The organism is Nonomuraea rubra (assembly GCF_014207985.1).
Taxonomy (GTDB): Bacteria; Actinomycetota; Actinomycetes; order Streptosporangiales; family Streptosporangiaceae; genus Nonomuraea; species Nonomuraea rubra.
Genome location: NZ_JACHMI010000001.1, coordinates 5,924,503 through 6,038,416, shown reverse-complemented (window position 1 = coordinate 6,038,416; position 113,914 = coordinate 5,924,503). Strand labels below are relative to the sequence as shown.

Sequence of the window (113,914 nt, the reverse complement as noted above, 5' to 3'; positions counted from 1 at the left end):
CGATGCTGCGCTCGCCGCGGGCCTGGCGCAGCACGTGGCCGAGCTGCTCGCCGCGCAGGCGTTCCTCGGGGGTCAGCGGTGGTCGCACCATGTCCCCCAGCTTATACCGGGACACCCGGGCGCCTCCGGGCCGTACGCTGTCCCGTACGGCATACGGTAGCGTGGCGGCATGGACGACAGCATCGTGATCACCGGCGCGCGCGTCAACAACCTCAAGAACGTCTCCCTGCGCATCCCCAAGAACCGCCTGGTCGTCTTCACCGGCGTGTCCGGCTCCGGCAAGTCGTCCCTCGTCTTCGGCACCGTCGCCGCCGAGTCGCAGCGCCAGCTCAACGAGACCTACACCGCCTTCATCCGCAACCGGCTGCCCTCCCACGACAAACCCGACGTCGAGACCATCGACAACCTCGGCGCCGCCATCGTCGTCGACCAGAAACCCGTCGGCGGCAACGCCCGCTCCACCGTCGGCACCATGACCGACATCATGCCGATCCTGCGCGTCCTGTTCTCCCGCTACGGCACCCCCAGCGCCGGCTACTCCTTCGCCTACTCCTTCAACGACCCCGCCGGCATGTGCCCCGGCTGCGACGGCCTCGGCCGCGCCGTCCGGCTCGACCTCGACGCCCTCATCGACCCCGCCCGCTCGCTCGACGACGGCGCCATCCGCTTCCCCCTGTTCGGCGTCGGCACCTGGCAGTGGCAGATCTACGCCCGCTCCGGCACCTTCGACCCTCAAAAGCCCGTCGGCGACTACACCCCCGCCGAACGCGACCTGCTCCTGCACGGCAGCGGCTTCACCGTCGACGTCCACGGCAAGAACGGCACCCTCAACAAGGTCGACTACGAAGGCGTCGCCGACCGGTTCACCCGCCTCTACCTCAGACGCGACACCTCCACCCTGTCCCAGCGCACCCGCGACGCCGTCCAGGACCTGGTCACCGAAGGCGTCTGCCCCCGCTGCGACGGCGCCCGCCTCAACGCCGCCGCCCTGGCCACCAGGATCGGCCCCCACTCCATCGCCGACCACGCCGCCATGGAGATCACCGACCTCATCGCCGTCCTGACCGGCCTCGGCAACCCCGTCGCCGAAGCCGCCGTACGGGCGTTGCGCCGCCTGGACGACATCGGCCTCGGCTACCTCACCCTCGCCCGCGAGACCTCCACCGTCTCCGGCGGCGAGGCCCAGCGCCTCAAGACCGTCCGCCACCTCGGCTCCGCCCTGACCGGCATGACCTACGTCTTCGACGAGCCCACCGCCGGCCTGCACCCCAGCGACGTCGGCCGCCTGACCCGCCTGCTGCGGGCGCTGCGCGACAAGGGCAACACCGTCCTGGTCGTCGAGCATGACCCCGACGTCATCGCCGTCGCCGACCACGTCATCGACCTCGGCCCCGGCGCGGGCGTCCACGGCGGCCACATCGTCTACACCGGCAGCCCCGCCGGGCTTCCCGCCTCCGGCACCCGCACCGGCCACGCCCTGGCCCGCCGCACCGCGCTCAAGACCGAGCCGCGCCGCCCCACCGGCCGGCTCACCCTCTCCCCCGCCAGCCTGCACAACCTGCACGACATCACCACCACCATCCCGACCGGCGTCCTCACCTGCGTCACCGGCGTCGCCGGATCCGGCAAATCCACCCTCATCACCCGCATCCTGCCCGCCCAGCACCCCGGCGCCGTCGTCGTCGGCCAGGACGCCCCCGGCACCTCCGCCCGCTCCAGCCCCGCCTCCTACCTCGGCGTCCTGGAGCCGATCCGCCGCCTGTTCGCCCGCGCCGCCGGCGCCCCGCCCGCCCTGTTCAGCTACAACTCCGGCGGCGCCTGCCCCCGCTGCGAAGGACGCGGTGTCATCCACACCGACCTGGCGTTCATGGACCCCGTCACCACGGTGTGCGAGCTGTGCGCCGGCACCCGTTACCGGCCCGAGGCGCTCACCCACCGGCTGCGCGGCCTGTCGATCGCCGACGTGCTCGCCCTGACCGCCGAGCAGGCCGCCGCGTTCTTCACCGAACCCGCCGTGGCCGGCCGCCTGGCCGCCCTCGTCGACGTCGGACTCGGCTACCTCACCCTCGGCCAGCCCACCAGCACCCTGTCCGGCGGCGAGCTGCAGCGCATGAAACTCGCCGGCGAGCTGTCCAGGACCGGCGCCGTGCACATCCTGGACGAACCCACCACCGGGCTGCACCTGTCCGACGTCGAGACGCTCATCGCCCTGCTGGACCGGCTCGTCGACGGCGGCAACACCGTCATCGTCATCGAGCACCACCTCGACGTGGTCAGGCGCGCCGACTGGGTGATCGACCTCGGGCCCGGCGGCGGCAGGCACGGCGGCCGGATCCTGTTCGAAGGGCCGCCCGCGGGCCTGCTCACCGCGCCGGAGTCCGTCACCGGCGCCCACCTCAAGGCCGCACTCGCCGGCCACCCCTGAGGGGTGTACGCCGTAAACCACGTGGTTTACGCTGTACGCCATGAGTGGTCCCAGCACCGCCGGGAGGATCGCCGACGCGGCCCTCGGCATCCTCGTCAGCGAGGGCGCCGCCGCCGTCAGCATGCGGCGGGTGGCCGGCCTGGCCGGCGTGTCCCCCATGGCGGCCTACAAACACTTCCCCAGCCGCCAGGCACTCCTCGACGTGGTCGCCGAGCGGGCCTTCCGCGAGCTGGCCGAAGGCTGGGGCACCCGCGCGCCCGGCGGCACCTGGGAGGAACGGGCGTTCGGCCTCCTGGCCGACTTCCTCGACTTCGCCCTGGGACGGCCCCATCTCTACACCTTCCTCATGACCGACCACCGCGAGCGGGCCCGCCGCTTCCCCGCCGACTTCGAAGACGGCGGCTCCCCGTTCACGAAACTCGTCACCCTGGCCGAGGAGGGCATGCGCGACGGGGTGCTGCGCCCCGACGACCCGCTGGAGACCACCCTGGCGCTGACCTCGGCCGTGCAAGGGCTCGTCCAGCTCTACCTCGCGGGCCGCGTCGGCCTGGAGGAGGACGACTTCCGCAAGCTGTGCGAGCGCACCGTGAGGAGAGTTCTCGATGGCGTCAGGACGTGAACGGCCCGGCCGGCGGCGAGCGTGGATCGCGGGCGCGGCCCTCCTGGCCGTCCTGGCCGCCGCGGCGGGCGCCGGCGCCTGGTACGGCAGCGACCAGTCGATCAAGGTCGTGCGCCACGGCACGAGCAACACCAGGGTCCTCGCCGTCGAGGACGGCCTGGTGACGCTGGAACAGACCCCGCAGACCGCCAAGCCGGGCACGTACTGGCTGGAATGGAGCGGCGCGCACACGATGCTCGGCGACATCGTCTCCCGCACCCCCGGCCGCATCACGCGCAAGGTGCTGCGCGGCCCGGCCCCCTCCGCGGGCACCCCCGGCTTCTTCGGCAACGTGCCCCCCGGCGATCCCGGCGTCGCCTGGGGCATCGGCCACACCGAGATCATGGTGCCCACCGAGCTCGGGCCCGCGCCCGCCTGGTACGTCCCCGGCACCAGCACCACCTGGGTCGTCGCCGTCCACGGGCAGAACGGCCGCCGCAAGGCCGAGCTGAAGATCCTGCCCGTCGTGCACCGGCTCGGGCTGCCCTTCCTGGACATCACCTACCGCAACGACGAAGGCGCGCCACCCTCACCCGACGGCCTGCTGCACCTGGGCGACGCCGAGTGGCGCGACCTGGAGGCCGCCCTGCGCCACGCGCAGACGATGGGCGCGCGCCACTTCGTCCTGTACGGCACCTCGATGGGCGGCCAGATCGCCGGCCAGTTCCTGGCCAGGTCACCCCTGGCGGGCCTGGTCGACCGCGTCATCATGGACGCGCCCATGCTCGACGTACGGATGACCGCCGAACAGGGCGCCAGGAACCTGCACCTGCCCGGCTTCGTGGCGGGACTGTCGAACCAGGTGACCGAATGGCGCACCGGGATCGACACCGACCGGCTGAGCCTGATCCGCCACCCGCCGAAGGTCAGGCCGCCCCTGCTGCTGATCCACACCGTCCCCGACACCGACCACCCGATCCAGGAGGCCCGCGACCTCGTCGCCGCGGGCCGGCGCCTGGGGTGGCCGATCCGGTTCGAGCCGTTCGAACGGGGAGAGCACACCGAGGCGTGGAACGTGGACCGCGCCCGCTACGACCGGCTCGTGCACGACTTCCTGTCCCCGGCCCAGAGCAGCCACTGACCCGGGATCAGATCCAGCCGTGTCAGATCCAGACGTGTCAGATCCAGACGTGTCAGATCCAGACGGTGGCGAGCCAGACGGCCGCCGCCGCGACCGCCAGCGCGACCACGTTCAGCCACACCACCGACGCCTCGCCCCGGCTCACGTGCAGCACGATCGCCCCCACCTGGATCAGCGCCAGACCGGCCGCCGCGGCGAGCGCCAGCCACATCGCGATCCCGGTCAGCGGCGGCAGGACCAGCCCCGCCACCCCGAGAACCTCCAGCACGCCGATCACCCGCACCAGCGGCATCGGCACGGTGTCGACCCAGCCCATCATCGGCTGCAGCCGCTCCCGGCTCTGCACGATCTTCTTGACGCCGGCGAACAGGTACAGCACGGCCAGCAGCGCCGCCACGACCCAGTACGAGAACTCCATGAGGACACCTTCACGAGGCTAGGGAAAACGGGGAGACCGGCCCGATGGTTACCGGTCGTAAGTAGCCTCATCATGCGTCACTATTGAAAGCCTTACAAAAGGCACACACGTGTGCGTAACCCACAAGGGGCTGTCATGCCGGACTACGAACACACCTGCCTGATCCGCGGAGACGGCGGCCAGACCCTGCGCGCCATCCTCGACCGCATCTGCAACAAATGGACCCTGCTCGTCGTCGCCACCCTCGACCAGGGCACCGTACGCTTCACCGACCTGCACCAGCAGATCCCCGGCATCTCCCAGCGCATGCTCACCCTGACCCTGCGCCACCTCGAACACGACGGCCTCGTCTCCCGCACCGTCCACGCCGAAGTCCCGCCACGCGTCGAATACGCCCTCACCCCCACCGGCAAGAGCCTCATCCCGCCCGCGCTCGCCCTCGCCGGCTGGGCCATCGAACACCTGCCGCACATCGAAGCCAGCCGCGCCGCGCACGAGACCCGCGACCGGCGCGAGCCCGGACGCCCGCGTCCCACCACGTCACCAGCCGGGTAATAACCCGTGCTCCAGCACGGCCACCACCCCGTGACCGCACGCCCGCCGGCCCCGCAGCCGGCGCTCCACCGCCGCAGCCGTCCCGGCACGGCGTCCACCCCGCGGCGGGCTCGCAGGCGCCGCCACCACGCCCCGCGAGGGCCTGCCGGCTAATAATCCGCACACCGCACGGGCCGCACACCGCACGGCAACCGGCCGCCGCCCATGAAGCCGCCGAGCAGGCCGCAGAGAAGACCGCAGAGAAGACCGCAGAGAAGGACGTTCAGCAGGCCGCCCAGCAGGCCGCGCAGGTGGCCGCCCAGGTCGCCGCTCTGCAGGGCGCCGCGCATCGGCGCGCACCGGCCCGCCCGGCCGGCGACGATCCGCCCCGCCCGCACGACGCACTCCGGCGCGCCGCCGGTCGGCGCGCGCCACAGCAGCCGTTCCTCTTCCTAACATGAGGCGTAACTCCAGTCGATCAGCGCCCGCCGCGCCCGCCACCGGGGCTCGCACGCCCGGCGGCGGCGCCCGGCGGGCGGGCGAGGCCAGCCATGACCACGCCCCCGGGGCCGTCGCCACCCAGCGTATGTCCCGGCCACGCCGCGAGTCTGCCCAGGTCACGAAGCCAGGGCAAGATTTGACCCGCCCATGGCACGCCCCCGGTCCACCCTTGACCGACATACCCGCCCACAACTGGCAAAGGGTGCCCCGGCCGCCGCAGCAGCCAGGACACCCACCCCGCGCTACGCCCGCCGCACCGGCTGCCGCAGCACCGTACGCGGAGACGGATCATCCAGCCCCGTCAGATACACCTCATGATGCGGCCCGCCCGCCACCAGCCCCCGCTCCGCCATGAACGCCTCCATCACCGCCAGCGACCGCCACTCCTCGCTGAACGGCCCCTCATGCACCACCTCCACACACTCCCCCTCCGTGAACGACGACACCACCACCCGGTCCACCGCCGCCCCCGACGCCCGGACCGCCTCCCGCGCCCGCTCCAGCGCCCCCGCACACCCCGCCTCCACCGCCGGCAGCAGCAGATGCCACCGCCACCGCTCCCGCGCCACCAGCAGCGGCGGCCCATCCTCCTCCACCCACCACAACCCCTCCAGCGGCCCCGACGCGCCACCCATCGCCGACGCCACCGCATACAGCGCCCCGACCGCCGACACATGCTCCGCCCCGCCCGGCTCCCCCACCCCCGACACACTCAGCCGGGTCACCGGACCGTACGAGACCAGCTCCGCACTCACCACGACTCCTCCTCCACACACACCATCAGCTGCGTCACCAACTCCTCCGGCGCCGTCACCGCCGGATCCGACACGTACACCTCACGAACCGCACCCCGCACCACATGCCGCCGCTCCGCACACCACGCCAGCACCGCATGCGCCGTCAACGACATCTGGTCATACGGCCCCACATGCGTCGCAAACGCGAACACCCCGCCCGGCAACACCCCGGCCTCCACCCCCGCACCCGCCCGCCACCCCTCCTCCAGCACCAACGCCACCGACACCTCCACCACCTCACCCAGATCCACCGGGAACAACCCCACCAGCCGAACCGGACCCTCCCCCGCCACCCCGCCCGCCACCCCGCCCGCCACCCCGCCCGCCAGCACCCGCGCCACCGCCGCCGACGTCGCCCGCCCGATGTCCTCCGGCCCCGCCGCCCGCTCCCGCACCACCGCCACCCGCCGCGCAGGCTCCCGCACCAGCCGCACCGGCGCCGCCGGCAACCCCCCAGCCATCACCCGCTCCAGCGCCGCCAGCGTCCGCCGCCGCCGCGCCAGCTCCGCCTCCAAAGCGTCCCGCACCCCCGCCAGCACCCCCGCAGCCTCCTCCGGCGGCCCCGACAACACCTCACCCACCACCGGCAACGGCACATCCAGCGACCGCAACAACGCGATCGACAACGCCGCCCGCGCCTGCGACGCCCGGTAATACCGGTAACCCGTCCCCTCATCCACATACGCCGGCCGCAACAACCCCAGCTCGTCGTAATGCCGCAACTGCTTCACACTCAACCGCCCCAACCGGGCGAACTGCCCGATCGGCAGCAACTCCTCATCCACACCCACCAGCATGACCCCTCCCACAACGGGAGAGTCCAGCCCGGTTTGACCCTCACCCCACGTGACCCCCCAAGCTGGACCCATGAGCTTCTCCGTGGGACAGGTCGCCAGACTCGCCGGCATCACCGTCCGCACCCTCCACCACTACGACGAGATCGGCCTGCTCACCCCCGGCGAGCGCACCCACTCCGGCTACCGCCGCTACACCGACGACGACCTCACCCGCCTGCAGCAGATCCTCCTCTACCGCGAGCTCGGCTTCCCCCTCGACGAGATCGCCGTCATCCTCGACCAGCCCGCCGAGGACGAGCTCACCCATCTGCGCCGCCAGCATGAGCTCCTCACCCGCAAAGCCACCCGCCTGCACGAGGTCATCGCCGCCGTCGAACGCGCCATCACCGCCCGCACCACCGGCATCACCCTCACCCCCGAAGAACGCTTCGAGATCTTCGGCGACTTCCGCCCGGAAGACCACGACGCCGAAGCCGAACGCCGCTGGGGCCACACCGACGCCTACGCCCAGAGCCGCCGCCGCGTCGCCTCCTACACCAAAGCCGACTGGCTCCAGCAGAAAGCCGAAGCCACCAGCGTCACCGACGACCTCGTCGCCGCCTACAAAGCCGGCCTGCCCGCCGACGGCACCCCCGCCATGGACATCGCCGAACGCCACCGCGGCCTCATCCACCGCTGGTTCTTCGACTGCCCCCACGACCTGCACCGCTGCCTCGGCGACCTCTACGTCGACGACCCCCGCTTCACCGCCACCTTCGACGACATCGTCCCCGGCCTGGCCGCCTACTTCCGCGACACCATCCACGCCAACGCCCGCCGCCACACCCCCTGACCCCCATACATGCCCTTGCAGTCATATAACCGCTTGGGTATATTCGCCTGCATGCCCTTCGACGTGCTCGCCGAACCCGCACGACGCCACATCCTCGACCTCCTCCTCCAACGCCCCCACCAAGTCACCGAACTCACCCACCACCTCGGCCTCACCCAACCCGGCACCAGCAAACACCTGCGCGTCCTCCGCCAAGCCGGCCTCGTCACCGTCCGCAAGGACGCCCAGCGCCGCTGGTACGAACTCCGCCCCCAGCCCCTCGCCGAAATCGACGCCTGGCTCACCCCCTACCGCAAACTCTGGAACACCGCACTCGACCACCTCGAAACCCACCTCGACACCATGGAAGACGACCCCACCCCATGAACGAGACCCTCACCCTGCACCCCGACGGCCGCACCACCCTCACCTTCACCCGCCGCCTCCCCCACCCACCCCACAAGGTCTGGCGCGCCATCACCCAGCCCGAACACCTCGCCGCCTGGTTCCCCGCCGACGTCACCATCGACGGCGACCGCATCGGCTACGGCTTCGGCCCCGACGGCCGCATCACCGAAAACAACCCACCCCACACCTTCGCCCACACCTGGGGCGAGGACGAACTACGCTGGCACCTCACCCCCGACGGCGCAGGCACCCTGCTCACCTTCACCCACACCTTCACCGACCGCCACGGCGCCGCCAGCTTCGCCGCCGGCTGGCACACCTGCATCCAAGCCCTGCACGCCCACCTCGACCAGCGCCCCAGCCACCTGCCCGACCAGCCCGACCCCGCCCACTCCGCCCGCCTCCACGAGGACTACATCGCCATCCTCGGCCTGCCCTCCACCACCGTCGACGCCGGCACCGTACGCGTCGAACGCCAGCTCACCCGCCCCGCCGAAGACGTCTGGCAGCTCCTCAACGGCCCCGACGCCACCCCCGGCACCCCGCCACCGGCCCCCTTCACCATCCCCGGCCTCCAGCCCGGCCCGGTCACCCGCACCGAAACCGCCAAACTCCTGGAGTACGACACCCCCACCGGCCACGTCCGCTGGGAGCTCACCCAGGGCACCGGCCAGGGGCCGCGCCTCATCGTCACCCACACCGGCGACCCCGCCACGGCCGACGCGTGGCGCATCCGCGTCGAAGACCTCGCGGCCTCCCTCATCGCCTGACGGGGTTTGCGTTTGAAAGAAGGGCGAGGGATCTTGTTCGATCCCTCGCCCTTTACGTTGTAGATTAACTAGGCGGTCAGGCCCAGCATCGCAGCCGTCACCGCCCGCGCCCGGCCCGGCGCCACCAGCAGGTCCGTCGAATCCGACAGCTGATCCACGCACCCCGTCACCGGCAGTCCCCTGATCACCGGATCCGACACCGACGCCATCAGCGCCTGCACGAACCGCCCCGCCCCGATCACCTGGAACGGCCGGTCGAAGAACCCCCGCACCCCCTCATCCAGCCGCTCCGCCAGCGCCATCCGGTTCTGCAGCGCCGCCACCCGCCCGTACGCGGCCGACAACCCCGCCTCCCGCTCCCGCCACGACCGCGCCGCCACCGCCGCGCCCAGCGACTCCCCCAGCTCCGCCGAGCCCGGCAGCCGCGCCAGCGCGCTGCCCAGCCATTTCGCGTACGGCGGATACCGCCGGCGCAGCAGCAGCGCCAGCCGCATCACCTCCCGCGCCAGCCGCGCCCCCAGCACCGCAGAGCCCAGCTCGTCGCCCACCTCCCCGCACCGGCCCACGAACGGCTCCTCCTGACAGATCCGCTGCCACTGGCACGCCAGCACGTACCGCCACACATCCGGCGGATACCAGCGCAACGCCGCCCTGGCCGCCTCCAGCCCCCGCTCCCCCAGCCCGTCGAAGAACACCTCGCCGCCGGTCACCTCCGCCAGCCGCTGCCACGGCGCCGACAACCAGTCCAGCAACGACACCCCCTGGCGCGGATCGAAACCCAGCCGGTCCACCAGCCACCCGCCCAGATCCACCACCGTCACCCCGGGCCGCACCCGCTCGTGATAGGCGAACACGGTCGGGAACCCGCCGAACCGGTCCGGCAGCCCCGCCACCACCTTCGCCTCCACCTCGGCCACCCGCTCCGCCGCCACGAACAGCAGCACCCGCGGCCCCCAGTCATGATCCGCCGAACGTGCCGTGTCGAACTCCAGCACCTCCGACCCCGGCCCGATCAGCGCGGCACTATGCGCAACTCCCGACACCAGCGGCGCCACCACCTCGCCGTAGAAGGCGCGGGACAGCTCGATACCAGGTACAAAATTGGACATCACTCCGTCAACTCTGCACGAGCGCCGCCGGAACCTCATCCGAATTAACGCCCCGCGCGATCGGCGCACTCACTCGCGCCCGGACGACGCCGCCACGCTGCCGTCACGCTCCGCTCCGCCTTATTCTGCCCGCCCTGTTCGGCCTGTCATGTTCTGCCCGTCATGTTCTGGTCGGCCAGGCTCCACAACGCCGCCACCAGCGGCCGCCGCAGATCCGCCCGCCGCACGCACAACCCCACCGCCAGCGGCGCCGGCGCCGGATCGGCCGCCACCACCCGCACCCGATCACGCATCACACTCGTCTCCAGCACCATCCGCGGCACGATCCCCGTCCCGTACCCCAGCGCGACCAGCGCCAGCAACGCCTCATGCCCCTCCGGCTCGGACACCACCTCCGGCCGCCACGGCAGCCGGCCCCGCAACCACCGGTCGGCCGCCTCCCGCACCAGCCCGCGCCGCGGCAGCACGAACGGCCCCTCCAGCGCCGCCACCCCTGGCCCCGCCCCGCCCGTCCCCGCCACGAACACCAGATCCGTCACCGCCACCGTCCGGCTGACCAGCGACGCCGGCAACCGGCCCGGGATCGCCGCCACCGCCGCGTCCACCTCCCCCTCATCCAGCCGCGCCAGCGCCGCCGCCGCGTCCCCCGTCCGCAGATCCACGCGGATGCGCGGATGCGCCGCCCGGAACGGCGCCAGCAGATCCGGCAGCACCGCCTGGCACGCCGTCACCGTCGCGAACAACCCCAGCCGCCCCGACAGCTCCCCCGGATCCACCTCCCCCTGCCGGTAGGCGTGCCACAGGTCCAGCGCCGCGACCGCGTACTCCCGGAACCGCCGCCCCTCGGCCGTCAGCGCCACCCCGCGCGGCCCCCGATCGAACAACCGGTGCCCCAGCCGCGCCTCCAGCCGCTGCACCAGCCTGGTCAGCGTCGCCGGGCTCACATGACAGTCCTGGCTCGTCCTGCCGAAGCTCAGCGTCTGCGCCAGATGCAGGAAAACCCGCAACTCGCGATGCTCGTCCATGCCGCCCCATCTCAGGTGTTCCGCATCCTGCAACGCCCCGCTGCACAGGTTGCGCTTGCCGCGGGATCGCAGCGGATCCTACAACTGACGCCATGAACGCCCCCGCCAACTCCTTCACCTCCGCCGTCTTCCCCCTGCAGACCATCGACGTGCCCGGCGGCACGGAAACGGTCCTGCCCGGCGGCAGGCACCTGTTCCCCCTGCTGCCCGCCGCCTTCGCCGGCGTCCGCCGCATCGGCGTCATCGGCTGGGGGCCCCAGGGCCGCGCCCAGGCGCTCAACCTGCGCGACTCCCTCGCCGGCACCGGCATCCGCGTCACGGTCGGCCTGCGCCCCGGCTCCGCCTCCGCCCCGGACGCCCGCGCCTGCGGCTTCACCGAGGACGACGGCACCCTCGGCGACTGGCTCGACGTCACCGCCGCCGCCGACCTGGTCATCCTCCTCATCGCCGACGCCGCCCTGGCCGCCTGCCACCAGCAGATCTTCGCCGCGCTGCGGCCCGGCGCCGCCATCGGCCTGTCCCACGGCTTCCTGCTCGGCCACCTGCGCGCCACCGGCGGCGCGTTCCCCCACGGCCACGACGTCATCGCCGTCTGCCCCAAGGGCATGGGCGACTCCGTACGCCGCCTGTACGAGCAGGGCGGCCACGTCGGCGGCGCCGGCATCAACGCCAGCTTCGCCGTCCACGCCGACCACAGCGGCCGCGCCACCGACCTCGCCCTCGGCTGGTCCGTCGCGCTCGGCTCCCCCTACACCTTCCGCACCACCCTCGCCGGCGAGTACCACTCCGACATCGCCGGCGAACGCGCCATCCTGCTCGGCGCCGTCCACGGCCTCGTCGAAGCCCTGTACGGCCACTACCGGCTGGCCGGCGACGACCCCGCCACCGCCTACGAACGCTCCTGCGAGACCCTCACCGGCCCCATCCGGCAGACCATCTCCCGATCCGGGCTCACCGCCGTCCGCGACCAGCTCGGCGACCGGCTCGGCCCCGGCGGCCGCGACACCTTCGACCGCGCCTACACCGCCGCCTACGGCCCCGCCAGGGAACTCGTCGCCGAGATCTACGACGAGGTCGCCGACGGCACCGAACTGCGCAGCGTCATCCTCGCCGAACGGCGCCTGGCCGACCGGCCGATGAGCCGCATCAGCGGCTCGCCCATGTGGGCGGCAGGCCGGACGGTACGGGACCGCCGCGGCGCCCGGGTGGTGGACATCGAGCCGTTCACGGCCGGGCTGTTCGTGGCGACGATGATGGCCCAGGTGGACGAGTTCGCCGAACGCGGGCACCCCTGGTCGGAGATCGTCAACGAGTCGGTGATCGAGGCCGTCGACTCGCTGCTGCCGTACATGCATGCCCGGGATGTCGCGTACATGGTGGACAACTGCTCCCGCACCGCGCGGCTCGGCGCGCGCCGCTGGGGGCCGCGCTTCCAGGCCGCCTACGAGCAGATCGCCTTCCCCGCCGCCGGCTCACCCCCCGACGGCGCCCTCGTGGCCGCCTTCACCGGCCACCCGGTCCACCAGGCACTGGCCGCCGCCGCGAAGCTGCGGCCCTCGGTGGACATCTCCGTCCCCGCACCCCAGGGCCCCAGGGCGGAGTAGCCGGCCACCCGCGTCAGGTCACGTACGCGGCCAGCACCCGCCGGCGCCGGTACCCGATCCGCTCATACACCCGGATCGCCGCCGCGTTGCCATCGTCCACCATCAGCGCCGCCCGCCCGCGGGCGGCCACCAGCTCCCGCGACACCCACCGGCACACCAGCCCGGCCAGCCCCCGCCCGCGCAGGGACGCCCGCGTGGCGACCCCGGCCACCAGCCCCACCGACGGCGCCGGCCACGCCTCGGCCGCCACCGCCGCCAGCACCCCGTCCACCCGCACGCCCGCCCACCGGCCCACCCCGGCCGCGCCGGGCACCGCGTACGAGTGCGGCGCGTCAGCCGCCAGCAGCTCCGCCACCTCGCCCGCCGCACCGCCGTCCAGCCACGCCACCCCCTCACCGGACGCCGGCACCTGACCGGACAGGCTCATCCAGGAGAACTCCGCGGCCTCCGCACCCCGTCCACCTTCGCGGCCACCTGCCGTACCAGCTCCACCTCGCCCAGCGGCCGGTACGTCGGCCCCAGCTCACCCAGCGCATGCCGCACCAGCGCGACCGCGTCCACCGCCTGCCCCCACACGGCTAACCGGTCATGCCGCGACACCCCCGGGCTGCCGGCCACCACCGCCTCGCCCAGCGCCCACGCCCGGCTGCCCCCCGACAGCTCCTGCGCCGCCCACATCACCAGGTCGTCGTCCCCGCAGGCGGCCCGCACGTCATCCAGGGAACGCAGCCGCCTGATCACAGAATCGCGCCCGGGCGGTACGCCGCCGCCTCCGGATAGACCGCCACGATCTCGCCCACCTGCTGCGAGACCGCCTCCACCTGGTCGGCCGCCGCCCCGGTGAACGACACCCGGTCGGCCAGCAGCCCCTCCAGCCGCGCCCGGTCCAGCGGGAACCGCTCGTCGGCGGCCAGCAGGTCCAGCAGCTCGTTCGCCGCCCCGCGCGAGCGCATCGCCAGCGCCGCCGCCACCGCGTGCTCCTTGATCAGCTCATGCGCCTGCTCGCGGCCCACCCCGGCCCGCACCGCCGCCATCAGCATCTTCGTCGTCGCCAGGAACGGCAGGTAACGGCCCAGCTCGGCGGCGATCACCGCCGGGAACGCCCCGAACTCGTCCAGCACCGTCAGCATCGTCTCCACCAGCCCGTCGAAGGCGAAGAACGCGTCCGGCAGCGCCACCCGCCGCACCACCGAGCAGGACACGTCGCCCTCGTTCCACTGGTCGCCCGCCAGCTCGCCCACCATCGAGGCGTAACCGCGCAGCACCACGGCCAGGCCGTTCACCCGCTCGCAGGAACGGGTGTTCATCTTGTGCGGCATCGCCGAGGAGCCGACCTGCCCCTCCTTGAACCCCTCGGTCACCAGCTCGTGCCCGGCCATCAGCCGGATCGTCTTGGCCAGCGACGACGGCGCCGCCGCCAGCTGCACCAGCGCCGTCACCACCTCGAAGTCCAGCGACCGCGGATACACCTGCCCCACGCTGGTGAAGCGGTGCTCGAACCCCAGATGCGCGGCCACCCGCCCCTCCAGCTCGGCCAGCTTCCCGCGATCACCACCCAGCAGGTCGAGCATGTCCTGCGCCGTGCCCACCGGGCCCTTGACGCCCCGCAGCGGATAGCGCGCGATCAGCTCCTCCAGCCGCCGGAACCCCACCAGCAGCTCGTCGGCCGCCGTCGCGAACCGCTTGCCCAGCGTCGTGGCCTGCGCGGCCACGTTGTGCGAACGGCCGGCCATGACCGTGGCCTCGTGCTCCTCCGCCAGCGTCGCCAGCCGCGCCAGCAACGCCACCACCCGGTCCCGCACCAGCAGCAGGCTGTCGCGCACCTGGAGCTGCTCGACGTTCTCGGTCAGGTCCCGCGAGGTCATGCCCTTGTGCACCTGCTCGTGCCCGGCCAGCGCGTTGAACTCCTCGATCCGCGCCTTCACATCGTGCCGGGTGACCCGCTCACGCGCCGCGATCGACTCCAGATCGACCCGCTCGACCACCTTCTCGTAGTCGGCGACCGCCCCCTCGGGCACCGCGATCCCCAGCTCGGCCTGCGCCCGCAGCACCGCCAGCCACAACCGCCGCTCGGCGATGATCTTGTATTCGGGCGACCACAGGCGCGCCAGCTCCGCCGAGGCGTAGCGGCCGGCCAGGACATTGGGGATACGCGGCTTGGAAGTCACGTTCGACAAGTGTATGCACACCCCTCCCGGCACCTGACGCCTTCCCCCGTCGTTGCGGGTGGGTTTCTGCTGGCGGATCGAATTTCACAGCCACCCGGTGCCTTTACAAAGTAGATTTCCAGCTACCATCTCGTCGGGATGTGACGTTCACCATCATCGGATGGCATCGTGCGTTTACTTCGTCTCCTCGCGCCCGCGGTCGCCTTACTCACCGCGGCCCAGCTCGCGGCCGCCCCGCCCGCCACCGCCGCGCCTAGGATCGCGGTATGCCCAACATCGGTGTTCCGGAGCTCCTCATCCTCGGTGTGCTGTTCGTTCTCCTGGTTCTCTTCGTGCTCGCGGTGGCGGGAGTGGTGTTCGTCGCCGTACGGCGTGCGAACCGGCGGCGGGATCAGGAACGGAGCTGACCACCCGCGCTCAGCCAGTCAGCAGCAGAAGCGCAGGTAGTCCTGCAGATCGCGGAGGGTGCGCGCCACGCCGTCGCGGTCGCCGCGATACAGCACCTCCTTGCCGTCCCGGCGGGAGGTGACGATGCCGCCGCGGCGCAGCAGGGCGAGCTGCTGGGAGGCGGCGGACTGGCTGATGCCGGCGCGTTCGGCGACCTGGTTGACCGACAGCTCGGCGCCCTGGGCGAACAGCAGCATGATCTGCTGACGTCCGGGATGGGCCAGCGCCTTGAGGAAGTCCTGGGCGGCCTGCGGCAGCTGCGGCGCGCACGTCGCGCCCGCTGTCGCATCCGCCGTCGCGGCTGGTGGTGTCGTGGTCTCGGCCATGCCTGCTCCCTCCTGCTCAGCACCCTACCCTTCACATCAACTTATTGACATATTATGAAATGACGGTACGTTTTGCGGCATGTCCACCGACAACGACCGCGTCCTGATCGTCGGAGCCGGACAGTCCGGCCTCGCCGCCGCGTACGCCGCACTTGAGCAGGGACTACGGCCCGTGCTGCTGGAGGCCTCCGCCCGGGCGGCCGGGTCCTGGCCGCACTACTACGACAGCCTCACCCTGTTCTCCCCCGCCCGCTACAGCAGCCTGCCCGGCCTGGCCTTCGGCGGCGACGGCGACCGTTACCCGCATCGCGACGAGGTGGTGGCCTACCTGGAGCGGTACGCGGCCGCCCTCGCCGGGCGCGGCGCCGAGATCCGCACCGGCACCCGCGTCACCGAGGTGACCGAAGCCGGCGGCGACGGCTTCGCGGTGCGCCTGGCCGGCGGCGGGGAACTGACCGCACCCCGCCTGATCGCCGCGACCGGCTCCTTCGCCCGCCCCCACCGGCCCGCCCTGACCGGCCAGGACGGCTTCACCGGGCAGATCCTGCACGCCGCCGGCTACCGCCACCCGCAGCAGGTCGCCGGGCGGCGGGTGATCGTGGTGGGCGCGGGCAACTCGGCGGTGCAGATCGCCTACGAGCTGGCCGACCATGCCCGTGTCACGCTGGCCAGCCGAGCCCCGATCCGGTTCCTGCCGCAGCGCCCGCTGGGCCGGGACGTGCACCACTGGTTCCGCCTGACCGGCTTCGACCGGCTGCCGCTGCGCCGCGCGGAGCGTCCCCCCAGCCAGCCGGTCCTCGATCACGGCCGCTACCGGGCGGCGCTGCGCTCGGGGCGGCTGGAGCGCCGGGCGATGTTCACCCGGCTGGACGGCGATGAGGTGATCTGGACCGGCGGCGATCGTGAGCACGCCGACGTGATCCTCCTGGCCACCGGCTACCGTCCAGCCCTCGACTGGCTCGCCCGGCTCGGCGCGCTGACCGGCGACGGCCGCCCCCGCCAGCGCGGCGGGCTGTCGAGCACGCATCGCGGCCTGGGCTTTGTCGGGCTGGAGTGGCAGCGCACCCCCGCCTCCAACAGCCTGCGCGGTGTCGGCGCCGACGCCCGTCACCTGCTGCGCAAGCTGGCCCCGGCCGGCGTGTCCCCTGTAGCGACGCACCCCTGATCTGGCATTCCTCTCATCAGTACGCCCCGATCGCCCGGCCTGAACCCCGCCGGACGCCGGTGCTGGGCCTGGGGATGATGCTCACTGCTCGGGCAGGAGCTCGCCGATCAACGTGCCGATCCGGATGCGGATCTCGTCGCGGATCACGCGTACGGACTCGATGCCCTGGCCTGCCGGGTCGTCGAGCGTCCAGTCCTCATACCGCTTGCCCGGGAAGACCGGGCAGGCGTCCCCGCAGCCCATCGTGACCACCACGTCGGAGGCCTCGACCGCGTCGGCGGTGAGAACCTTGGGCTGCGCGGCGGTGATGTCGATGCCCACCTCCCGCATCGCCTCGACCGCGACCGGATTGACCTGTCCGGCGGGCGCCGAGCCGGCGGAGCGCACCTCGACGCGGTCCCCCGCCAGATGGGTCAGCCAGCCGGCGGCCATCTGGGATCGGCCGGCATTGTGCACGCAGACGAACAGGACGCTGGGCTTGCTCTCAGGCACGCGAGTACTCCTTGGGACGGAACAGCCGGCGACCGGCCAGGCTGAGGTAGACCAGGGCGACCAGGACGGGGACCTCGATGAGCGGGCCGACCACCCCGGCCAGCGCCTGGCCCGAGGTGACGCCGAAGACGCCGACCGCCACCGCGATGGCCAGCTCGAAGTTGTTGCCCGCGGCGGTGAAGGCCAGCGTGGTGGTGCGCTCGTACGACAGGCCGATGGCGCGCCCGGCCAGGAACGAGCCACCCCACATCAGGGCGAAGTAGGCCAGCAGCGGCAGCGCGATGCGGGCCACGTCGCCGGGCCGGGAGGTGATCGTGCCGCCCTGCAGGGCGAACAGGATCACGATGGTGAACAGCAGCCCGTACAGGGCCAGCGGGCCCACGCGCGGCAGGAACCGGGTCTCGTACCAGTCCCGCCCTCTGGCCCGCTCGCCGAGCCGGCGCGACAGGTATCCGGCCAGCAGCGGGATGCCCAGGAAGATCAGTACGTACTGGGCGATGTCCCACGCCGAGACCTCCAGCGCGGTCTGCGTCAGGCCCAGCCAGCCGGGCAGCACCTGGAGGTAGAACCAGCCGAGCGCGCCGAAGGCGATTACCTGGAAGACGGAGTTGAGCGCGACCAGCACGGCGGCGGCCTCACGGTCCCCGCAGGCCAGGTCGTTCCAGATGAGGACCATGGCGATGCACCGGGCCAGCCCCACGATGATCAGCCCGGTACGGTACTCGGGCAGGTCGGGCAGGAAGGTCCAGGCCAGCGCGAACATCAGCGCGGGGCCGGCGATCCAGTTCAGCACCAGCGAGGAGAGGAGCAGGCGGCGGTCGCCGGTGACGGTGTCCAGCCGGTCGTAGCGGACCTTGGCCAGCACCGGATACATCATCAGCAGCAGGCCGAGCGCGATCGGCAGCGAGATCTCACCGACCTTCACCGCTTCCAGCGCGGTGTTCAGGCCGGGCACCAGCCGGCCGAGCAGCAGCCCGGCCGCCATCGCCGCGATGATCCACACCGGCAGGAACCGGTCCAGGGTGGACAGCGCGGCGATCACACCGGAGGCGCTCCCGGTTCCCGGCACGGCTCCGGCCGCAGCGGGCCGCGAAGTGGACGACATCGATCTTCCTAGACGGTCGCGGGAACGTTCAGCAGGGCCGACAGCTCGCCGAGCGCCTCGGGCACCAGCCGGTAGTACACCCAGGACGCCCGCCGCTCGGAGGTGAGCAGGCCGACCTCCTTGAGCACCTTGAGGTGGTGGCTGATGGTCGGCTGGGACAGCTCGAAGGCGCTGGTGATGTCGCACACGCACACCTCGCCTCCGGCATGGCTGGCCACGATCGAGACGATGCGCAGCCGGACCGGGTCGCCCAGCGCCTTGAACACCTGCGACAGCGCCGCGGCCCGCTCGGCGTCCAGGGGTTCGCGCGCCAGCGGCGGACTGCACTCCAGGATCTCCAGCAGCTCCAACGCCCCTCCTCGGTATAGACGGCGATCGAATTCGCCTGCTGTCTATATTGACATCCCTCTATAAGAGCACGGTACGTGAGCTGCGTCTCACTCCACAGGAGCACCGCGCTCGCGCATCGCGGCCCGCGTTACCCGATGAGGCCGAGCAGGTCGTGCCGTCCGGCGACCTGGCGGATCTCCTCCAGCGGGTACGGCGTCATCCTGCTGTCACTCTGCAGATCGTGGTAGAAATCGTTCAGCACGGTGACCAGCGGGCTGCGCCGCGACAGCAGGGCCGCGACCCCGCCGGGCACGCCGGCCGGCCGCTCTCCCGCCGCCCATCCCTGCACCAGCTCGCGGCGCCCCTGCCAGTCGGCGCCGTGGAAGGTGCCGGCCAGCCAGTTCACCAGGTACGCCAGCGTGTAGGTGCGGTCGAAGGTGAGGTGCCGGCGGTAGAAGGCCCGTTCCTCCTCCGACAGGTCGAACCGGGCCGACACGGCCTGCCCGAAGTCGGTCAGGTAGAGGCGGCGCCCGTCGGTGAGGACGTTCTCGAAATGCGCGTCGAAGTGCAGCAGGCCGCCGGCGTTCATGAAGGACACCGCCTCGCGCAGCCCCCGGTCCGCCAGGGCGCAGGCGCGGCCGGCGTCGCCCGCGCGCACCCGCTCGCCCAGCCACTGGTGCAGGCTGGCGGGGAAGTACTCCAGGAAGAGCGTCAGGCTCGCCGGAGCCTCTGCCAGCGCCTCGAGGCGGCGGCGCACCTCGGGCGCGCCCTCCCAGAACGTGACCGCCCGGTCGAGGTCGGCCAGCTGCCCGTACAGCGGGGCGGGCTCGGCGTTGGGCAGCACCCGCCAGTGATACAGCAGCGGGAAGCCGGGGAAACGGCCGGTCAGCACCCACTCGGTGGTCATCGTGTGCGCGGCCAGCTCCCGCCAGGCGCCGAAGCCGGGCGAGCCGATGCCGTACTGGCAGAAGGGCGGCAGCCCGAACAGGTTGGCCGTCGAGTGCGGGTGGCGCAGCTCGGGCTCGGTGAGGGCCACCCGTTTGACGAAGACCTGGGTGCCGCCGATCTCGAGCCGGGCGGACGACCCGCCGATGCCGGTGCCGAGAGGCACGGCCTCGCGCTCCAGCAGGCCGGCCAGTTCCCGGTCGTCGTAGCGGGCCATGGCCGTGGAAACGTCACGGTGGGCGGTCAGCCGCGGGTCCGTCATCGTGATCACTTTACCGACCGATGACGGCCGCCCTGCCGCGGGTGACGGCTCAGCGTTCCGCGACCACGATCATCCGCCGGCTGTCGATCGTGAGTTCCGCGCCGTCCGCGCCGACGGCCTGGACGGTCGTGAAGCCGGCGGCGAGCATCCAGCCGCGCAGCTCGGTGAAGGTGAACATCCGCGCGAAGAACGGCACCTTCCGGGTCCGGCCATCGCGGATGATGGTCCGGTCGACGATGTTCCTGCTGGTCAGCAGGTCAAGGTGGTGCCGGTCGACGACAAGGTCGCCATCTCGCTCGACCACCGTGGACCTCTGGTAGGTGCGGGCGACGGCGGCGTAGTTGTTCAGGTCGATCGCGATTTTACCGCCCGGCCTGAGCGTGGCGGCCGCCTGGGCGAGCACGCGCTGGTTGTCGCAGTCGCTGAAGTAGCCGAAGGCGGTGAACCAGCTGACGACGCGGTCGAAGCGGCCGGTCCATGGGAGCCGCCGCATGTCGCCGTGGACGTAGTCGACGGCGACGCCGAGAGCCTCCGCGTCCTGACGGGCCCGCTCCAGGAACACCCGCGAGGAGTCCAGGCCGGTCACCCGGCAGCCCCGCTGAGCGATCCGGTTGGAGATCCGGCCGTGGCCACAGGCCAGATCCAGGACGTCCATGCCGGGCCGCAGATCGAGCAGCCGCCAGACCAGGTCGGCCTCGGCGTCGCTGCGGGCGTCGAGATGGTCGGCGAAGAAGTAGAGGTAGTCGTCGTCGAAGAGGTTCTCGGCGTCGAAGGTCGGCTCGGACATCGCGCTCCGTCGGGCTCGGGTTCTCACCTTTGCTGCATCGTCGCGAGGTGCGAGTGGTTTCGCCACCGTATTTTCAGCCGATCCACTGGTCCTCGGAGGACTCCTGGACGGGCATCGTGATCACGGGCAGGTGATGTTGTCGATGTAGATGTGCTCGGGATCGAAGATCCTGACCCAGAGGGCGGGCTTGTTACGGCGGTCCTCAACGGACTGCAGCGTTCCCCACCAGTGATAGGTGGTGCGGCATCCCCCGGGGAACTTGACCGCATCGGTGTCGTAGTAGGCGGAGTACTGGCCTTCGCTCGACCAGTCGCCCGGGGCCAGTCCGATCCGGGCGTCGGGCACGTTGCCGATGCGTACGGGAGCCCCTGTGCACGACAGGTGGTCACCTTCCTGGTACCAGTATCCGTCGGACTCGTACCAGCAGTTCGCTATCTGGATGTACCGGCTGGTGTTGTTGCTCACTTCGCCGCCGCAGCCCGGGCTGCCACAGCCCCCTGCCGCGGCCGGCCGGGTGGTGATCGCGAGTCCGGCCATCACCAGGGCCGAGATGAGGACTGCTCGTAAGGTGCCCTTGATCATGACGTCTACTCCGTTCGGTCGAGATGGTGGAGTAATCGTCGGGCGGGCCTCCGCGTGCCGTCCACCTGTTTCGAACGTGGTCGAATGCGCAGGATCAGGCCGGACCGCGCGGACGCCCGGCGGGATCGGCCGATCCCGCCGGGCGTCCGCCGCGGTCTCACCGTCAGGCCGGCTGACCGGCCAGGTCCCCGGCCTCCTCGGCGCTCCGCTCGCCGCCCTGCGGCCCGGCCGCGTGGCGCGGCCCGCGGTCGCGCTTCCTGGTGACCACCACGTACAGCGTCGGCACCAGGATCAGGGTGAGCAGCGTCGAGGAGATCAGGCCGCCGATCACCACGATGGCCAGCGGCTGCGAGATGAACCCGCCCGAGCCGGTCACCCCCAGCGCCATCGGCGTCAGCGCGCAGATCGTGGCCACCGCCGTCATCAGGATCGGCCGGAGCCTGCGCCGGCCGCCCTCGATCACCGCCTCGACCACGCCCATGCCCTGCTCGCGGTACTGGTTGATCAGGTCGATCAGCACGATCGCGTTCGTCACCACGATGCCGATCAGCATCAGCATGCCGATCAGGGCGGGCACGCCCAGCGCGGTGTCGGTCGCGACCAGCAGGCCGATCGCGCCGGTGGCCGCGAACGGGATCGACACCAGCAGGATCACCGGCTGGATGAAGCTGCGGAACGTCGCCACCATGATCAGGAACACGATCGCGATCGCCGCGAGCATCGCCATCCCGAGGTCGGAGAACGCGTCGGCCTGGTCCGCCGACACGCCACCGATCTCGTACGACGCGCCCGCCGACAGCGCCAGCCCGTCCAGCTTCGTGGTCAGCTCCTGCGTCACCGCGCCGAGGTTGCCCGAGTCCGCGGCCTTGGCCGAGACCGTCGCGGAGCGTTCGCCGTCGATCCTGGTCACCTGCGTCGGCCCGGCCACCTCGCGCACCTCGGCCACCGACGACAGCTTCACCGTCCCGCCGGCCGTGGCCAGCTTCAGGTTCTCGATCGCCTTGATGTCGTCCGGCGCGTCCGCGCCGCGCAGCACCAGGTCGCTCGCGCGGCCGTCCAGCGTGATCTGGCCCAGCGGGGCGCCGCGGAACGCCTGCGCCACCGCCTGCCCGACCTGCGCCTCCGACAGGCCGCGCTCGGCGGCCTCCTCGCGGTCGACCACGACCTCGACCCGCGGCGCGCTGGTCTCCAGGTTGGAGGACAGGTCGCGCAGCCCGGACACCTCGCCCATCGCGGTCTTCACCGCGTCGGTCGCGGTGCGCAGCGTCTCGGTGTCGGGCGCCTGCACGATCACCTCGATGGTGTCGGAGGCGAACCCGCCGCCGCTCGCGCCGCCGACGGTGACCTCGCCGGCCCCCGACAGGCCGGCGATCTTGTCGCGCAGCTCCTGCTCGACCTTCGCCGTGTCGGCGTCCTCGTTCAGGGTGACCGAGTACGACGCCCGGTCGGCGCCGCCGCCGGTGCCGCCCATCATGGCGTTGCCGCCGCCCACGTTCACCTGGTACGTGTCCACGCCGTCCTGGCCGGCCAGCACGTCCTCGACCTGCTTGGCCGCCTTGTCGGTGGTGGCCAGGTCCGTGCCCACCGGCATGCGCTGCGAGATCGACAGCGTGTTCTGCCCGGAGGAGTCCAGGAAGTTCGTCTGCAGCCCGCCGGCCAGGCCCATCGTGCCGATGAACACCGCCACGCCGATCAGGATCGTCACCAGCTTGAACCGCGTGGCGAACCGCAGCACCGGCAGGTAGGCCCGCTGCAGCGGCGAGCGCAGCTCCTTGGCCTCGGCCTCGTCACGCTGCTTGCGCGCCTCCTCCGGCGTCAGGGCGGGCGCCTTGAGGAACCAGAACGCCAGCACCGGCACCACGGTCAGCGACACCACCAGCGAGGCCAGCAGCGCCACCGTCACCGTGATCGCGAACGGGCTGAACAGCTCGCCCACCATGCCACCGACCAGCGCGATCGGCGCGAACACCGCCACCGTCGTCAGCGTCGAGGCCGTCACCGCGCCCGACACCTCGCGTACCGCGGTCAGGATCGCCTGGAGTTTCGCCTCACCGTAGGCGAGATGCCGCTTGATGTTCTCCAGCACCACGATCGAGTCGTCCACGACCCGGCCGACGGCGATCGTCAGGGCGCCCAGCGTGAGCATGTTGAGCGAGTAGTCGCCCGCCCACAGCACGATCAGCGCGATCACGACCGACAGCGGGATCGACACGGCCGTCACCAGCGTCGAGCGCACCGACAGCAGGAACACCAGGATGACCAGCACCGCGAAGATCAGGCCCAGCAGGCCCTCGGTGGTCAGGCTCTCGATCGACTGCTCCACGTACGGCGCCTGGTCGAACACCACCGACACGGCCGTGTCCGAGCCGTCGCCCAGCGCCCTGGTCAGCTCGGGCAGCTTCTCGGAGATGGCGTGGGAGATCGCCACCGCGTTGCCGTCGGGCACCATCGTCACCGACACGCCGAGGCTGGTCTTGCCGTCGGTACGGGTGATCGTCGTGGCGTCCGCCAGCCCGCGCGTGATCGTCGCGACCTCACCGAGCTTGACGGGCTTGGGCGGCTTGGGCTGCGCCACCGGCTGCTGCGGCAGCGGCGTACGCCCCTGGGCCTGCGCCTGCGCGCGGGCCGCGGCGGCCTGCTGGGCCTGCGCCTGGGCGGCCGCCTGCTGCTGGGCCGCCGACGGCTGGGCGGGCGTCAGGTAGAGGCTCTTCAGCTTCTCCACCGAGTCGACCCGCGAGCCGACCTGCACCGACAGCGACTTGTTGTCCGAGGTCAGCGTGCCGGCGGGGATCGGGGTCCCGTTCGCCTTCAGCACCTCGGGGATCTGCGCCGCCGACACGCCCTTCTCCGCCATCTTCTTGGCGTCGGGCTCGATCGTGACGACCTCGTCGCGGGTGCCGGTGACCGCGGCCTCCCGTACGCCCTCGACGCCCTGGATCTCGGGCACCACGATGCGGCGCAGCTTGTCGGCCATCGCGCGCTCGTCGCCACCGTCGCCCACCGCCAGCACCAGCACCGGGATGTCGTCGGTGTTGCCCGCCACCACCTGCGGGTCCACGCCGTCCGGCAGCGCCACCCTGCTGATGGCCTGCTGCATCTTGTTCAGCGACGACTCGATGTCGGTGCCGTACTCGAAGGCGACCTGGATCTGCGCCAGGCCCTCCTTCGAGGTCGAGGTCATCTGCTCCATCCCGGCGAGCCCCTGGAAGGAGTCCTCGATCGGGGCGGTCACCTGATCCTCTACGATCTCAGGCGACGCTCCCGGATACGACGCGATCACGAACGCGCCCGGGAACGACAACGACGGCAGCAACTGCTGCTTCAACTGCGGGATCGTGAACGCGCCGAACGCGCTGAGCACGACCGCCACCAAAATCACAAGGCTCCGGTTGACCAGGCTCAACCGAGCAAATGCGGTCATAGGGTCCCCCTCCAAGAGTTCGCCCTAGACTAACACTTTGCCTTGCACGAATATTTAGATCACTCAAGCGTTCCTGATAACCTTCTCAGGAAGCGAGAGGTGAGCGTGAGCAACGAACGCGAAGACCTGATCCGCCGGATCACCGAGACACAGCGAGGCCTGGCACGGCTGTTCGCTCAGCACCAGTCCCCCCTGTTCAGCTCCAACCTCACCATGAGGCAGCTCAAGGTCGTCATGGTCCTGTCCATGAACGGCTCCGCCTCCGGGCAGGACCTGGCCCACAACCTCGGCGTCGGGCTCGGCACCGTCACCGGGATCGTCGACCGCCTCGTCGCCCAGGGGCTCGTCAGCCGTCACGAGGACCCCCACGACCGCCGCGTCCGCCGCGTCGAGCTCACCCCCGCAGGCGCCGGCCTCATCGAGGAGATCAACAACGCCGGCATCAAGCAGTACCGGCGCATCATGGACCACCTCGACACCGAGACCCTGCGCACCCTCGACCACGTCACCCGGAAGATCCGCGACGTCGCCGACAAGCTCGCCCCGGAACAGGCACCCGCTCCCGGCGATCTCACCCCGGACAACGGGTGAGGCTCCAGGGCGGTTCCCGGGACCGGCGCCTTTACATTGTAGATTTCTAGGCCAGGCGGGACAGCACCGCCGGCAGGTCGCCCTCGTGCACCACCGTCAGCCGCCGCGTGGCCCGCGTCACCGCCACGTACAGGTCCTGGCCGCCCATCGGCGACTGCCCGATGATGCCGGCCGGGTCCACCACCACGACCGCGTCGAACTCCAGCCCCTTGGCCTGACCCACCGTCAGCACCACCACCGGCGCGTCCAGGTCCCCCGCCGGGAACAGCCGCGCCACCTCCGCGTGCCGCGCGTCAGGCGTCAGCACGGCCACCCGGCCCTGCTCCTGCCCGGCCCCGATCTCCGCCAGCTCCCCCGCCACCAGCTCCGGCAGCCCGGACACCGGCATGCGCACCGCGCGCGGCTCCGCCTCGCCCTCGCGTACCGACTCCGGCGGCTCCTGCCCCGGCGCGAACGCGCGCAGCACATCCGCCGCCACCCGCATGATCTCCACCGGGGTGCGGTAGTTGACCAGCAGCCGCTCCTCCCGCCAGCGGCCCTCCAGGTACGGGTCCAGCACCTCGCCCCACGAGCGCGCGCCCGCCGCCGAACCCGTCTGCGCCACGTCGCCCACCACGGTCAGCGACTTGGCCGGCACCCGCCGCATGATCATCCGCCAGGCCATCGGCGACAGCTCCTGCGCCTCGTCCACGATCACGTGCCCGTACGCCCAGCCGCGATCTGCCGCCGCCCGGTCGGCCGTGGTCAGGCCCAGCCCGTCGTCGGCGTGCCGCTCGGCCAGCACGTCGGCCCGCTCGAACAGGCCCGACTCCGCCACGCCCGTCGAATCCAGCACCTCACGCGCGTACAGCTCCTGTTCGGCCTGCTCCTCGCCGGCCAGCCTGGCCGCCACCCGCCGCGCCGAGTCGTCCTCGCCCAGCAGCTCGGCCGCCTCGTCCAGCAGCGGCACGTCCCCCACCGTCCATCCGGCGTCCGGCGAGCGCACCAGCAGCGGCCAGTCCAGCCCGGGCGGCGCCGCCTGCCGCAGCGCCTCCGGATCCGACAGCAGGCCCGCGATCAGGGCCTGCGGCGTCAGCTCCGGCCACAGCTCCTCCACCGCGCGGCGCACCTCCGGCTCGCCCCACAGCCGCTGCGAGGCCAGCTCCAGGTCCAGCTCGTCCAGGTCGCCCTCCAGGTCGAGCGGCTCGCTCAGCTCCGGCTCGCCCTCGATCACCAGCTCCTCGATGTGCAGCGACTCCTCCAGCGCCCGCGCCTCGGCCCTGGCCAGCTCCTTGAGCAGCTCGGTGACGTACAGCTTGCGGGCCATGTTGTGCGGCAGCCGCACCGCGCGCGCCCGCTCGCGCAGCCGCAGGCACGTCTCGTGCGGTACCCGCAGCCGCAGCCCGTCCAGCTCCACCACCAGCTCGCCCTCCGGCACGCGCCGGCGCAGCTCCAGCGCCGCGGCGACCAGCCCGGCCATCCGCGCGTCGCCCTTGACCACCGCGGCCGCCGGCTCGTCGGCCGCCACCGCCCGCACACCCGGGAACATCTCCCCCACGGTGGTCATCACCACCTGCGTCTCCCCCAGCGCGGGCAGCACCTGGCCGATGTAGCGCAGGAACATCGGGTTCGGGCCGACCACCAGCACGCCGCGCCGCTCCAGCGTGTCGCGGTGGGTGTAGAGCAGGTACGCCGCGCGGTGCAGCGCCGCCACCGTCTTGCCGGTGCCGGGACCGCCCTGCACCACCAGCGCCCCCTGCAGCGAGGCCCGGATCACCCGGTCCTGCTCGGTCTGGATGGTCGCCACCACGTCGCCCATCCGGCCCGTACGGCCCCGGCGCAGCGCCGCCAGCAGCGCCGCCTCGCCCACCAGCGTGTGCCGGTCGCCCTCGCTCATCCCCTCCAGGTCGAACACCTCGTCGTCGATGCCGACGACGAGACGGTCCTTCAGGTGCAGGTGGCGCCGCCGCACCAGCCCGCCCGGGTCGGTGGCCGTGGCCACGTAGAACGGCCGCGCCGCCGGCGCCCGCCAGTCGATCAGCGCCGACTCGTGCGCCTCGTCGCGCAGCCCGATCCTGCCGATGTACGTGCTGCGCCCCGAGCCGTCGTCGATGCGGCCGAAGCACAGGCCCCGCTCGACCGCGTTGAGCTGCGCCAGCCGGCGCGCCTGCTCCGAGGCCAGCACCTCGCGCTCCACCCGCGCCTGGCGGGTGACCGCCACGCCGCCGCTCGCGTACACCTCGCGCAGCGTGCGCTGGGCGCTGTCCCTGGCGGCGTCGAGCCGCTCGTAGAGCCAGGACACGGTGCGCTGCTCGGTGTCAAGGGCTTGCGCGAAACCATCTTGACGATTAGTCATTCGGTGGTATACTCCTAACAGGAGGTCTGTGAGGGCTCGCAGTTGAGAATGGCAATGTTCGAGCTTAGACCCGCGCGGCGACGCGCGCAAACCCCTCCGTTAGTTTTTCGCGTTCTTGCAGGTCAGCCTGCCGCTGACAGCGCCCTGGCCGGCTACGGCCGGCGGAGCAAACGACCCCTCGGCGCGCTTACCCCGGCCGGCACGCGGCGTACATCCGGCCCTCGGTCCGAGGCAGGCTCGCCGCCCGGCGGCGAGCCTGCCCTGCTTCAGTTGCTCGCCTGGTCGGCTGGCTCCGACACGGACTGCCCCGACACGGACTGCCCCGACACGGCCTGTCCCGACACGGACTGTCCGGACACGGACTGTCCGGACACAGACTGTCCGGACACAGACTGCTCGGACGCGGTCTGCCCCGTTGCGGGCTGCCCGGTTGCGGGCTGCCCTGGAAGGGACTGCTCCGCGGCCCGGCGGGTGTCACGCCTGGACTTGATCATGCTGGCCACCGTCGTGACGGTGAGCACGGTGACGATGACGGCCAGCGAGACCCAGTTGTTGATCTCCGGGACCCAGGTGACGTGCTCGCCGCCGTTGATGAACGGCAGCTCGTTCTCGTGCAGGGCGTGCAGCACGAGCTTCACCCCGATGAAGCCCAGGATGACCGCCAGGCCGTAGGTGAGGTAGACGAGTTTCTCCACCAGCCCGCCGAGCAGGAAGTACAGCTGTCTCAGCCCCATCAGCGCGAACGCGTTGGCCGCGAACACCAGGTACGCGTCCTGCGTGATGCCGAAGATGGCGGGGATCGAGTCGACCGCGAAGACCAGGTCCGCGCCACCGATGGCGATGATGACGATGAACATCGGGGTCAGCATGCGGCGGCCGTCCTGCTTGATGGTCAGCCGCGAGCCGTGGTAGGTGTCGGTGACCGGGAACAGCCTGCGGACCAGGCGTACGACGCCGCCGTTGGGGTCGTACTCCTCGTCGTCGTTGTTGTTGAAGGCGAACTTCCACGCGGTGTAGATGAGAATGCCGCCGAACAGCCAGAACACCCAGCTGAACCGCTGTACGGCCTGCGCACCCACGCCGATGAAGATCCCGCGCATGACCAGCGCCATCATGATCCCGATGAGCAGCACGCGGTGCTGGTGGATCGCGGGCACGGCGAAGTTCGCCATGATCAGCATGAAGATGAACAGGTTGTCGACGCTCAGCGTGTACTCGGTGATGTAACCGGTGATGTACGCGGCCGCGTGCTCGTCACCACCGAAGATCCACACGCCCGCGCCGAACGCGACGGCACAGCCGATGTAGAAGACGATCCACCGGGCCGACTCGGCGATCGTGACCTTGTGGGGTCTCCTGTTGACGATGATCAGGTCGAGGAGAATGAGCCCGAGCAGGGTGGCGATGGTGGCCGCCCACAGCCAGGCAGGCACAGACAAAGGTGGGGGCATGAGTGCTCCTCCGACTTGGCGTTGACACGTCCGTCGGAGGTCTTCTCCGCCCGCCGCGTCGCGGACCGACCGCACCGGGCCCCGAGGCGGGTCCGTGATGACGACGCGGCCGCGAAGGAGTACTCCCCTCCACTTCGCCTGTGATCATACATACCGAATGCAGTATGCGAAATCCGCCCCCGGGTGTTTCCGGGTTGTCCCTGCGTTCCCGCCACGTCGCCGCATGTCACCGTACTGCATGCCGGCCGGCCGGCGGCCCGGCAGGTGGTCAGGCCGCCGCGTCCTCGCGGCGGAACAGCGCCGACAGCAGGAAGGGGGCGCCGAACAGCGGGCCGCCCGGCGGCTGGCCCACCATCGGCCGCAGCTCCACCTCGGTGTAGTCGGAGAACAGCCACCGCAGCTCGTCGGGCGTGTAGGCGAGGCCGCCGTGCAGCTCACCGTCGCGGTACAGCTCCTCGTCGCTCTTGTCCGACCCCATGCTCTGGTCCGGCCCCGTGCTCTGGTCCGGCCCCGTGCCGCCGGCCGCGAAGCAGGTGATCGCCAGGTGCCCGCCCGGGGCCAGCACCCGCTCCAGCAGCGCGCGGTAGCTCACCCGGCGGTGCGGCGGCAGGTGGTGCAGGCAGCCGGAGTCGTACACCAGGTCGTACGGCCCCGCCACCTCCGGCGAGGTGAACGCGTCGCCGCACACGAAGCGCACCTTGGTCCCCGCCTCCCTGGCCCGTTCCTCCCCCCACGTCACCGCGGCAGGCGACAGGTCCACCGCGTCCACCTCGAACCCGAGCGACGCCAGGTGGACGGCGTTCCTGCCGGGCCCGCACCCCAGGTCCAGCGCCCGCCCGGGGCGCAGCAACCCCCGGTCCAGGTAGGAGACGAGGCTCTCGTCCGGCCCCGGCACGAAGAACGGGACCGGCTTGGACCGGTCGGCGTAGAAGCCGTCCCACCAGGTGGAGGCGTTGCCGGTCCACCGGTCGGCGTCCGAGGCGAACATCCGGTCCATGAGAGCCAGGACGTCGTCGATCGTGCGAATGGTGCGGTTCATTCGGGATCTCCAGAGCAGGGGGCCGCCCCGCGCGGCCGGACCTCATGATCCTACGGCCATCGAGCCCTGTCGCCGCTGGTCACAGCGCCTTTCCGGGGTGTCGCGGCGGGCCCGGGAACGGCTGCAGGCACCCGCTGCCGGGTGCCCGGTCCTCCCCTTCGAGCCGGCCGCTCCTCGCCCGCCGTTCCGGCTCCGGCGGGCGGGGACGGGCATCTCAGCGCCGCCGCGGCGGCCCGCCGGGACGGGGACGGCTGTGGTGTCGGTCACACCGGCCCTCGTGGCTGCCGGGCGGCGGCGGGGTGCTAGCTTCATCGACCATGTCGGACTATCTGCGGGAGCTGTTCTCCCTTCACGGCCGGCGGGCGCTGGTGACCGGCGGCAGCTCCGGGATCGGGTACGCCGTCGCCGAGGCGATCGGGCGCGCCGGGGCCGAGGTCGTGGTGGTGGCCCGCAGGGAGGCCGAGCTGGACAAGGCCGTCACCCGGCTGCGCGAGCACGGCGTCACCGCGTCGTGGATCAGCGCCGACCTGGGAGACCGCGCCGACGTGCGGCGGGTGTGCGCGACGGCCGGCACCATCGACATCCTGGTCAACGACGCGGGCAACAACATCCGCAAGCCCATGGCCGAGCTCACCGCGGACGACTTCGAGCGCACCATGGCCGTCAACTTCACCGCCCCGTACCTGCTGGGCCAGCACTACGGCCCGGAGATGGCCGCGCGCGGCTGGGGCCGCATCATCAACGTCGGCTCGCAGCAGTCCATCAGCGCCTTCGGCGACAGCGGCATCTACGGCGCCGCCAAGGCCGGCCTGGCCGGGCTGACCCGCTCCCAGGCCGAGGCCTGGTCGGCGGCCGGCGTGTGCGTGAACACGATCATCCCCGGGTTCGTGCTGACGCCGCTGACCGAGCCCGCCCAGGCGATCCCCGGCCGGGTCGAGGCGCTGGCCGCGCGCCACATGGTGGGCCGCAACGGGGTGCCGGAGGACTTCGCGGGCGCCGCGGTGTTCCTGGCCGGGAACGCGTGCGCGTTCGTCACCGGCCAGATGCTCTTCGTGGACGGCGGCTTCGCCGTCCACTAGCCGGCACGTGGCGAGCATCGCGGCAAGGACGCCGTCGTCAGGCTCGGCACGCTCGTGCGCGAAGAGACGGGCGGCACCTTCCGGACCGCGCTGCTCTCCGTCCAGGCCGACGACTCCCACGCGGTCATCCTGCACCGCTGGACGGCGAAGCGCCGTGGAGAGCGCGTCGAGATGGACGATTTCAACGTCTACCGCTTCGAGCGAGGGCTGGTCGCGGAACGCTGGGAGTATGTGGCCGACCAGCGCGCCCACGACGCCTTCTGGTGCCGGTGACGGCCGGGCGCCTTTACATTGTAGATCACTTACGGCGGAACTCCCGCTCGCCCACCCCCTCGCGCCAGGCGGCGATGACGAGCTCGTCGCCCTGCACCCTGGTCCAGGCCACCTCGGTCAGCTCGATCCGGAACAGGTGCGAGCCGGCCTCGTGCTGCCCGGACGCGGCCAGCGCCGCGGGGTCGGTGATCTCCACCGCCCGGCCGGACAGCTTCAGGTCCCCTTCCCACGAGGACGGGTCGGACCCTGGATCGCGGGAAGTGACGTGGATGGCCATGCGCGGATCGCGGCGCAGGTCGGCAGCCTTCACTGCGCGCGCCATCGAGCCGGTCCACAGGTCGCCGTCCCTGAAACTCGTCTCGATGCCGCTCACCCTGGGCGAGCCGTCCTTGCGCAAGGTCGCCAGGACCTTGTGCGTGTAGGTGTCCATCAGCCGGCGGGCGGCCTTGGCCAGCTCCGGCGCCTGGGTCTCGAACTCCTGCCATGAAGCCATGGCCCCATCATGACGGTCCGGACCGACGGAAGCCGCCCCGTTCCTGAATCTGCGTTTACAAACGTGGCCCGGCTCGCTAGGTTTATAAACGAAGAGTCATTTACTAACGGGGAGAGCGCTCATATGTCCGCAGGCCGTCCGTTCACGTGCTCGGTGTTCATCGGGGTCAGCCTCGACGGCTTCATCGCCCGGGAGGACGGTGATCTCCACTGGCTCACCAGCCGGGGTGAGGCCGCCGGTGGCGACCTGGGCTACCAGGAGTTCATCGACGGCATCGACACCGTCGTCATGGGGCGCGGCACCTACGAGCCGGGCCTGACCTACGATCCGTGGCCGCACGAGGGCAGGCACTGCGCCGTCCTCAGCACCACCCTTCCGCTCGGCGCCGACCCGCGCGTCACCGTTCACCGCGATCTGGGCTCGCTGCTGCGGGCTCTGGAGGAGCGGGGCACCAAGAGCGTGTACGTGGACGGCGGGCAGGTCATCCGCACGTTCCTGCGCGAGGGGCTGATCGACGAGCTGACCATCACCACGGTGCCGGTGCTGATCGGCAGCGGGTTGCCGCTGTTCGGGCCGGTCGGGCGGGACGTGCCGCTCGCGCACGTGTCGACCCGGGTGTTCGGGGCGGGCGTCGTGCAGTCCACCTATGGCGTCGTGCGGCCCGGCTAGGCGGTCGCGCACCCCACCTGCGGCGTCGTGCGGTCCCCGTCGCCGGCGGGCGGGAGGTCCGAGACAGAATCAGCGTCGTGATCGACATCACCGCTGATCTCGTACGGGCCCTGGTCGCCGAGCAGTTCCCCGGCTGGGCGGAGCTGCCGGTGACGCCTGTGACCCGCCAGGGCTGGGACAACCGGACCTTCCGGCTCGGCGACCGGCTGGCCGCGCGCCTGCCCAGCGGCGGCGCGTACGCGGCGGGTGTCGGCAAGGAGGACCGCTGCCTGCCGCTGCTGGCCGGGCACCTGCCACTGCCCGTGCCGGCCCCCGTCGCGACCGGCCGGCCGGGGGCGGGGTACCCGTTCCCCTGGTCGGTGCGGCGGTGGTTGCCCGGAGACACCGTGGAGGGCGCCGCGGACGTCGACCGGCCGGCGCTGGCCCGGGACCTCGGGGGTTTCCTGGCCGCGCTCCGTGCCGCCCCGGTCCGGCACGGGCCCGCCGCCGGAGCGCACTCGCACCGGCGCGGGTGCCACCCGCAGGTGCTGAGCGGCGAGGTCGAGGAGGCTCTGCGCAGGCTGGACGGTGAGGTCGACGCCGCGGCGTGCCGGGCCGTGTGGGCGGACGCGGTGGACTCGGCGTGGCAGGGGGCGCCGGTGTGGTTCCACGGCGACGTCGCGCCCGGCAACCTGCTCGTGCGCGGCGGGCGGTTGTCGGCGGTCATCGACTTCGGCACCTGCGGCATCGGCGACCCCGCCTGCGACCTGGTCATGGCGTGGACCCACTTCGACGGTCCCGAGCGGCGGGTCTTCCGCGAGGCGGCCGGGCTGCCCGGGGACGCCTGGCGGCGGGCCCGCGGGTGGGCGCTGTGGAAGGCGCTGGCGACGATGGCCGGCCTGTCCAGCCCCGACCCGGAGGGCTTCCAGCGCGGGGTGCTCCTCCGCGTGCTCGACGACCCCGTAGCTACCTGACCCGCCCTACGGGCGCGATCCGGCGCGAGTGCGGGCAGCGTCGAAGATCTGCGGCACGTACCACCGCGTGATGGGTAGGAGGCAGGTGATGGCCATGACGCGCGAGAGGTGAGGACGTGCGGAGCGACGGTGAGCGCGCCCTGGGCGGCCTGTTGGCCGCCATGCACCTGAGAGGCATGGAAGACCTGCCGCGTGAGGTCGCCGAGCACGCCAGGGCGGCCGGCTTCTCCCACGTCATGATCTACGTGACCGACCTGCAGCAGCAGCTCCTCGTCCCGCTGCCCGGCCAGCGTGACGCCGCGGGCGAGCCACTGGAGACCCTGCGCATCGACGCGACCCTGCCTGGCCGGGCCTTCCGCGCGGTGTCGGTCGTCCGCACCCGCTCGCCGCAGGACGAGGGGACGCCGCTGCTGTGGGTGCCGCTGCTGGACGGCACCGAACGGATCGGCGTGATCGGGCTGGCCGCGCCGCAGGACGGGAAGCTCACCGAGACGCGGGCCAAGGATCTGGCGTCCCTGGTGGCGGTGATGGTCATCAGCAAGCGGCCGCACAGCGACTCCTTCGCCCGCCTCGTACGCGCCCGCCCCCTCACCCTGTCGGCCGAGGTGCTGTGGAACCTGCTGCCGCCGGGCACGTTCGCCAACGACGACGTCGTGGTCAGCACCGCGCTGGAGCCCGCGTACGAGATGGGCGGCGACGCCTTCGACTACGCCCTCGACGGCACCACCCTGCACGTGTCCATCTTCGACGCCATGGGCCACGACACCTCCGCCGGCCTGACCGCCTCCATCGCCATGGCCGCCTCCCGCAACAACCGCATCCACGGCATGGAGCTCGCCGCGATCGGGGAGGCGATCGACGCGGCGATCAGGGAGGAGTTCACCGGCCGGTTCGCCACCGGGATCCTGGCCCGGCTCGACCTGCGCTCGGGGCTGCTGAGCTGGGTCAACCGGGGGCACCACCCGCCGCTGGTGCTGCGCGACGGCCATCTGGTGGCGAGCCTGGCGAGCGAGCCGGACCCGCCGATGGGCTTCGGCCTGGACGTCTCCACGGGGCTGCTGCACTACCAGCTCGAGCCCGGTGACCGGCTGCTGTTCTACACCGACGGCGTCATCGAGGCGCAGAGCCCGGACGGGGAGGTGTTCGGGCTGGAGCGGTTCATCGACTTCGTGGTACGGCGCGAGGCCGACGGGGTGTCGGCGCCGGAGACGCTGCGGCGGCTCATCCAGGCGATCCTGGCGCACCAGAACGGCCGGCTGCAGGACGACGCGACCGTGGTGACGGTGGAGTGGCAGACGCGGCGCCGCTTCCAGCTCGTCCTCTGACCCGGGCACATGGGATGATCGTCCGGAAATCATACGATCACAGAGAGAGGCGGACACGGTGCCAGAGCAGCAGGCGCGCCGCGTGCCCGGGACGGACACTCCCCTGGAGGCGATCACCCTCGGCACCTCGGGGCTGGGCGGCGAGCCCGGCGGCGAACGACTGGCGGCGGCGCTGGTGTCCGGCCGGTTCCGGCAGCTCGACACCTCCAACGAGTACGCCGGCGGGCGCAGCGAGACGCTGATCGGCCAGGTGCTCGGCACGGCCGGCGAGGTGACCGTCTTCTCCAAGGCCGACCGGGACCCGGACACGGGCGTGTTCGACGGCGACCGGGTGATGCGCTCGTTCGAGGAGACGCTCTCCCGGCTCGGCGTCGCCACGCTGCCGTTCTACCACCTGCACGACCCGTTCACGATCACGGTGCGGGAGGCGATGGCGCCGGGCGGCGCGGTGCCGGCCCTGGTGTCGCTGCGCGAGCAGGGGCTGGTCGGCGCCATCGGCATCGCCGCCGCCGGCGGGACGCTGGTGGAGGACTACATCCGCACGGACGCGTTCGACGCGGTGCTCACCCACAACCGCTACACGCTGGTGGACCGGGGCGCCGAGGACATCCTGCGGATGGCGGCCGAGCGGCGGATGACGGTCTTCAACGCCGCGCCGTTCGGCGGCGGCATCCTGTCGGGCTCGCCGCGGCACGCCTCCCGGTACGGCTACCGCCCGATCTCGCCGGAGTTCGGGCGGCACGTGGAGCGGGTGCGGGAGCTGTGCGACCGGTGGGAGATCGCGCTCCCGGCCGCCGCCCTGCACTTCTCGCTGCGGGAGCCGCGGGTGCACTCCACGGTGGTGGGGATCTCCTCGGTGGAGCGGCTGGAGGCCCTGGACGCGCTGGTGGACGCGGTGATCCCGGACGGGTTCTGGGACGACCTGCGGGCGCTCGGCGCGCCGCCGCCGTCACCGGTGGACTGACCGATCACGGTTCGGGTAGGGGGGCGGCTCCCTGTGGAAGGAGAGGCGTGCCGCTCGAATCGCTGGTCCGCACCGCCCTCGGCATGAGAGTGGCGGTGTGGCGGAGTCACGGGCCCGGGCCCGCCGTGGTGTGCCTGCACGGCGCCGGGGTGTCGAGCCGGGAGCTGCTGCCGTTCGTGCGGGCCATGGGGGTCACGCACGACGCCTGGAGCCTGGACCTGCCCGGGTTCGGGCGCAGCGAGAAGCCGCGGGCGCCGCTGACGCTGACGGCGCTCGCCGACGCGGTGGCCGGCTGGGTGGCCGAGAGCGGGCTGCAGCGGCCGTGCCTGCTGGGCGGGTCGTTCGGCTGCCAGGTGGCGGTGGACGTGGCGGCCAGGCATCCGGGCGCGGCGGGCGCGCTGGTGCTGGTGGGACCGACCGTGGACGCGCGGGCCCGCAACCCGGCGAGGCTGGTGGGCCAGTGGCTGCGCAACTCGGTCCGGGAGAGCCCCCGCATGCTGCCGCTCAACGCGGCCGACTACCTCGACGCCGGGCCGCGCCAGGTGCTGGCCAGTTTCGGCATCTCGATGCGCGACCGGATCGAGGACAAGCTGCCCCACGTGGCCGTGCCCGCCCTGGTGGTGCGGGGCGGCAAGGACCGGATGGTGAGCCAGGCGTGGGCCGAGGAGGTGACCCGGCTGCTGCCGCGGGGGCGGCTGGTGGTCATGGACGGGCTGCCGCACATGGTGCCGTACAAGGATCCCCGGGGGCTGGCGCGCGAGGTCGGCGCGTTCCTGGAGGCGGCATGGTGAGGCCGCAGAAGGCGGTGGCGTCGTTCGACTCGGCCACCGGGATGTTGCGGGCGCTGTCGCGGTTCCTGCACGACCGGGACGTGCCGCTGCTCGGGCAGGCGCCCGGCGTGCTGGAGCCGGTGGCCGCCGCCATTGCGGGCGCGGCGGCGCGGCTGCCGCGGGCGGCCAAGGAGAAGGCGTACGCGGTGAGCGGCTGGGCCGAGGCGGTGCCGCTGCGCCGCGTGCCGGAGATCCGCGCCGAGGAGCTGGCGCGCTGGGTGAGCGGGCACTACCCGCCGGGGCCGTACCCGGTGGCGTTCGTGGGGTCGTCCAACGGCGCGCTGGTGCACCTGGCGGCGGCGCTGCGGGCGCCGTGGCTGCCGCAGACGCTGCTGCTGCCCGTGCGCCGCCGCGGCGTCGGGCCCGACGACCCCCGCGGTGACCTGCGCGCGACCCGGGCGGCGGGTGAGGCGCTGCTGGCGGCCAACCCGGAGCTGGTGCTGCATCACATGCACGACGCCAACCAGGACCGGCTGATGATCGCGGGCATGACGTACTTCCGGGTGAAGTGGCGCAGGCTGCCCGAGGCCTACCGGCGCTTCCTGGAGGAGTCGCTGCCGGCGGGCGCGACGCTGGTCGTGCCGGAGTGCGGGCTGAGCTGGCCGGTCACGCGGGTGGGGCCGCGCTACGTGTTCCAGCACGGCGCGCTGGGCGGCGCCACCCGGGAGGAGTACGAGCACGGCGGGCCGCGCGTGGCCGGCTACCTGAGCAGGTACGGCGCCGGCCGCGAACGGTGGGACTACCCTCCGGCCGACGGGGAGAGCCCGGAGGCGGAGTGGGGGTTCGAGCCCGAGCTGCTGGCCGACCTGGAGGAGCTGGCGGCGCGCAACGGGTGGCGGCTGGCCAGGATGCGCTTCGACGAGCCGGAGGACCTGAGCCCGGTCGTGGCCGACCTGTACCGGAGCTGGTACCGGCGGCGGGGGCTGCCCGCCGATCGGCTGCTGGTGGAGTGCTTCCTGCTGCTGGAGCCGTGGTGGGCGCTGCGCAGCGGGTCGGTGCCGTACTGGATGGTGTTCAACGCCGGGCAGTCGCACGCGCGGGCCATGGACTACCTGGACGGGGCAGACCCGTTCGACGAGATCAGGCTCATGCTGTTCTCGCACGGGGTGGAGTCGGTGGGGCTGGCCGGGGTCGCGGACTGGCGGCGGCTGCTGGAGCGGGCGCGCAAGGTCGGGGTGTTCACCGGGGTGGACACGAGCACCTACCCGCGCGACTTCGCCGGGCTGATCCGCGCGCACCGGGAGCTGTCCAGGATCCGGACGACGTATCCGATGCCGCTGCCGCTGGAGTGGGAGGCGGCCGAGGAGTTCCTGGGCAAGCGGGAGGAGCTCGACTGGTCAGGGTGAGGGCAGCAGCCCCTCGTGCCGGACGTGCCAGGTGCCCGGGAAGCCGGGGGTGGCGGGGCCGGCGTCCCAGCCCCTGGCCATGAGCGCGACCGCGGCCAGCAGGCCGCCGTTGCCGGGCAGGTAGACGGGCAGGGCGGCGGTCTGGAAGTTGTGCCCGTTGGGCAGGTAGGTGTTCTTGGCGGTGGGCATGAGCAGCGCCTCGACGGCGGTGCGCGGATCGCCGAGGCGGGTGGCGGTCATCGCGATGGCCGGGTAGTCCCAGCCCCAGGTGCTGTCCCAGTCCCAGCCAGACAGCACGTCGTGCAGCGTGGCGCGCATCGTGGCGGGGTCGATGAGGCGGGTCGGCGGGACGAGGCCGAGCGCGTACAGCATGGAGGGGTGGTCCTCGCGCACCGTGTACGGCGGCGCGGCCATTGCCGCATACACGCCGCCGCGCACCGGTGGCCCGGCCATCCCGGCGGCCACGGCGGCCCAGCGCGGCTCGGGCGCCAGCCCGAGCAGGCGCCGCCACCGCTGGGCCACCCGCAGCGCCCACGACCAGTACGCCAGCTCGAACGTCGGGTTCGCCGCGCGGGCGCGCACCGCCGCGTACGACTCCTGCGCGGGCACGAGCGGCGGCCCCAGCCCGTACCCGCCGGGCCCTTCGACGGCGAACGCGGCCATGAACGCGGCGGTCTCCAGCACCAGCTCGGCGTAGCGGTCGAGGGCGTGGCGGGTGCCGGTGGCGCGGCGCACCAGCTCGGCCAGGAAGATCGGGTGCGGCTGCTGCCACACCAGGAACGGCCCGATCGGGCTGGGGCTCTCCCGCCCGTCGGGGCCGGTCTGCTTGGGCCAGCGCGCCCCGGGGCAGCCCTGGGCGCGGGCGGTCGCGCGGGCGGCGGGCAGGATGGCGGCGTACCAGGCGAGGCTGCGTTCCAGCAGCTCGGGGCGGCCCCACAGCGGGAAGTGCGCCGCGTGCCACCAGTGCATTTCCAGGTGGAAGCGGCCCCGCCAGCTGTTGGCCATCAGCCCGGTCTCGGCCGGCGGCGTGGAGCCTGCGCAGTGGATCGCCGTGAGGTAGCGCGACAGCACGATCCGCCGCTCCAGCTCCCCCGCCCGCTCGTCGTCGCTGCCGGACAGGTCGATCGCGCCGCCGGTGCTCCAGAACCACGCCCAGTGCGCCTGCGCCGACTCCACCACCTCGGCGAAGCGGGGCACCCTGCCGGCGGCGCCCTGGTGGAAGGCGAAGGTCAGCTCGGCGGCGGTGCCGGTGAAGGTGAGGTGGAACTCGTGCGGCCCCGCCCGCGCCACCTCGCCGCCCGCCATCCGCACCGCCACCCGGTAGGAGGTCGCGTCCAGCGTGCGTGCCACGGTGAAGCCGGCCTCGGTGTCGCGCAGCTCGGAGGTGTGCGCGTCCGGCCGTGACCAGTCGGCCGCGTTCCCCCACGCCTGCGACCCGTACGGGAACGTCACCCGCACCGCCACCCCGGCCAGGCCGGGTGAGCGCAGCCGCACGGCGATCGCGTCGAGCGTGGGATGGCAGGCGGTGACGACCTCGAACGGCACGCCGCGCAGCCGGTAGCGGCTGGTCAGCGTGCCCGTCCACAGGTCGAGCCGCTGTCTGGCGCCGGTCACGTCGCCGGGGGTCAACGGTGCGCCGGGCGCGGCCAGCCCGATCCGGCCCAGGTCCAGGCGGTGCGGGTTGGCGCGCAGCCACGACTCGGCCGCCGACGCGGGCGTCTCGCTGCCGGAGCCGCCCAGCTCCCCGGCCATGTCCACGTACGGGACGGCGCCGCGCGGCGTCCCGTACGTGCGCGTCACCGACGTCAGCGAGTACGCGCCGGGGACGCTGTGCCAGCCCCACGACGCCATGGTCGCCAGCAGCGTGCCGTCCCCCGCCGCGTGCTGACCGGGGAACGTCTGCAGGCCGGTGACGTCGGCGGTGAAGCACAGCTCCCCGTTGCCCACCGACAGCGGCGAGCCGGGGACGGGGCCGGTCAGCTCGACGGCGTGCCGGCCGGCCAGCTCGCGGCGGTCGATCACTGCTTGATCGCCGTGGCGACCTGCTGGACGAAGTCGGCCGCCGCAGCGGCGGGCTGCTGCCGGCCGAACAGCACCTCGGCGTTGACCCGGTCCAGGATCTTCGGCGTGTCGGTGGAGCCGGCGGGGCCGATCACCAGGGGCGGCCCGGCCTTCGGGGTGAGCGCGTCGATGAAGGCGGCCTGCGCCTTCTCCGGCTCGCCGAGCACGCCCTGGATGGCCGCGCGGACGTCGGAGTTGGCCGGGATGCCGCGGTCGGCGAGGATGATCTTCCCGGCTTCCGGGCTGTTGACCAGGAAGTCCACGAGCTTGGCCGCCTCCTGCGGGTGCTCGCTCCTGGCGTTGATGCTGTAGATCTGCGAGGCCTGCAGCCACATGCCCGGCCTGGTGCTCTCGCCGGGCACCCGCATCAGCCGCAGCGGCCGGCCGGCGGCCTTGCTGAGCGCGGTGAGCTGGTTGCTCCAGTCGAACTGCATGGCGGCCTGGCCGCGGCCCATCAGCGACTGCTCGGGGGCGGGCTGGGTGATCAGCTCGGCCGTCTGGGAGGCGGGCGGGGTGGCGCCGGCCTTCATCAGGCCGAGCGTCATCGTCCACCAGTCCGTCAGCGTCTGCTCGCCGATGCCGACCTTGCCGTCGGCGGTGTAGAGGGCCTCGCCGCGCTGGCGGGAGTAGGCGTCGAGCATGTCGGTCCTGGTCGGGTCGGCCAGCGCGAACGTGCCTTCGGGCAGCTTGGCGGCCAGGTCCCCGGCGAGGCGGGTGAAGTCGTCCCAGGTCCAGGTGTCCTCGTCGGGCAGGGGCACGCCGGCCTTGTCGAACACCGCCTCGTTGACGACGACGGCGATGGCGTTGACGCCGGTGGGGACGCCGTACTGGACGCCGCCGAACTTGCCGTTGTCCAGGGCCGCGGCGCCGATCCTGCCGGTGTCGAGTCCGGTCTTGGCCAGGTCGAGCAGGGCGCCGCGGTCGCCGTACTCGCGGGGGTAGGCGCCGCCGAGGGTGATGACGTCGGGCGCGCGGCCCCCGGCGACCTCGGTGGCCAGGCGGTCGAAGTAGGAGTTGAAGTCGGTGTAGCTGCCCTTGACCTTGATGCCGGGGTTCTGCTTCTGGAAGGCGTCGATGACGCGCTGGGTGGCGGCGGCCCTGTCGTTGTTGCCCCACCAGCCGAAGCGCAGCTCGACCGTCCCGTCACCGGATGTGCCCCCGGAGGAGCCGCCGCAGGCGGTGACCGCGAGCAGGACGCCGGTCAGGCAGAGCGCCGCCAGGCCCCTGGTTCTCGGCATGGCTCTTCTCCTTCGCGATGAGAACGATTTAACGGAAGCCGGTCGTGGAGATGCCCTGGGTCAGGTAGCGCTGACCGGCCAGGAAGAAGCCGAAGATCGGCGCCAGCCCCACGATGGACATGGCGAACAGCTGGCCCCAGGCGGTCTCGCCCTGGCCGTCCATGAAGGAGCGCAGCGCCACCGGCATGGTCCACAGCTCGGGGTCGGTCAGGAAGATGAGCTGGCTGAAGAAGTCGTTCCAGGTCCAGATGAAGGTGAACAGCGCCGAGGTGGCCAGCGCCGGCACCGACAGCGGCATGATGATCCGCCAGTAGATCCTGATGTGCCCGCAGCCGTCGATGCGGGCCGCCTCGTCCAGCTCGCGCGGCAGGCCACGGATGAACTGCACCATCAGGAAGATGAAGAACGCGTCGTGCGCCAGGAACTTGGGCACGACCAGCGGCAGGTTCGTGTTGATCCAGTCGAGCTGGGAGAACAGCACGTACTGGGGGACGATGAGCACGTGGATGGGCAGCATGAGCGTCGCCAGCATCAGGGCGAAGCAGAGCTTCCTGCCGCGGAAGTCGAGCCGGGCGAACGCGTACGCGGCCAGCGAGCAGGAGATCAGGTTGCCCGCGACGGCCAGGATCGCGATGACGGCCGAGTTCCACAGGTAGTAGTGGAAGGGGTGCTCCAGGGCCGTCCAGCCCTCGGTGTAGTTGCCCAGGTCCAGCTCCGTGGGCCAGATCGACGGGTCACGGAAGATCGTCTCGGTGGGCTTGACCGAGCTGGACACCATCCACAGCAGCGGGTAGAGCATCACCAGGCCGAACCCGAGGAGCAGCACGTGCCTGGGCCATCGCCTAGCTCCCATAGAACACCCACCGCCTGGCGAACAGGAAGTTGAGCCCGGTCAGCACGGCGATCATCACGAGCAGCACCCACGCCATCGCCGAGGCGTAACCCATGTCGAACGAGCCGAAGCCGCGTTCGTACAGGTAGAGGGTGTAGAGCAGGGTCGAGTCGGAGGGGCCGCCGCGCCCGCCGCTGATCACGAACGCCTGGGTGAAGCTCTGGAAGGCGCCGATGAGCTGCAGGACCAGGTTGAAGAAGATGATCGGGGTCAGCATCGGCAACGTGATGTGCACGAACCGCGACACGGGCCCGGCGCCGTCCACCTGGGCGGCCTCGTAGTAGGAGGCGGGGATCTGGCGCAGCCCCGCGAGGAAGATGACCATGGGGGCGCCGAACGTCCAGGCGTTGAGCAGCACGAGCGTGCCGAGGGCGAAGTCGGGGTGGGCCACCCAGCTCACCCCCTCGATGCCGGCGAACGCGAGGAGCTGGTTGACCAGGCCGTCCTGGCCGAAGATCTGCCGCCACAGGATGGCGATGGACACGCTCCCGGCCAGGAGCGAGGGCAGGTAGTAGACCGACCGGTAGAAGCTCAGCCCGCGCACGCCGCGGTCGAGCAGCAGGGCCAGCGCCAGCGCCAGCACGAGCTGGACGGGCACCGACACGAACACGTAGACGAACGTGACCAGCAGCGACCTGTGCAGCCGGGGGTCGTCCAGCATCTGGCGGTAGTTCTCGAGCCCGAGCCATTCGGGCGGCTTGAGCAGGGTGTACTCGGTGAACGACAGGTAGAGCGAGCCCAGGATCGGGCCGACGGTGAACAGGGCCATGCCGAGGAACCACGGGGTCAGGAACAGGTAGCCGATCCGGTCCTCGCGGGGGCGGGCCGGCGGGCGGCTGGTGGAGGTCTCGGCGGGGTGCGGTCGTGGAGGGGGCGGGGCGACGGCGGTGTTGGCGAGTTCCAAACGATTGTCCATCTGGCACCCTTCGCAGTAACCAGTTTCTAACATTGCCCACTTCGGGTGTCAACGCCCGGTTGGCGAAGTGCTGAGCTGGGAAAACCCGAACGGCGGAGGCGTCGGCAACCGGTTGTGACACCGGACGAGAAACCGGTATCTCGATGCCGGGGCGACTCCGCGCTTTAATGCATGCGTAGGCGGCCCGCGCGGCGTGCAGGGAGAGCGGATGAGGGCGAGCACCGGAGACGGCGAGCAGGACCTGGAGGCGCCGGCGTCCCCGCCGCGGCAGGCCGGCAGGCGCGGGCCGAGGCCGGCCGGGCAGGCCACGATCAGCCGCGTCGCCGAGGCGGCCGGGGTGTCGCGGGCGACGGTGTCACGGGTGATGAACGGCTCGCCGAGCGTCAACCCGGAGCTGGCGGCCCGGGTGCGCGCCGCGGCCGAGGCGCTCGACTACGAGCCCAGCGCGGCCGCGCGCAGGCTGGCGCTCGGCCGTACCGGCGCGGTCGCGCTCGTCGTCCCCGACCTGTCGAACCCGCTGTTCCAGAGCGTGCTGCGGGGGCTGAGCCAGGCCGCGGGCAGGGCGGGCCGCCAGCTCCTGGTGGCCGAGTCCGACGAGGACCCCGAGGAGGAGGTGATCCTCGCGCTGGAGGCTCGGCGCAACTCCGACGCGCTGGTGCTGGCCTCGCCGCGGGCGCCGGACGAGCGGCTGCGGGCGCTCGGTGACCGGCTGGCGCCGTTCGTGCTGGTCTACCGCGAGGTCGCCGGGCTGGACGCGCCATCGCTGTCGATCGACAACGCCGCCGGCATCGGCGCGGTCGTCTCCCACCTGGCCGGGCACGGGCACCGCCGCCTGGCGTACCTGGCCGGGCCGGACGGCAGCGCGGGCAACGCCGAGCGGCTGGCCGCGCTGCGCGCCCTGGCGCAGGCCGGGCCGGGGATCGAGCTGACCGTGCTGGCGTGCGGGTCGATGTTCGAGCACGGGCACGCCGCCGCGTCCCGGGTGGCGGAGTGCGGGGTCAGCGCGGTCGTCGCGTTCAACGACATGGTGGCCTCCGGCGTGCTGACCGGGCTGCGGGAGCTGGGGGTGCGGGTGCCAGGGGAGGTGTCGGTGACCGGGTTCGACGACATCCCGTTCGCCCGCTACACCACGCCGCCGCTGACCACGGTGTCGATCCCGCAGAGTGAGCTGGGGCGGCAGGCGTGGGAGCGGCTGCGGGGGCTGATGAACGGCGAGGGCGGTGGGTACAACGTGCGCTACCAGCCTCGCCTGCTCATCCGCGGCAGCACGGGCCCGGCCCCGGCCTGATCACCATTCGGCGAAGGAGCCGTCCGGGTGGCGCCAGATGGGGCCGCGCCAGCGGTGGCCGAGCTCGGCGGCGCGCTCCACGGCCCGCTCGTCGAGCTCGATGCCCAGCCCCGGGCGGGTGGTGCGCTGCGCGTGGCCGCCGGCGAACGTGAGCGGGGCCGGGTCGAGGAGGTGGTCGAGGACGTCGTTGCCCTGGTTGTAGTGGATGCCGACGCTCTGCTCCTGGATGAGGAAGTTGGGGATGGCGAAGGCGAGCTGCAGGCTGGCGGCCAGCGAGATGGGGCCGAGCGGGCAGTGCGGGGCCATCGCCACGTCGTAGGCCTCGGCCATCGCGGCGATCCGGCGGACCTCCGAGATCCCGCCGGCGTGGCTGACGTCCGGCTGCGCCACCGCGATGCCGGTGGGCAGCACGTCGCGGAAGTCCCAGCGCGAGTACAGCCGCTCCCCCGTCGCCAGCGGGATCGACGTGCTCGCGGCCAGCGCGGCGAGGTTCGGGGAGTGCTCGGGCAGCACCGCCTCCTCCACGAACAGCGGCAGGTACGGCTCCAGGAGCGGCAGCAGCCGCCTGGCCATCGCGGTGGACATGCGGCCGTGGAAGTCCACCACCAGGTCGTGCTCGTCGCCGATCGCCTCCCGCACGGCCGCGACCCTGGCGACCACCTCGCGGGTGCGGGCCGGGGTGTCGATCGGGGTCAGCTCGCCCGAGCCGTTCATCTTGACCGCGGTGAACCCGGCCTCGATCTGGGCCGCCGCCAGCTCGGCCACCTCGGCGGGGCGGTCGCCGCCGATCCACGCGTACATGCGGACCCGCTCGCGTACCGGGCCGCCCAGGAGCTGGTGCGCGGGAAGCCCGGCGACCTTGCCGGCGATGTCCCACAGGGCCTGGTCGATGCCGGCGACCGCGCTGGACAGCACCGGGCCGCCCCGGTAGAAGCCGCCCTTGGTGAGCACCTGCCAGTGGTCCTCGATCCGCAGCGGGTCCTCGCCGATCAGGTAGTCCGACAGCTCCGCCACGGCCGCCCGGACGGTCTCCGCCCGGCCTTCGACGACCGGTTCGCCCCAGCCGGTGACGCCCTCGTCCGTGCGGATGCGCAGGAACAGCCAGCGCGGCGGGACGAGGAAGGTGTCCATGGACACGATCTTCATGGGTTTCCGTTCTAGGAGGAGGTGGTGGAGATGCTCCAGCCGCCGTCGACGTTGAGGCAGGCTCCGGTGATGAACGACGCCTCGGGCGAGGCGAGGAACGCCACGGCGGCGGCCACCTCGTCAGGGGTGCCGAACCGGCCGGCCGGCGTCTCCCTGATCGTGGCGTCGCGGCCGTCCTGGCCGATGCCGTCCCAGGCGGGGCTCATGATCGGGCCGGGGACGACCGCGTTGACGCGTAGGGACGGGGCGTACTCGACGGCGAGCTGCCGGGTCAGCGACTGCAGCCCGCCCTTGGCCGCCGCGTACGGCGCGCAGCCGGGGATGCCGGTCTGCGCGTGCACGGACGAGGTGATGACCAGCGCGCCCGAGGTGTCGGCCAGCAGCGGGCAGAACGTGCTCGCGGCCAGGTAGGCGGCCTTGAGGGTGACGTCGAGCTGCAGGTCCCAGTCGGACTCGGGCAGCCGGTGCACCGGGCGGGCGGGCACCACGCGGCCGGGGCCGTTGGCGTGCAGCACGTCCAGGCGGCCGAAGCGGTCGCGTACCTCCTCCAGCAGCGCCGCCCAGTCGCGCGCGGAGGAGACGTCGCAGTGCGCGTAGGCCGCCTGCGCGCCGATCGAGGCGGCCAGCTTCGCGCCGGGCTCGTCGGCGATGTCGGCCAGCAGCACGCGCGCGCCCTCGGCGGCCAGGCGGCGGGCGGTGGCCGCGCCGATGCCCGAGGCGGCGCCGGTCACGAGGGCCGTCCTGCCCTCGAAGCGGCGATCGTGGGACAAGGGGGCTCCTCATGATCTGTACGGGCACGGCGAGGCCGTCACACCCTGCCGGGATGTCAATAATTAATATTATTACTTCCCACCTTCAGTACGTTTTATCCGCCCCCGGGCGCGGCGTGGCATGATGCCCGCATGGCGGGCAGCGGCGGCGGCGCGCACCACCGGGTGGTCGGCAGCCTGGGCCCGGCCATCGTCAACGGCGAGCTCGCCCCGGACGACGATCTCGACGTGGTGGCGCTGCAGGAGCGGTTCGGGGTGAGCAGGACCGCGGTGCGCGAGGCGCTGCGCGTGCTGGCCGCCAAGGGGCTGGTGGGCGCGCGGCCGCGGCGCGGCACGTTCGTCGCGCCGCGCGAGCAGTGGGCCCTGCTCGACGCCGACGTGCTGCGGTGGCGGTTCGCCGCCCGGCTGGACGAGGTGTTCCTCGACGAGCTGGGCGAGGTGCGGCTGACCGTGGAGCCGGCGGTGGCCCGGATGGCGGCGCTGCGGCGTACGGACCGGGACCTGGCGGAGCTGGAGGACGCGCTCGCCGCGATGCGGGCCGCCGCCGGCGGGCCCGCCGGCGATCACGTGGAGGCCGACCTGGCCTTCCACCACGCGCTGCTGCGGGCGGCGCACAACGAGCTGATGGCGCGGATGGGCACGGCGATCGAGGCGGGGCTGCGGCTGCGTGACCAGTTCGTGCACTCGGCGATCGCCGGCGAGTCCGCCGACGGGCACGCCGAGGTGCTGCTGGCGGTGCGCAGGCGGCGGCCGAAGGCGGCCGAGTCCGCGATGCGGGCGCTGGTCGAGCGCTCGATCGCGGACGTCGAGCTGGCCAAGCGGGTCCACGGCGGGAACTGACCGCCGCCCGGCATCAGCCGATCACGGTGCGGGGCATCGGGACGAGCGTGGCCGAGCGCAGCTCCAGGACGGTGCCGTCCGGGTACGCGGGCGGGCGGAAGGCCGGCGAGAGGTAGACGGGGGCGTCCTCGCGCAGGGGCAGCAGCCGCAGCTCCAGGCCGCGTTCGAGGACCTCGTCGCGGAACCTGCGCAGGCCGATCTCCCACGGCGGGCCATGCCAGAACTGGTCGGCGACCAGGCGGCCGCCGAGGTAGGCGCGGCCCGCGTCGCCGGTCCAGTCCAGGCGCAGCAGCACCTCGTCGTCGCCGGTGAAGGCGTCCTCGGGGATGGTGAGGTGGTAGACGGCGGCGGCGTCGAAGTCGGCGTCCACGGGGGCCGACGCCCGGCCCGAGACCGGGTCGATCACCGGGGGCCGGGCGGGACCCGCCTCCTTGACGGCCTCGACCACGACCGCCGGCGGACCGCCCGCCTGCGGGGGCAGCGGCAGGACGCCGAACACCCCGTCGGTCCCGGACACGAACCCAACCGCGGATCCGGGCACGGTCTCCGACGCCGCGATCCCGGGCGCGGGCTCAGGCGGCGGGAAGATCAGCACGCGGTCCCCGTCGTTGCCGTACAGCACCAGGTGGTCGCCGTCGAGCACGGCCGGGCGGTCGCTCAGGATGAGCCGGTCGGCGCCCCAGAGGCGGCCGCGCGTCGCGGTGAGGGCGCTGTCGTGGTCCAGCACCAGGACGCCGGCCGTGCCGCCCCCGGCGGCGGTCACCCGCAGGAAGCAGCCCGGACCGGGCCGCAGCCCGCGGACCACGACGTCGCCGCCGGAGGTGGTGACGGTCGCGGGTCCCTCCACGCCGGTCACGGTGGCGGCGTCGAAGACGAGCTCCGCCGGGAGGCCCGCGGTCTGCGTGAACACGTGCACGGGCTCCCCGGCGTCGATCACGCACACGGGCTGCGCGGTGGCCGTCAGCAGCAGGCAGTCACCGACCCGCCGCGCGAGCGGCCAGGCGAAGCAGGCGCCCGCCGGCACGGTCACGGGCTCGCGCGGCACGACGAGCGTGCGCCCGTCCAGCTCGACGGCGAACCGCACCCCGTCGTGGCCGGGCAGCGTCTCGACGGGCTGGTGGTTGTTGACGAACAGGAACCCCGACCGCCCGTCCGACCGCACGGCCCAGCGCAGCGACGTCCGGTCGGCGGGGTCGGCGGGCGCGTCCGGCGGCATCGTCAGCGTCATGGTGGCCAGGTCGGGCCCGTCGCAGGCCAGCCAGAGGTGCTGCAGCCGCAGGTGCCGGTAGGAGTCGCGGAACTGGCCGTACTCGCCGAGCGGCGCCTGGAAGTCGTAGGTGATGACCGGGCAGTCGTTGGGGTAGCCGGTGGCGTGCGACTCCTGCAGCGTGGACAGCTCGCCGATCTTCTGGGACGCCCCGTGGTACATGTAGTACCCCTGCCACACCGAGCCGCTGCCCAGCTTGACCAGCGCCAGCGCGGCCACGTCCGCCGCCGGGACCACGGGCCGGCGGTGGTAGGCGGTGTACATGCCGCCGCCCAGCTCGCAGGTGGCGAACGGGTAGCGCGCCAGGTGGCTCTCGTCCCCGCCGGAGTCCCCGCCGGAGTCCCCGCTGGAGTCCCCGCCGGGCCGCAGGTCGGCGCCGATCGAGTCGTCGTCCCGGCCAGGTCCGAAGAAGTAGTGGGCCCGGCTCTGCGCCGGCCAGCCGTCGTGCGCGGTGTCCCAGGCGGCCTCGGGGTAGCCGCCGAACAGCGGGATCACCTCGTCCGGCGGCAGTTGCGCGTGCCCCCAGCCGGTGGCCGTCCACAGGGGCGCGTCGATGCCGGCCTGCCGGGCCAGCTCCTTGAGCGTGAGCAGGTGGCCGGGCTGGTCGTGCAGCTCGTTCTCGAGCTGGACGGCCACGACGGGCCCGCCGTGCTCGCGCGTCAGGCCGCGCAGCCGCGCGCCGATCTGCGCGAAGAACGGCCGGACGAGGGCGAGGTAGCGGGGGTCGTCGGTACGCGGCACGCAGCCGCCGTCCAGGAGCCAGTCGGGGAAGCCGCCGTTGCGCGACTCCCCGTGCGCCCACGGGCCGATCCGCACCACCACGTCCAGGCCCAGCTCGGCGCAGGTCGTCACGAAGCGGCGCAGGTCGCGGTCGCCGCTCCAGTCGAAGACGCCGCGCCGCTCCTCGTGCAGGTTCCAGAAGACGTACGCGGCGACGACGGTGATGCCGCCCGCGCGGACCTTGAGCAGTTCCTCGCGCCATTCCGCGGCCGGGTAGCGGGCGTAGTGGAACTCCCCCATGATCGGGAACCAGGGCCGTCCCGCGCGGCTGAGGTGGCGGGAATTGACGGTGATCGCGTCCGGCCGGTGCGGCGGGTCGCCGAGCCGCAGATGGCCCTCTACGGGCGGGATGGTCTCCGGCGGCACGGTGATGCGCTGCACTCGGGGGGCCTTCCTCTCGTCACACGAACGAATACGAATAAATCGTATTAGTGCAGCCGCTGATCGAGAGCGGGGCCCAGCTCGGTCGTGGTCAGGAGCAGCGCGACGATGTAGTCGACGAGGTGGTCGCGGCCGGTGTCCACGTCCCCGCGCAGCCAGGCCGACAGCAGCTCCCACAGGCCGCTCACCACGGTCAGCGCGGTCATGCGCAGGTCGGTCTCGCTCAGCGGCGTCTCGCCGAACAGCTCGCGGGCCTGATCGAGGTAGATGCCGGCCAGCGTGGCGATGATCTGGCGGCGCCGCTCCTGCAGCAGCGGGCCGGCCGCGAACTCGTACGCCAGGATGCGGGCCCGGCGCGGGTCGGCGGCCAGGAAGTCGACGATGGCGCTCACCACGGCGGTGGCGCGGGCCCGCAGGCGGCGCGGGGAGCGCGCGGCGACGGCCGTGATCAGGTCGGTGACCTGGGCGGCCTGGTCGTCGACCACGGCCAGCAGCAGCGCGTCGAGGTCGCTGAAGCTCTCGTGGAAGTAGCGGTCGTTCAGCCCGGCCCGCGAGCACACGCCCCGCACGGTGACGGTGGCCCAGCCCCCGGTGCCGAGCACGTCGAGGCCGGCCTCCAGCAGTGCCGCGCGCCGCAGGGCACGGCGCTGCTCGGCCGGCACGCCGCGGTAGGGGCGCACGGAGGTGGGGTGGGGCGTCATGTCCCCGATTCTGCCGCAGGTCTTGACGGCCGCGGCAAATCTGGTGATGGTAAACACCAGAATCCGTGGAAGGCGGTGGACCGTGACGACGGAGCACCCGGCCCGCACCCCTGCCGGCATCGACCTGAGCGACCTGCGGTTCTGGGAACGGCCCGAGCAGGACCGGGCGCGGGCGTTCGCCATCTTGCGGGCCGAGCCCGGCCTGCGGCGGTTCGCCATGCCGAAGGTGCCGTTCCTGCGCCGGGATCCGGGCGCGTGGGCGCTGGTGCGCCACGCCGACGTGGTGGCGGCCAGCCGCCTGCCCGAGGTGTTCAGCAGCGAGCCGAGCGCGACCAGCCCGACCGACATGCCGCGCTGGATGGACGGCTACTTCAACTCGATGATCGACATGGACGACCCGCGGCACGCCAAGATCCGCCGCATCGTCTCCCGCGCGTTCACGCCGAAGACGCTGGCCAAGACCGAGGACGACATCGCCCGCCGCGCGCGGCGCATCGTGGACGAGCTGGTCGCGGGCGGCCCCGGCGACTTCGTCTCACGGGTGGCGACGCGCCTGCCGGTCGAGGTGATCTGCGACATGCTGGGCATCCCGCCGCGCGAGCACGAGCGCGTGGTACGCCTGACCAACATCGTGGTCGGCTACACCGACCCGGAGTACGTCGGCAACCCCGTCGACTACCCGGCCGACTACCCCGGCGGCACGGCCCGCGTCGGCCGCCTGCGCACGGCCCGGCTGCTGGGCACGGTGGCGCTGGCCGGCTGGCGGCTGCACCGGCTGGCCGCCGAGCTGGGCAGGCGGCGCCGCGCCACCCCGACGGGCGACCTGACCTCCGCCCTGGTCAACGCCAACATCGACGGCGAGCGGCTGAGCCCGAGGGAGTTCGCCGCGTTCTTCCTGCTGCTGGTGGTGGCGGGGAACGAGACCACCCGTACGGCGCTGGCTCACGGGCTGAAGCTGCTCACCGACCATCCCGGCCAGCGGGAGCTGCTGCTGTCGGACTTCGACGGCCGCATCGGCGGGGCCGTCGAGGAGATCGTCCGCCACAGCACCCCGGTGATCTTCATGCGCCGCAACGTCACCCGCGACCACGAGCTGAACGGCCACCTGTTCAGGGCGGGTGACCGGGTCACGCTCTGGTACGCCTCGGCCAACAGGGACGAGAGCGTCTTCACCGACCCCGACGCGTTCGACATCACCCGCTCCCCCAACCCGCACGTGGGGTTCGGCGGGCCGGGGCCGCACTTCTGCCTGGGGGCGAACCTGGCGCGCCGGGAGATCACGGTGATGTTCCGCGAGCTGTTCGGCCGGCTGCCGGACATCAGGGCGGGCGAGCCGGACCGGCTCCTGTCCAGCTTCATCAACGGCTACAAGCGGCTGCCCTGCACGTTCACCCGCTGAGGGAGCGGCCGGTCCGCAGCAGGACGGCGCCGCCGCCGAGCTCGAATCTCGTCGCCACTTCTGCTCCTGCTCAGCCGTGGTCGACACGTATCGACGGCGCCGAACACCACCGTTTTGCCTCTGGGGCTGAACACCCGCGGCGCTTCCCGCGTACCTCCTCGTGGAAAGGGCGCGAAGGAGGCAGGCGGGTGACGGTGTCGGCGAGGCTCGCACGGGCGGCGGCCGCCGCGGCGCTGGCCATGACCGTTCCGGTCGTCGTACCGGGTGCGGCCTGGGCCGACCCGTCCCCCGCCCAGGTCAGAGCCCGGCTGGTGAAGCTCAACGAGCGGGCCGACCAGCTCGTCGAACGCTACAACCAGGCCACCGAGGCCTATCGCGAGGCCAGGAAGAAGTACCGGGCGCTGCAGAGCGAGCTGGCCGCAAAGGACGAGCAGGTGGCGGAGCTGCGCGAGGAGCTGGCGGCCATCGCCGTGCACAACTACCAGTTCGGCCCGTCGCTGGGCTGGCAGCGGCTCGCCGTCGGCGGCCGGCCCGAGACGATGCTCGGCGGCATGGCCTCCCTCGACCAGATGGCCCGGGACCGGGCGGCGAAGATCCAGGCGTACGAGGGCGCGACGGCGGGCCTGCGTGAGCGGCGCGACCGGGCCAGGGCCGCCACGGAGGAGGCCGAGCGGGCCCGCGATGACGTACGCGGCAAGCAGGAGGAGGTCGACGACCTCGTCGACCAGCAGACGAAGCTGCTGCGCCGCCTGGGCGACTACCAGAGCGGCAACCCGCGCAGCACCGGCCTGAAGTACACGGGCCCGGCCTCTGGCAACGCCCGCGAGGCGCTGCAGTTCGCCTTCGCCCAGGTCGGCAAGCCCTACCGGTACGGCGGCACGGGGCCGGGCTCCTTCGACTGCTCGGGCCTGACCCAGGCGGCCTGGCGGGCGGCCGGGGTGTCGCTGCCGCGCACCACGTACACGCAGTGGGCCTGGGGCGCCGACCGGCGCGTGCCGCTGGACCAGGTGCAGCCCGGCGACCTGCTGTTCAGCAAGGGGCTGGGGCACATGGGCATGTACGCGGGCGGCGGGAAGATGGTGCACGCCCCGCAGACCGGCGACGTCATCAAGGTGGTCGATCTCGACGACTACTGGCGCGGCCGCCTGGTCGGCGCCGTCCGCCCCTGAAACCGGCGTCTTCCGGGGCGGATCACCCGAATTCTTCGAATCTCCCGGTTGCGTACGGGTACGGCATGGTAGTGATCTGTAGGCGCCCGCCGAGCACGGCGGGAGCTCCGGTCATCGGCCCGCCCGCCGGCGACCACGTACAGCAACCCGATGGCTACTGGTCGTCGATCGAAGGGTGTGAGACTCATCCAGACGCAAGACGGAGGTGCTCGATGCCGTATTTGACCCAGCTCGCCGACGTCGCCCGCCGCACGGGCCACCCGGTGACCGAGGTGGCGGGGTGGAAGAGCCGGGGCCACGGGCCGCAACCGGAGGTGCAGGGCATCGTCTGCCACCACACCGCCGGGCCGGCCGGCGGCGGCGACTACCCCTCGCTCGCCGTGGTGCGCGACGGCCGGCCCGGCCTGTCCGGGCCGCTGTCGCAGTTCGGGCTCGGCCGCTCGGGCCGCATCTACGTCATCGCCGCCGGACGCTGCTGGCACAACGCCCCCTCGACCTCGCCCCGGCACGACAACTCCAGCTCGCTCGGCATCGAGGCCGAGAACAACGGCTCCCAGCCGTGGCCGGAGGTGCAGCTCGACGCGTACCGGCGGCTGTGCGCGGAGCTGTGCCGCGAGTTCGGGCTGGGCGCCTCGCGCGTCAGGGCCCACCGGGAGGTCAACACCGCCAAGCCCGACCCCCACTCCATCGACATGACCGACTTCCGGGCGGCCGTCGCCGCCCTCATCGCCGGCGCGCCCGGCCCGTCCTGGACGGAGGATCTCGTGAAGGAACTGCCGCTGATCCGGCTCGGCGACGACAACTACGACGTCAAGACCGTCAGAGGCTGCCTGTTCGCCCGGGGGCACGTGCCTCCCGCCGCCTACGCCACGGTCCAGGACGGGCTGGAGGGGTGGCTGAAGTCGACGCGCTGCGACGACGGGCTGGTCGAGCTGGTACGCAGGTTCCAGCAGGCCGAGGGCATCGACCCGGACGGCCTCGTCGGGCCGAGCACCTGGGCGCCACTGCTGCGGGTCTGACGAGAACGTCGCGGCGTCGCGGGCGTGGGATACTGCGGGGATGGCGCGGATCGTCTTCATCGGGGTCGGTGACGTTGAGCTGACGCGCCGCGTCCTGTCCGCCCTGATGCTCGCCCCCGCCCTGCGCGGCGAGCTGGAGGTCGTGCTGCACGACGACGACCCCGGCAGGCTGGCGACGACGGAGACGCTGGTGCGGGCGCTGGGCACGGAGGCGGGCGCGGACGCGAAGATCCGCAGCGTGTTCGACCGGCGCCAGGCGCTCAGGGGAGCCGACTTCGTCGTCTCCCACCTCGACGTCGGCGGCTTCGAGGCCACGCTGCGCGACTTCGAGATCCCCCACCGGTACGGCCTGCGCCAGACCATCGGCGACACCATCGGCATCGGCGGCGTGTTCCGCGGCCTGCGCACGATCCCGGTGCTGGTGGAGCTGGCCGGGCAGATGGCCGAGCTGTGCCCCCAGGCGTGGCTGCTGAGCAGCACCGACCCGATGGCGATGACCGGGTGGGCGGTGCACGAGGCCACCGGGTTCGAGCGGTTCGCCGGGCTGTGCCACTCGGTGTGCGACACGCACGCCTACCTCGCCGACCTGGTCGGCCGCGACGAGGACGAGATCACGTTCCTCAGCGCCGGGCTCAACCACCAGTCGTTCGTGCTGCGCTTCGAGGCCGGCGGCCGCTCGCTCTACCCGGAGCTCGACGCGGTGATCGCGGCCGACGCCCAGTTGCGCAGGCACGTGCGGGTCGAGCTCTACCGGACCTTCGGCCGCTTCCCCACGCAGTCGAGCGAGCACGCCGCCGAGTACGTGCCGTGGATCATGCGCCACCCTGAGGAGACCGCCAGGCTGGGCGTGCCGGTCGAGGAGTACCTGCGCCGCGTCGGCCAGAGCCTGCACCTGTACGAGGAGACCCGGCGCGCCCTGTCCGCCGGCCACAAGCTGCTCATCCGGTGGCAGCACCAGGAGCCCGCCGCCGCGATGATCCTGGCCCTGCTGACCGGCGAGGAGAAGGAGATCTACGTCAACGTGCCCAACCGCGGCCTCATCGGCAACCTGCCCGGGCAGGCGTGCGTGGAGGTGCCCGCCCTGGTCGGCTCCGGCGGGGTGCGCCCGCGGGCCGTCGGCGACCTGCCCGTCCAGCTCGCCGCGCTCAACCGGACGTTCCTCAACGTGGTGGAGCTGACCGTGCGCGCGGTGCTCGACGGGGAGCGCGCGCACGTCTACCAGGCGGCCATGCTCGACCCGAACACGGCGGCCACGCTGCCGCTGCCCGCGATCGAGGCGCTGTGCGACGAGCTGATCGAGGCGCACGGCGACCTGCTGCCGGCGGCGGTCCGCCGATGAGCGAGTCGATGCCGACGGAGGTGCGGCGCGAGCGCATGCTGGCGTTGCTGACCGAGCAGGAGTTCGCCCGGGTGGCGGAGCTGGCCGAGGCGTTCGGGGTGTCCAGCGTGACGGTCCGGGCCGACCTCGACGCGCTGGAGGAGCAGGGCAAGGTGCGCCGGGTGCGCGGCGGCGCCGTGTCCGCCGGGCCCGCGCCGCACGTGGAGCCGTCGTTCGAGCTGTCGCTGGGCACGGCGGCGGTGGAGAAGTCGTCCATCGCGAAGGTCGCGGCGCGGCTGGTCGGCTCGGGCGAGAGCGTGCTGATGGGGGCGGGCACGACCACGACGTACGTGGCCAGGGAGCTGGTGGCGCGCCCCGACCTGACCGAGGTGACGGTGTTCACCAACGGGCTGCGCACGGCGCTGGAGCTGGAGCCCGCGCTGCCGCGCATCTCGGTGGTGGTGACCGGTGGCAGCCTGCGGCGGCAGCAGCACTCGCTGGTCGATCCGCTGGGCGGCAAGCTGCTGGAGGGCATCAGGGCCCACACCGTCATCCTGGGCTGCGGCGGGGTCGACGCGGCCGGCGGGGTGACGAACGTGAGCCTGCCCGACGCGGAGATGAAGCAGCGCATGCTGCGCGCCGCGGCCAGGAAGATCCTGGTCGCGGACGCGTCCAAGCTGGGTGTGGTGGAGATGGCGCCGATCTGCGCGGTCGGCGAGATCGACCTGCTGATCACGGGCGAGTCGGCCGATCCCGAGTGCGTGGCCGCGCTGCGGGACAAGGGGCTGGAGGTCGAGATCGCCCGCTGAGCCCGCCCCTACGCTCTGAGGGCCTCCGGCAGGAGGTCGCCGTGGGCGCGGGTGAGGTCGTCGGCCATGCGCCAGATGTCGTCCAGCGTGAGCGAGGCCGCCGTGTTGGGGTCGATCATCAGGGCGTGCCTGACGTGGCGGGGGTCGCCTTCGAGCGCGGCGCGTACCGTGAGCTCGTTGACGCTCGCGTACGTCCTGTTCAGGGCCGCGCACTGCGGGGGCAGCGCGCCGATCGCGGTGGGCCGCACGCCGGTGGCGTCCACCACGCACGGCACCTCCACCACGCAGCCCTGCGGCAGGTTGGAGATGAGCCCGTCGTTGACGACGTTGCCGTAGACGACGCGGGGCGTGCCGGTGACGATGCTGTGGATGATCTGGGGGGCGTACTCGTCGGTGCCGGCGAGGTCGAGCTCGCCGCCCTGCCGGACGAGGTCGCGGGTGCGCTTGTACTCTGCCAGGTTGTCCTCGCTGACCCGCAGGTACTCCCCCACCGGGATGCGCAGCCGGTCGAGCTCGGAGTCGTGGTGCATCAGCCAGGGCACGTACTCGGCGGAGTGCTCGCTGGTCTCGGTCGGGTAGTGGCCGAGCCGCCGGTACATGTCGATCCGCACCCGCCGCCGCAGCTCGGGGTCGCGGTCGGCGGCGCTGTCCAGGCGGGGGTACAGGTTCTCGCCGTCGCGCTCGAAGCGCAGCACCCACGCCTGGTGGTTGACGCCCGCCGCGACGTAGGAGATCTCCTCGTACGGCACCTCCACCAGCTCCGCCAGGCCCCGCATCGTCCAGTAGACCGAGTGGCACAGGCCGACCACGTTCCTGACCTTGCCCGACAGGTACCAGACGTTCATCGCCATCGGGTTGGTGTAGTTGAGCAGCAGCGCGTCGGGACAGACCGCGCCGATGTCCGCCGCCAGCGCGTCGAGCAGCGGGAACGTGCGCAGCGCGCGGAACACGCCGCCCGCGCCGATGGTGTCGGCGATCGTCTGGCGCAGGCCGTACCTGGCGGGGATCTCGAAGTCGGTGACGGTGGCGTCGTAGCCGCCGACCTGGACCATGTTGATCACGAAGTCCGCGCCGTCGAGTGCCTCGCGGCGGTCGAGGTGGGCGGTGACGGTGGCGGAGCCGGCGGTGATGCGGCGGGCGACGGCCTCGGCCACCTGCAGCCGCTCGGGGTCGATGTCGTGCAGCGCGATGCGCATGCCGCGCAGCTCGGGGAAGGCGGCCAGGTCGGCGAGCAGCCCCTGGGTGAAGACGACGCTTCCCGCCCCGACGAACACGATCTTCTTCATGAGGTTGCTTCCTCCCAGGTGGGCTGCGCCGCGGTGCCCCCGGCGGCGCGGGTGGAAAGGGTGCCGCAGGTCACGGCGACCGACATGCTCCGGCTCAGTGGCAGGCCGCGCAGGAGGGCGGCGAGCAGGCCCGCGTTGAAGCTGTCGCCCGCGCCGACGGCGTCCACGACGGTGGCGGGGCGGGCGGGGACCTCGACGAACTCGCCGTCGGCGAAGGCGAGGGCGCCGCGCTCGCCGCGCTTGACGACGGGCAGGGTGCCGCGGGCGGCCAGCTCCTTGACCGCCCGTTCGAGCTCGGCCCCCTGGTCCACCTCGCCATCCGTGCCGGCTCCCGAGACGGCGCGGGCGATGGCGAGGGCCTCGTTCTCGTTGGGGAGCAGCACGTCGGTGACCGGCAGCACCTCGGCCAGGCCCGCCCACCGGCCTGCCGGGTCGTCGTTGGTGTCGAGGGAGGTGGAGGCGCCGGCGGCCCTGGCCATGCCGAACAGCCCGGCCAGCCCCGCCGCCAGCAGCGGCTGCAGGAAGTACGACGAGACGTGCACGTGCGCGGCGCGTTCGAGCAGGCCGGGCGGCACGTCGGCGGGGGCGAGCCGGTCGAGGCAGCCGGGGGCGGTGAGGATGGCCCGGTCGTCGCCGTCCACCAGCACCACGGTCATGGCCGTGGGCACACCGGGGTCGACGACGCAGGCGGAGACGTCCACGCCGCCGCCGCGCAGGGCGTCCAGGACGAAGGCGCCCGCGGGGTCGTCGCCCACCCGCCCGACGAACGCGGTGCGCAGGCCCAGCCGGGCGGCGCCGTACGCGGTGATCGCGCCGGAGCCGCCGAGCACGAGGCCGGCGGCGGGGACGAGCTGCTCGCGCTGGCCGAACTCGGGATGGCGAGGCGAACCCGACACGATCACGTCCGGGTTGGCGTCGCCTGCGACTAGGAGGTCGAAGGTCGTTCTGGACACCACGGCACAGTCGCAGGAGTTGTGAAAGCTTGTCAAGCCTTGCGAATTTTCGAAGGTATTGACAAGACTTCGAAAGTGGCCATGATGGGCTCCAACATTCCGGGAGGGAGCATCCACAGTGCGAAGAAGAACCGTGGCGGCCCTGGTAGCGGCGATCATCCTGGCGGCCTCCGGCTGCGGGGGACCGTCCCAGGAGGGCGCCAAGACCGTGGACCCGCAGGCGAAGGTGAAGCTCACGTGGTGGTCGGGGCAGACCTCGGACGCGCAGAAGATCCTGGAGGGGCTGGCGGCCAAGTTCACCCAGCAGCATCCCAACGTCACCATCGAGGTCACCTCGGGCGCGTCCACCACCGACGAGCTGCTGCAGAAGTTGTCCGCGGGCTTCGCAAGCGGCGTGTATCCCGATATTTCCTATGCATTCGGTAGCTGGGCGTCGCAGTTGCAGGAGTCGGGCAAGACCCTCGACCTGACCGAGAAGGTGAAGGACCCGGCCGTCAAGTGGGCGGAGTTCCCCGAGTCCGCCCGCACCACCGCGACGCCGAACGGCCAGGTCATCGGCTTCCCCGCGATCGTGGACAACCTCGCCCTGCTCTACAACAAGACCCTCTTCGACGCCAAGCAGGTGCCGTACCCGACCGACGAGTGGACCTGGGACGACTTCAGGGCCGCGGCCAAGAAGCTCACGGACCCGGCGGAGAAGATCTACGGGACCGCGTACTCGGTGAGCGCCTCCGAGGACACCACCTGGCACTTCTGGCCGCTGCTGTGGCAGCGCGGCGGCAGCATCCTGTCGCAGGACGGCAAGCAGGCCGCGTTCAACTCCCAGGCCGGGGTGGACGCGCTGGAGTTCCTGCGGGCGATGGCGGTGGACGACAAGAGCGTCTACCTCGACCAGACCGACGAGCGGTACGCGCCGCTGTTCGGGGACGGCCGGATCGCGATGATCATCAACGGGCCGTGGTCGCTGCTGGAGCTGAAGGAGAAGAAGACCGACTACGGGGTGGCGTTCCTGCCCGGCACCAACGGCGACCACCAGACGGTCTCGGGGCCGGACCTGTGGACGCTGTTCGACAACGGCGACGCCAACCGGGCCTACTGGTCGTTCGAGCTGATGAAGTGGCTCACCTCGGCCGAGGGCGACGCCCAGTGGAACCTCGCGCAGGGCAACCTGCCGCTGCGCGCCTCGGAGACGTCGCTGCCGGAGTACCAGACCTACATCAAGGAGTACCCGGGCGTCGAGAAGCTGGTGGCCAACCTGGCGAACGCCAAGCAGGCCAGGCCCACGGTCAGCGGATACGTGGAAATGTCGCGTTATGTCGGTGAGGCCATCGCCAAGGCGATGCAGGGCGCGGCCACGCCGAAGGCGGCACTGGACGAGGCGGCCGCCAAGTCGCGCCAGGCGCTGGCCGGGGGCTGACGATGTCGCTGCTGTTCGCCGGGCGGCGCCAGGCCGCCGCCCACCGCGCGGCGATCCCGTCCGGCCGGCTGCGGTGGCTGCACCGCAGCCTGGTCGGATGGGGGTTCGCGGGGCCCGCCACCGCGCTCGTGGTGGGCCTGTCGATCTTCCCCGCGGTGTGGGCGTTCCTTATCTCGCTGCAGAAGTGGAACGGCATCGCCCCCGCCAAGCCCATCGGGCTGCTGAACTACGAGCTCATGGTCCAGGACCCGGACCTGCTCGCGGCGGTACGGCACACGCTGGTGTTCACGGTGCTGTTCGTACCCTCGTCGATCTTCCTCGGGATGCTGATCGCCGTCGCGCTCAACCGGCCGATCAAGCTGGTCGGCTTCTACCGGACGTGCATCTTCATCCCGTTCGTCGCGTCGGCGGCGGCGACCGGCATCCTGGCCAGCTTCGTCTTCAACCCCCAGTACGGCGCCGCCAACACCGTGCTGCGCACCATCGGCCTGCCGCAGCAGCAGTTCCTGGAGAGCCAGTCTCAGGCGCTCGCGGTGATCTGCCTGATCGCGCTGTGGGGCCAGGTCGGCTTCACCGTGGTCGTGTACCTGGCCGCGCTGCAGGACATCCCGAAGGACGTGGTGGAGGCGGCCCGGATGGACGGCGCCAACCGCTGGCAGGTGTTCCGGCACGTCACGCTGCCCGCGCTCGGGCCCGTCACCGTCTTCACCTCCATCTGGCAGACGATCACCGCGTTGCAGCTGTTCGACCTGGTCTTCACCACGACCAGGGGCGGCCCGCTGGGCGCGACGCAGACGATCGTCTACTACGTCTACCTCCAGGCGTTCAAGCTCACGAAGTTCGGCTACGGCTCGGCCGTCGCCTACGGGCTGTTCGCCGCGACCCTGCTCATCACCGTCGGGATGATCGTCTACTCCCGGCGCAGCAAGATCGAGGCCTTCTGATGCTGAGACGTCTGCCGTTCAGCCCCTGGCACCTGCTGCTGATGCCGCTGGCCCTGCTGTTCGCGCTGCCGCTGGTGCAGATGGTGCTGACCGCGTTCATGCCGGACGGCGACATCAACCGCTTCCCGCCCCGCCTCATCCCGAGCCGGCTGCAGCTCGACGGCTTCATCGGCCTGTTCACCGAGTCGCAGGCGCTGCGCTGGCTGCTGAACACCGTCATCGTGGCCGCCATCGCGGTGCTCGCCCAGCTCGTGCTCTGCTCCATGGCCGGGTACGGCTTCGCGCGGCTGAAGTTCTTCGGCAGGAACGCCGGGTTCCTGATGATCCTGGCGACCATCATGATCCCGACGCAGCTCCTGATGATCCCGACGTACGTGATGTTCAGCCGGCTCGGCCTGATCGACACCCTGGCGGCGGCGTTCGTGCCATGGCTGGCGTCGGCGTTCGGGATCTTCCTGATGCGGCAGTTCTTCCTGTCGCTGCCGGCCGAGCTGGAGGACGCGGCCCGCATCGACGGGTGCTCGACGTTCGGCGTGTTCTGGCGGGTGGTGCTGCCGCTGGCCAGGCCCGCGCTGGCGACGCTCACCGTGTTCACGCTGCTCGGCTCGTGGAACGACCTGATCTGGCCGCTGGTCGCGATCAGCGACGAGAGCCTCTACACGATGCAGCTCGGGCTGGCCAACTTCCAGGGCACCCGGCACACGCAGTGGTCGCTGCTGATGGCCGGGAACGTGGTGGCCACGATGCCGCTGATCATCGCGTTCGTGCTGGCGCAGCGGCAGTTCGTGGCCACCATGACGTTCAGCGGGCTGAAGGGCTGAGCCTCACCAGGTCACCTGGAGGGAGGTCAGCCCGTACACGACGTTCATGGACCGGAACTGCGGCGGCGGGCCGGCCTCGCGCAGGCCGGGGAAGCGCGCCAGCAGCGCGTTGAAGGCGATCTGCATCTCCATCCTGGCCAGCGGCGCGCCCAGGCAGTGGTGCACGCCGTGGCCGAAGGCCAGGTGGCCGAGGTCGCCGCGGGCGAGATCGAGCCGGTCGGCGTCGGGCACGAGCGCGGGGTCGCGGTTGGCGACGGGCAGCGCGACCACCACCAGCGCGTCTTCAGGGATGCGCACGCCCGACAGCTCGACCTCGGTGGTGGTGGTCTTGAACGTGCCGTTGTGCACGATGCTGAGCCAGCGCAGCAGCTCCTCCACGGCGGCGCCGGCGCGCTCGGGCTCCTTCCTGAGCAGGTCGAGCTGGTCGGGGTGGCGCAGCAGGGCCAGGGTGCCGAGGCCGAGCATGTTGGAGGTGGTCTCGTGGCCGGCCACCAGCAGCAGGCTGCCGATGCCGATCAGCTCATCGGTGGACAGGTCGTCGCCGTGCTCGCGCACCAGCATCCCCAGCAGGTCCTGACCCTGGTCGGCCCGGGCTCGGGCGACGAGCTCGCCCATGTAGGCGCGTGCCGCGTCGCGGATCGGGGCCCGCTCCTCCAGCGACAGGGACAGGTCGAGCAGGCTTCTCGTACGCCGCTGGAACTCCTCCCGGTCGGCGTACGGCACGCCGAGCAGCTCGCAGATCACCAGGGACGGGATCGGCAGCGCGAACGACTCGACCAGGTCCGCGGGCGGCCCGGCCACCTCCATCGCGTCGAGGTGCTCCGTCACGATGTCCCTGATCCGCGGTTCCAGGCGGCGGATGCGGCGCATGGTGAACTCCGGCGCCAGCATCCGGCGCAACCGGGTGTGCTCGGGCGGGTCGAACAGCAGCAGGTGGCCCGCCCGCTGCGCCTCCACCTGCTCCCTGGGCATGTCGGGCGCGCCCGGCGGGCGCGGCTGCCTGGCGTTGCTGAAGCGCGCCGGGTCTCCCAGCACCTCCCTGACGTCGGCGAACCTGGTGACCATCCAGACGTCCACCCCGAACGGGGTGGCCACCCGCCGCACGCCCTCCTGCTCGCGTACCCGCACGAGCTCGGGGTCCGGGTCGAACAGGGAGCGGCGCATGTAGAGGGGTAAGGTCGCGGAATCGCTCATGTGGTCTCCCGAGGGGATCTGCGCTGACCGCCACCTCCAGACTCTAGGCGTTCTCCCCGTCCCGCGGGCGGCCCGGCGGCACGAGGTCGCCGAGCGAGAGGGCCAGCCACAGGTGCAGGCGGTGGCCGGGGTCGGTGAACGGGCGGCCGGAGACGCGTTCGGCGGTGGTCAGGCGGCGGCGCAGCGTGTTGCGGTGCACGCCCAGGCGGCGGGCGGCCAGCTCCAGGTTCTCGCCCGCCTCCAGGTACGCGCGCAGCGTTGCCACCAGGTCGCCGCCGTGCCGCGCCTCGTGCTCGCGGAGCGGGCGCAGCACGGCGGCGGAGAAGCGGTGGGCGGCCTCGGGCAGGAACGCGTCCCTGAGCAGGGCCGCGGTCTCCAGCTCGTCCACGTGCGTGTAGCCGGGGGCGGCGCCGGCGCCTCGGCCGGCCAGGGCGGTGGCGTGGCGGGCCGCCGCCGGCAGCTCCTCCAGGTCGTGCGCCCGGCAACCGCCGCCCGGGGCGGCCAGCCGATCACACAGCCGCGCTCCCCGCGATCGAACCTCGCCCCGCCCGGCATCGCTCAGGCCGGGGTCCGGTGGCCGGGTGTCCTCCGGGAGCACGAAGAGGGTCGTCCCGTCGGGGCGGGTGCAGACGAAGGCCCGGTCCTCGGCGTCCGGGCCGGGCAGCACGTCCTCCAGCGCCTCCATCGCCGCGTCCGCCGGGACCCGCGCCCGCACCGCGATCACCTCGTACGGCGGCGCCACCGGGCACAGCTCGCCGAGCTGCCGCGGCGTCAGGGTGCCGTCCAGCACGGCGGACAGCAGCGCGGCCCGCTGGGCGTGGGCCCTGGCGCGGTTGGCACGCACGCCGGCCAGCTCCATGGCCAGCAGGCAGGCCGCCTGGTTGGCGAGCATCCTGGTGTGCCATTCCAGGGGTGAGGCCGTGCGGATGGCCAGCCAGCCGCTCGGCGGGCCGGTGAACCCGAGGCTCTGCACCTGGACGGCGTGGATGCCGTCGTCGAGCACGGTGGCGCTGCGCCGGGCGGCGCTCCGGGCCGCCGCCACCGCCCTGCCGTGCCACGGCCGCTCCACCACGCCAGGCACACCGGCAGCCGCGCGGGCACCCGCCGCGCTGTGCCGCCCGGGTGACGGCGCGGCCGGGCCGGAGGCGCGTGGGGTGCCGTGCGGGTCCAGCAGGAGGGCCTCGCCGCCGGTGTGCTCGGCCAGGGCGCGCAGGATGCCGGCGCTGCCCGCCTGGAGTGCGGCCCGGGCCATGGCCTCCTGGGCGGCCACGACGCGGCGCTCACCGCGTACGCGCTCGTCGGCGTGCCAGCGGGCCACCGCCTCCGTCACCGCGATGAACGGCGTGAGGATCTCCAGCACCGGCAGCCCGTGCTCGTCGGCGGCGGCCAGCACCTCGGCGGGCACCGACGTCACCGCCTCCCCCAGGGCGAAGGCCAGCGCCGCGCAGCCCGCGCCGGCCAGCCGCTCGACGTACGCGCGCCGCCCGGCGGCGTCGGCGGGCAGGCCGAGGCCGATCGTCAGCACCAGCTCGCCGCCGAGCAGCCACGGCACCGGGTCGGCCAGCTCCGACACGTGCGCCCACCGCACCGCCCGCGCCAGCCCCGCCCGCCCGGCCAGCAGCCGCATCTCCATGCCCGGCAGGGTCATCGCCTGCGCCACCGTCAACGCCACGGCGCCACCTCACGAGTGTGCATACCGCACTCTAATTCACCACCGGTGGTGCGTTTCGTCCCGGCTCTCCGCGGGATGACCTGCGCTTATCGTCGTCGCACCCCCTACACCCGGAGGAACCATGAACCGCGCCACCCGGGCGGCCGGCGCCGCCTTCGTCGGGACCACGATCGAGTGGTACGACTTCTACGTCTACGCCACCGCCGCCGCGCTGCTCTTCGACGACCTGTTCTTCCCCAACGCCTCCAGCCCCACGGTGGCGCTCATGGCGTCCTTCGCCACCTACGCGGTCGGCTTCTTCGCCAGGCCGCTCGGCGGCATCGTGTTCGGCCACTTCGGCGACCGGGTCGGCCGCAAGTCGGCGCTGGTGGTGACGCTGCTCATGATGGGCGCGGCCACGTTCGTCGTCGGGCTGCTGCCCACGTACGAATCCATCGGGGCGCTCGCCCCGGTGCTGCTGGTGCTGCTGCGGTTCGTGCAGGGGCTGGCGGTCGGCGGCGAGTGGGGCGGGGCGGCGCTGATGGCCGTCGAGCACGCGCCCGAGGGCAGGAAGACCTTCTACGGCGGGTTCGCGCAGCTCGGGAACCCGGCGGGCGCGCTGCTGGCGACGGGCGCGTTCAGCCTGATGAGCCTGTTCGGCGAGGACGCCCTGCAGTCGTGGGGCTGGCGGGTGCCGTTCATCGTCTCGGCGGTGCTGGTGCTGGTCGGCCTGTTCATCCGGCTGCGGGTCGAGGAGTCGCCGGTCTTCGAGCAGGCGGACAAGACCGGGGTGCCGATCAAGGAGGTGTTCCGCACCTCGTGGCGGTCGGTGCTGCTCGGGATCGGCACGCTGCCGGTGGCCATCGGCGGCTACTACATCCTGACCACGTTCCTGCTGTCGTACGCGACCGGGCCGTCCGTGGGCGCGTCCGAGCAGCTCATCCTGAACGGCCTCAGCTTCGCCTCGTTCGTCGAGCTGGTCGCCACGCTGGGCATCGCCTGGCTGGGCGACCGGTTCGGCAGCCGCAAGGTCGCCATCGTGTTCCTGGCCCTGACCGCGGTGCTGGCCGTGCCGCAGTTCGCGGTGCTCGGCTCCGGCAACGCGGTGCTGATCTTCGCGTTGCTCGGGCTGATGCGGCTGGTCACGTCCGGCACGTACGGGCCGATGGCCGCGATCCTGGCCGAGATGTTCCCGCCGAGCGTCCGCTACACCGGGATCTCGCTCGCCTACCAGGGCGCGGGCGCGATCTTCGGCGGCCTGTCGCCGCTCGTCGCCACCGCCCTGGTCGCCGCGTACGGCGGCGCCGCCTGGCCGGCCGTGGCGCTGCTCGTCGGCATGTGCGTGCTCAGCGTCATCTGCCTGGCCGTGGCGCCGCGCCACCGCGACCGCGTCCCCTCTGTCATCAGCGAATAGGAGAGCCTCCATCATGTCCACCACGACCGTCATCACCGGCGGCAAGGTCATCACCATGGATCCGGCGCGCCCGGACGCGCAGGCCGTGGCGGTCCGCGACGGCCGGATCCTGGCCGTGGGCCGCGAGCCCGACGTGCTGGCCGCGGCCGGTCCCGGCGCCGCGGTGGTCGACGCGGGCGGGCGCAGCGTGCTGCCGGGCTTCATCGACCCGCACAACCACCTGCTGTCCACGGCCGAGACGCTGGTCGCGGTGGACGCGCGCTACCCGGCCGTGGGCAGCGCCGCCGACCTGGTCGCCGCGGTCGCCGCCGAGGCCGCCAGGACGCCGGCGGGCCAGTGGATCAGGGCGTACGGGATGGACGACGCCAAGTTCCCCGGCGGCCGGCCCACCCGCCGGCAGCTCGACGAGGCCACCACCGACCACCCGGTGATCGTCTACCACGTGTCGGGGCACCAGGCCGTGGTGAACTCCACCGCGCTGGCCTGGCGCGGCATCGGCGAGGACGTGCCCGATCCGGCGGGTGGCGCGTTCGTGCGCGACGAGGGCGGCCGGCTGACCGGCATGGTGCTGGACTCCGCGATGGAGCTGCTGCTGCCGGTGGCCGTGGACATCGGCTGCCACGGCCCGAACTTCCACGTCGACCTGCCCCTGGAGCAGCTCCGGTCGTGGCTGGAGCTGGCCGGCGAGACGTACCTGCGGGCCGGGGTGACCACCGTGTGCGACCCGCAGGTGTCGCGGCGGGAGCTGCTGGTCTACCGGTCGGCGTGGGAGGCGGGCACGCTGCCGGTGCGCACGGCGGTCATGCCGCTGTCGCACATGCTGGACGAGCTGGCCTCGATCGGGCTGGCGGGGCCGTTCGGCGACGACCGGCTGCGGTTCGGCGCGATGAAGTTCTACTGCGACGGCACGCTGCTCGGCGGCACCGCGATGTTCGAGGAGCCGTACGGGGAGAACTTCGCCGGGTCCCTCTACCACGAGCCCGCGCAGCTCGTGGAGCTGGTGCGCAAGGCGGCGTCCGCCGGCTGGCAGATCGGCATCCACACGCAGGGCGACCGGGCCATGGGCTACTCCCTGGACGCGATCAAGGCCGCCGTGGCGGTGTCGGGCGACGACGCCAGGCCCCGGATCGAGCACTGCGGGTATCCGACGCCCGCGCAGGTCAGGGAGTTCGCCGCGCTCGGGGTGATCCCGGTCAACCAGCCCAACTTCCTCTACGACAGCGGCACCGACTTCGTGCGGCGGCTCGGGGAGCGGCGGGCGCACCGGCTGCAGCCGATGCGCGAGGAGCTGGACGCCGGGCTGCGGCCGGTGCTGTCCAGCGACTCGTTCGTGTCGTCGCTGCGGCCGATGGAGACGGTCTCGAACGCGGTGCGGCGGCGGACCCGCGAGGGCGGGCCGATCGGGGCCGGCCAGGCGGTCACCCTGGAGGAGGCGCTGCGGGCGCACACCGTCGACGCCGCCTACGCGTTGCGGATGGAGGATCGGATCGGGTCGCTGGTGCCTGGGAAGCTCGCGGACGTGGTGGTGCTGGACGCCGACGTCGCCGGGCTGGCCGTCGAAGGGCTGGCCGGGGTGGACGCGTGGCTCACCATGCTGGACGGGGAGATCGTCTACCGCGCCTGATCGTGCGACGCCGCAGAGCCACAGTGCCTTGTCCGGTGAGTCCACAGGCCGGTACGAGGTGCCGGCACTGGTGGGCGCCCGGCCGCCGCGCGCCCACCAGTCGTCAACCCGCCGCGGTGGTCACGTTCGGCCTTCCGGGGCGGCACCTGTGCTCAGCTCTCGTGAGCGGCACCTCCCAGCGCCACCGGCTTGGGCCGCTCGCAGGTGCTCCCGATGTCCACCGCGCGCCCCTCGCGGGCCGAGGCGAGCAGCGACTCCATGACGTCAAGGACGTGGAAGCCCAGCGTCCCGCCCGCCCTGGGCTCGCGGCCCTCGGCGAGGTCGATCAGGCCGACGCCGCGGCCCGCGCCGGAGTACCCGGCCGACACCGGCAGCGGGCGCGGGCCCTCGTCGCCGAGCCGGGTCAGCAGGACCTCGCCGTCGAAGTGGTTGGGGTCGGGCACCACGAGGGAGCCCCGCTCGCCGTGCACCTCGATGTTCGGCGCCTTGGTGGCCACCGCGTCGAAGCTCATCACCAGCGTGGACAGCGCGCCGGACTCGTGCACGAGCACGCCGGTGACGTGGGTGTCCACGGTGACGGGGATCTCCTCGCCCTGCCGCGGGCCCGAGCCGATCGTGCGCTTGGCCCGCGTACGGCTGGCCGCGCCGATCACCGCCGACACGGGCCCGAGCAGCGTCACCAGGCTGCTGATGTAGTACGGCCCCATGTCCAGGAGCGGCCCGCCGCCGGGGACGTAGTAGAAGTCGGGGTTCGGGTGCCAGCGCTCGTGCCCGGGCGTCACCATCGTGGCCGTGGCCGCGACGGGCCTGCCGATGAGGCCGTCGTCGATGGCCTGGCGGGCGGTCTGGGTGCCGGTGCCGAGCACGGTGTCGGGCGCGCAGCCGACCCGTACGCCCGCCGCCTGGGCCGCCTCCAGCACCCGGCGCGCGTCCTCGCCGGTCGCGGCGAGCGGCTTCTCGCAGTAGACGTCCTTGCCGGCCGCGATGGCCTGCAGCGCGACCTCGGCGTGCGCGGCCGGGATGGTCAGGTTGAGCACGGCGTCGACGCGGGCGTCGGCCATGAGCTCCGCCACGGTCAGCACGTCCACGCCCGGGTACGGCGCCACCGCCTCGCGCGCCCGCTCCAGGTCCAGATCGGCCACCGCCACCAGCCGTACCTGCGGCAGCCGGTCGATGGTGCGCAGGTACTGGGCCGAGATGGCCCCGCAACCGACGAGGCCCAGGTTCAGCGGCTGGCCCACAACATTCCCCTCTCGATGATGGTGCGCACGCTGTCGTTCCGCAGGACGTCGAGGCTGTGCCCCGGGGTCGCGACGAAGATGCGCCCCTTGCCCCAGCGGCGCGTCCAGATCGCCGGCGAGGTCACCTCCCGGTGCCAGGGGTCCCACGGGCGCACCTTCTGCGTCGTGGTCGCCAGCACGTCGTTGTAGTCGTCCGCCAGCACCCAGTACTGCTCGGTGACGAGGTCGAAGTCGCCGATCCCCTCGGTGATCGGGTGTCCGGCCGCCTCGGGCAGCATGTTGACGGTGTACGGGACGAAGTTGTGCCGTTCGGTGCCCGCGTCCTCGTCGTCGGGGTGCTTGCCCGGATGGCAGGCGAACTGCCCGCCGATCAGGTGCAGGTAGTCGGAGGAGTTGCGGTAGGAGTCGGCGATGCCGCCGTGCCAGCCCGCCATCCCGGTGCCGGCCTCGATGGCCGCCCGCAGGCCCTTGAGCTGGTCCTGCTCGATGGTGCCCATCGTGTAGCACTGCACGATGAGGTCGACCCCGGACATGTACGCGGGGTCCGCGTAGGGCGCCGGGCTGTCTGCCAGCCGCACCTCGAACCCGTTCTTCTCGAGGAAGGGCACGAAGAGGTCGGTGGCCGCCACCGGGGCGTGCCCTTCCCACCCGCCTCGCACCACCAGCGCCGTACGCCTGTGCTCGCCCGCCATGCATTCGCCAATCACTCGATGAACCACACAAATAGGCCGCGCGCCACTTAAGTCCCAAAAGAGGCACACTCCACCAATTGTGGCTGAGGGAGGGCCAAAACTCCCAGTGCTAATTCCGGACGCGCTCCTGGTGGCGTCTCACCTTCGTCCGGTTGCCGCACCGGCTCATCGAGCACCAGCGGCGCCTGCCCCCCTGCGACCGGTCCACGAAGCGCAGGGCGCAGCGGTCGGAGCCGCACACCCGCACCCGCCCCACCTCGGGCGACAGCAGCAGCTCGGCCGCGTCGCGGGCGACGAGCCCCAGCCCGGCGACGACGTCGCCGGCGAGCCGCTCGGCCCGCTGCTCCAGCCGGCCGTCCGCGATCACGAGCTGGAGGAGCGGGCGGGGCGCCGCCGCCACCGCCTCGTTGATCGTGTCCACGTCCGCGAGGGCGGGCAGGCCGCCCCCGGCCGCGCCCAGCACGGCCCGGTCGATCGCCTCCCGCAGCAGCCTCGCCGACCGCAACGCCGCGCCGGGCTGGGCGGGCAGGCGCGCGCCGGGAACGACCAGCCCGGCGCCGTGCAGCCAGCGCACCAGGTCCTCCGGCTCCTCAAGAGTCTCGCGGGGCACGTCCCACCGGTCGCGCAGCGTGTTGACGAAGTCGAGGCACACCCGGCCGCCGTCCCGGATCCACGCGTCGTTCGCTGCCATGTCCCCATTCTCGCGGTAATGTCACTAACCCTATGAACAGGTTAAGTGAAGGGGTGCCCATGAAGTCCACAGGAGTGGCCGTCGCCGGCGGGATCCGGCTGCACTACACGCGGGCGGGCTCCGGCCCGCTGGTGGTGCTGCTGCACGGCTGGCCGCAGACCGGCCTGTGCTGGGAGCCGGTGCTCGGCCCGCTGGCCGAGCGGCACACGGTGGTGGCTCCCGACCTGCGCGGGTACGGCCTCAGCGACAAGCCCGCGACCGGCTACGACAAGCGGCGGATGGCGGCGGACCTGGCGGAGCTGGTCGGCTCGCTCGGGTTCGAGCGGGCGTCGGTCGTGGGGCACGACCGGGGCGCGCGCGTGGCGCACCGGTGGGCGCTGGACCGTCCCGACCAGGTGGAGCGGCTCGCCGTGCTGGACGTGGTGCCGACCCGCGAGATGTTCCGCCGGCTGGACGCCTCCGTCGCCTCGGCGTACTGGCACTGGCTGTTCCACCTGCAGCCGGACCTGCCCGAGCGGCTGGTCGGGCAGGACGTGCGCGGCTATCTGGAGTACTTCTTCGAGCGCTGGACGTACAACCGGCACGGGCTGTCCCCCGAGGCGGTGGACGCCTACGTCCGGGCGTTCTCGCGGCCGGGCGCGCTGCGGGCGGGCTTCGACGACTACCGCGCCCACGAGCGCGACCTCGCGCTCGACGACGAGGACGCCGCCGCGGGGCGCCGGCTGACGATGCCGGTGCTGGCCCTGTGGGGGTCGGCGGGGCTGCCCGCGCGGCTGCCCACGCTGGAGATCTGGCGCGAGTACGCCGACGACGTGCGGGGCTTCGAGATCCCCGAATGCGGCCACTTCATCCCCGAGGAGCGTCCGGACGCCCTGCTGGCCCACCTGCGCGACTTCCTGCCGGGCCTCACCACCTGACGCCGCGCGCCACCTCCCGCCCGTTCACATCCCCGCGCTCACCCGCGGTTTCGCCTCCGTCGCGGGAAGATCTGCCACTTCCCCAGCGGGCAGGCGCGGCACCGCCGCCACCAGATCGCGCGTGTACGGGTGTCGCGGCGAGGTGGTGGACGACGCCCACGACAGCGGCACCACGTCCTCCAGTCCCTTGAGCTTGCGGACGATCGCGGCGCGGTGGGCGTACGGGCAGACCCAGGCGGCGTAGAGGTGGTAGCGGCCCGGCCCGGCGGGGTGGCCGCTGGAGCCGTCGGCGGTGATGCGGCCCTGGAAGGGGTAGAGGGGGCGGTTCCAGTCCGGTGACAGGTGCAGGCGGCCCGGCCCGTACTGGCCGTAGGAGACGTGGTCGACGGGGCTCGCGTAGGTGGGAGTCCCGGTGGAGATGGTCACACTCAGCTCCAGGTGCGGAAATTTCAGTCTTCGGGGTGCGGGAGGAAGCGGCCGAAGCGGCCCTGGTGGTACAGGAGGGGGCGGCCGGTGCTGTGCGTCTCGACCTCGGCGACGAGCCCGACGACCAGGAGGTGGTCGCCGACCTCGGCCCGCTCGTACGGCAGGCAGACCAGGTGCGCGAAGACGTCCCGCAGCAGCGGCGCGCCGAGCGGCCCCGGCCGCCAGCGGGTGGGCGGCGCGAACCGGTCGGCGCCCTTGCGGGCGAAGCGGGTGGCCACCTCCGCCTGGTCGCTGGCCAGGATGTTGACCGCGAAGTGGTCGGCGGCGCCGAGCAGCGGCCAGGTGGTCGAGGAACGGTCCACATAGAAGGAGACGAGCGGCGGTTCGAGGCTGACCGAGGAGAACGACGTGGCGGTCAGCCCGACGGGGACGCCGCCGGTCTGCGCGGTGATCACCACGACGCCGCTGGCGTGTACGGCGAGCGCGCGGCGGAAGTGCTCGGCGGCGACGGCCCGCCCTGGCAGCGTCTCCGTCATGCGGCGCTCCTCTGGAGGCGGGTGAAGGGCAGGACTGGGCTGGCTGGGATCACGGGATGTTCCTCACGGGAGAACGGGCGCGGGAGGGAGAGAGGGGCGTGGGCGACGGCGGCCACGCCACGGCCTGGATCCGTGATCAACGACACTGGGCGCTGGCCACGTGTCCGAAGTCCACGTGGTGGCGCTTGGTGAGGCGGAGGCCCTGGCTCATGGTCACGACGCTAAGCGGGCATTCCGAATAAGTCAATATTTCCTACAGGTTTTACCGGTAATGCCTTCGTTTCAGGCCCGCACCCCCTACACTGAGCTCGACGCCGCAAGCAGGTGCCGTCAGAGGTTTGTAGTACACGAGGAGGCTGCCGTGGCCGCTGGCGGACCGCGTCCCGGCCGGCGCGAGAAGGCGGGCGCCCGCTCGCTGCTGCTGACCGTGCTCGGCGAGTTCGTGCTCCCCCGCGGCGGCGAGGTCTGGACCGGCACCCTGGTCACCGCGCTCGGCACGCTCGGCGTGGAGGAGAAGTCGGCCCGCCAGGCCCTGTCGCGCACGGCCGCCGAGGGCCTGCTCGAGCCCGCCCGGCACGGCCGCAGGGTGCGCTGGAGCCTGACCGCCGCCGGCGACCGGCTGCTGCGCGAGGGCACCGAGCGCATCTACGGCTTCATGCGCGGCCCGCACGACTGGGACGGCCGCTGGCTGGTCCTCACCGCCGGGGTGCCGGAGAGCCAGCGGCGGCTGCGCCACCGCCTGCGCACCAAGCTCACCTGGCTGGGCCTCGGCTCCCCCGCCCCCGGCCTGTGGGTGATCCCCGACGCCTCGAAGGAGGCCGCCGTCCGCGACGTGGTACGCGAGCTCCACCTCGACGGCCGGGCCTTCGCCTGGACGGGCCCGTCGGCCGGGATCGGCGACCTCGGCGAGCTGATCATGGCCGCGTGGGACCTCGGCGACGTCGAGAAGCGCTACCTGCGCTTCATCGAGCGCTTCGAGCGCGTCACCCCCGGGTCGGACCGGGAGTCCTTCGTCAACCAGGTGCTGCTCATCCAGGAGTGGCGGCACTTCCCGTTCCTCGACCCCGACCTGCCCGCCGAGCTGCTCCAGCAGGACTGGCCGGGCCCGCGCGCCGCGGCCGTCTTCCACGACCTGCGCAACCGGTGGCACCGGCGCGCGCAGGCCGAGTGGGACGCCATGCAGGACGGGACCGCCACCTCAGGCTGACACTCTACGAACGCCCGACGCCACGCAGGCGTCTTGTAGCCCGGTCAGGCCTCGCTACGGCGGCGGCTGCAGCGTGAGCGGGCCGAAGGCGTGCCCGGCCCACAACCGGCGGGAGACCTCCTCCGGATACGCCGTCACGCCGGGCTCGGTGGAGACGACCCACGTGTGCCTGGTCTCCGGCTCGTACGCCGGCCAGCCCGGATCCCCCGTCGCGGCGAAGGCGACCCAGGCCGCGCGCACCCGGGCGGACAGCTCAGCCGCGACCGGCGGCGGCTCCGGGCCGAGCAGCAGCCCCGCCGCCCCGGCGGTCAGGTTGCCGAACGTCAGCGGCAGGCCGAGCCCGTGACACGCGCCGAGGATCTCGCCGCCCATGCCGGGGGCGGGCCAGGTCAGCTCGTACACGTACGCCCGCCCCTGGTGGGCCTCGGCCAGCCGCAGGGAGGGCATCCTGAACAACCAGTCCGAGTGCACCAGCTCGTACAGCCGCTCCTCGCCCGCCTCCGGGTAGGCGGCCCGGTAGGCCTCCGGGTCCGGGGCGAGCTCCCGCAGCGCGGTGGCCGCCCGGTCGGCGGTGATCTCGCCGAGCTCGCCCCTGATGGCCATGAACAGCCGGTACTCGTCGCGGTTGTGCCCCGCGATCAGGTCCACCTCCCGCGCGGCCTCCCACGGCACTCCGGGCAGCACCTCGCCGTCCACGACCGGCCCGAGCAGCGTCTGGGCGTACGCGGCCCGGCCCCACCGCGGGCAGCCGCCCATCTTCTCCGACACCGCGTCGCCCGCGTCGATCAGCCGCTCCGGCGGCAGGTGGGCGAGCTCGCCCGCGTGCGGGGGCAGGCCCAGCTCAGCGGCCACGACGGTGCCGAGGTCGGCGGCCAGCTCGGCGGAGAAGAACAGGCCCGGCACGCTCTGCGCGATCGCCCCGCGGAACAGGCCGGCCGCCGCGGGCATCGCCATCAGCGCCGCGATGCTCCCCGCGCCGGCGGACTCGCCGAAGACCGTGACCCGGTCCGGGTCTCCGCCGAACGCCGCGATGTTGCCGCGCACCCAGCGCAGGGCGGCCGCCTGGTCCAGCAACCCGCGGTTGGCCGGCGCCCCCTGGAAGTGACCGAAGCCCTCGGCGGAGACCCGGTAGTTGAAGGTGACCACGACGACGCCGTCCCGGGCGAGCACGCGGCCGTCGAAGAGCGGGTCGCCGGACCACCCGTACATGTAGCCGCCGCCGTGGATCCACACCATCACCGGCAGCCGGGCGGTGCCGAGGTCGGGGGACCAGACGTTGAGGGTCAGCCAGTCGCCGTCCCCGCCGTCCGCGCGGGACGCGCCCAGCAACCTGGACTGCGGCGGCGGCGGACCGAACGCGCCGGCCTCGCGCACCCCGTCCCACGGCTCGGCCGGCACCGGCGCGGCCAGCCGCAGCGCGCCCACCGGCGGGCGCGCGAACGGCACGCCGCGGAAGACGGCCACGCCGTCCTCCACCCGCCCGCGCAGCCTTCCCGTGCTCACCCGGACCTCCGGGTCCGCGGCTCCGATGGTGCTCATGGCACGCTCCTCGTCCGGGGGTGCCGGCTCCCACAGCCGGGCGCGGCCATCCTCCCCCGGACCGCGGGCCCGCCGCACCTGGATATCGCGCGTGACGACGCCCGGCCATCCCGTGCCAGGGTCCCCGGTGTCCCGGTGGTGTGGTCAGGGGGTGTCGCGGGCTCCCACCGTGATCACGCCGGCCGTGTGCAGGCTGGTCAGCAGCGCCCAGTCGTCGGCCGGGTCGAGCCAGACCTGGAGCTCGGCGGGGCCCGACGGTCTCGGCAGCGCTCCGGCGGGCCGGTAGAACGACGTGACCAGGACGAGCGGGACGGGTGCCGTCCAGCGGGCGGGCGCGGGTGGCTCGTGCCTGCCGCCGAGCAGGACGGCCCGCTCCGCCTCCCCGCACGCGCCGAGCCGCCCGGCCGCGAGCTGCGCCTGCAGCCTGACCTGGACGTCCAGGGCCAGGGCGAGCCGCGCCGCCGCCCGTTCGCCTTCTGTGCCGAGGCCCGGGTAGCCGGGGACGAGCATGCCGACGAGCTCGGCCGGCTCGTCGGCGTAGCCGCGCAGGGCGCCGCCCGCGTGGATCATCTCGTAGCGGTACGGCCGGCCTTCCGCGTTGACCGGCGGGGCGGGCAGCCGCTCCGCCATGGAGACGTTGCGGATGATCACGGTCATGGGTGCGGCCTCCTCATCCCGGCTCCCCGTCGTGCGGGACGGCCCAGCGGGTGACCGCGTACAGGGCGGTGAGCTGCTCCTTGTCGGCGGCCCGCCAGAACAGCTCGTCCATCAGCAGCCGGAAGGAGAGGCTGCCCTCCTCGGTGGTGTCCGGGATGGAGCCGAGACGGCGCAGTCCCTCGTGCGCGCCCAGGGGCTCGTGCCGGCCCCCGTTGGGCTGCGCGTCCAGGATCGTGGTGCGGAACGCGGCCTCGACCAGCGCGAGCGAGACCTTCACCTGGGACTGGATCACGGCGGGGTCGAGCGAGCCGTCCCACATCCGGAACTCGACGTGGTCCGCCGGCCCGCCCGTCACGCCGAACGTGTTCACCGCCGTCTTGCGCCCGTGCAGGCCCCGCACGTCCGCGATCGAACGGTATCCGTCGGCGAGCGGCTCGCCGGGGCGGCACCAGTTCTGCCCGCGGTGGCCCTCCCTCTCCGGGTTGTGCCCGAGCCGGTAGAGCGTGTCGGTGTGCTGGGCCACGTAGGTCAGCACGCTGGTGTAGTTGGCCACGAGGTGGTCGTAGTCGTGCGTGCTCACGTGGATGTGCCCGCCCGTCCTGACGCTGGCGACGCCGCCGTGCGCGCGGATGATCTCGCAGGCCAGGCGGAGGTTCTCCCACGTCTCCGGCTCGTCGTACAGGATGGGCGAGACCAGCTCGCCCATCACCGTGCTGTCGCTCTCCATCCTCCACAGCCCGCGCCCGCCGTGCGCGCCCGAACGGTAGCCGCCGTCCTTGGAGGTGTGGTACGCGTGCACGGTGGCGTCGGCGGTCAGGCCGGCCTCGTGCAGGGCTCGGGGGATGCCCATCGCCCTGTCGGTCATGGCGCCGTCCGGCAGGTCGAACTCGATCTCCAGGCCGAACCCGCGTCCGCCTTCCCGGGCGCCCAGGGAGGCGGTCGCGTTCTCGTACAGGTACGGGATCACCGCCTCGCCCCTGAGCCCGCGTTCCACCGCCTGGTCGTAGGCCGTCCTGAAGGTGTCGAAGTCGCGCGTGTACGACACCTCGGAGACGTCCGGCCAGCGCCGCCACGCCTGGACGCGGGCTTCCAGCGAGGCGACCATGCGCTGCTCCAGCACGGTGCGGGGGCCGGCGCCGGTGATCGACTGCAGGGAGCGGCGCAGGCGGGAGAGGCTGTGGCGGTACTCGTGCCGCGCCCGCGCGTGGTCACGGCTCGCGGCCTCCCGGGCGTCGCGCACTGCCGCGGGGGGCAGGTCATGCAGGCCCGGAGCGCTCGCCTTCGCGGGCGCCGTGGGCTGGTCCGGCGCTCCGCCTTCAGGGCGAGGAGGCCTCAGCGCGTCGAGCACCTGGCGCCGGTCGACCGGGCCGAACAGGTCGAAGCCGCGTTGCGCGGCCTCGGCCGCACGCTGGGCCAGCCGCTCCGCGGACGGGCCCAGGCCCGCCTCGTCGGCCAGGCGGCGCAGCGGGTCGAACACCCACATCCGGGACGAAGGCCCCGGAGCGGTGATCTCGGTGAGCCGTGCCAGGGCGCGTACCTCGTCGTCGGTCGCCCGCGCGACGCCGTACTCGTCCGCGAGCCGCAACCCGTCCCACAGGTACGGGTCCCGCCCCCGATGGGCGACGAGCAGCTCGGTGAGCTCGCGGGCACTGGCGGCCCGCGCCGGGTCGTCCCCGTGCGCCCGCGCGTCCCCGGCCAGGCGGATGAGCCGGTCGAGCGAGCCCGCCTGGCCGACCTCGTGAGCCAGGCGCTCCAGCGGCAGGTGGACCCGCCGCCCCATGCCCGTCTCCGGGTGCGTGACGACGTCGTTCAGGGCCGACAGCACCCGGGCCGCGGGGTCGCTCACCTCGCCCAGCGCGTACTTCCCGGCCACCAGCAGGCCGTTCCACAACTCCGGGTCCACCTGCCGGAACCCCAGCATGGCCTCGTGGAAGGCCCTGTCCCCTGACGTTCCCGGTGGCAGGTGACCGTTGGCGTGCGCCGCCTGCACGAGCGGCACCACCTGCCGGACGGTGTGCACCCCGGCGGCGTCGAGCAGCGGCCGCATGAACGTGCTGACCGTGCTCCGAGTGACCAGGGGCCCCATCATCTCCACCAGGAGCCCGGCCACGCGCGTCTCCGCGACGGTCGAGGAAGGCAGCAGGGACCGGTGCTGGACGCCGAGCCAGCGATGGCGGTCCGCGGCCATGGCCCTGCCGAGGATTTCGGCCAGCTCGGCGCGGTCGCGTGCGGCCTCGGGCGCCAGGCCCTGCCTCTGGGCGTCCTGGTGGAGCTCGATCAGGGCGTCGACGTCCAGGCGCGCGCCGAAGAGCTGCATCGCCAGGTCGCCGATGGCCCTTCTCGGGTTCTCGGCGCGCAGGCTCGTGCACATGGAGGCCAGGGCCCGCGCCGCCGCGTCGCTCTGCCGCTCGACGGGCAGCTCGCGCATCAGCCGGTTGCCCCGCTCAAGGAGTTCTCCGTGCGATGGGCCGCCGTCTCTCGCAGGGTCGTTGCCGTTGAGCAGCCGTTCGATGCGGTTGGGCGCACCGTCCTCGTGGCGGCCTCCGTCGCCGGGCGTCCAGCGGTAGAAGGTCGCCGCGGCCTCGGCGAAGTTGCGCGGCCGCGGGTCGGCTATCGGGGAGTACCCGTCGGCGAGCGCGGTGTCCGGAGGGCCGGGCACCGCGGGCATGCGCACGTTCCGGACCTCACCCGCCCCCGCGACGGCGGTCTCCGTCATGGGCGGGGCGGTGCCCGGCTCCTCCAGGACGTGTTCGAGCCGGGCGCGCACCTCGGGCCACGCCGCGGCGAAGTCCGGATGCAGATCAAGGCTCGCCACCTCGCGCAGCGGCACCCACGCGAGGTCGATGGACTCCGGAGACGCCGGCCACACGTCCACCCGGGAGGGCACCTCACCGATGACGGTGTCGAACGCCCACCCGCCGTGATCGTCGTGGTGGACCGCCCGCACCTCCACCTCGCTCAGGTCCAGCCTCATCTCCTCGCCCGCCTCGCGGAACGCCGTCTGAACGGGCGGCTCGCCGGCCTGCCGGGCACCGGCGACCGGCGCCCACAACCCTCCGTGGTGCGTCTCCACGGAACGCAGCTGCATGAGGACGTGAACCTCACCATCGGGACCACGGTGGAACGGCAGCAGGCCCGCCTCGGCGACGTGCGGCGGCCGCAGCACGGTGACCTCGCCGGGCCCCGCGAGCAGGACGAACTCGTGCAGGGGAAGCTGCCCCATCCCCGTCCACGGGGTGGCCAGCACGCGGGAGGCAGGGAAGACGCCCGCCATGACCGCCCCGTCCCCCAGGCCGGTGTACCGCTTGGCGACGCCCGGGATGGCGCTCCAGGACTGCAGCGGCAGCGCCGGCGGAGCCGCCACCACGTCCCCGGTCGCGGCGGCGGCCAGGGCCGGCATCGTGTGTCCCCACTCGAACGCCACGCCACGGTAGAGCGTCAGCTCCTCGATGCCGTGGCGGCTCAGCTCGTGCTGGGTCTGCGCGTACTGCTGCCGCAGAAAGTCGCGCAGCACCTCGCCGTCGCGGGCGTAGTCCCTGGCGGCGGTCCTGGCGCGGCTGGGATCGGCGTACGCCTGCAAATCCAGGACGCCCGTCAGCCCGAACTCGTCGAGCGCGGCCATGTTCATGGCCAGCCGTGGCGGCAGCAGCTCGCCCGCGCCGAAGCCCCACATCCTGATCAGTTGCTCGACGGCCAGCCGCCGCGCGATGACCGCCGCCTCGGGCGAGTCGAACGGCAACTGGTGGAGGATCCGGCGGGGGCCCACGATGTCGCCGGCCCGTACGAACGACGGCAGGTCGCTCCGCTCGACCGCCTGCCAGGATCGGAGGGTCCTGCCCAGGGCCTGGTACTCGCTGTGGACCAGGAGGTGGCCGGGGTCGCCGATCGCCCGCAGCAGGCCGTCCTTGCGGGCCGCGCCGAGGAGGTCCTTCGTCGAGGAGCCCATCGTGTCCATCAGCCGTTGCACGGCCGCCCGGTCGGAGGCCGCCCAGGCGGGGAGGCTGATCGGGTCGTACGCGCCGTCCTGGCTGAGCAGGCTCGCCACCCGGTCCTGGGGGCCGGGCGAGGCCGGGCCGGCGGGCAGCGCTCTAGAGTGGAGGGCCGGCGTGCTCATCTCCTCCGGCCCGTCCGGCCGTTCGGAAGCGGGCGGGTGGGCCGGTTCGGCGGGCGCCTTGGCCGCTGCTTCCGCAGGTGGGTGGGCCGTTTCGGTGGGCGGGTCGGCCGGTTGGTGTGCCTCGGCGGGGCGGTCCCCATGCGCCGGGCGGGCGGCGGCCGGAGCTGTGCCGGTGACCGCGGGCAGCTCCGGCCGGTCCGTGGAGGGCCGGGAAGCCGTGGACGTCTGCTCGCCCGCCAGAGGGGTGGTGCCGTGATCCCGCTGCGGAAGTGGCGCCGACCGGGAACCCTCCGCATCCGCAGCGTCCCTCCCGGTGTCCCGCTCGACCGTGCCCCGCTCGGCCGAGTCCTTCCCGGCCGTGTCCTGCTCGGCCGGGTGCTGCTCGGCCGGGTGCTGCTCGGTCGGCTCCGTGACGTGAGGGGCCGCGTTGACGGCCGGAAGGGTGGCCGGGAGCGCCGAGCCGCGGGGAAGGTCGCCCGGGGTCTCGGCGTCGCTCCGCACCGCCGGCATCCCGCCCATCGGGCTCCGCTCGGCGGGCGCGGCGTGGTGTGGCGGCGTCCGCTCAGCAGGAAGTCCGCCGCCGGACGCCACAGAACGCTCACCGTGAACACCGCTGCCTCCGGACGCAGCCCGCTCGGCCGCCACAGCGCCGCCCAGCCCCGGGCGCTCATCCGGCGCAGCGCCGCCCGGCCCTGGGCGTTCCGCCGGCGCAGCGCCGACGGGCGTGGCCCGTTCGGGCGGGAGCAGCGTGTCGCGGCGCTGGACGACCTCGCCCACGATCGTGTCGCCGCGGTGCGGCGCGTGCGTGGCACCGCTCGGTTCGGGGTGCGGCGGCGGCCGGTCGGCCACGGTGCCGGGGTCACTGCGGCTCTCGGGCGGACCATGCTGCACGAGGGTCGTGGCGTCGGTCCGGGACCCTGGCGGGCCGCCGGCGTCGCCGGCCGGGTTGGGACCGAGTTCGGCGGTGGCGAGCATCGGGAGGTAGCTCACCCGTGCCGCCGCCGGCACGTCGAGCCCGCCGGCGACCCCCGAGATGAACGTGTACCCGAGATGTTCGGCATCGAGCTGCCCGCTGAGCGCGAGCCCCGGGACCGCCCCGGCCGTGCCCGTCACCCCGCCCAGCAGCGCCTGCCCGTACATGCTCTGCCCCAGCGCCACCAGCCTGTCACGCACGGCCAGCTCGGCCCTGGACGCCACGTACACCATCCGCCGGCTCAGCAGCCGCGACAGGCCCGCGTTCGCGCCGGCGAACAGCGCGCCGGTCAGCGCGCCGCCGCCCAGCGACAGGGCGAGCGACTCGAGGTCGAAGTCGCCGCCCTCGCGCTCGCCCCAGAGCTGCTGGGCGACCTGCACGCCGAGGTCCAGGCCGCCCATGATGCCGCCGAACCGCACCATGTTCAGCAGGATGAGCCGCTTCAGCGTCTGGATGTTCACCTTGGTCAGCAGCGTGTTGTGCTGGATCAGGCGGAGCACGGCGGGACCGTTCACGTAGATCCACACCAGCAGCCTGACGATCATCGCGCCGAGCAGCGCCAGCGACGCGTAGATCATCCATTCGGTGTGCTGCATCCGCACGCCGTGCTCGCGCAGGGACCGCGCCTCGTCCCGCAGCGCCTGTTCCAGCAGGTCGAGCAGCGCCTCGGGCGAGCCCTCCGTATCCTCCCGCCCGCTGAGGGCGGTGAAGACCTGCTCGAACGACTCCTTGGCGGCCCCTTCCCAGAGCCCGTCGCGCAGCAGCCGCATGACGGCGCCGGCGTCGTCCGCCTTGATCTCGGCCAGGGTGTCGGCGAGCTCCTCCAGGGTTCGCGCCTCGGCGATGATCCCGCCGGCGTCGGCCTCGGGCAACGCGCCGCCCGTCAGCGGCAGTGCCATCGGCTTGACGATGTCGGGCACCAGGCTGAGATCGAGCCCCATCTACGGGGTTCCCGGTCGCGGGAGGAAGGACTCGAAGCCCGTCTCCTCCCCGAACAGGTCGTCGAAGGGGAGGTCCGGCACGAAGGGCTCCATCAGCTCCTTCATCTCGCCGGAGACCTGCCGGGTCGCGTGCCCGATCTGTTCCACGATCGAGCCGGACAGCTCCGACGGCGACAGTTTCCGGTAGACCCGCGGGTCGAGCTCGATCGCCCGCACCTCGCCACGGGGGCCGACGGTGACGGTCACCATGCCGTCCCGGGAGACGGCCGTCGCCGACAGCTCCCGCATCCGTTCCTGCATCTGTTTGAGCTGCTCGGTCTGCTGGTTGACTTCCTGGACGAGCTGCTCCAGCAGCTTCCACTGCTCGTTCGACGCCATCGCCGTCCCCACATCAGCAACATCAGCCTCAATGGCCTCCCATGCCCCATCTTCTCCTATTTCATGACGCGGATTGACCTTGGACTCCCGGTGGTTCGCTACGCTGCCGACTCGTGGAGTTCGACGGATCGGCTTACAGCAAGGCCCAGCTGCGCAGGCTGGCGCGCGGCACGAGCGACATGGCCGCCCTGGTGTCCGGTGCCGACGTCCGGTACGCGACCTCGGTGAGCGCCACCCGCGCGGCCCTGGGCGGCGACGACTACGGCCGCGCCTACTGGCAGGCGCGAGGCCGGCGCCTCGACGGCATCGGCGCCGGGCTCGGCCTGCTGGCGTCCGCGCTCGGCCGGGAGGAGACCCGGCTGCTGCGCGCCCTGACGACGTATCGCGCGGGCGACGACGCCTCGGCGCCTGGAGCGTGACGCCGCCGCCCGCCTGTCAGTTCTTGATGCCGGTGAGCGTGACCCCTTCGATGAAGTAACGCTGCAGGAAGAAGAACAGGGCGATGATCGGGGCGATGACGGCGGCGGACGCGGCCATCAGGTAGCCCCACTGGGTGAGGTAGATGCTCTGGAAGGAGGCCAGGCCGAGGGAGAGCGTGTACTTCTCCTCGTCGTTGAGGTAGAGCAGCGGGCCGAGAAAGTCGTTCCAGGTGCCGATGAACGTGAAGATCGTGACCACCACGATCGCGGGCTTCGACAGCGGCATGACGACCGTCCAGAACACCCGCCACGGGGACGCGCCGTCGATGTAGGCGGCCTCGTCCAGCTCGAACGGGATCGTCAGGAAGAACTGCCGCAGCAGGAACACGTTGAACACGCCGCCGCCCGCCCCGGCGAACCAGCTCGGCACGGTGAGCGGGATGAACGTGTCCAGCGCGCCCAGCTCCTGCCACATGACGAACGTCGGGATGAGCGTCACCGCGTACGGCAGCATGACGGCGCTGAGCAGGACGGCGAAGGTGAGGTTCCGGCCGCGCCAGCGCAGGCGGGAGAAGCTGAAGGCGGCGACGGAGCAGGTGAGCACGGTGCCCAGCACGCTGATCACCGCGATGATCACGGTGTTGACGAAGTACAGCCAGAACGGCTGGGCGGTGAGCGCCTCGGTGAAGTTCGACCACTGGAACGGCGAGGGGATCCACTCCGGCGGCGCGACGAACATCTGCGCGTCCTGCATCAGCGCGCTGCGCACCAGCCACACGAACGGCAGCAGCGTCGGCACCGCCCCGGCGAGCAGCGCCAGGTAGACCAGGGCCTTGCCGTACCTGCGGGGCTTGCGCAGGCCGGCGGTGGGCGCCACTCGGGCCGCGCGCGGCGGCGCCTGCACGGCGGTCATCGCGCACCTGCCATCTCGTAGTAGACCCAGCGCCTGGCGTTCCTGAAGAGCAGGAACGTGATCACCACGATGATCATGAACAGCACCCAGGCGAGCGCGCTGGCGTAGCCCATCTCGCTCTCCCTGAACGCCATCCGGAACAGGTAGTAGACGTAGAAGAGGGTGGCGTTGTTGGGCCCGCCCTCGGTCATCACGTACGCCTGGTTGAACACCTGGAACGTGCCGACCACGCCCACCACCAGGTTGTAGAAGATGGTCGGCGTCATCATGGGCAGGGTCACGTGCCAGAAGCGCCGCCACGCGCCGCCGCCGTCGATGGAGACCGCCTCGTACAGGTGCCGGGGCACGCCCTGCAACCCCGCCAGGAAGATCACCATGGTGTTGCCGAAGCCCCAGGTGCTCATCACGATCAGCGACGGGATGGCCATCGACTCGTCGTAGATCCACTGCCCGGCCGGCAGCCCGGCCTGGCGCAGGAGCGAGTTCAGCAGCCCGAAGTCCGGGTTGAAGATCCAGATCCAGAGCACCACGTTCGCGATGGCCGGCACGAGCGTCGGCAGGTAGAAGATGGTGCGCCAGACCGGCAGGCCGCGGACCTTCTGGTTGAGCAGCATGGCGACGGCGAACGACACGATCAGCACCAGCGGGACCGCGCCGAGCGTGTAGTACGTGGTGGCGCTGAGCGAGGTCCAGAACAGCTCGTCGCGGGCCAGCTCGGTGTAGTTGCCGAGCCCGACGAACTCAGGGGTGCCGCCCACCTGCCAGTCCGTCAGGCTGAACACGAACGAGGCCACCATCGGCCCCGCCGTGAAGATCACGAATCCGAGGATGGCCGGGAGCGCCATGAGCACGCCCCAGCGCCGCTCCAGGCGGCGCTGGCCGGAAAGGCCCGGCTTGTTCATGGGCACGTCACGGCTCCTGCGTGTGCTGCCACCCCTGCAGCATGCCGGTGATCTTGGGGGTGACCGCCTTGAGGATCTCGGCGGCGGGCCGCTTGCCCGACTCCAGCTCCTGCAGGGCGGGGGTCAGCACGTCGCTGGAGATCGCGGACAGGTTCTTGACCCGGTTGCGCAGGTCGGGCACGCCGTGGTCGCGGCCGTAGTCGACGACCGCCGTGCGGAACTCGGGCGGGTGGGCGTCGTTCTTGGTCCAGGAGTCGATGGCCGCCTGGTCCTCGTAGTACTTCCGCTCCTGCGGCATCCACAGTCCCTGCTTGTACAGGTCCACGTAGCGCGGGTCGATGTGGAAGGCGAACAGCTCCACCGCCTCCTCCACGTGCTTGGTCCCGGCGAACACCGAGGACGCGCCCGCGACCTGGGAGGTGGTGAACGGCTCGCCGTACTTGGGCAGCACGCCGATGCCGTAGTCGACCTTGCTCTCGTTCATGTCGAGCAGCGCCCAGTGGCCGTCCACCACCATCGCCACCCGCTTGGTCTTGAGCAGGATGTTGGTGCCCGGCACGTCGTCGCCGGTCGCGGCGAGCTGGCCGGGGCCGGGGGCGACGCGGTGCTTGTAGACGAGGTCCTGCAGGTTCTGGAACACCTGGACGGACTCGGGGGTGTCCAGCAGGCACTTCCTGCCCGCCTCGTCGGCGAAGTCGGCGCCGTTGCTGCGCAGGAAGCCGTACCAGGCGGCGGCGTAGGTGAGGCTGATCGAGATGCCGAACTGGCGGACCTGCCCGGGGTCGAAGCCGGATTCGTCGGGGTGCTTGCCGTTCTGGTCCACGGTGAGCTTGTACGCGTTCTCCACGAGCTGGTCCCAGGACCAGGCGGAGGCGGCCACGGCGGGTGGCGGGGCGAGGCCGGCGGCGGCGATGGCGGACTTGCTGTACCACAGCAGCTCGATCTCGTTGGCGGTGGAGACGCCGTGCAGCTTGTCCTGGCCGTACCAGAGGTAGGCGTCCGGGAGGTAGCCGGCGAGCTGCGGGTACTTCTGCAGGTACGGGTGGAGGTTGACCAGGTTGCCCTGCTCCGCCAGGCGGAACGACATGGACATCGGCACGTAGCCCACGTCGGGCGTGCGGCCGCCGGCCACCAGGCTGTTGAGCTTGACGTCGTACTCGTCGGGGGTGAAGACCGGTTTCACCTTGATGTCGGGGTTCTTCTGCTCGAAGGCCTTGAGCATCTTCTCGATGGCGGCCTTCTCGAACGTGGAGCCCCAGTACATGAACTGCAGCTCGGTGGAGCCGGCGGCGCCCGTCCCGCCGCCGCCGGAGCCGCAGGCCGCCCCGGCCGCGCCCAGCGCGGCCAGGCCGCCCATCCTGAACAGGTCTCTTCTTCTCATGGGGGGTGTTCCTTACTCGGGCGAGATTCAGGCGAGGGGCATCCAGACCCGCATGACGCCGCCGTCGCGGTTGTCCCACTGGTAGTAGGGGACGGCGGTGGCGGTCGCGCGGGCGGCGGGGGCCGCGTCCGCGCCGGTCGTGTACGGCAGCCCGCGTGGCGGCGCGGGCGGCAGGCGGAGGGCGCCGGCCTCGACGAGCACGGTCCTGCCGATGCCGGGCAGGTCCCGCTCGACGGTGCGCAGGGCGGCGCCGGGGGCGAGGGCGAGGTCGTCGAGCTCGGTGTCCTGGTCGATCTGCTCGAAGCAGTAGACGAGCGGGCCGCGCTCGATGGCCGCGCAGCCGCGCAGCGCGTCGATCCTGCGGTGCGGGCGGACGATCCTGGGCGTGAGGTCCAGGTCGAGGGTGAAGGTGTCGCCCGCCTGCCACTCCCGGCGGATCGCGGCGTAGCCGTCGGCGCCGGGGGTGAGGTCCCCGGCGGTGCTCCAGGCGGGCACGCGGAGCCTGAGCGTCCACGCGCCGCCCGGCGCGGACCGTACGGTGAAGCGCACGCGGCCGTGCCACGGGTAGTCCGTCTCGACGTCGAGGACGGCGCCGCCCGCGCGGATCACCCCCGGCACGTACTGGTGCACCGACACGCTCTCGTCGCCGGCGGTGGCGACGTAGTGGCCGAGCGAGGAGACCAGCCGCATGATGTTCGGCGGGCAGCACGCGCAGGCGAACCACTCCCGCCGCCTGCCCAGGTAGGCGTCCTCGAACAGGTCGGCGCGGCGCTGCAGCGGGTTGACGTAGAAGAAGCGGGTGCCGTCGGCGCTGGTGGAGGCGGCGAAGGCGTTGTAGAGGGTGCGCTCGATCAGGTCGGCGTAGCGGCCGTGCCCGGTGGCCAGCAGCAGCCGCCAGTTCCAGTGGATGCTCGCGATGGCCGCGCAGCTCTCGTTGTAGGCGCGGTCGGGGGGCAGCTCGTACCGCTCGCCGAACGCCTCGCCGTCGTGGCGGGAGCCGTGCCCGCCGGTGATGGAGGTCTTGGTGGCGACCAGGTCCTCCCAGCGGCGTACGGAGGAGGCGAGCAGGTCGGCGTCGCCGGTCTCGACGGCGACGTCCACGACGCCCGCCTCCAGGTAGAGCTGGCGCACGGCGTGGCCGACGGCGGTGTCGGCCTCGCGTACGGGCAGGTGGTCCTGGGCGTAGAGCGGGCCCATGCCGGTGCTCTTGATCAGGCCCTTGCCGCGGTTGTCGATCAGCTTGCGGGCCAGCTCCAGGTAGGGCCGTTCGCCGGTGAGCCGGTACAGCTCGACCAGGGCCGTCTCCACCTCGGCGTGCCCGTCGATGCCGTCGTCGCCGTCCACGAGGAAGCGCCGCACGAGCAGGTCGGCGAAGCGGCGGGCGACCCCGAGGAGTTCCTCGCCCAGCCCGGCGCGGGCCGCGGCCACGGCCGCCTGGAAGAGGTGGCCGGCGCAGTACATCTCGTGGCTGTACTCCAGCTCGGCGAAGATCCGGTCCGGCTTGACCACCTGGTAGTGCGAGTTGAGGTACCCGTCGGGGCGCTGCGCGCGGGCCAGCAGCGCGGCCGACCCGGCGACGAAGGAGCGGTAGGCGTCGTCCGGGTGCCTGCTGTGCTCCCAGGCGACCGCTTCCAGCTGTTTGTACAGGTCGGAGTCCTGGAACCGGTAGCCCTGGAAGGCCCCGCCGGCCTCACCGGCCGCCAGCCTCAGGTTGGGCGCCGCGCCGGACTTCTCCATCTGCTCGAGGCCGAGCGGGATGCTCGCCTCGCGGTTGATCTGCTGCCAGCGCCCGAGCGGGCCTCCATGGATCTCGACGTCGTCGATGCTCAGCGGCCGTTCGACGGCGGTGGAAGGAGCCAGCGGGCCACGGACGCGGCCCGTGAGGTCAGACATCGCGCTCCCTGTTGCCGGGAATAGGTTTTCCTCGCCCGCAATGTAAGGTGTGATACAGCACCAGTCAAGAGGGGTGCAGGTGCGCGAATGCCCGGAAAACGATTGCCCCTCCTTGCTCCCGCAAGCCGCCCTTGATCGCAACCTCCGACCGCCGAAAACCTTTTCTTCGTTATCGGAACGTTGCATTGCTGCAAGTGCGGCAGAGCGGCCTTGACAGACGGCTACGGCTGGGTTTTGCTTCCGAAAACCTTTTAGATCTTTCGCCGTCCCGCCACCCGGCGGGCGCCCCCGCACCCCTAGCGAAAGGTTTCCGCCATGAGACGACTGGCCGCCCTGGCCGTCCTCCTCACGTCCTTACTCGCCGTCCCGGCCGCTCCCGCGTACGCCGCCGGGCCCGCCCAGCTCATCGACCTGTTCGGCAGGACCGTCAACTCCTACGGCGTCAAGCTGGTCGACTGGCAGGGCTACCTGGCCAACCCGTACATCGAGCTCACCGTCAGGCCCCCGGCCGACATGCGCTTCCCCCTCACGATCGACCTGAAGGCCGAGGGCACGTCCCGGCTGATGATGGACCTGCCCAGCCAGCTCACCGCCACCGGCGCGACCAAGACCCTGACGTTCGCGAACGCCTCGGAGCAGAAGGTCTTCCGCCTGGCCATCCACTCCAAGCGCGGCCCCGGCGCCGACGAGCAGCACACGCTGCGGGTGTCGATCAGGGACGCGGGCGGCGCGACGTACCAGCACTCCCTGCCCATCCACGTGCAGCAGGACGAGAAGACCGCGCTGCAGCCGACCATCCCGATCGCCTTCGACTACCGCTACGACACCATCACCGGCTACTTCTCCGACACCGGCGTGCGCACGGCCGCCGAGGAGGCGGTCAAGGACTGGTTCCGCTTCTTCGACCTGCAGCCGTTCGACACCGTGGCGGCCGGCGCCGAGCCCAACCACCTGCCCGGCAACGACTGGCAGAACACGATCAACGTCACCAACAACGCCGCCTACAACGGCATGTACGTCTTCTTCCGCGGCATCCAGACCCCGTACTCGACCGGCTACCCCGCGAACAACGGGCGCTACAGCACCCGGGGCGGCCAGCAACTGCCCGGCCCGCTGCACCGGTCCACCGCGATGATCCTCGAGTACGACGAGGCGAACAAGCAGTTGTTCACGTCCCTGGCCGACGAGGACTGGTACAAGACGGAGATCCAGGGCTCGGTGCTCGACGTGCACGGCCTGGTCATGCACGAGTACGGCCACGCCGTCGCCTTCCACAGCGACTGGGCCGGCATGCGCTCCTACGTGGCAGGCGGCGGCAACGACCCCGACGTGGTCGCGTACCAGGGCCGCGCCGTCCCCCTCGACAGCAGCTACCACATCCCCGGCGACCAGCCCAACTGGGACCGCCTCAGCGGGCAGAGCGGCGGCTGGACCCACCTGTTCCCCACCCGCCGCTGGATGCTCACCAAGCTGGCCCTGCTGGTGGCCGAGAACGCCGGGTGGAAGCTCAACCGCAACCTCACCCCGTTCCTCGCGCCCGCCATCACCACCACCTCGCTCCCCCAGGCCACGCCCGGCACCGCCTACCAGCACACGCTGGCCGCCAGGGGCGGCGTGCCCTTCTACGACTGGCAGGTGACCGGCGGCTCGCTGCCCGCCGGGCTCAGCCTCGACCGTTTCACGGGCGCCATCACGGGCACCCCCACGGCGGCCGGCACCTCCACGTTCACGGTCCGGCTCAGGGACCACGACCGGCTGAGCACCCCGGTCACCAGGTCCTTCACCCTCACCGTCGGCGGCACCCCCACCACGAACCTGGCCGCGAGCGCCATCCCGTCCGCCTCCTACACCTCCCCGTGGGAGAGCGTCGCGGCGCTCAACGACGGCATCGACCCGCCCTCCTCCAACGACACGGTCAACCGCCGCTGGGGCACCTGGCCGCAGACGGGCACGCAGTGGGCGGAGCTGACCTGGCCGTCCGCGCAGACGCTGCGCTCCGCCGAGGTGTACTTCTTCGACGACAACGGCGGGGTGCGGGTGCCGGCGTCGTGGCGGCTGCAGTACTGGAACGGCAGCGCCTACGCCGACCTCCCCGGCACGTATCCGACGGCGCTGAACGCCTACAACCGGGTGACGTTCGGCGCGGTGAGCACGAGCAGGCTCAGGGTCGTCCTGCAGAGCGGGGCTGCGTCGGTCGGATTGCTGGAGGTCAAGGCGTACGCGTAGGGCCGCATACCCACTTATTTGTGGGTACTTGCCGCCGCGGTGGCGGCACGGCCAAGCTGGTCCTGGCGGTCTTCCGGAAGGCCGCCAGGACGCAGCCGGGCGAGAGGAAGTGCGGGGGGGTGAGGGGATGTCAGGAAGCGGCGGCCAGCCGTTCCAGGCGGCGGTGCCCCCACTCCGACAGGGGCGCCAGCGCCGCTGACAGGTCGCGGCCGAACGGGGTCAGCGAGTACTCCGTCTTCAGCGGCCGCACGTCGTACACCTTCCGGTGCACGATCCCGTCGCCCTCCATCTCCCGCAACATCTGAGTCAGCACCTTCTCGCTGAGCCCCGGCAGCCGCCGCAGCAGCTCGGCGGGGCGGTGCGGGCCTGATTCCAGCATCCACAGCAGGGCCGTCTTCCACTTGCCGTCGATCACGGCGATGGCGGCGGTCACCCCGCAGACGTTCGGATCCTGGGCGCGGCTGCGCGTCATTTCGTCAATCCCATCCTTATCGAGGAGTCAACAGGTATGCCCTCCTATGGTGAACAGTCTGCCGTGACCGTGCTCGGCCTGGGTCCGATGGGCCGGGCGCTGGCCGGGGCGTTCCTGGACGCGGGCCTGCGCGTCACGGTGTGGAACCGTACGCCCGGCAGGGACGCGGAGCTGATCGCGCGGGGCGCGGTGAGCGCCCCCTCCCCCGAGGAGGCGGTGGCCGCGAGCGGGCTGACCGTGCTCTGCGTGGTGAACTACGACGCCGGCGACGCCATCGTGCGGCGCGAGGCGGTGACCGCCGCGCTCAAGGGCCGCACGCTGGCGAACCTGACCGCCGACACCCCCGGCCGGGCCAGGGACGCCGCCGCCTGGGCGGCGGAGCACGGCATCGGCTACCTGGACGGCGCGATCATGACGCCGACCACCACCATCGGGACGCCCGCCGCGGTGTTCCTGCACAGCGGCCCCGAGGAGCTCTACCAGGAGCACCAGGCCGTGCTGGCTGCCCTCGGCGGCAGCCACACCCATCTGGGCGCCGACATCGGGCGGGCGGCCTCGTACGACCTGGCGCTGCTCGACATCTTCTGGACGGCGATGGCCGGCTACGCCCACGCCCTGGCGATGGCACGGGCCGAGGGCGTCACGGCGCGGGAGCTGGCGCCGTTCGCCCAGGGCATCGCCGCGATCCTGCCGCCGATCTTCGAGGAGAGCGCGCGGGAGGTGGACGAGGGCACCTACTCCGGTGAGGGCAACCCGATCACCTCGGCGGCCTCGTCCATGGCGCACATCGTGCACGCCTCCGAGGAGCACGGCATCGACGCGAGCGTGATGCGGGCGGCCGAGGGGCTGGCCCGCCGCGCCATCGGGCTGGGGCACGGCGGGGACGGGTTCCTGCGGATCACCGAGCTGCTCAGCCCCCGCTGAACGCGGAGGCGGGCAGAGGGATGGCCGGGAACGGGTTGTCAGGCAGGAGGATGACCCGGCGCGGCTCCTTGGCCCGGCCGGCGGCGTCGAGGTGCAGCAGGGCGGCGCCGATGCCGGCCGCGCCCACCATGTAGCCGGTGTCGGCCGTCACCTCGCCGGGCCGCAGCCGCCGGTAGGCCTGGTACCAGCGGTAGCCCCGGCCGTCGAGGTCGGTGGCGCGGCCGATGAGGTCGGCGGCGAGCGTGCGGGCGTACTGCAGGTGGGACCGCTCGCCGGTCACCGCCCACAGGCCGACGAACAGCTCGATCACGCCGGCCGTGCCGCAGCACTGGCAGGCGACGTTCCAGTACCCCTCGGTACGGCGCTGCGGCACGCCGCTGCGGACGATGCCGCGGGCCAGCCGCTCCACCCACTCCAGGTCGCCGGGGTCGCCCGCCACCCGGTACAGCTCGTAGAACATCCTGGCCACGCCCGCGGACCCGGAGCAGAACCCCAGGTAGTGCAGGCCGCGGGCGTGCGGCACGTGGTGCGGGACGACCGCGCAGGCGCCGGTCACGGCGCTGACCTCGCGGACGAAGGCGGCGCCGCTGCGGGCGGCGCTCAGGAACCGCTTGTCGCCGGTCACGCCGTACAGGCGGGCGAGCAGGAACGCGGTGCCGGCCGTGCCGGCCAGGAAGCCGGGGGTGACGGCGTCCACCGGCAGGTCGGCGCAGTCACCGAAGCGGTGGCCCGGCACGGGCAGGCGGGCGATGCGCCGCCCCGCCTCGACCGCTACCTCCTCGTACGCCGGCACGCCGAGGTGGGCGGCGGCGCGCAGCAGCCCGAGGATGATCCCGCCCTCGCCGCGCTGCGCCGGGTCGCGGGACCAGGTCACCTCCTCGCCGCCGGCCTGGCCGCGCCGGACGATCAGGTCGGCGATGGCCGCCGCCTCGGCCTCGAACTCCGCCTCGCCGAGTGTCCAGCCCGCCTCCATGAGGGCGAGCATCACGCCGGTCAGCCCGTGGTAGAGGGACAGGTCGTCGTGCTCCCGCCAGGTGGCGGCCAGCCGCCTGGCTCCTGCCCTGGCGTCCTCCAGGTACGCCTCGTGCCCGGTGGCGGCGGCCAGTTCGAGGAAGAACAGCACGATGCCGGCGGCGCCGGAGTACAGCGACCAGGGCTCGGCGGTGACCGCCGACGTGCCGCGCGTGTCGGGGTTGGCCTGCCATCGCCGTCCGTGCTCGTCGTCCAGCGCGGCCGACCGGATCCACCGGCCGGCCAGGATGGCGGCGGTCAGCGGGGAGTCGGCACGCTCGCTCGACGCGCGCATCTCGTCCAGGCTCATGCGGTCATTTTCCCATACGATTGGTAGGAATACTCGGAATCTTGGAAAATCACTCGCGTCGTTCCGCCGTTCCAGTATGGCGCTCCTCGCGCATCCGCGGCGACACCGGGGCTCACGGCCTCGGCGGCAGGTGGCTTCCTCGCCGGCTTTGTAGGCTGTCGCGGTGATCAACGTGGTGGAGTGGACCCGGCTGGAGCCGTGGAGGGTGGCCCGCGCCCGTACCGATCGGGACGAGACGGTGATCGTCAAGTGGTCCGGGCCGCACGCCGCCCGTACGCACAGCGAGGAGTGGCGGCTGCGGACGGAGGTGGCCGCGCTCAGGTTCCTGGCCGAGGATCTGGGGGTGCGGCTGGCGCCCCGGGTGCTGGCCGAGGACCTGGCCGGGGGGCGGGTGGTGCTGGAGGACCTCGCGCCGCGGATCGCGCTGGACGGGCTGTTGCGCCGCGATGGGGCTCCGGCGCACGCGGCGCGGCTGGCGGCGTTCGCCCGGGCCCGGGGTGAGCTGGGCGCGGTGACGGCGGGCCACGCGAGCCTGTACTACCGGCGGCGCGGCGCGCTCGGGCCCGTCGAGCCCGCCGCCGACCTGCTCGGGCACGTCGCGCGGCTGCGGAGGTCGGGGGTGCCCGAGGCCGGGGTGCTGGGGGTGCCCGTCGAGGGCGGGGTGGAGCGTGAGCTGGGGACGGCGCTGGGCGAGCTGGCCGAGCCCGGGGCGTTCCTGGTGCTCAGCAACGGTGATCCGGAGGCCAACAACGTGCTGGTGCACGAGGGCGGGGCGGCCGATGCGCGGCTGATCGACTTCGAGTTCGCCGGGTACAGGCACGCGCTGCATGACGCGGTGTGCCTGCATGTGCCGGGGCCCGCGTGGATGTGGGTGGCGGCGGCCCCGGACGGCCGTGGCGAGGCGCGCGGTGCCGTGGAGAACCTGGGGGAGGTCTACCGGCGGGCGCTGGCCGCCGGGGTGCCCGAGGCGGAGGACGAGCGGCGTTACGGGGTGGGGCTGGCGGCGGCGTGCGTGGCGTACGCGCTGGCCCGCCTGCACCGGCTGCCGGTGCTGGAGGCCCGCCCGGCCGGTGACGACAGCCGGGCCCAGCTCGTGGCGGCCCTGGAGGCCGCGGCGATGACGGCCGACGCGTACCGGGCGCTGCCCCGGCTGGCCGGATGGTGCCGCCGGCTGGGCGACGCGCTGCGCCGCCGCTGGCCGGACGCGGACATCGACGTCTCCACGCTGGCCCCGTACACGCCGCGCCGCCGCTGACCCCGGCCCCTCGCCCCGCGTTCTCGCTCCGGACCCCACCCGGAGCTCTTTGAGGTCGGCCGGCCCGCGCCCGCCACCTCGAACCAATCCAGATGAGAAGTCCCTAATGTCCATCTCACGTGGCAGCCACGACCGGCCGAGAGGCTTCTTCATGCCGGGCGGACGACCCGCCCCGGTCCCCTGACGAAAGGCATGAAGATGAAGGCGATCAAGCTGGTCGTTGCCGGCGCCCTCCTCGGCACCGCGTTCGGCGGCCTGGCCCTGGCCACCCCCGCCGCCGCAGACTCGCGTACCTGCAAGGGCACGATCCGGTCCGCGAGCCTCGACGACGTGCGCGTGCCCAAGGGCGCCACCTGCACCCTTCTTGGCACCCGGGTGGACGGCAACGTCAAGGTCGGCGGCGGGGGCACCCTGGTGGCGCGCGGCGTCCGGGTTGACGGCGACATCCAGGCGGAGGGCGCCCGCGCGGTCTCCGTCACCGCCGGCTCGAAGGTGAGCGGCAACATCCAGGTGAAGGACAGCGGCGCCGTCACCGTGACCTCGTCCCGCGTCGACGGTGACATCCAGCTGGAGGACAACCGGCGCTACGTGCGCGTCAACGGCAACCGGGTGGACGGCAACATCCAGCTCAAGGACAACCGCAAGGGCCTGCAGGTGCACCGCAACAGCGTGGACGGCAACCTCGAGTGCGAGGACAACCGGTCGAAGGTGACCGGCGGCAAGAACTCGGTGCGCGGCGACAAGGAAGGCCAGTGCCGCCGCTTCTGACGCCGGCCGCTTGAACGCCCGAGGGCGCCGCTCCAGGCGTGCGTCCTCGCGCGCCGGCGCTGCTCAGACGTCCCGAGCCGACCGGCCGGGGAGGCTCAGGCGTTCCGAGCCGAGCGGCGGGGAGGCTCAGGCGTTGCGAGTCGACCGGCGGGGAGGCTCAGGCGTTGCGAGTCGACCGGCGGGGAGGCTCAGGCGTTGCGAGTCGACCGGCGGGGAACCTCATGTGTCCTCGGTGTGCAGGCGGCGGAAGTCGGCCAGGCTCTGGCGGTAGAAGGCCAGGTCGCTCTCCAGCTTCGCCCTGGTGAAGCGGCCCGGCTCGGCGTCGCGCGCCGACCGGCCCATCTCCGTCCAGAACGCCTCCGGCGGCAGCTCCCCGGCCCTCTCCGGCAGGAACTTCAGCGCCTCGGCCACCGCGTCGGCGGCGAAGCTCCAGTCCGCGACCACGGTGTGGAAGCGCGCGGGGTCCGGCGACGGGTCCGCGGTGAAGAACAGGCCGCTCTCCAGGGCCCTGCTCGCGTACGTGGCGCCGATCCGTACCCACTGGCCGGCGTCGAGCAGCTCGGACACGCCCGCGCCGAACGTCGTGCCCGACTGCCTGGCCGCCTGCTCCGCCTCGTACGGGACCAGGACCTCCAGGCCGCCGGCCCGCACCAGCCAGCCGTCCGGCGCCTCGGTCACCGACGCCTGCGCCGACCCGCCGGAGGCGACCAGGTCGAGGTGGACGTACGCCTCGACGAGGGAACGCGCCCGGCCGCCCTCAGGCATGCCGCGCCGCCAGATCGCGGTAGGTGTCGCGGACGATGAGCAGCCGGTCGAGCTGGAACCGGCCGGGCTCGGCCGCCCGCACCTCACGGCCCCGCTGCGACCAGAACCCGTCGGCGGGCACCTCGTCCGCGCCCGGCGGGATGAACTTCACGACCTCCTCGACGGCCGCCGTCGCCACCGACAACGTGCGGTGCGCCTCGGCCTCGTCGTCCACCGGCACGTTGCCCGCCGTCAGGTCGGCCACCCACAGCCACTCCCCCGCGTCGAGCAGCTGCGACGGCTCCGCGCCGCCGAACGTCGGGTAGCCCGCGGGCATGACCGGCCGCTCCGGCACCCCGAACAGGTATTCGCGCGGCCTGCCGCAGGTCTCGCAGGTGCCGGCGTAGCGGTTGGCGAGGCCGCCGCCGGCGCTGACCAGGCCGCTGTCCCAGGTCGTGTCCACCGAGCCGCACTCGCAGGGGTGCAGGTCGAGGTAGAGATGCGCCTCATCCCTCGTCCGTGCTACCGCGAAGGTCATAACCGTCCTCTCACTCGGAGGTTTCCATCATGCCCGCACCGCGGTGCGGTCCGGGCGCGCGCCCTCGCGCAGGCCGCACACGCACGGGGCGTCCCCGGGGCACGGGCACTCCTCCTCGGGGTGCCAGCCGCTGGCCTCGGCGAGGGTGCGGGCGCGGCTCCAGTACGCGTGCCGCCCTCCCGGCCTGGGGCCGGCCAGCAGCCGGGCCAGGTCGGCGGCCAGCGGGGCGGGGACGAGCTGCGCGGGGACGGCGGCCGCCACGTCGTGCAGGACGCCCAGGCGGGCGGGGAGCTGCGCGGGGGTGGCGGTGCGCACCTGGCGGACGGCCTCGTACAGCCCGGCGACGGCCGCGTGTCGCGCGGCCGGGAGGCCAAGCGCCTCGGCCAGCGCGCCCGCGGCGGTGGCGGCGGCGGCCCGCTCGTTCGCCCCGATCGTGCGCCTCTCGTCCACCTGGAACGTCAGCAGCCCCCCGCTCTCCTGCGCCGTCCGGCCTGCCGGCAGTGACCCGTTCTTGTGGGGCGCCTGGGTCGCCGGGCGGATCTCGACGGGGATGGGTGGGTGGCCGGGGATCTCGAGGTCGAGCAGGCCGGGACCGTACGTGCGGGCTCTGGCGCCCATGAGCCCGGCGGCCCTCGCGACGGCGTCGGCGGCGGCCGTCTCGGGGAGCGCCGGCCTGCCGCGCAGCGCGGTGACGTGCTCGGGCCCCAGCTCGCCCGCCCTGGCCAGCGCCACGATCTTCGCCGCCGCGCCCGGCTGCCCCGGCGCGAGACCCGCCCGCTCGGCCTCGGCCCGGATGGCGGCGGTGAGGGCGGCGTTGCCGGGGCGCCCGCCGTTGAGCGCCGCGGCGAGCGATCCCGGCGCGGCCGTGTGCCCGTCGGGCGCACTTGCCGCATCCGCCCGCCCGTTGAGCGCGTCGGCGAGGGAAGGCCCGGACGGCTCCCCGGACAGGGCGTCGATGAGGCTGCGGAGCTTCGCGAGCGCCGCCGGCCCTGGCATGCCGGCGGTTTCCTCCGCGCCCGGCACGTGAGCGGCACCAGCCATGCCAGCGGTGCCCGCCGCGCCCGCCGGTTCCCGTGGCGGGAGGCCGGGGACGGCGGCGTCGGGAGGTGCCGCCGGGGGCGGTCCCGCCGGGTGGGTGGAGGGTGGGCGGGAGTGCCAGGGTGGGGATGGCGGGGTGTGGCCGCGGCGGGCGATGTCGGCGGCGATCGCCTCGATGGCCGCCGCGATCCGGCCCCGGGCCTGCGGGTCGGCGGTGGCGCGCCACTTGCGCGACAGGTGGGCGTGCTCGTCCAGGCGCGGCGTGAGGCAGTGGTCGGTCCCCTCCCTGACCGGCGACAGCGACCCCCGGACCAGCCCCTGCCCCACGCCGGCCACCTGCGCGGCCCGCTCCTGGGCGAGGTGCGAGATCTCGTGCACCAGCACCGACGAGACCACGTGCGGATCCACGCGCGGGCCGATCCGCAGCAGGTGCGGCTCCTCCGCCGTACCCGCCTTCAGGTCGGTACGCCCGACGAGTCCGGTGCCCGGGTCCTCCGGCAGCACCTGGACGTGCTGGTCGGGCGCCCCTGGGAGCTGCACGACGAGCCGGTCCTCACCGGTCCAGCGCACGTTCGCCACGGCCCCGCCGAAGTCGGCCGCCGACACGTCCTGCGCGCGGAGCTCGGCGAGCGCCAGGTCGGGGACGCCCTCGGGGCGCCCCGACGCGGCGAGCGGGCTGCCGGGCAGCTCCGGCGAGGTCACCGACGGCGAGCCCGGCGACGGGCCCGTCCCCTGAGCGGGTCCCTGGAAGGTGCTGCCGACCGCGGGCGCGTGCGGCGACGGGCCCGGGTCGGACACCTGCCAGATCGGCTCGGGGGCGGGGGGCAGCGCGTTCCTGCTCTCCAGCTCGGCCGCGACCTGCTCGGTGAAGGTGCCGGAGACCGTGGAGTTCAGGAAGATCTCGCGCAGGTTCAGGTCGTTCCGGTCGGCCGCGTCCAGGAGGTGGGGCGGCAGTGTGGCGAACGCCTCGGCGAAGCCGCCGTCGAGGGTGTCGCCGCGCGACGGGCGGCCGGGGTTCTCGGCGCGCAGCATGCCGTCGGGGGTGGCCAGGTAGCGGCGCAGGACCGGCTTCCCGTCCGGCCCCTCCTCGTACACGCGGACACTCGCCACCTGGCCGCGCTCGCGGGCCGCCACGCGGGCGTCCTGGAGGACCTGGATCAGGCCGCTGCGGCCGGGCTCCGGGACGAAGGTGAACCGGGGCAGGCCGTCCAGGGCCGGCGCGACGCGTACTCCGGCCTCCATCCTGGCGTGCAGCTCGTTGAGCTCCTCGCCGAAGATCGCGATCATGGCCATGCCACCGCTCGCGCCCGTCAGGTGCACGACCTCGGGCTGGGGCCGGACGTCGCCGCCGCGGCGCCGCTTCACCTGCTCGAAGGTCAGGTCGTAGTCGATCCTGACGCGCACGGTGTAGAGCTTGCCGGTCTCGAACATGCTGCGCTCGCGGCGCGCCCCCTGGTGGGCACCGACGCTCTGCGACGCCTGCGCCCCGGCCCACGAGCCGATGCCGAGCCCGAGCACCTTGACACCCCCTCCGAGGGACGAGGCCGCGGGCAGGACGTGCCCGCGGGAGACGGACACGTTCTGGGCGTCGGCCCTCCGGTCCACCTCGCCCTTCTCGCCGTCGTACGGCCCGGCCACGACCGTGAGGTCCGACATGCGCGCCTTGACCGTGACGTCCACGCCCTGGTGCCGGAACTTCGGCTCGGCCACGTGCGGCAGGACGTCGCCGTCGCGCCCCGCCACCCGCTCCAGCCCGGTGATCTGCCCTGAGTGCGACAGCCAGGCGGACAGCGCCCCGGCCCGCTCGGCGACCGCCGCGTAGCCGATCATCCTGGTCAGCTGGCGGCTGATGGCGTCGAACAGGGTGGGCCTGCTCTCGTCCTCGGTCAGGACCTCGGGGAAGTGGCCGGGCTCGAGCTCCACCTGGCGCGGGTCGACCACGACGGGAGCCGTGCCCGGGTCCTGGTCGGCCCTGCGCACCATGTCGCTCGGCAGGCCGCGTCGCAGCTTGACGTCGTACTCGCGGCGGACCGCGGGCCGCTTGCGGCGTAGCCGGGCCGCCGACGACCTGACCCTGGCCGCGGCCTCCGGCATCATCCTCGCCAGCGGCACCGCCCGCACCCGGGCGGGCCTGGTCTCGATCTCGATGACCAGCCGCATGTCCTGCTCGACCGTGGTGAGGCCCTTGAACCTGGCCAGCCGCTGCAGCCTCATCCGGTTCTCGTTGCTGCTGCTGGAGTAGGAGCGGGTGCGCTTGGTGGACAGCCCGCCCTTGCCCTCGCCGTCCTCGCCGGTGTCGCTGTACTCGGCGCCTGCGGAGTACGTGCCCGAGTACCCCTCCGTGTGCGAGGTCTCCTTGGCGCGGTAGCGCTGGATGATGACGCCTTCGTCGTCGGTGTGGTCCACCAGCACCGCCTGGCGCGGGTCGGCCCCCGGGGCGTGCTCCAGCCGCGCCCGGACGGTGACCACCTTGGCCGCCTTGGGGTCGACGCCGGTGTGCACGTCGTACTCGCGTTCGAAGCCGCGCCGCGACCACATCTCGTCGATGTGGACGTGCGGCCGGGTGCCGTTGAGGTCGGCCCTGACGGCCCGGCGCAGGTTCGGCGTGCCCTGCTCCGCGCCCGGCACCGCGGTGTCGACCGCCTTCAGCACCTCCTCCATGACGTCGACCTCGTTGCCCTGGTCGTCGGTCACGGTGAACGACTGCGGCATGCTCATGCCCATGCCGTGCTCGTACTGCGGGGCGACCACGACGTTCTTGAGGCGCTCGTTCATGGCCTTGGCCGCTTGCAGCACTCTGCCGAGCCTCGACACCGAGGCGGCCGGAGCCGCGGCGGCGGCCCGGGTGACCGTCGGGCCGATGTCCGCGACCTTCTGGAGCGCTTCGAGCAGCTTCTGGGGGGTGTGTCCCCTGCCGATCCCGAGGTCGCCACCGCGGGCCAGCGCCTCGGCGCGGTCCTTGGCGTACTGCATGAGCAGCGGCACCGCGAGGGTCCGGTGGAGCTTCATCGTGCCGTTGACGAAGCGCTCGACGGCGTCGGCCAGCAGCGGCAGGGGCAGGGGCAGGTCGCCGGCGGCGTACAGGCGCAGCGCGTCGTGCTCGGGGACGGTGAACAGCCCCTGGCCGTGGCTGCGGAGGCTGCCGACCCGCCAGCCGCCGGCCTGCTGCCCGATCGGGGTGCTGCGGCTGGTGCGCAGCTTCACGAGGACGTCCACGGGCACCTGGAAGCGGTACTTCCTGGCGGTCGAGATCCCCAGGAACTCGGTGCCCCAGATGGCCACGAGCGCGGTCGCGAGCGACTTGATCCGGGAGCGCGAGGGCAGCGTGAGCGAGCCGGTGTCGCTGGTCTGGCCGTTGTCGTCGGCGTCGCCGATGCTGTTCATCAGGCCGAACGCGATGTTGTTCGACCCGCCCCAGGAGATGCCCGCGCTGCGCAGGGCGAGCAGGATACGGCCGGTCACCGAGTCGACCACGTCCACGAGGTGCGCCTCACCGAGCTCGCCTCGCACCTCCAGCGACGTGCGCGCGGGTGCGGGACCGTTGGGGTCGAGCACGAGGTCGTGGGTGATGGGCCCCTCGAACAGGTGGGAGGCGAGATGGTGCCGGCTCAGGACGGGCCAGAGCTGGACCAGCGGCGCCACCTTCCCGCGCAGCCCGCGCGGCAGCAGGCTCCAGATCCTCCTGATATCGCCCAGCTCGCGGCCGCCGTCGAAGTGCTCCAGCGTGGCGAGCTCCATCAGCTTCTTGCCCGGCCTGCCCATCGGGCCGGAGAAGTCCGGCCCGCCGTCGCGGGGCAGCATGTCGCCGGGCACCAGCAGCAGGGCCGTGATGGGGCGCGGCCTGATCAGCGGCTGGATCTCGCCGTTGTGCACCAGGTTGACCTCGATCGTCGCCCCGCCCTCGAGGCCCGCGGTCAGCTTGTTCTTGTCGTCCTCCGCCATGCCGACCTTGTTGACCATGCTGGAGGTGCTGGTGCCGGCCGAATACGTCCTGTCGCCGCCCACGTTCGGGCCGGCCTTGTGCGTGACGCCGTCGTGTCCCTCCACGGGGCCGTCCTTCTTGGCCGCCGAGAGGTTGCCGCCGTACGTCCTCGACCGGTTGACCCCCCTGCCCGAGGTGTCGCTGGCGATGTCGAGATGCGTGCGGACCTTGTTGACCAGCCCCTTGGGGGTGCCCCGGCCGCTGAAGTCCTGCCGCACCACGATCTGCAGCGCGTACAGGTCGGGGGTGGCGTTGACGCCGTGGCGCTGGAGGGGGATGAGAACGCCGCTCTGCGCCATCTGGTCGAACCCGCTGCGTATCGCGCTCTCCACCAGGTGGGACGTGACGTCGTCGGCGTTCAGGACCCGGCCGGCGCGGACGAGGCGGGACCGGCCCGCGCCGTTCTCGTCCGCGGCCACGAGGCCCAGCCCGGCGAGCCGGGCCAGGACGTCCTCCTTGAGACCGTCCAGCCCGTTGACCTCCCGGACGTCGGTCGGTCCCGCGCCGCGCATCGGGCGCGTGCCGTCGCCGAGCCACTGCGGCAGCTCCATCCTGCGCCCCTCGACTTGCCCGCGCCGGGGGGTGTCGCGCAGGACGACATTGCCGTCGGCGTCGAACTTGGGCCGGCCGTTCTCGCGGACCAGCGTCTCGCCCGGCGCGGGATCGCCGGCGTGGTAGGCGTCCCGCACCTGCTGGCGCATCAGCAGGTCCGTCGTGAACGGGCCCAGCTTCACGGGCTTCTTGCCGGGACGCTCCACGACGAAGGTGACCTCGGCGACCTTGTGGTAGGCCTGGGAGAGCCCGGCCCGCTTGTCCACCTGCGGGTGCACGGCCGCCTCGTTGGCCGTGGACGACGACGACTGGGCCACCGGCCTGTTGCCCTTGGCCTCCGGGGAGACCGAGTCGGGATGGTAGTCGCCGGCCGGGCCGAGGACGTCCATGCCGTTCAGCATCTCGTGGTTGAGACCGGCGGTGACCTTGCGGTCCACCGACCCGCCGTACTCGGTCCTGCTCGGTGAGGTGGCGGTCTCGGTGAGTACCTCCTCCTCCAGCGCCTCCGCGGTCGCCGCGCCCACCATCCTGGTCCTGCCCGGCACGATCTCACTCGTGGCCGTGATCCGGACGTCCAGCTCGCCGTCCACGGCGAGGTTCACCGGCAGGCCGCCGTCCAGCGTCTTCCTGAAGCGTGCCTGCACCTCGTGGGTGACGAACTTGCGCAGGTCCCTGCGCGCGTTGGTGCCGATCTTGGTGTAGTCGCCGCCGAGCGAGGCGGCGATCGCGTCAAGGGCCGCCTCCAGGCCGGTCATGCTGATGACCTCCTGGTTCGGCGGCTTCGGGTTCACCTTGGCCGGGTCGATCGTCTCCGGGTCGCGCGAGGTCCTGTCGGTGTAGGAGTGCCAGACCCAGATGCGCTGGGTGGCGGTGTCGCCGGGGCTGCCGGAGCTGACCGTGGTGGTGTCGCTCCACTCCCCCGCCCGTCCGGTACGCACCTCCACGGTCCACGTGGCGGCGGCGTCGAACAGCAGCGACTCGCTGCGGTTGTCCGCGACCGAGCCGCCCTGCTCGAACATGCTGCTGCCACCGGAGGCCGACCAGCTGCGCCCGCCGCTCACGCCGACCCCGATGGTGAACATCTCGGCCGCCTGCCTGAGCGCCGTCCCGTCCTGGAAGAAGGGTGTCAGCGCGGCGCTGCTGAGGTCCACGGACGCGCCCGTGCCGCCCGAGTCCGTGGCGGTGTACGTCTGGCCGGTCTGGTAGAACATGCCCACCGTCGCCTGCGACGCCTTCACCCCGGGATCGAGCACCTCCACCAGGTCGGCGAGGGTGAGCCGGAGCCGCACCTCGGCCGACTTGCCGCCCCAGCCGACGCTCAGCACCAGACCGTCGCCCGACACCACCTTGTGGAAGTCGGCGCGGATGTAGTTCTCCAGCTCGTCCGGGGTGTACTGCTTGCCGACGCCCTTCTTCTTCAGCGTCTCGTTGACCCTGTCGGTGAGGACGTCGAGATGGGCGAGCCTGCCGGTGGGCATCGCCTCCGGCAGGGAGAACTCGCTGGGCCGCGCCTGGGCCAGCGCCTCCTGGTACCGGTCGTGCGCCTGCCGGGCCTCGGCGGCGGTGGCCGCGGCGATGCTCGCCACGCCGAGCTGGCCGGGCTGCGTCGCCGCGGGGGCCTGCGGGAGCGCCGCGAGCAGGCGCGCGTACCGCTCGTACGCCTGCCTGGCCTGGGTCGCCTGCTTCAGCGCGGCCGAGTACGCGGCCCTGGCCCTGATGTGCCGGCCCTGCTGGTCCCGGAGGCGGCGGGCCTCCGCCTCGGCCGTGTCGGCCCGGAGCCGCGCGCCGCTGTCCTGCTCCTTGCCGGCCTTCTCGGCCTTCTCGTCGGCATCGCGGGCGTCCTTGCCCGCCTGCTTCGCGCTCTCCCGCTTGCCGTCCCGCAGCTGCCTAAGGGTCTTCTCTGCCGCCTCGAACCGCCTGGCGAGCGCCCGTATTTCTTCGGGAGTCGCGTCCGGGCCCGGTCTGGTCAGGTCGAGACCCGCCCGTTCGGTCTGCGGGCCGGTCGCCCAGGGCGGGGGCGGCGGCGTGACGCCGCGGGCGCGCAGGTCGTGCAGCACGCCGTCGATGTCCAGCGCCAGCAGGCGCTTCTCCGGCATCGTCGGGGCCTGCTCCCACTGCCCGGTCAGGTAGGCCAGCTCGTTGAGCCGGGCGGGCACGCACTCGTCGCCGGTCGGGTGGGTGGTGCCGCCGGGCACCATGCGGCGCAGTACGCCCTGCCGGCGCCCGCGCCTGCCGGCCGCCTGGTGCTGCAGCGTGTCCGTGATCTCGTGCAGCCAGACCCTGGCGAGCTGGTCGGGGGCGATGCGAGGGGCGAAGCTGACCTCGTGCGGCTCCGTGTCGGTGCCGGCCTTGAGCGTGGTCTCGGCCATCACCTTCTGGCCGGGGGCGCCGGGGACGGGACGGAAGTGGTGGATGCCGTTCGCGGTGCGGACCACCAGGAGGTCGCCGGACCATGAGAGCTCCTGTACGTCCTCGTTCTGGAAGTGCTCCGCGGTCAGGCCGGCCGTGCCCTGCTTGATCTCGTCCGTGGTGAGGTCGGTGGCGCGGCCGCTGTCGGTGACGTACCTGGTGCCGGGGATCGGCGGGGAGGTGACGGTGCCGGGCCTGCTGGTGTGCGCCAGGTGTTGAGGGCCGGGGACGGTGGACGACAGGCTCTCGTCGGCGGCGGCGATCAGGAGTAACGCGGACGCGTCCACCACCAGCTCCGGCTGGGCGGAGACCTGGGTGGCGCGGGCGTCGAGCGTCCTGCGGATGCGGGTCATGGTGGCGTTCGGCAGGACGCGGTGGCCGGTCGGGCCCGGGATGATCACCTCTCCGGTGGGGCCGATCACCGCGTTGGGGAAGGTGGTGCCGAGTGCCTCCAGGAGCGCCGCCCTGGCTCTGAGCGGGGCCGGTCCCAGGGGGAGCGTCGGCGACTGGTGGCCGGTGTTTCCCGCCTGGGCCGGGTCGCTGTCCGGGGCGTTCGCGATCTGGGAGTGGCGGTCCGCGGTGGTGTCGTCGGCGGGCGGTGCCGTGGCGGGCTGCGCGCCCGAGGCGTCGGGGGACGCGCCGGGCTGCTGCGGCGAGCTGTCCGTCCCCGGCTCCGGCACGGCGGTCGCCTGCGGCTGCGGCTGGGGTGCGGAGTTCGCCTCGGGCTGTGGCGCGGAGGCCGTCTGCGGCTGCGGCGAGGTGTCCGGCTGCGGCGCGGGTGCCGCCTGGGTCTGCGGATCCGTGGCGGCCGCGGGCGGGTGGGCGTCCGGAGCCGGGCTCTGCGCCGGAGCGGCGTCCACGTCCGGCCGCGCGCCGGAAGGCGTGGCCGGGGCCGGAGCGGCGTCCACGTCCGGCCGCGCGCCGGAAGGCGTGGCCGGGGCCGGGTCCGCCTGGGCGGGGGGCCGCGCCGGTTCGGCGTCCGAGCCCGAGTTCGAGTCCGGGTTCAGGGCCGGGGCCGGGTTCGAGGCCGGGGTGGGGGCCGGCGGCTGTGGCGCGGTGGCGGTCGTGTCCGGTTGCTGGTCCGGGGTCTCGTCCGGGGCCGGGGTGGTGGCGGGCTGGTCCGGGGAGGAGGTGCGCTGGCGGGTGGAGACGTCGGCGTCCGGCAGGCCGGGGCCGGGGCGGGCGGCCGGGGCGTGGGGGGCGGCGGTCGCGGGGGCCGGGGTGGTGGACGAGGTGGTGGACAGGCGCGGGGCCGGGACGGTGACCGGGTCGGAGGTGCGGGCCGCGCCGGGCTGGTCGCCGTCCGGGCCCGAGGGAGGGCCGGCCGGCGCGGCGGGGCCGGTGGAGGGACCCGTGGCGGGGCCGCCGCCGGCGCGGGCCGCGTCGGAGCGGGCGGCGGCGTCGTGGGCGGCGGCGAGCGTGGTCAGCGGGTGCGCCAGCGCCGAGGCCACGTCGGGGTTGAACGGGCTGATGCTCCCGGTACGCCCCACGCCCCCGAGGAAGGCCCCCGTCATGGACTCGGCGGTGAACGGGTTCTGCCACTGCCCGTACACCAGGCCGTTGCCGAGCAGGCTGCCCACCGGCGAGGCGATCACGTTCGTCAGGCCGGTCGTCAGCGCGCGGCCGGTGAAGCCGGGCACGACGCGGCTGACCCGGGAGACGGGCCCGGCCACCATGGTGCCGGTGATCGCGCCGCCGCCGGCCCCGAGTGCCGTGGCCGTCAGCATCTTCCAGTCGAGCTCCTTGCGGGTGCCCATCTCGATCTGCTGCTGCTGCGCCTTGTAGGCGATGGTGAACTCCTCGCCGATCTCCTCGACGAGTTCCCTGCCGATCGGCGAGGCGAGCAGCCGGACGATGGCCCCGCGCCCGGTGGCGCCGCTCAGCGCGGCCACCCTGGCCAGCCTGGCCGCGCCGATCTCGCGGCCGGCGATCGTGGCGAGCCTGACCAGGATGCGGCTGATCGCCGTCCGGGCCGCGGCCGCGTACGGGCCGATGAGCGCGGTGGAGGCGCCGGCGCTGAAGAAGGCGACGATGATGGCGATGGCGATGGCGACGACGGTCACCCAGAACGCCACGTTGACGGAGAGCTTGGAGTACTGGGTCTCCACGGCGAAGCCGTTGACCTGCTGCGCGTACGCGCGGGCGTTCCTGCTCACGCCGGCGACGCCGCCCTCGGAGCCGTACAGCTCGCGGGCCCGGGTGACGAAGTCGGCCGTGGCGGGGGCGCTCCAGCCCGTCACGATGGTGCGGGCGGCCGAGCCTGCGGGCTCGGCGGACTGCGTGCTGCCGTCGGACAGCTCGGCGTACGCGTGCGCCAGCTTGGACAGGCCGCTCTCGCTGGCGCCCGGCCACCTCTGCCCGGCGGCCAGCATGGGGATCAGCCAGTAGACGACCCAGTCCGGCAGCGTCTCGGTCTCCCAGACGGGCCGGACGTCGGTGTCGATGCTGACGACCTCCTGCAGAGCAGGCACCGCGGCTGCGCTGGTCTGGACGTGGCTGTCCCCCGTGTAAGCCATGTCGCTCTGCTCAGACTTCGCGCGTCAGGCGCGTGAGGTCGTGGTCGATGTCGGCGTCGGTCTGCCGGGTGTTGTCGATGGCCTGGCGCAGCCGGTCGCCGGCGTCGACGATCTGCTCGCCCAGCCGCTTGCACTGGTTGATCATCTCGACGGGGCCGCCGTCGCGCAGGTGCGCCTGGCGGAAGGCGTCGCCCTCGGCGCCGGCGCCCCACGGCGCCGCGGCCAGGTTCTTCTCGACCTCGCCCGCCAGCCTGGGCAGCGTCCGGTTGACCTCCTCGGCGTTCGTGGACCAGGCGGACATGCCGCGGTCCACGACGGATCTGGCGATGTACGCGCCGTCCCAGCGCTCGTTCACCGGCCACCTCCCATGTCGTTGGCGAGCCAGGCCATGACGGTCTCGACGTCGCCGTCGAGGTGCGCCTTGAACTGCTCGGCCGGGATCACCCGCTCGAAGATCTCGATGACGCGCCGCTGGGCCGACTCGGCGGCCCTCCGCGCGGTGTCGGCGATCGTGTCGGCCAGGGCGCGCGCGTCGGGACGCCGGTAGATGCGCGGGTCGAGATCGAGCCGTACCAGCTCGCCGCGCGCGCCGACGGTGACCGAGACCAGGCCGTCGCGCGAGGTCTCGGTGGCCTGGACGGCCTTCGCCTGGGCGTGCAGCTCCAGCCCCTCGTCCTGCAGCCGGTTGAACATCTCGCGCAGCTCGTCCGCGTACGCCCGCATCGCCGCCACATCGGGCCGCTCCGGTGACCCCATAACCCCCTCGCGACACTTGTCCGTGTTACGCCACTCCTGCCTTACTGGTCAGTTTCCGTCACATGAACACCAGGTATCAAGGTCTTGGCCTAAAAGTGATGATTTTCGGCGTTGATCGGCATGACCTCCTCGTGGAGCTCCGCCACCTCCCGCCGGGGCGCCCAGGCCCGCCACACGCCGCGCTCCACCCGTTCCAGCCCCAGCGCGCGGGCGGTGACCACGGAGCCGCCGAGGTATTCGAGCAGCAGGTGCCCGTCCCGTTCGCCGTGCACCTGGAACGTCTCGCCGCGCCAGCGGCACACGACGGTCACGAAGTGCAGCCAGTCGCATTCGGTCACGGGGACCGTACGCACGTGGCAGCCCGGTTCGACCTCCTCGAAGCCGTCCAGCGGCGCACCGCTGCGCAGGCGTACCCACAGCTCCAGGGCGTGCGGCTCGGGGCTGGCCGGAAAGTCGGCTCCGCGCCAGCGCGCGCGGTAGAAGTGCCAGGAGGTCACGCGCGCCTCCCGATGAGCAGCCAGCGCCGCAGGTCGCCGTGGTAGATGGCCCGGCGGTGCTCGGTCCCCTCGTGGGTGAGCTCCCAGATCTCGGCGCCGTGGGGCAGGCCGGCCCCGTACACCTTGTACTCGCGTACGACGTGGTCGACGCTGGGCACCAGCCCCATGCCGACGAACGGCGGCTCCTCGACCACCCAGCCGGCCACGGCCTCCCTGCCCTGCTCGTCGGGCCCCCCGTACGGCGTGTGGTAGAGCTCCAGCCCGACGGGGCGCCAGCGCAGGATGTTCAGCGAGCCGCTGTCGGTGAGCAGGTCGGGCTGCCCCAGCACGCGGGCGAGCAGCGCGGGCGTGGCGATGTGCGAGACGTCGAGCGCGTGGTGGCAGTAGCCGGACACCCTCGGCTCGCCCGTGGACAGCAGCTCCGGGATGTCGCCCACCGGCAGCAGTTTCTGCACCACAGGCACCCCGGAGCCGGGGGCGAGCCGGAGGTCCTGGACCATGGTCGGCACGGCCAGCCGCGCCACCGTACCGGGCTCCAGCAGGAACGACACCCGCATCCCCGGGTTGACCGCCAGCCCCCAGCGCAGGTCGGGCCAGCCGGCGGCCAGCTCGGGCAGCGAGACGATCCGGCAGTGCGTCGCCGCCCCGCCCGAGGCCAGCGTCATCGCCTCGACGGAGGTGAAGGCGGGCAGCCAGGTCCGTTCGGCGTCGGTGATCGTCGCCCAGGCGGGCGGCTCCGTGCCCGCCGCCGCGGCGGCGGTGATCGGCAGCGCGAGGTCGGCCTCGCGCAGCAGGCTCAGGCACAACGCCTGCCGCCCGTCCCGGTGCGCGGCCCACAGCCGCTCCTCGAACGGGCCGGCCGGTGGTTGATCATCGGCAGTCATCCGCCCATTTTGTCCTCTTAGTCAGGTACGTAGCGACGCGGGAGGGTTGCTCCCCGTTCCTATCGGGCCGACGATGGAGGCCCATGACCGGACAGAGCGATCCAGCCCGGCGGTTCACCGTCTCGATCGGCCTGCACGGAAGCCTGATCGTGGCCCACGCCAGCGGCGACCTCGACTACCGATGCGCCGACCTGCTGCACCGGCAGGTCGCGGACGCCTGGCAGGTCACTCCCTCCATGGGGCTGGTGCTGGACCTGGGTGGCCTGACGTTCTGCGACTCCATGGGGGTGGGCGCGCTGGTGCTGCTGCTGAAGCAGAGCCGCGCGCAGGGCTCTCCGCTGGTCCTGTCGAACGTGCCCGCCCGGGTGGAGCGGATCCTGTCGATCAGCGGGCTGCTGGAGTCCTTCCACCTCGAGCCGTCGGTGGAGGCGGCCATCCAGGCGGCCGACCCCCGGCACTTCGAGGGCTGAGCTCACCTCACGGGCACCGGCGCCGGCCGTTCCTCCCTGCTGGCGGCGCGCAGGGCGCGGTAGAGCAGGCGGGCGTCGCCCAGCCGGTGGCGCAGCAGCCGCTCCAGGCCGCCGATGGGGACGAGGTTCTGCGGGGCCCGGGGGTCCTTGTAGTCGACGCCCGCCAGGGGTGGCAGGGCGTGGGTGAGGGAGTCCGCCAGCTGTATGAGTGCGTCCAGGCCCAGGTCGGCGCTCGCCTCGCAGCGTACGACGCCTGCCCAGGGCGTGCCGGAGGGGGCGGGGAGGCGTACGTACCAGGCGTGGCGGCGCCAGCTCGTGCCCATGAGGAAGATCGGGGTGCGCGTGCCGGGGCGTAGCCGCGACACGGTGGCGGCCTGCGGTGCCGGGAGGTAGGCCGTGTGGTGGGTCTTGATGTAGCCGACGGTGCGCGGCAGGTGCGTACGGCCCCGCAGCGGGCCGTCCACCAGCAGCAGGTCGTCCCCGCCCGCCTCGGCCCTGTGCCGGATCGCGAGGTCCACCTCCAGCTGGGCGAGATGGCTCTGGAGTGCCAGGACCAGGTCGTCCATGCCGGAGCGGGCGGCGCGGCGGGCGCGGTAGCCGCCGGCGGTGGTCACGATGTCGGTCGCGTACGGGGACGCGCTGAACAGGGACCGGCTCACCTCCACGGCGACCGGCTCGGCGGCGACGCCGGGGACGCAGCGGACGATCCCGGCGGCGCAGGACGCGGCGATCCCCGGCATCGGCCCGCCGCCACCTCCCGCCAGGAAATCGCCGTTACCGGACGCGAAAGCGCCGTTGCCGGACGCGAAAGCGCCATTGCCTGACATGGCGGCCGTCGGCGCGGAGCCGCCGTTGCTGGGGGCGGTGGCTGCTTGCGCGGGGTCGGCGTCGCCGGGCGCGTACGTCCACAGGCGGGCGTCGATCCGGCGGACGCCGTCGGCGATCAGCAGGACGTCGGGCGGTGCGGTGCCGGGGTCGGGCGTGACCGGGCGCCACTCGGCGGCGGGCAGCTCGACGTCCAGGTCGAGCTGCGCGCTCGTGGCGTCCAGCTCGGCCAGCGCCTCGGCGTTGAGCGCGGCCGTGTAACTGGGATCCCACGGGTCCACGGTGAACGCGGTTGTCATGCGGTAGCCCTGTGCAGGTGTGATCCCTTGGCATCACGGCGGACCTCGAAGCGCACCGGGATGCGGTCGGCCAGCGCGGGCACGTGGGTGACCACGCCGACCATGCGCTCGCGCCCGCCGGCCAGGCGTTCGAGGGTGGCGGCGACCGTGTCCAGGGTGGCCGGGTCGAGGCTGCCGAAGCCCTCGTCGAGGAAGAGCGAGTCGAGGCTGCGCGCCGCCGTCGCCGACAGCCCCGCCACCTGGTCGGACAGCGCGAGGGCCAGGGCGAGCGCCGCCTGGAACGTCTCGCCGCCCGACAGGGTGCGGGCGTTGCGCCGCATGCCCGCCTCGGCGTGGTCGATGACCTCGATCTCGTTCCTGGCGCCGAGTGCCAGCTCGTACTGGCCGTCGGACAGCTCGCGCAGGGTGTCGGAGGCGGCGGTGACGAGCAGGTCGAGCGCCTCGGTGCAGAGCCAGCGTTCGAACGCGTCCGCGCGCAGGCACAGGGCCAGCTCCTTGGCCACCCGGGCCCGCTCCTCCTCGGCCCTGGCCCGCTCGTCCAGCTCCCTGGCGGCGGCGCGGTTCTCCTTGACCCTGGCCAGGTGCGCCCGCGCCTGCGCGATCGCCGCCGCCACCAGCTCGCCGAGCCGGCCGGCCGCCTTGTCCGGAGCGGCCGGTCGCGCGGAGACTCCGGACGTCTCCACGCCGTGATCGTTGAGGCGGGCGGCCACGGCGGACCACAGGGTGCGCGCCCGGTGCTCGGCCTCGGCGACGTGTTCGTCGTGCTCCTCCAGTGCCGTGTGCTCCCGGACGGCGGCGTCGGCGCGCCAGGCGAGCAGTGCCGTCCAGGCGTGGTGGAGGTCGTCGCGGTCCAGGGGCGGCGCACCGAGCGGCACCACGGTGTCGCGGGCGGCCTCCAGATCGCGCCAGAGCCGTTCGGTCCTGCCGGTCAGCTCCTCGGCGCGCCGCTTGGCCGTGGCGAGCCGCGCCCGGGCGTCACGCGCGGCCTGCCTGAGCTTCGCGGCACGCCGCTCCGCCGCCCGCACGGCCGCGAGCCGCCCCTCCAGGTCGCCGCGATCGACACCGGCGAGCAGACCATCCTGGCCCCGCGGATCACCCCCTGCCGCCTGCCCGTCCGACTCGCCGGCCGTGCGACCAGCGCCGCCTTCCGCCTCGCCGGCCGTGCGGCCGACACGGTCGGCCAGGTCGCGGGCCGTGCGGGTGGCGCGGTCGGTCAGCTCGCGGACCGTGCGTTCGAGGTGGCGGGTCTCGGTCTCCGCCTCCGTGTGGCGGGTGCGGGCCTGCTCCGCCTCCTCGCGGCACGTCTTGACGTGCCGCTCGGCCGCTCGCAGGTCCGCCGAGGCCGGGTGGTGGGGCAGCCGTTCGACGGGCCGCAGGCACGTGGGGCACTCCTGGCCGACGACGAGGCGGCGGGCCAGCTCGGCTCCGGCGTGGGCGTCACGCAGCCGGTCCCTGGCCTCCTCCGCGCCGGCGAGGGCGGCGTCCAGGGTCCGGGCGCGGTCGGCGAGCGGTTCGAGCGAGGCCCGCGTACGGGCGGCCCGCTCCGACGCGGCCCGCAGCTCGGTGACGGCGCGTTCGTGCGCCTCCGCCGCCCTGAGCAGGTCCATCAGGATGTCGGGATCGTCCAGGGCGGCCAGCTCGTCCTCGGCCCGCTGCTCCTCCGCCTCGGCGGCCTCGGCGTCGCGGGCGTGATCGCGCACCTCCCCCGCCGCCGCGCGGACGTGCTCCGCCAGGGTGGGCACCTCCGGCGGCATGGCGAGGGAGCCCAGCGCGGTGACCCGCCGCCGGACGGCCTCCCGCTCCTCCGCCAGGCGGCGGATCTCCACGGCCGAGCTCCTGAGGGCGTCCAGGTCGCCCCTGACCTGCTCGTCGAGCGCGCGCAGCGTGGCCAGCCGGGCCTCGGCGGCCCGTTCCGCGGGCTCGTCGGCGTCGGTGAGGCGGGCCAGCCGCTCGCGGGCGAACGCGGCGGCCTGCGCGGCGCCAGTCTCCTCCTGGACGGCCCGCTGCCTGACCCGCTCGTAGACGTCGGCGTCGAGCAGCTGCACCAGCAGGTCCTGCCGTTCGCGCGGCTGGGCGTGCAGGAACTCGGCGAACCTGCCCTGCGGCAGCACCACGCACTGGGTGAAGAACCTGTACTCCAGCCCGGTGATCCGCTGGACCTCGGCGGTGACGGCGGCGCCCTCCGCGACCGGCCGGGCGACGGCGCTCATCAGCTCCTCCAGCCCCGCAGTCGCCGGGACGGACGGCACCAGCTCCTCCAGCCGCGCCTCGGCGGTGTGCACCTTGCCCTTGGCGTCGCGCTTGAGCGCGCGGACCACGGCGTACCTGCGCCCGCCGGTCTCGAAGACCAGCGCCACCTTGGCGGCGACGGCGGACGGGGCCAGGGCGTGGGCGATGACGTTCTCCTTGCCCCAGCGGGGCACGGTGCCGTACAGGGCGAAGCAGATGGCGTCGATCAGCGTGCTCTTGCCCGCGCCGGTCGGGCCGACGAGGACGAAGTAGTCGACGTCGGAGAAGTCGACCGTGACGGGCTCGCGGAAGCTGCCGAAGTCGTCCAGGTGCAGGACCAGCGGCCGCATCAGCCGGTCACCTCCTCGTGGAGCCGGTCGAACAGGGCGGCGACCTGGTCGTTGTCGCGTCCGGCACCGGACAGGTAGTCGCGGAACAGCTCGCGCGGGCCGCGTGCTGCGCCGGATGAGGGGGTGCGGCGCGGGTCGCGTACGGGCTGGAAGCGCTCGTGCACGGTCACCTCCAGCGCCGTGGGCAGGATCTCGCGCACGGTCTCGGCCAGCCCCGGCCGGGGCTTCTCGGCCACGATCACCCGCAGCCACGTCTCGGTGAGCCCGGCGGCCATGGCCTCCAGCTCCTCCAGCGTGCCGGTCCTGGTGGCCAGGGGGCGGGCGGAGGAGATCGCCGCCTCGCGCACGACGGCGGGGCGGCCGGGCTCGACGGTGACGAGCAGCGCGCCCGGGGTGTTGTCCTCCTCGCCGAAGTCGACGGCCAGGGGCGAGCCGCTGTACCAGATGGGGCAGGGGCCGGGGATCTGCTGGCGGCGGTGCAGGTGGCCGAGCGCGGCGTACTGGGTGGTGGCGGGGAACGCGGTGGGCTCGAAGTAGTAGGAGAAGATGGACTGGGCGCGGCGCTCGCCGCCGCCGAACCGGCCGCTGGGGAGCGTGCCGTGGGTGGTGACGAGGTTGACGGTGCCGGGCTCGAAGCCGGCGGTGAGCGCCTGGACGAGCTCGGCGACGCGGGCGGCGTAGTCGCGGTTGTGCTCGGCGGAGGTGCCGGTGAGCACGTCGGCGGCGCGTACGACGTACCGGTGCGACAGGAACGGCAGCGCGGCGAGCCGCACCGGCTCCCCCGAGCGGGCCGTGAAGGTGAGCGTGCCGCCCTGGTCGGGGCGGCGGAACGTGCCGACGACGTGGATGCCCAGCCTGCCGAGCACCGGCCGGTAAACCTCCAGGAGCTGCGGGTTGTCGTGGTTGCCCGCCAGCACCACGACGTCGCGGCCGCCCTCCCGCAGCGCGAGCACCGCGTTCAGCACCAGCGCCTGCGCCTCGGGGGTGGGGGCGGAGGTGTCGAAGAGGTCTCCGGCCACGATGACGGCGTCCACGTCCTCCTCGCGGGCCAGCGACACCAGCTCGCGCAGCACCGCGCGGTGCTCGTCGGTGCGGGAGCGGCCCTTCAGTACCTTGCCGACGTGCCAGTCGGCGGTGTGCAGGATCTTCATGGACCAGCGTCCTTAAAAGGGAGGGATGTCGTCGTCGGCGCCGGGCAGGCCGGTGAAGGGGTCGGGGCCGCGCGAGACGGTGGCGGGCGGCGGCGCCGCCTCGGCAGGGCGGGTGGCCCAGGCGGGGAACGGGAAGGTGATCGCGAGCGGCACGGGGATCTCCGGCTGGGTCACGAACATCGTGCCGGGCCTGGCGATCGTGGCACGTTCCCTGGCGGTGGCGGGGAGCCAGCCGTACTCGGGGCGGGTGGCCTCGGCCGGGTCGAGGCGGCCG

General features: G+C 72.9%; 99 protein-coding genes (2 of these 99 running past the window's edge). 39 read left to right on the top strand and 60 right to left on the bottom strand.

All coding sequences use genetic code 11. From position 1 onward, the window contains the following. Positions 1 to 91 carry the 5' end (the start) of a helix-turn-helix domain-containing protein gene (locus HD593_RS27350; RefSeq protein ID WP_185104933.1) on the bottom strand. 164 nt of this gene lie to the left of the window's left edge, so 91 of the gene's 255 nt are visible here — the first part of the coding sequence; it begins with the start codon at positions 89 to 91; the stop codon falls past the left edge of the window. A gap of 78 nt (positions 92 to 169) precedes the next feature. Between HD593_RS27350 and HD593_RS27345 the strand changes: the two genes are divergently transcribed. The 3 genes from HD593_RS27345 to HD593_RS27335 are packed head-to-tail and all read left to right on the top strand — an operon-like array spanning position 170 to position 4,164. After that, entirely contained in the window at positions 170 to 2,425 is a 2,256-nt protein-coding gene (locus tag HD593_RS27345) for an excinuclease ABC subunit UvrA (protein ID WP_185104932.1), read from the top strand. Positions 2,426 to 2,465: 40 nt separating this feature from the next. Next, the gene (locus tag HD593_RS27340) at positions 2,466 to 3,044 is read left to right on the top strand and encodes a TetR/AcrR family transcriptional regulator (protein ID WP_185104931.1); all 579 of its coding nucleotides are present in this window, start codon (positions 2,466 to 2,468) and stop codon (positions 3,042 to 3,044) included. Continuing rightward, positions 3,028 to 4,164: an alpha/beta hydrolase family protein gene (locus HD593_RS27335; protein ID WP_185104930.1), complete on the top strand. Its 1,137-nt coding sequence runs from the start codon at positions 3,028 to 3,030 to the stop codon at positions 4,162 to 4,164. The genes HD593_RS27340 and HD593_RS27335 overlap by 17 nt, the downstream gene beginning before the upstream one ends. A gap of 52 nt (positions 4,165 to 4,216) precedes the next feature. Here the strand turns inward: HD593_RS27335 and HD593_RS27330 are convergent, their stop codons facing one another. After that, positions 4,217 to 4,582, bottom strand: a complete 366-nt coding sequence (locus HD593_RS27330; RefSeq protein WP_185104929.1) for a DoxX family protein — start codon at positions 4,580 to 4,582, stop codon at positions 4,217 to 4,219. 135 nt (positions 4,583 to 4,717) lie between these two features. On the opposite strand from HD593_RS27330, the gene HD593_RS27325 reads away from it, so the two are divergent. After that, positions 4,718 to 5,137 carry a winged helix-turn-helix transcriptional regulator gene (locus HD593_RS27325; RefSeq protein WP_185104928.1) on the top strand — a complete coding sequence of 140 codons (420 nt, stop codon included), beginning with the start codon at positions 4,718 to 4,720 and terminating at the stop codon, positions 5,135 to 5,137. Between the two features lie 149 nt (positions 5,138 to 5,286). On the opposite strand, the gene HD593_RS27320 is transcribed toward HD593_RS27325, so the two are convergent. The 3 genes from HD593_RS27320 to HD593_RS27310 form a co-directional block, all read right to left on the bottom strand. Further along, positions 5,287 to 5,514: a hypothetical protein gene (locus HD593_RS27320; RefSeq protein WP_185104927.1), complete on the bottom strand. Its 228-nt coding sequence runs from the start codon at positions 5,512 to 5,514 to the stop codon at positions 5,287 to 5,289. Between the two features lie 345 nt (positions 5,515 to 5,859). Further along, a complete protein-coding gene (locus HD593_RS27315; RefSeq protein ID WP_185104926.1) occupies positions 5,860 to 6,372 on the bottom strand; it encodes a GyrI-like domain-containing protein in 513 nt (170 codons plus the stop codon). After that, positions 6,369 to 7,211 carry a MerR family transcriptional regulator gene (locus HD593_RS27310; protein ID WP_185104925.1) on the bottom strand — a complete coding sequence of 281 codons (843 nt, stop codon included), beginning with the start codon at positions 7,209 to 7,211 and terminating at the stop codon, positions 6,369 to 6,371. Before HD593_RS27310 ends, HD593_RS27315 begins: the two co-directional genes overlap by 4 nt. Positions 7,212 to 7,281: 70 nt before the next feature. Here HD593_RS27310 and HD593_RS27305 point away from each other — a divergent pair, with 70 nt between their 5' ends. The 3 genes from HD593_RS27305 to HD593_RS27295 are packed head-to-tail and all read left to right on the top strand — an operon-like array spanning position 7,282 to position 9,200. Continuing rightward, positions 7,282 to 8,043: a MerR family transcriptional regulator gene (locus HD593_RS27305; RefSeq protein ID WP_185104924.1), complete on the top strand. Its 762-nt coding sequence runs from the start codon at positions 7,282 to 7,284 to the stop codon at positions 8,041 to 8,043. Between the two features lie 51 nt (positions 8,044 to 8,094). Then, a complete protein-coding gene (locus tag HD593_RS27300) occupies positions 8,095 to 8,409 on the top strand; it encodes an ArsR/SmtB family transcription factor (protein ID WP_185104923.1) in 315 nt (104 codons plus the stop codon). After that, positions 8,406 to 9,200: an SRPBCC domain-containing protein gene (locus tag HD593_RS27295; protein ID WP_185104922.1), complete on the top strand. Its 795-nt coding sequence runs from the start codon at positions 8,406 to 8,408 to the stop codon at positions 9,198 to 9,200. The genes HD593_RS27300 and HD593_RS27295 overlap by 4 nt, the downstream gene beginning before the upstream one ends. Before the next feature lie 68 nt (positions 9,201 to 9,268). Here HD593_RS27295 and HD593_RS63600 read toward each other — a convergent pair whose 3' ends face one another. Together HD593_RS63600 and ilvY are read right to left on the bottom strand one after the other, a co-directional pair. Next, the gene (locus HD593_RS63600) at positions 9,269 to 10,309 is read right to left on the bottom strand and encodes a DUF4037 domain-containing protein (RefSeq protein WP_185104921.1); all 1,041 of its coding nucleotides are present in this window, start codon (positions 10,307 to 10,309) and stop codon (positions 9,269 to 9,271) included. 146 nt (positions 10,310 to 10,455) lie between these two features. Next, on the bottom strand, positions 10,456 to 11,334 hold the full coding sequence (ilvY, locus tag HD593_RS27285) for an HTH-type transcriptional activator IlvY (protein WP_185104920.1): 879 nt from the start codon (positions 11,332 to 11,334) through the stop codon (positions 10,456 to 10,458). A 92-nt stretch (positions 11,335 to 11,426) separates the two neighbouring features. Here ilvY and HD593_RS27280 point away from each other — a divergent pair, with 92 nt between their 5' ends. Then, positions 11,427 to 12,938 (top strand): ketol-acid reductoisomerase, encoded by a 1,512-nt coding sequence (locus tag HD593_RS27280; RefSeq protein WP_185104919.1) that lies wholly within the window; start codon positions 11,427 to 11,429, stop codon positions 12,936 to 12,938. Between the two features lie 13 nt (positions 12,939 to 12,951). Here the strand turns inward: HD593_RS27280 and HD593_RS27275 are convergent, their stop codons facing one another. The 3 genes from HD593_RS27275 to purB are packed head-to-tail and all read right to left on the bottom strand — an operon-like array spanning position 12,952 to position 15,106. Next, positions 12,952 to 13,365, bottom strand: a complete 414-nt coding sequence (locus HD593_RS27275) for a GNAT family N-acetyltransferase (RefSeq protein ID WP_185104918.1) — start codon at positions 13,363 to 13,365, stop codon at positions 12,952 to 12,954. After that, complete coding sequence (locus tag HD593_RS27270) at positions 13,362 to 13,679, bottom strand: hypothetical protein (RefSeq protein WP_185104917.1); 318 nt, start codon at positions 13,677 to 13,679, stop codon at positions 13,362 to 13,364. The genes HD593_RS27275 and HD593_RS27270 overlap by 4 nt, the downstream gene beginning before the upstream one ends. After that, entirely contained in the window at positions 13,676 to 15,106 is a 1,431-nt protein-coding gene (gene purB / locus HD593_RS27265; protein ID WP_185104916.1) for an adenylosuccinate lyase, read from the bottom strand. The genes HD593_RS27270 and purB overlap by 4 nt, the downstream gene beginning before the upstream one ends. 266 nt (positions 15,107 to 15,372) lie before the next feature. Between purB and HD593_RS27260 the strand changes: the two genes are divergently transcribed. Further along, on the top strand, positions 15,373 to 15,513 hold the full coding sequence (locus HD593_RS27260) for a hypothetical protein (protein ID WP_185104915.1): 141 nt from the start codon (positions 15,373 to 15,375) through the stop codon (positions 15,511 to 15,513). 18 nt (positions 15,514 to 15,531) lie between these two features. On the opposite strand, the gene HD593_RS27255 is transcribed toward HD593_RS27260, so the two are convergent. Further along, positions 15,532 to 15,879 (bottom strand): ArsR/SmtB family transcription factor, encoded by a 348-nt coding sequence (locus HD593_RS27255; RefSeq protein ID WP_185104914.1) that lies wholly within the window; start codon positions 15,877 to 15,879, stop codon positions 15,532 to 15,534. Positions 15,880 to 15,958: 79 nt separating this feature from the next. Between HD593_RS27255 and HD593_RS27250 the strand changes: the two genes are divergently transcribed. Then, the gene (locus tag HD593_RS27250) at positions 15,959 to 17,044 is read left to right on the top strand and encodes a flavin-containing monooxygenase (RefSeq protein ID WP_185104913.1); all 1,086 of its coding nucleotides are present in this window, start codon (positions 15,959 to 15,961) and stop codon (positions 17,042 to 17,044) included. An 81-nt stretch (positions 17,045 to 17,125) separates the two neighbouring features. Here the strand turns inward: HD593_RS27250 and HD593_RS27245 are convergent, their stop codons facing one another. From HD593_RS27245 to HD593_RS27215, 7 genes are all read right to left on the bottom strand, one after another. Beyond that, the gene (locus HD593_RS27245; protein ID WP_185104912.1) at positions 17,126 to 17,536 is read right to left on the bottom strand and encodes an arsenate reductase ArsC; all 411 of its coding nucleotides are present in this window, start codon (positions 17,534 to 17,536) and stop codon (positions 17,126 to 17,128) included. After that, complete coding sequence (arsB, locus tag HD593_RS27240; RefSeq protein ID WP_185104911.1) at positions 17,529 to 18,641, bottom strand: ACR3 family arsenite efflux transporter; 1,113 nt, start codon at positions 18,639 to 18,641, stop codon at positions 17,529 to 17,531. The genes HD593_RS27245 and arsB overlap by 8 nt, the downstream gene beginning before the upstream one ends. Positions 18,642 to 18,649: 8 nt before the next feature. Next, the gene (locus HD593_RS27235; RefSeq protein WP_185104910.1) at positions 18,650 to 18,991 is read right to left on the bottom strand and encodes an ArsR/SmtB family transcription factor; all 342 of its coding nucleotides are present in this window, start codon (positions 18,989 to 18,991) and stop codon (positions 18,650 to 18,652) included. 128 nt (positions 18,992 to 19,119) lie between these two features. After that, on the bottom strand, positions 19,120 to 20,178 hold the full coding sequence (locus tag HD593_RS27230; RefSeq protein WP_185104909.1) for a protein kinase family protein: 1,059 nt from the start codon (positions 20,176 to 20,178) through the stop codon (positions 19,120 to 19,122). Positions 20,179 to 20,227: 49 nt separating this feature from the next. Further along, positions 20,228 to 20,965, bottom strand: coding sequence for an SAM-dependent methyltransferase (locus HD593_RS27225; protein ID WP_185104908.1), 738 nt, complete (start codon positions 20,963 to 20,965; stop codon positions 20,228 to 20,230). Positions 20,966 to 21,085: 120 nt separating this feature from the next. Then, positions 21,086 to 21,547, bottom strand: a complete 462-nt coding sequence (locus HD593_RS27220; RefSeq protein ID WP_221524987.1) for a hypothetical protein — start codon at positions 21,545 to 21,547, stop codon at positions 21,086 to 21,088. Positions 21,548 to 21,710: 163 nt separating this feature from the next. Further along, complete coding sequence (locus HD593_RS27215) at positions 21,711 to 24,968, bottom strand: efflux RND transporter permease subunit (RefSeq protein WP_185104907.1); 3,258 nt, start codon at positions 24,966 to 24,968, stop codon at positions 21,711 to 21,713. A gap of 105 nt (positions 24,969 to 25,073) precedes the next feature. Between HD593_RS27215 and HD593_RS27210 the strand changes: the two genes are divergently transcribed. Next, positions 25,074 to 25,559, top strand: a complete 486-nt coding sequence (locus tag HD593_RS27210) for a MarR family winged helix-turn-helix transcriptional regulator (RefSeq protein WP_185104906.1) — start codon at positions 25,074 to 25,076, stop codon at positions 25,557 to 25,559. Between the two features lie 46 nt (positions 25,560 to 25,605). Here the strand turns inward: HD593_RS27210 and HD593_RS27205 are convergent, their stop codons facing one another. From HD593_RS27205 to HD593_RS27195, 3 genes are all read right to left on the bottom strand, one after another. Next, the gene (locus HD593_RS27205) at positions 25,606 to 27,840 is read right to left on the bottom strand and encodes a HelD family protein (RefSeq protein WP_417629374.1); all 2,235 of its coding nucleotides are present in this window, start codon (positions 27,838 to 27,840) and stop codon (positions 25,606 to 25,608) included. Between the two features lie 320 nt (positions 27,841 to 28,160). Then, positions 28,161 to 29,345, bottom strand: a complete 1,185-nt coding sequence (locus HD593_RS27200; protein WP_312903742.1) for a TerC family protein — start codon at positions 29,343 to 29,345, stop codon at positions 28,161 to 28,163. A gap of 268 nt (positions 29,346 to 29,613) precedes the next feature. Continuing rightward, entirely contained in the window at positions 29,614 to 30,384 is a 771-nt protein-coding gene (locus HD593_RS27195) for a class I SAM-dependent methyltransferase (RefSeq protein ID WP_185104904.1), read from the bottom strand. A gap of 317 nt (positions 30,385 to 30,701) precedes the next feature. Here HD593_RS27195 and HD593_RS27190 point away from each other — a divergent pair, with 317 nt between their 5' ends. Together HD593_RS27190 and HD593_RS27185 are read left to right on the top strand one after the other, a co-directional pair. Then, on the top strand, positions 30,702 to 31,463 hold the full coding sequence (locus HD593_RS27190) for an SDR family NAD(P)-dependent oxidoreductase (RefSeq protein WP_185104903.1): 762 nt from the start codon (positions 30,702 to 30,704) through the stop codon (positions 31,461 to 31,463). A 54-nt stretch (positions 31,464 to 31,517) separates the two neighbouring features. After that, positions 31,518 to 31,736 carry a nuclear transport factor 2-like protein gene (locus tag HD593_RS27185; RefSeq protein ID WP_185104902.1) on the top strand — a complete coding sequence of 73 codons (219 nt, stop codon included), beginning with the start codon at positions 31,518 to 31,520 and terminating at the stop codon, positions 31,734 to 31,736. 25 nt (positions 31,737 to 31,761) lie between these two features. Here the strand turns inward: HD593_RS27185 and HD593_RS27180 are convergent, their stop codons facing one another. Next, complete coding sequence (locus HD593_RS27180) at positions 31,762 to 32,229, bottom strand: pyridoxamine 5'-phosphate oxidase family protein (protein ID WP_185104901.1); 468 nt, start codon at positions 32,227 to 32,229, stop codon at positions 31,762 to 31,764. Between the two features lie 123 nt (positions 32,230 to 32,352). Between HD593_RS27180 and HD593_RS27175 the strand changes: the two genes are divergently transcribed. From HD593_RS27175 to HD593_RS27150, 6 genes are all read left to right on the top strand, one after another. Further along, positions 32,353 to 32,898 carry a dihydrofolate reductase family protein gene (locus HD593_RS27175; protein ID WP_185104900.1) on the top strand — a complete coding sequence of 182 codons (546 nt, stop codon included), beginning with the start codon at positions 32,353 to 32,355 and terminating at the stop codon, positions 32,896 to 32,898. Between the two features lie 77 nt (positions 32,899 to 32,975). After that, positions 32,976 to 33,851 (top strand): aminoglycoside phosphotransferase family protein, encoded by an 876-nt coding sequence (locus HD593_RS27170; protein ID WP_185104899.1) that lies wholly within the window; start codon positions 32,976 to 32,978, stop codon positions 33,849 to 33,851. A gap of 116 nt (positions 33,852 to 33,967) precedes the next feature. Beyond that, positions 33,968 to 35,176, top strand: a complete 1,209-nt coding sequence (locus HD593_RS27165) for a PP2C family protein-serine/threonine phosphatase (RefSeq protein ID WP_312903740.1) — start codon at positions 33,968 to 33,970, stop codon at positions 35,174 to 35,176. Positions 35,177 to 35,234: 58 nt separating this feature from the next. Beyond that, positions 35,235 to 36,140 (top strand): aldo/keto reductase, encoded by a 906-nt coding sequence (locus HD593_RS27160; RefSeq protein ID WP_221524985.1) that lies wholly within the window; start codon positions 35,235 to 35,237, stop codon positions 36,138 to 36,140. Between the two features lie 47 nt (positions 36,141 to 36,187). After that, positions 36,188 to 36,931 (top strand): alpha/beta fold hydrolase, encoded by a 744-nt coding sequence (locus HD593_RS27155; RefSeq protein ID WP_185104898.1) that lies wholly within the window; start codon positions 36,188 to 36,190, stop codon positions 36,929 to 36,931. After that, a complete protein-coding gene (locus HD593_RS27150; protein ID WP_221524984.1) occupies positions 36,925 to 38,316 on the top strand; it encodes a hypothetical protein in 1,392 nt (463 codons plus the stop codon). Before HD593_RS27155 ends, HD593_RS27150 begins: the two co-directional genes overlap by 7 nt. On the opposite strand, the gene HD593_RS27145 is transcribed toward HD593_RS27150, so the two are convergent. Genes HD593_RS27145 through HD593_RS27130 form a run of 4 tightly spaced genes read right to left on the bottom strand, consistent with a single transcriptional unit; the run spans position 38,308 to position 43,423 of the window. Beyond that, on the bottom strand, positions 38,308 to 40,338 hold the full coding sequence (locus HD593_RS27145; RefSeq protein WP_185104897.1) for a hypothetical protein: 2,031 nt from the start codon (positions 40,336 to 40,338) through the stop codon (positions 38,308 to 38,310). The genes HD593_RS27150 and HD593_RS27145 overlap by 9 nt on opposite strands. After that, positions 40,335 to 41,615: an ABC transporter substrate-binding protein gene (locus tag HD593_RS27140; protein ID WP_185104896.1), complete on the bottom strand. Its 1,281-nt coding sequence runs from the start codon at positions 41,613 to 41,615 to the stop codon at positions 40,335 to 40,337. Before HD593_RS27140 ends, HD593_RS27145 begins: the two co-directional genes overlap by 4 nt. A 28-nt stretch (positions 41,616 to 41,643) precedes the next feature. After that, a complete protein-coding gene (locus HD593_RS27135; protein ID WP_185104895.1) occupies positions 41,644 to 42,468 on the bottom strand; it encodes a carbohydrate ABC transporter permease in 825 nt (274 codons plus the stop codon). Continuing rightward, complete coding sequence (locus HD593_RS27130; RefSeq protein WP_185104894.1) at positions 42,458 to 43,423, bottom strand: carbohydrate ABC transporter permease; 966 nt, start codon at positions 43,421 to 43,423, stop codon at positions 42,458 to 42,460. The genes HD593_RS27135 and HD593_RS27130 overlap by 11 nt, the downstream gene beginning before the upstream one ends. Positions 43,424 to 43,631: 208 nt before the next feature. Here HD593_RS27130 and HD593_RS27125 point away from each other — a divergent pair, with 208 nt between their 5' ends. After that, the gene (locus HD593_RS27125; RefSeq protein WP_185104893.1) at positions 43,632 to 44,711 is read left to right on the top strand and encodes a LacI family DNA-binding transcriptional regulator; all 1,080 of its coding nucleotides are present in this window, start codon (positions 43,632 to 43,634) and stop codon (positions 44,709 to 44,711) included. Here the strand turns inward: HD593_RS27125 and dgoD are convergent, their stop codons facing one another. Further along, positions 44,712 to 45,857 carry a galactonate dehydratase gene (gene dgoD / locus HD593_RS27120; RefSeq protein ID WP_185104892.1) on the bottom strand — a complete coding sequence of 382 codons (1,146 nt, stop codon included), beginning with the start codon at positions 45,855 to 45,857 and terminating at the stop codon, positions 44,712 to 44,714. Positions 45,858 to 45,868: 11 nt separating this feature from the next. Beyond that, entirely contained in the window at positions 45,869 to 46,627 is a 759-nt protein-coding gene (locus HD593_RS27115) for an SDR family NAD(P)-dependent oxidoreductase (protein ID WP_185104891.1), read from the bottom strand. A gap of 132 nt (positions 46,628 to 46,759) precedes the next feature. Here HD593_RS27115 and HD593_RS27110 point away from each other — a divergent pair, with 132 nt between their 5' ends. After that, entirely contained in the window at positions 46,760 to 47,467 is a 708-nt protein-coding gene (locus HD593_RS27110; RefSeq protein WP_185104890.1) for a FadR/GntR family transcriptional regulator, read from the top strand. Between the two features lie 13 nt (positions 47,468 to 47,480). Here the strand turns inward: HD593_RS27110 and HD593_RS27105 are convergent, their stop codons facing one another. Together HD593_RS27105 and HD593_RS27100 are read right to left on the bottom strand one after the other, a co-directional pair. Next, complete coding sequence (locus HD593_RS27105) at positions 47,481 to 49,895, bottom strand: beta-galactosidase (RefSeq protein ID WP_312903738.1); 2,415 nt, start codon at positions 49,893 to 49,895, stop codon at positions 47,481 to 47,483. A gap of 47 nt (positions 49,896 to 49,942) precedes the next feature. Then, a complete protein-coding gene (locus tag HD593_RS27100; RefSeq protein ID WP_185104889.1) occupies positions 49,943 to 50,596 on the bottom strand; it encodes a TetR/AcrR family transcriptional regulator in 654 nt (217 codons plus the stop codon). Between the two features lie 82 nt (positions 50,597 to 50,678). On the opposite strand from HD593_RS27100, the gene HD593_RS27095 reads away from it, so the two are divergent. From HD593_RS27095 to HD593_RS27075, 5 genes are all read left to right on the top strand, one after another. Continuing rightward, positions 50,679 to 51,995, top strand: a complete 1,317-nt coding sequence (locus HD593_RS27095; RefSeq protein WP_312903736.1) for a cytochrome P450 — start codon at positions 50,679 to 50,681, stop codon at positions 51,993 to 51,995. 188 nt (positions 51,996 to 52,183) lie between these two features. Then, entirely contained in the window at positions 52,184 to 53,164 is a 981-nt protein-coding gene (locus HD593_RS27090; RefSeq protein WP_312903734.1) for a C40 family peptidase, read from the top strand. A 212-nt stretch (positions 53,165 to 53,376) separates the two neighbouring features. Further along, positions 53,377 to 54,183, top strand: a complete 807-nt coding sequence (locus tag HD593_RS27085) for a peptidoglycan recognition protein family protein (protein WP_185104887.1) — start codon at positions 53,377 to 53,379, stop codon at positions 54,181 to 54,183. Between the two features lie 40 nt (positions 54,184 to 54,223). Further along, a complete protein-coding gene (locus HD593_RS27080; protein ID WP_185104886.1) occupies positions 54,224 to 55,522 on the top strand; it encodes a family 4 glycosyl hydrolase in 1,299 nt (432 codons plus the stop codon). Beyond that, positions 55,519 to 56,310: a DeoR/GlpR family DNA-binding transcription regulator gene (locus tag HD593_RS27075; RefSeq protein ID WP_185104885.1), complete on the top strand. Its 792-nt coding sequence runs from the start codon at positions 55,519 to 55,521 to the stop codon at positions 56,308 to 56,310. Before HD593_RS27080 ends, HD593_RS27075 begins: the two co-directional genes overlap by 4 nt. Positions 56,311 to 56,318: 8 nt before the next feature. On the opposite strand, the gene melA is transcribed toward HD593_RS27075, so the two are convergent. Next, complete coding sequence (gene melA / locus HD593_RS27070; protein ID WP_185104884.1) at positions 56,319 to 57,596, bottom strand: alpha-glucosidase/alpha-galactosidase; 1,278 nt, start codon at positions 57,594 to 57,596, stop codon at positions 56,319 to 56,321. Next, positions 57,593 to 58,549 (bottom strand): carbohydrate kinase family protein, encoded by a 957-nt coding sequence (locus tag HD593_RS27065; protein ID WP_221524983.1) that lies wholly within the window; start codon positions 58,547 to 58,549, stop codon positions 57,593 to 57,595. The genes melA and HD593_RS27065 overlap by 4 nt, the downstream gene beginning before the upstream one ends. A gap of 118 nt (positions 58,550 to 58,667) precedes the next feature. On the opposite strand from HD593_RS27065, the gene HD593_RS27060 reads away from it, so the two are divergent. From HD593_RS27060 to HD593_RS27050, 3 genes are read left to right on the top strand one after another with little or no spacing between them, the layout of a single operon-like run. Further along, on the top strand, positions 58,668 to 59,966 hold the full coding sequence (locus HD593_RS27060; RefSeq protein WP_185104882.1) for an ABC transporter substrate-binding protein: 1,299 nt from the start codon (positions 58,668 to 58,670) through the stop codon (positions 59,964 to 59,966). 2 nt (positions 59,967 to 59,968) lie between these two features. Continuing rightward, entirely contained in the window at positions 59,969 to 60,910 is a 942-nt protein-coding gene (locus HD593_RS27055; protein ID WP_185104881.1) for a carbohydrate ABC transporter permease, read from the top strand. After that, on the top strand, positions 60,910 to 61,731 hold the full coding sequence (locus HD593_RS27050) for a carbohydrate ABC transporter permease (RefSeq protein WP_185104880.1): 822 nt from the start codon (positions 60,910 to 60,912) through the stop codon (positions 61,729 to 61,731). The genes HD593_RS27055 and HD593_RS27050 overlap by 1 nt, the downstream gene beginning before the upstream one ends. A gap of 3 nt (positions 61,732 to 61,734) precedes the next feature. Here HD593_RS27050 and HD593_RS27045 read toward each other — a convergent pair whose 3' ends face one another. Together HD593_RS27045 and HD593_RS27040 are read right to left on the bottom strand one after the other, a co-directional pair. Then, positions 61,735 to 62,925: a cytochrome P450 gene (locus tag HD593_RS27045; protein WP_185104879.1), complete on the bottom strand. Its 1,191-nt coding sequence runs from the start codon at positions 62,923 to 62,925 to the stop codon at positions 61,735 to 61,737. A 43-nt stretch (positions 62,926 to 62,968) separates the two neighbouring features. After that, a complete protein-coding gene (locus HD593_RS27040) occupies positions 62,969 to 64,597 on the bottom strand; it encodes a PucR family transcriptional regulator (protein ID WP_312903732.1) in 1,629 nt (542 codons plus the stop codon). 121 nt (positions 64,598 to 64,718) lie between these two features. Here HD593_RS27040 and HD593_RS27035 point away from each other — a divergent pair, with 121 nt between their 5' ends. Beyond that, entirely contained in the window at positions 64,719 to 65,990 is a 1,272-nt protein-coding gene (locus tag HD593_RS27035) for an MFS transporter (RefSeq protein WP_185104878.1), read from the top strand. Positions 65,991 to 66,003: 13 nt separating this feature from the next. Beyond that, positions 66,004 to 67,614: an amidohydrolase gene (locus tag HD593_RS27030; RefSeq protein ID WP_185104877.1), complete on the top strand. Its 1,611-nt coding sequence runs from the start codon at positions 66,004 to 66,006 to the stop codon at positions 67,612 to 67,614. A 152-nt stretch (positions 67,615 to 67,766) separates the two neighbouring features. Here HD593_RS27030 and HD593_RS27025 read toward each other — a convergent pair whose 3' ends face one another. The 3 genes from HD593_RS27025 to HD593_RS27015 form a co-directional block, all read right to left on the bottom strand. Continuing rightward, positions 67,767 to 68,855, bottom strand: a complete 1,089-nt coding sequence (locus HD593_RS27025) for a Gfo/Idh/MocA family protein (protein ID WP_185104876.1) — start codon at positions 68,853 to 68,855, stop codon at positions 67,767 to 67,769. Continuing rightward, positions 68,840 to 69,547, bottom strand: a complete 708-nt coding sequence (locus tag HD593_RS27020; RefSeq protein ID WP_185104875.1) for a ThuA domain-containing protein — start codon at positions 69,545 to 69,547, stop codon at positions 68,840 to 68,842. Before HD593_RS27020 ends, HD593_RS27025 begins: the two co-directional genes overlap by 16 nt. 109 nt (positions 69,548 to 69,656) lie before the next feature. After that, the gene (locus HD593_RS27015) at positions 69,657 to 70,238 is read right to left on the bottom strand and encodes a CGNR zinc finger domain-containing protein (protein WP_185104874.1); all 582 of its coding nucleotides are present in this window, start codon (positions 70,236 to 70,238) and stop codon (positions 69,657 to 69,659) included. Positions 70,239 to 70,297: 59 nt separating this feature from the next. On the opposite strand from HD593_RS27015, the gene HD593_RS27010 reads away from it, so the two are divergent. Continuing rightward, on the top strand, positions 70,298 to 71,155 hold the full coding sequence (locus HD593_RS27010) for an alpha/beta fold hydrolase (RefSeq protein ID WP_185104873.1): 858 nt from the start codon (positions 70,298 to 70,300) through the stop codon (positions 71,153 to 71,155). A gap of 24 nt (positions 71,156 to 71,179) precedes the next feature. On the opposite strand, the gene HD593_RS61825 is transcribed toward HD593_RS27010, so the two are convergent. Next, on the bottom strand, positions 71,180 to 71,581 hold the full coding sequence (locus HD593_RS61825; RefSeq protein WP_312903730.1) for a hypothetical protein: 402 nt from the start codon (positions 71,579 to 71,581) through the stop codon (positions 71,180 to 71,182). Between the two features lie 23 nt (positions 71,582 to 71,604). Then, positions 71,605 to 72,117, bottom strand: a complete 513-nt coding sequence (locus HD593_RS27000) for a flavin reductase family protein (protein ID WP_185104872.1) — start codon at positions 72,115 to 72,117, stop codon at positions 71,605 to 71,607. A gap of 361 nt (positions 72,118 to 72,478) precedes the next feature. Here HD593_RS27000 and HD593_RS26995 point away from each other — a divergent pair, with 361 nt between their 5' ends. Continuing rightward, the gene (locus HD593_RS26995; protein ID WP_221524982.1) at positions 72,479 to 73,324 is read left to right on the top strand and encodes a PaaX family transcriptional regulator; all 846 of its coding nucleotides are present in this window, start codon (positions 72,479 to 72,481) and stop codon (positions 73,322 to 73,324) included. Positions 73,325 to 73,378: 54 nt separating this feature from the next. On the opposite strand, the gene HD593_RS26990 is transcribed toward HD593_RS26995, so the two are convergent. From HD593_RS26990 to HD593_RS26975, 4 genes are all read right to left on the bottom strand, one after another. Then, positions 73,379 to 74,863, bottom strand: a complete 1,485-nt coding sequence (locus HD593_RS26990) for a carboxylesterase/lipase family protein (RefSeq protein ID WP_185104870.1) — start codon at positions 74,861 to 74,863, stop codon at positions 73,379 to 73,381. A 144-nt stretch (positions 74,864 to 75,007) separates the two neighbouring features. Then, complete coding sequence (locus tag HD593_RS26985; RefSeq protein ID WP_185104869.1) at positions 75,008 to 75,520, bottom strand: hypothetical protein; 513 nt, start codon at positions 75,518 to 75,520, stop codon at positions 75,008 to 75,010. Positions 75,521 to 75,533: 13 nt separating this feature from the next. Then, positions 75,534 to 81,548, bottom strand: a complete 6,015-nt coding sequence (locus tag HD593_RS26980; protein ID WP_185104868.1) for an NUDIX domain-containing protein — start codon at positions 81,546 to 81,548, stop codon at positions 75,534 to 75,536. After that, positions 81,549 to 81,926, bottom strand: a complete 378-nt coding sequence (locus HD593_RS26975; RefSeq protein WP_185104867.1) for a YbaB/EbfC family nucleoid-associated protein — start codon at positions 81,924 to 81,926, stop codon at positions 81,549 to 81,551. Positions 81,927 to 82,039: 113 nt separating this feature from the next. Here HD593_RS26975 and HD593_RS26970 point away from each other — a divergent pair, with 113 nt between their 5' ends. Continuing rightward, entirely contained in the window at positions 82,040 to 82,345 is a 306-nt protein-coding gene (locus HD593_RS26970) for a hypothetical protein (RefSeq protein WP_185104866.1), read from the top strand. 16 nt (positions 82,346 to 82,361) lie between these two features. Here HD593_RS26970 and HD593_RS26965 read toward each other — a convergent pair whose 3' ends face one another. From HD593_RS26965 to HD593_RS26950, 4 genes are read right to left on the bottom strand one after another with little or no spacing between them, the layout of a single operon-like run. Then, positions 82,362 to 83,258: a carbohydrate ABC transporter permease gene (locus HD593_RS26965; RefSeq protein ID WP_185104865.1), complete on the bottom strand. Its 897-nt coding sequence runs from the start codon at positions 83,256 to 83,258 to the stop codon at positions 82,362 to 82,364. Beyond that, positions 83,255 to 84,160 carry a carbohydrate ABC transporter permease gene (locus HD593_RS26960; RefSeq protein ID WP_185112145.1) on the bottom strand — a complete coding sequence of 302 codons (906 nt, stop codon included), beginning with the start codon at positions 84,158 to 84,160 and terminating at the stop codon, positions 83,255 to 83,257. The genes HD593_RS26965 and HD593_RS26960 overlap by 4 nt, the downstream gene beginning before the upstream one ends. Before the next feature lie 7 nt (positions 84,161 to 84,167). Next, the gene (locus HD593_RS26955) at positions 84,168 to 85,541 is read right to left on the bottom strand and encodes an extracellular solute-binding protein (protein ID WP_185104864.1); all 1,374 of its coding nucleotides are present in this window, start codon (positions 85,539 to 85,541) and stop codon (positions 84,168 to 84,170) included. Between the two features lie 27 nt (positions 85,542 to 85,568). Further along, entirely contained in the window at positions 85,569 to 87,434 is a 1,866-nt protein-coding gene (locus HD593_RS26950; RefSeq protein ID WP_185104863.1) for a glycoside hydrolase family 127 protein, read from the bottom strand. Positions 87,435 to 87,749: 315 nt separating this feature from the next. Between HD593_RS26950 and HD593_RS61820 the strand changes: the two genes are divergently transcribed. Next, the gene (locus tag HD593_RS61820; RefSeq protein ID WP_185104862.1) at positions 87,750 to 89,660 is read left to right on the top strand and encodes an Ig domain-containing protein; all 1,911 of its coding nucleotides are present in this window, start codon (positions 87,750 to 87,752) and stop codon (positions 89,658 to 89,660) included. Between the two features lie 130 nt (positions 89,661 to 89,790). On the opposite strand, the gene HD593_RS26940 is transcribed toward HD593_RS61820, so the two are convergent. Continuing rightward, positions 89,791 to 90,132: a winged helix-turn-helix transcriptional regulator gene (locus HD593_RS26940; protein WP_185104861.1), complete on the bottom strand. Its 342-nt coding sequence runs from the start codon at positions 90,130 to 90,132 to the stop codon at positions 89,791 to 89,793. Positions 90,133 to 90,195: 63 nt separating this feature from the next. On the opposite strand from HD593_RS26940, the gene HD593_RS26935 reads away from it, so the two are divergent. After that, on the top strand, positions 90,196 to 91,056 hold the full coding sequence (locus tag HD593_RS26935; protein ID WP_312903728.1) for an NAD(P)-dependent oxidoreductase: 861 nt from the start codon (positions 90,196 to 90,198) through the stop codon (positions 91,054 to 91,056). On the opposite strand, the gene HD593_RS26930 is transcribed toward HD593_RS26935, so the two are convergent. Continuing rightward, entirely contained in the window at positions 91,043 to 92,377 is a 1,335-nt protein-coding gene (locus HD593_RS26930) for a lanthionine synthetase LanC family protein (RefSeq protein WP_185104859.1), read from the bottom strand. The two genes, HD593_RS26935 and HD593_RS26930, sit on opposite strands and share 14 nt — an antisense overlap. A 163-nt stretch (positions 92,378 to 92,540) precedes the next feature. On the opposite strand from HD593_RS26930, the gene HD593_RS26925 reads away from it, so the two are divergent. Further along, a complete protein-coding gene (locus tag HD593_RS26925; protein ID WP_185104858.1) occupies positions 92,541 to 93,632 on the top strand; it encodes a phosphotransferase in 1,092 nt (363 codons plus the stop codon). Between the two features lie 192 nt (positions 93,633 to 93,824). Beyond that, on the top strand, positions 93,825 to 94,400 hold the full coding sequence (locus HD593_RS26920) for a bactofilin family protein (protein WP_221524980.1): 576 nt from the start codon (positions 93,825 to 93,827) through the stop codon (positions 94,398 to 94,400). A gap of 219 nt (positions 94,401 to 94,619) precedes the next feature. Here the strand turns inward: HD593_RS26920 and HD593_RS26915 are convergent, their stop codons facing one another. The 7 genes from HD593_RS26915 to HD593_RS26885 all read right to left on the bottom strand — a co-directional run bounded on the left by HD593_RS26915 (position 94,620) and on the right by HD593_RS26885 (position 108,316). Then, positions 94,620 to 95,165, bottom strand: coding sequence for a hypothetical protein (locus HD593_RS26915; RefSeq protein WP_185104857.1), 546 nt, complete (start codon positions 95,163 to 95,165; stop codon positions 94,620 to 94,622). Then, a complete protein-coding gene (locus tag HD593_RS26910) occupies positions 95,158 to 95,682 on the bottom strand; it encodes a hypothetical protein (protein WP_185104856.1) in 525 nt (174 codons plus the stop codon). Before HD593_RS26910 ends, HD593_RS26915 begins: the two co-directional genes overlap by 8 nt. A 27-nt stretch (positions 95,683 to 95,709) precedes the next feature. Further along, positions 95,710 to 106,179 carry a WXG100-like domain-containing protein gene (locus HD593_RS26905; protein ID WP_185104855.1) on the bottom strand — a complete coding sequence of 3,490 codons (10,470 nt, stop codon included), beginning with the start codon at positions 106,177 to 106,179 and terminating at the stop codon, positions 95,710 to 95,712. A gap of 10 nt (positions 106,180 to 106,189) precedes the next feature. Then, positions 106,190 to 106,534 carry a hypothetical protein gene (locus HD593_RS26900; protein ID WP_185104854.1) on the bottom strand — a complete coding sequence of 115 codons (345 nt, stop codon included), beginning with the start codon at positions 106,532 to 106,534 and terminating at the stop codon, positions 106,190 to 106,192. Further along, positions 106,531 to 106,902 (bottom strand): YbaB/EbfC family nucleoid-associated protein, encoded by a 372-nt coding sequence (locus HD593_RS26895; protein ID WP_246546741.1) that lies wholly within the window; start codon positions 106,900 to 106,902, stop codon positions 106,531 to 106,533. The genes HD593_RS26900 and HD593_RS26895 overlap by 4 nt, the downstream gene beginning before the upstream one ends. A gap of 122 nt (positions 106,903 to 107,024) precedes the next feature. Further along, positions 107,025 to 107,432 carry a hypothetical protein gene (locus HD593_RS26890; protein WP_185104852.1) on the bottom strand — a complete coding sequence of 136 codons (408 nt, stop codon included), beginning with the start codon at positions 107,430 to 107,432 and terminating at the stop codon, positions 107,025 to 107,027. Then, complete coding sequence (locus HD593_RS26885) at positions 107,429 to 108,316, bottom strand: SseB family protein (RefSeq protein WP_185104851.1); 888 nt, start codon at positions 108,314 to 108,316, stop codon at positions 107,429 to 107,431. Before HD593_RS26885 ends, HD593_RS26890 begins: the two co-directional genes overlap by 4 nt. Before the next feature lie 83 nt (positions 108,317 to 108,399). On the opposite strand from HD593_RS26885, the gene HD593_RS26880 reads away from it, so the two are divergent. Then, positions 108,400 to 108,786, top strand: coding sequence for an STAS domain-containing protein (locus tag HD593_RS26880; protein WP_185104850.1), 387 nt, complete (start codon positions 108,400 to 108,402; stop codon positions 108,784 to 108,786). Between the two features lie 2 nt (positions 108,787 to 108,788). Here the strand turns inward: HD593_RS26880 and HD593_RS26875 are convergent, their stop codons facing one another. The 4 genes in view from HD593_RS26875 to HD593_RS26860 are tightly spaced (at most 12 nt apart) and all read right to left on the bottom strand, a layout consistent with a single transcriptional unit that may run on beyond the window. Then, a complete protein-coding gene (locus HD593_RS26875) occupies positions 108,789 to 109,910 on the bottom strand; it encodes a hypothetical protein (RefSeq protein ID WP_185104849.1) in 1,122 nt (373 codons plus the stop codon). Next, entirely contained in the window at positions 109,907 to 112,489 is a 2,583-nt protein-coding gene (locus HD593_RS26870; RefSeq protein ID WP_185104848.1) for an AAA family ATPase, read from the bottom strand. The genes HD593_RS26875 and HD593_RS26870 overlap by 4 nt, the downstream gene beginning before the upstream one ends. After that, a complete protein-coding gene (locus tag HD593_RS26865; protein WP_185104847.1) occupies positions 112,489 to 113,640 on the bottom strand; it encodes an exonuclease SbcCD subunit D in 1,152 nt (383 codons plus the stop codon). The genes HD593_RS26870 and HD593_RS26865 overlap by 1 nt, the downstream gene beginning before the upstream one ends. A 12-nt stretch (positions 113,641 to 113,652) precedes the next feature. Further along, positions 113,653 to 113,914, bottom strand: partial view of an ATP-binding protein gene (locus HD593_RS26860; RefSeq protein WP_312903726.1) — the 3' portion only. 1,511 nt of this gene lie beyond the right edge of the window; the window shows 262 of its 1,773 coding nt (coding positions 1,512-1,773); its start codon lies off the right edge, out of view; it ends in the stop codon at positions 113,653 to 113,655.

Bases quoted from the DNA above. Each gene is read 5' to 3' on its own strand.
- HD593_RS27220 (WP_221524987.1), bottom strand. From the start codon at position 21,547: ATGATCAAGGGCACCTTACGAGCAGTCCTCATCTCGGCCCTGGTGATG.
- HD593_RS26865 (WP_185104847.1), bottom strand. From the start codon at position 113,640: ATGAAGATCCTGCACACCGCCGACTGGCACGTCGGCAAGGTACTGAAG.
- HD593_RS26915 (WP_185104857.1), bottom strand. From the start codon at position 95,165: ATGCCTGAGGGCGGCCGGGCGCGTTCCCTCGTCGAGGCGTACGTCCAC.
- HD593_RS26880 (WP_185104850.1), top strand. From the start codon at position 108,400: ATGACCGGACAGAGCGATCCAGCCCGGCGGTTCACCGTCTCGATCGGC.
- HD593_RS26910 (WP_185104856.1), bottom strand. From the start codon at position 95,682: ATGACCTTCGCGGTAGCACGGACGAGGGATGAGGCGCATCTCTACCTC.
- HD593_RS26875 (WP_185104849.1), bottom strand. From the start codon at position 109,910: ATGACAACCGCGTTCACCGTGGACCCGTGGGATCCCAGTTACACGGCC.
- HD593_RS27275 (WP_185104918.1), bottom strand. From the start codon at position 13,365: ATGAGCCTGTCCGGTCAGGTGCCGGCGTCCGGTGAGGGGGTGGCGTGG.
- HD593_RS27255 (WP_185104914.1), bottom strand. From the start codon at position 15,879: ATGGCCGAGACCACGACACCACCAGCCGCGACGGCGGATGCGACAGCG.
- HD593_RS63600 (WP_185104921.1), bottom strand. From the start codon at position 10,309: ATGTCCAATTTTGTACCTGGTATCGAGCTGTCCCGCGCCTTCTACGGC.
- HD593_RS27335 (WP_185104930.1), top strand. From the start codon at position 3,028: ATGGCGTCAGGACGTGAACGGCCCGGCCGGCGGCGAGCGTGGATCGCG.
- HD593_RS27325 (WP_185104928.1), top strand. From the start codon at position 4,718: ATGCCGGACTACGAACACACCTGCCTGATCCGCGGAGACGGCGGCCAG.
- HD593_RS27260 (WP_185104915.1), top strand. From the start codon at position 15,373: ATGCCCAACATCGGTGTTCCGGAGCTCCTCATCCTCGGTGTGCTGTTC.
- HD593_RS27055 (WP_185104881.1), top strand. From the start codon at position 59,969: ATGTCGCTGCTGTTCGCCGGGCGGCGCCAGGCCGCCGCCCACCGCGCG.
- HD593_RS26885 (WP_185104851.1), bottom strand. From the start codon at position 108,316: ATGACTGCCGATGATCAACCACCGGCCGGCCCGTTCGAGGAGCGGCTG.
- HD593_RS27010 (WP_185104873.1), top strand. From the start codon at position 70,298: ATGAAGTCCACAGGAGTGGCCGTCGCCGGCGGGATCCGGCTGCACTAC.
- dgoD (WP_185104892.1), bottom strand. From the start codon at position 45,857: ATGAAGATCGTGTCCATGGACACCTTCCTCGTCCCGCCGCGCTGGCTG.
- HD593_RS27075 (WP_185104885.1), top strand. From the start codon at position 55,519: ATGAGCGAGTCGATGCCGACGGAGGTGCGGCGCGAGCGCATGCTGGCG.
- HD593_RS26950 (WP_185104863.1), bottom strand. From the start codon at position 87,434: ATGTCTGACCTCACGGGCCGCGTCCGTGGCCCGCTGGCTCCTTCCACC.
- HD593_RS27310 (WP_185104925.1), bottom strand. From the start codon at position 7,211: ATGCTGGTGGGTGTGGATGAGGAGTTGCTGCCGATCGGGCAGTTCGCC.
- ilvY (WP_185104920.1), bottom strand. From the start codon at position 11,334: ATGGACGAGCATCGCGAGTTGCGGGTTTTCCTGCATCTGGCGCAGACG.
- HD593_RS26940 (WP_185104861.1), bottom strand. From the start codon at position 90,132: ATGACGCGCAGCCGCGCCCAGGATCCGAACGTCTGCGGGGTGACCGCC.
- HD593_RS27330 (WP_185104929.1), bottom strand. From the start codon at position 4,582: ATGGAGTTCTCGTACTGGGTCGTGGCGGCGCTGCTGGCCGTGCTGTAC.
- HD593_RS27100 (WP_185104889.1), bottom strand. From the start codon at position 50,596: ATGACGCCCCACCCCACCTCCGTGCGCCCCTACCGCGGCGTGCCGGCC.
- HD593_RS27190 (WP_185104903.1), top strand. From the start codon at position 30,702: ATGTCGGACTATCTGCGGGAGCTGTTCTCCCTTCACGGCCGGCGGGCG.
- HD593_RS27030 (WP_185104877.1), top strand. From the start codon at position 66,004: ATGTCCACCACGACCGTCATCACCGGCGGCAAGGTCATCACCATGGAT.
- HD593_RS27140 (WP_185104896.1), bottom strand. From the start codon at position 41,615: ATGCCGAGAACCAGGGGCCTGGCGGCGCTCTGCCTGACCGGCGTCCTG.
- HD593_RS27110 (WP_185104890.1), top strand. From the start codon at position 46,760: ATGGCGGGCAGCGGCGGCGGCGCGCACCACCGGGTGGTCGGCAGCCTG.
- HD593_RS27250 (WP_185104913.1), top strand. From the start codon at position 15,959: ATGTCCACCGACAACGACCGCGTCCTGATCGTCGGAGCCGGACAGTCC.
- HD593_RS27020 (WP_185104875.1), bottom strand. From the start codon at position 69,547: ATGGCGGGCGAGCACAGGCGTACGGCGCTGGTGGTGCGAGGCGGGTGG.
- HD593_RS26870 (WP_185104848.1), bottom strand. From the start codon at position 112,489: ATGCGGCCGCTGGTCCTGCACCTGGACGACTTCGGCAGCTTCCGCGAG.
- HD593_RS27125 (WP_185104893.1), top strand. From the start codon at position 43,632: ATGAGGGCGAGCACCGGAGACGGCGAGCAGGACCTGGAGGCGCCGGCG.
- HD593_RS27180 (WP_185104901.1), bottom strand. From the start codon at position 32,229: ATGGCTTCATGGCAGGAGTTCGAGACCCAGGCGCCGGAGCTGGCCAAG.
- HD593_RS26985 (WP_185104869.1), bottom strand. From the start codon at position 75,520: ATGACCGTGATCATCCGCAACGTCTCCATGGCGGAGCGGCTGCCCGCC.
- HD593_RS26960 (WP_185112145.1), bottom strand. From the start codon at position 84,160: ATGAACAAGCCGGGCCTTTCCGGCCAGCGCCGCCTGGAGCGGCGCTGG.
- HD593_RS27080 (WP_185104886.1), top strand. From the start codon at position 54,224: ATGGCGCGGATCGTCTTCATCGGGGTCGGTGACGTTGAGCTGACGCGC.
- HD593_RS27045 (WP_185104879.1), bottom strand. From the start codon at position 62,925: ATGAGCGATTCCGCGACCTTACCCCTCTACATGCGCCGCTCCCTGTTC.
- HD593_RS27195 (WP_185104904.1), bottom strand. From the start codon at position 30,384: ATGAACCGCACCATTCGCACGATCGACGACGTCCTGGCTCTCATGGAC.
- HD593_RS27085 (WP_185104887.1), top strand. From the start codon at position 53,377: ATGCCGTATTTGACCCAGCTCGCCGACGTCGCCCGCCGCACGGGCCAC.
- HD593_RS26975 (WP_185104867.1), bottom strand. From the start codon at position 81,926: ATGGCGTCGAACGAGCAGTGGAAGCTGCTGGAGCAGCTCGTCCAGGAA.
- HD593_RS27345 (WP_185104932.1), top strand. From the start codon at position 170: ATGGACGACAGCATCGTGATCACCGGCGCGCGCGTCAACAACCTCAAG.
- HD593_RS27300 (WP_185104923.1), top strand. From the start codon at position 8,095: ATGCCCTTCGACGTGCTCGCCGAACCCGCACGACGCCACATCCTCGAC.
- HD593_RS27230 (WP_185104909.1), bottom strand. From the start codon at position 20,178: ATGACGGACCCGCGGCTGACCGCCCACCGTGACGTTTCCACGGCCATG.
- HD593_RS27175 (WP_185104900.1), top strand. From the start codon at position 32,353: ATGTCCGCAGGCCGTCCGTTCACGTGCTCGGTGTTCATCGGGGTCAGC.
- HD593_RS27200 (WP_312903742.1), bottom strand. From the start codon at position 29,345: ATGCCCCCACCTTTGTCTGTGCCTGCCTGGCTGTGGGCGGCCACCATC.
- HD593_RS27215 (WP_185104907.1), bottom strand. From the start codon at position 24,968: ATGACCGCATTTGCTCGGTTGAGCCTGGTCAACCGGAGCCTTGTGATT.
- HD593_RS26920 (WP_221524980.1), top strand. From the start codon at position 93,825: ATGAAGATGAAGGCGATCAAGCTGGTCGTTGCCGGCGCCCTCCTCGGC.
- HD593_RS61820 (WP_185104862.1), top strand. From the start codon at position 87,750: ATGAGACGACTGGCCGCCCTGGCCGTCCTCCTCACGTCCTTACTCGCC.
- HD593_RS26965 (WP_185104865.1), bottom strand. From the start codon at position 83,258: ATGACCGCCGTGCAGGCGCCGCCGCGCGCGGCCCGAGTGGCGCCCACC.
- HD593_RS27150 (WP_221524984.1), top strand. From the start codon at position 36,925: ATGGTGAGGCCGCAGAAGGCGGTGGCGTCGTTCGACTCGGCCACCGGG.
- HD593_RS26930 (WP_185104859.1), bottom strand. From the start codon at position 92,377: ATGAGCCTGGACGAGATGCGCGCGTCGAGCGAGCGTGCCGACTCCCCG.
- HD593_RS27305 (WP_185104924.1), top strand. From the start codon at position 7,282: ATGAGCTTCTCCGTGGGACAGGTCGCCAGACTCGCCGGCATCACCGTC.
- HD593_RS27015 (WP_185104874.1), bottom strand. From the start codon at position 70,238: ATGGCAGCGAACGACGCGTGGATCCGGGACGGCGGCCGGGTGTGCCTC.
- HD593_RS27340 (WP_185104931.1), top strand. From the start codon at position 2,466: ATGAGTGGTCCCAGCACCGCCGGGAGGATCGCCGACGCGGCCCTCGGC.
- HD593_RS27225 (WP_185104908.1), bottom strand. From the start codon at position 20,965: ATGTCCGAGCCGACCTTCGACGCCGAGAACCTCTTCGACGACGACTAC.
- HD593_RS27000 (WP_185104872.1), bottom strand. From the start codon at position 72,117: ATGACGGAGACGCTGCCAGGGCGGGCCGTCGCCGCCGAGCACTTCCGC.
- HD593_RS27130 (WP_185104894.1), bottom strand. From the start codon at position 43,423: ATGGACAATCGTTTGGAACTCGCCAACACCGCCGTCGCCCCGCCCCCT.
- melA (WP_185104884.1), bottom strand. From the start codon at position 57,596: ATGAAGAAGATCGTGTTCGTCGGGGCGGGAAGCGTCGTCTTCACCCAG.
- HD593_RS27135 (WP_185104895.1), bottom strand. From the start codon at position 42,468: ATGGGAGCTAGGCGATGGCCCAGGCACGTGCTGCTCCTCGGGTTCGGC.
- HD593_RS27295 (WP_185104922.1), top strand. From the start codon at position 8,406: ATGAACGAGACCCTCACCCTGCACCCCGACGGCCGCACCACCCTCACC.
- HD593_RS27050 (WP_185104880.1), top strand. From the start codon at position 60,910: ATGCTGAGACGTCTGCCGTTCAGCCCCTGGCACCTGCTGCTGATGCCG.
- HD593_RS27035 (WP_185104878.1), top strand. From the start codon at position 64,719: ATGAACCGCGCCACCCGGGCGGCCGGCGCCGCCTTCGTCGGGACCACG.
- HD593_RS26895 (WP_246546741.1), bottom strand. From the start codon at position 106,902: ATGCGGGCGTACGCGGACGAGCTGCGCGAGATGTTCAACCGGCTGCAG.
- HD593_RS26905 (WP_185104855.1), bottom strand. From the start codon at position 106,179: ATGGCTTACACGGGGGACAGCCACGTCCAGACCAGCGCAGCCGCGGTG.
- HD593_RS27280 (WP_185104919.1), top strand. From the start codon at position 11,427: ATGAACGCCCCCGCCAACTCCTTCACCTCCGCCGTCTTCCCCCTGCAG.
- HD593_RS26955 (WP_185104864.1), bottom strand. From the start codon at position 85,541: ATGAGAAGAAGAGACCTGTTCAGGATGGGCGGCCTGGCCGCGCTGGGC.
- arsB (WP_185104911.1), bottom strand. From the start codon at position 18,641: ATGTCGTCCACTTCGCGGCCCGCTGCGGCCGGAGCCGTGCCGGGAACC.
- HD593_RS26990 (WP_185104870.1), bottom strand. From the start codon at position 74,863: ATGAGCACCATCGGAGCCGCGGACCCGGAGGTCCGGGTGAGCACGGGA.
- HD593_RS26980 (WP_185104868.1), bottom strand. From the start codon at position 81,548: ATGGGGCTCGATCTCAGCCTGGTGCCCGACATCGTCAAGCCGATGGCA.